The 90,465-nt window shown below is 25.5% G+C and carries 71 protein-coding genes, 1 pseudogene and 1 riboswitch; of the genes and pseudogenes, 19 read left to right on the top strand and 53 right to left on the bottom strand.

Going from position 1 to position 90,465, the window contains the following annotated elements; translation table 4 throughout:
* On the bottom strand, positions 1 to 292 hold a 292-nt coding region (locus F795_RS0100790; protein ID WP_022935852.1), incomplete at its 3' end, for a helix-turn-helix domain-containing protein.
* 154 nt (positions 293 to 446) lie between these two features.
* Here F795_RS0100790 and F795_RS0100785 point away from each other — a divergent pair.
* Together F795_RS0100785 and F795_RS0100780 are read left to right on the top strand one after the other, a co-directional pair.
* Positions 447 to 1,817: a M17 family metallopeptidase gene (locus tag F795_RS0100785; protein ID WP_022935851.1), complete on the top strand. Its 1,371-nt coding sequence runs from the start codon at positions 447 to 449 to the stop codon at positions 1,815 to 1,817.
* Between the two features lie 15 nt (positions 1,818 to 1,832).
* Entirely contained in the window at positions 1,833 to 3,206 is a 1,374-nt protein-coding gene (locus tag F795_RS0100780; protein WP_022935850.1) for a M17 family metallopeptidase, read from the top strand.
* A gap of 63 nt (positions 3,207 to 3,269) precedes the next feature.
* Here F795_RS0100780 and F795_RS03325 read toward each other — a convergent pair whose 3' ends face one another.
* The 5 genes and pseudogenes from F795_RS03325 to F795_RS0100760 form a co-directional block, all read right to left on the bottom strand.
* Positions 3,270 to 6,425, bottom strand: a complete 3,156-nt coding sequence (locus tag F795_RS03325) for a type I restriction endonuclease subunit R (RefSeq protein WP_022935849.1) — start codon at positions 6,423 to 6,425, stop codon at positions 3,270 to 3,272.
* Positions 6,426 to 6,451: 26 nt separating this feature from the next.
* Positions 6,452 to 7,294, bottom strand: a complete 843-nt coding sequence (locus F795_RS04510) for a restriction endonuclease subunit S (RefSeq protein WP_022935848.1) — start codon at positions 7,292 to 7,294, stop codon at positions 6,452 to 6,454.
* Positions 7,295 to 7,546: 252 nt separating this feature from the next.
* Positions 7,547 to 7,663: pseudogene (locus tag F795_RS06995) on the bottom strand (restriction endonuclease subunit S); the annotation flags it as partial.
* Positions 7,664 to 7,709: 46 nt separating this feature from the next.
* Positions 7,710 to 8,873, bottom strand: coding sequence for a restriction endonuclease subunit S (locus F795_RS06270; RefSeq protein ID WP_022935847.1), 1,164 nt, complete (start codon positions 8,871 to 8,873; stop codon positions 7,710 to 7,712).
* On the bottom strand, positions 8,866 to 10,455 hold the full coding sequence (locus F795_RS0100760; RefSeq protein WP_022935846.1) for a type I restriction-modification system subunit M: 1,590 nt from the start codon (positions 10,453 to 10,455) through the stop codon (positions 8,866 to 8,868). Before F795_RS0100760 ends, F795_RS06270 begins: the two co-directional genes overlap by 8 nt.
* Before the next feature lie 336 nt (positions 10,456 to 10,791).
* Between F795_RS0100760 and F795_RS06265 the strand changes: the two genes are divergently transcribed.
* Positions 10,792 to 11,568 (top strand): hypothetical protein, encoded by a 777-nt coding sequence (locus F795_RS06265; protein ID WP_022935845.1) that lies wholly within the window; start codon positions 10,792 to 10,794, stop codon positions 11,566 to 11,568.
* A gap of 48 nt (positions 11,569 to 11,616) precedes the next feature.
* Here the strand turns inward: F795_RS06265 and F795_RS06260 are convergent, their stop codons facing one another.
* From F795_RS06260 to F795_RS06245, 10 genes are all read right to left on the bottom strand, one after another.
* Positions 11,617 to 12,810, bottom strand: a complete 1,194-nt coding sequence (locus tag F795_RS06260) for a hypothetical protein (RefSeq protein ID WP_022935844.1) — start codon at positions 12,808 to 12,810, stop codon at positions 11,617 to 11,619.
* 104 nt (positions 12,811 to 12,914) lie between these two features.
* The gene (plsY, locus tag F795_RS03320) at positions 12,915 to 13,634 is read right to left on the bottom strand and encodes a glycerol-3-phosphate 1-O-acyltransferase PlsY (protein WP_022935843.1); all 720 of its coding nucleotides are present in this window, start codon (positions 13,632 to 13,634) and stop codon (positions 12,915 to 12,917) included.
* A 57-nt stretch (positions 13,635 to 13,691) separates the two neighbouring features.
* On the bottom strand, positions 13,692 to 14,069 hold the full coding sequence (locus F795_RS0100740) for a hypothetical protein (RefSeq protein WP_022935842.1): 378 nt from the start codon (positions 14,067 to 14,069) through the stop codon (positions 13,692 to 13,694).
* The gene (gltX, locus tag F795_RS0100735) at positions 14,060 to 15,454 is read right to left on the bottom strand and encodes a glutamate--tRNA ligase (RefSeq protein WP_022935841.1); all 1,395 of its coding nucleotides are present in this window, start codon (positions 15,452 to 15,454) and stop codon (positions 14,060 to 14,062) included. Before gltX ends, F795_RS0100740 begins: the two co-directional genes overlap by 10 nt.
* A gap of 13 nt (positions 15,455 to 15,467) precedes the next feature.
* Positions 15,468 to 16,310 carry a hypothetical protein gene (locus F795_RS06255; protein WP_022935840.1) on the bottom strand — a complete coding sequence of 281 codons (843 nt, stop codon included), beginning with the start codon at positions 16,308 to 16,310 and terminating at the stop codon, positions 15,468 to 15,470.
* Between the two features lie 75 nt (positions 16,311 to 16,385).
* Positions 16,386 to 17,123 (bottom strand): ATP-binding cassette domain-containing protein, encoded by a 738-nt coding sequence (locus F795_RS06250; protein ID WP_022935838.1) that lies wholly within the window; start codon positions 17,121 to 17,123, stop codon positions 16,386 to 16,388.
* Positions 17,123 to 18,091 carry a lactate/malate family dehydrogenase gene (locus tag F795_RS0100715; RefSeq protein ID WP_022935837.1) on the bottom strand — a complete coding sequence of 323 codons (969 nt, stop codon included), beginning with the start codon at positions 18,089 to 18,091 and terminating at the stop codon, positions 17,123 to 17,125. Before F795_RS0100715 ends, F795_RS06250 begins: the two co-directional genes overlap by 1 nt.
* Positions 18,092 to 18,095: 4 nt before the next feature.
* On the bottom strand, positions 18,096 to 19,403 hold the full coding sequence (locus tag F795_RS0100710) for a glucose-6-phosphate isomerase (protein WP_022935836.1): 1,308 nt from the start codon (positions 19,401 to 19,403) through the stop codon (positions 18,096 to 18,098).
* On the bottom strand, positions 19,393 to 19,749 hold the full coding sequence (locus F795_RS0100705; protein ID WP_022935835.1) for a S1 RNA-binding domain-containing protein: 357 nt from the start codon (positions 19,747 to 19,749) through the stop codon (positions 19,393 to 19,395). Before F795_RS0100705 ends, F795_RS0100710 begins: the two co-directional genes overlap by 11 nt.
* 13 nt (positions 19,750 to 19,762) lie before the next feature.
* Positions 19,763 to 21,676, bottom strand: a complete 1,914-nt coding sequence (locus tag F795_RS06245) for a hypothetical protein (RefSeq protein ID WP_022935834.1) — start codon at positions 21,674 to 21,676, stop codon at positions 19,763 to 19,765.
* A 92-nt stretch (positions 21,677 to 21,768) separates the two neighbouring features.
* Positions 21,769 to 21,864: riboswitch (TPP riboswitch) on the top strand.
* A 36-nt stretch (positions 21,865 to 21,900) separates the two neighbouring features.
* On the opposite strand from F795_RS06245, the gene cypl reads away from it, so the two are divergent.
* Positions 21,901 to 23,031 (top strand): ABC transporter thiamine pyrophosphate-binding lipoprotein p37/Cypl, encoded by a 1,131-nt coding sequence (cypl, locus tag F795_RS0100695; RefSeq protein ID WP_022935833.1) that lies wholly within the window; start codon positions 21,901 to 21,903, stop codon positions 23,029 to 23,031.
* Positions 23,012 to 24,679 carry a PhnE/PtxC family ABC transporter permease gene (locus tag F795_RS06240; RefSeq protein WP_022935832.1) on the top strand — a complete coding sequence of 556 codons (1,668 nt, stop codon included), beginning with the start codon at positions 23,012 to 23,014 and terminating at the stop codon, positions 24,677 to 24,679. The genes cypl and F795_RS06240 overlap by 20 nt, the downstream gene beginning before the upstream one ends.
* 161 nt (positions 24,680 to 24,840) lie before the next feature.
* Here F795_RS06240 and tsaD read toward each other — a convergent pair whose 3' ends face one another.
* The 9 genes from tsaD to rsmD are packed head-to-tail and all read right to left on the bottom strand — an operon-like array spanning position 24,841 to position 31,298.
* On the bottom strand, positions 24,841 to 25,773 hold the full coding sequence (gene tsaD, locus F795_RS0100685) for a tRNA (adenosine(37)-N6)-threonylcarbamoyltransferase complex transferase subunit TsaD (RefSeq protein WP_022935831.1): 933 nt from the start codon (positions 25,771 to 25,773) through the stop codon (positions 24,841 to 24,843).
* A complete protein-coding gene (locus tag F795_RS0100680) occupies positions 25,773 to 26,336 on the bottom strand; it encodes a hypothetical protein (protein WP_022935830.1) in 564 nt (187 codons plus the stop codon). The genes tsaD and F795_RS0100680 overlap by 1 nt, the downstream gene beginning before the upstream one ends.
* Positions 26,337 to 26,338: 2 nt before the next feature.
* The gene (locus tag F795_RS0100675; RefSeq protein WP_022935829.1) at positions 26,339 to 26,743 is read right to left on the bottom strand and encodes a tRNA (adenosine(37)-N6)-threonylcarbamoyltransferase complex ATPase subunit type 1 TsaE; all 405 of its coding nucleotides are present in this window, start codon (positions 26,741 to 26,743) and stop codon (positions 26,339 to 26,341) included.
* Between the two features lie 8 nt (positions 26,744 to 26,751).
* On the bottom strand, positions 26,752 to 27,399 hold the full coding sequence (locus F795_RS0100670; RefSeq protein WP_022935828.1) for a ribulose-phosphate 3-epimerase: 648 nt from the start codon (positions 27,397 to 27,399) through the stop codon (positions 26,752 to 26,754).
* A 9-nt stretch (positions 27,400 to 27,408) separates the two neighbouring features.
* Positions 27,409 to 28,251 (bottom strand): ribosome small subunit-dependent GTPase A, encoded by an 843-nt coding sequence (rsgA, locus tag F795_RS0100665; protein WP_022935827.1) that lies wholly within the window; start codon positions 28,249 to 28,251, stop codon positions 27,409 to 27,411.
* Positions 28,252 to 29,286: a serine/threonine-protein kinase gene (locus F795_RS0100660; protein ID WP_022935826.1), complete on the bottom strand. Its 1,035-nt coding sequence runs from the start codon at positions 29,284 to 29,286 to the stop codon at positions 28,252 to 28,254.
* A gap of 40 nt (positions 29,287 to 29,326) precedes the next feature.
* Positions 29,327 to 30,073 carry a PP2C family protein-serine/threonine phosphatase gene (locus tag F795_RS06235; protein ID WP_022935825.1) on the bottom strand — a complete coding sequence of 249 codons (747 nt, stop codon included), beginning with the start codon at positions 30,071 to 30,073 and terminating at the stop codon, positions 29,327 to 29,329.
* Positions 30,074 to 30,078: 5 nt separating this feature from the next.
* Positions 30,079 to 30,714, bottom strand: a complete 636-nt coding sequence (gmk, locus tag F795_RS0100650) for a guanylate kinase (RefSeq protein WP_022935824.1) — start codon at positions 30,712 to 30,714, stop codon at positions 30,079 to 30,081.
* Between the two features lie 35 nt (positions 30,715 to 30,749).
* Positions 30,750 to 31,298, bottom strand: coding sequence for a 16S rRNA (guanine(966)-N(2))-methyltransferase RsmD (gene rsmD / locus F795_RS0100645; RefSeq protein ID WP_022935823.1), 549 nt, complete (start codon positions 31,296 to 31,298; stop codon positions 30,750 to 30,752).
* A gap of 152 nt (positions 31,299 to 31,450) precedes the next feature.
* Here rsmD and F795_RS06230 point away from each other — a divergent pair, with 152 nt between their 5' ends.
* Positions 31,451 to 33,343: an MYPU_1760 family metalloprotease gene (locus F795_RS06230; RefSeq protein WP_022935822.1), complete on the top strand. Its 1,893-nt coding sequence runs from the start codon at positions 31,451 to 31,453 to the stop codon at positions 33,341 to 33,343.
* Here the strand turns inward: F795_RS06230 and uvrB are convergent.
* The gene (gene uvrB, locus F795_RS0100635) at positions 33,340 to 35,352 is read right to left on the bottom strand and encodes an excinuclease ABC subunit UvrB (protein ID WP_022935821.1); all 2,013 of its coding nucleotides are present in this window, start codon (positions 35,350 to 35,352) and stop codon (positions 33,340 to 33,342) included. The two genes, F795_RS06230 and uvrB, sit on opposite strands and share 4 nt — an antisense overlap.
* A 63-nt stretch (positions 35,353 to 35,415) precedes the next feature.
* On the opposite strand from uvrB, the gene F795_RS0100630 reads away from it, so the two are divergent.
* Entirely contained in the window at positions 35,416 to 36,156 is a 741-nt protein-coding gene (locus F795_RS0100630; protein WP_022935820.1) for a leucine-rich repeat protein, read from the top strand.
* A 50-nt stretch (positions 36,157 to 36,206) separates the two neighbouring features.
* Here F795_RS0100630 and F795_RS06225 read toward each other — a convergent pair whose 3' ends face one another.
* From F795_RS06225 to ftsY, 15 genes are all read right to left on the bottom strand, one after another.
* Positions 36,207 to 36,566, bottom strand: coding sequence for a Virulence-associated protein D (locus F795_RS06225; RefSeq protein WP_022935819.1), 360 nt, complete (start codon positions 36,564 to 36,566; stop codon positions 36,207 to 36,209).
* Positions 36,567 to 36,583: 17 nt separating this feature from the next.
* Positions 36,584 to 36,916, bottom strand: coding sequence for a variable surface lipoprotein (locus F795_RS0100620; RefSeq protein WP_022935818.1), 333 nt, complete (start codon positions 36,914 to 36,916; stop codon positions 36,584 to 36,586).
* Positions 36,916 to 39,849: an AAA family ATPase gene (locus tag F795_RS0100615; RefSeq protein ID WP_027120235.1), complete on the bottom strand. Its 2,934-nt coding sequence runs from the start codon at positions 39,847 to 39,849 to the stop codon at positions 36,916 to 36,918. Before F795_RS0100615 ends, F795_RS0100620 begins: the two co-directional genes overlap by 1 nt.
* A gap of 217 nt (positions 39,850 to 40,066) precedes the next feature.
* The gene (gene rnc / locus F795_RS0100610; RefSeq protein ID WP_022935817.1) at positions 40,067 to 40,789 is read right to left on the bottom strand and encodes a ribonuclease III; all 723 of its coding nucleotides are present in this window, start codon (positions 40,787 to 40,789) and stop codon (positions 40,067 to 40,069) included.
* Positions 40,790 to 40,794: 5 nt separating this feature from the next.
* On the bottom strand, positions 40,795 to 41,805 hold the full coding sequence (gene plsX / locus F795_RS0100605) for a phosphate acyltransferase PlsX (protein WP_022935816.1): 1,011 nt from the start codon (positions 41,803 to 41,805) through the stop codon (positions 40,795 to 40,797).
* Positions 41,806 to 41,826: 21 nt separating this feature from the next.
* Positions 41,827 to 43,476 carry a DAK2 domain-containing protein gene (locus tag F795_RS0100600; protein WP_022935815.1) on the bottom strand — a complete coding sequence of 550 codons (1,650 nt, stop codon included), beginning with the start codon at positions 43,474 to 43,476 and terminating at the stop codon, positions 41,827 to 41,829.
* Entirely contained in the window at positions 43,476 to 43,769 is a 294-nt protein-coding gene (locus F795_RS0100595; protein ID WP_022935814.1) for a hypothetical protein, read from the bottom strand. The genes F795_RS0100600 and F795_RS0100595 overlap by 1 nt, the downstream gene beginning before the upstream one ends.
* 33 nt (positions 43,770 to 43,802) lie before the next feature.
* Positions 43,803 to 45,059, bottom strand: a complete 1,257-nt coding sequence (gene glyA, locus F795_RS0100590) for a serine hydroxymethyltransferase (protein WP_022935813.1) — start codon at positions 45,057 to 45,059, stop codon at positions 43,803 to 43,805.
* A 24-nt stretch (positions 45,060 to 45,083) separates the two neighbouring features.
* Positions 45,084 to 45,620: a hypothetical protein gene (locus F795_RS06220; protein WP_027120234.1), complete on the bottom strand. Its 537-nt coding sequence runs from the start codon at positions 45,618 to 45,620 to the stop codon at positions 45,084 to 45,086.
* A 208-nt stretch (positions 45,621 to 45,828) separates the two neighbouring features.
* Positions 45,829 to 50,199 carry a PolC-type DNA polymerase III gene (locus tag F795_RS0100580; protein ID WP_022935811.1) on the bottom strand — a complete coding sequence of 1,457 codons (4,371 nt, stop codon included), beginning with the start codon at positions 50,197 to 50,199 and terminating at the stop codon, positions 45,829 to 45,831.
* Between the two features lie 30 nt (positions 50,200 to 50,229).
* A complete protein-coding gene (locus F795_RS0100575) occupies positions 50,230 to 51,183 on the bottom strand; it encodes a phosphatidate cytidylyltransferase (protein ID WP_022935810.1) in 954 nt (317 codons plus the stop codon).
* A gap of 65 nt (positions 51,184 to 51,248) precedes the next feature.
* On the bottom strand, positions 51,249 to 51,800 hold the full coding sequence (locus F795_RS0100570; protein ID WP_022935809.1) for a ribosome-recycling factor: 552 nt from the start codon (positions 51,798 to 51,800) through the stop codon (positions 51,249 to 51,251).
* Between the two features lie 55 nt (positions 51,801 to 51,855).
* Positions 51,856 to 52,581, bottom strand: coding sequence for a UMP kinase (gene pyrH / locus F795_RS0100565; protein WP_027120232.1), 726 nt, complete (start codon positions 52,579 to 52,581; stop codon positions 51,856 to 51,858).
* Between the two features lie 940 nt (positions 52,582 to 53,521).
* Positions 53,522 to 53,752 carry a sigma factor-like helix-turn-helix DNA-binding protein gene (locus F795_RS0100560; RefSeq protein ID WP_022935807.1) on the bottom strand — a complete coding sequence of 77 codons (231 nt, stop codon included), beginning with the start codon at positions 53,750 to 53,752 and terminating at the stop codon, positions 53,522 to 53,524.
* 2 nt (positions 53,753 to 53,754) lie between these two features.
* Entirely contained in the window at positions 53,755 to 54,807 is a 1,053-nt protein-coding gene (ftsY, locus tag F795_RS0100555) for a signal recognition particle-docking protein FtsY (RefSeq protein ID WP_022935806.1), read from the bottom strand.
* A gap of 69 nt (positions 54,808 to 54,876) precedes the next feature.
* On the opposite strand from ftsY, the gene F795_RS0100550 reads away from it, so the two are divergent.
* Positions 54,877 to 56,547, top strand: coding sequence for an MATE family efflux transporter (locus tag F795_RS0100550; RefSeq protein ID WP_022935805.1), 1,671 nt, complete (start codon positions 54,877 to 54,879; stop codon positions 56,545 to 56,547).
* Here the strand turns inward: F795_RS0100550 and rlmD are convergent.
* Together rlmD and mnmE are read right to left on the bottom strand one after the other, a co-directional pair.
* On the bottom strand, positions 56,540 to 57,865 hold the full coding sequence (gene rlmD, locus F795_RS06215; protein WP_022935804.1) for a 23S rRNA (uracil(1939)-C(5))-methyltransferase RlmD: 1,326 nt from the start codon (positions 57,863 to 57,865) through the stop codon (positions 56,540 to 56,542). The two genes, F795_RS0100550 and rlmD, sit on opposite strands and share 8 nt — an antisense overlap.
* 1 nt (position 57,866) lies before the next feature.
* Complete coding sequence (gene mnmE / locus F795_RS0100540) at positions 57,867 to 59,234, bottom strand: tRNA uridine-5-carboxymethylaminomethyl(34) synthesis GTPase MnmE (protein WP_022935803.1); 1,368 nt, start codon at positions 59,232 to 59,234, stop codon at positions 57,867 to 57,869.
* 405 nt (positions 59,235 to 59,639) lie between these two features.
* Here mnmE and F795_RS06210 point away from each other — a divergent pair, with 405 nt between their 5' ends.
* Together F795_RS06210 and F795_RS0100530 are read left to right on the top strand one after the other, a co-directional pair.
* Positions 59,640 to 65,288 (top strand): hypothetical protein, encoded by a 5,649-nt coding sequence (locus F795_RS06210; protein WP_022935802.1) that lies wholly within the window; start codon positions 59,640 to 59,642, stop codon positions 65,286 to 65,288.
* A 1-nt stretch (position 65,289) separates the two neighbouring features.
* Positions 65,290 to 66,216, top strand: a complete 927-nt coding sequence (locus F795_RS0100530; RefSeq protein ID WP_022935801.1) for a nucleotidyltransferase — start codon at positions 65,290 to 65,292, stop codon at positions 66,214 to 66,216.
* Between the two features lie 74 nt (positions 66,217 to 66,290).
* On the opposite strand, the gene F795_RS0100525 is transcribed toward F795_RS0100530, so the two are convergent.
* The 7 genes from F795_RS0100525 to serS form a co-directional block, all read right to left on the bottom strand.
* A complete protein-coding gene (locus tag F795_RS0100525) occupies positions 66,291 to 68,204 on the bottom strand; it encodes a M13 family metallopeptidase (protein ID WP_022935800.1) in 1,914 nt (637 codons plus the stop codon).
* Positions 68,205 to 68,320: 116 nt separating this feature from the next.
* On the bottom strand, positions 68,321 to 69,886 hold the full coding sequence (locus F795_RS06205) for an MHO_4530 family protein (protein ID WP_022935799.1): 1,566 nt from the start codon (positions 69,884 to 69,886) through the stop codon (positions 68,321 to 68,323).
* The gene (locus F795_RS0100515; RefSeq protein ID WP_022935798.1) at positions 69,876 to 72,074 is read right to left on the bottom strand and encodes an ATP-dependent helicase; all 2,199 of its coding nucleotides are present in this window, start codon (positions 72,072 to 72,074) and stop codon (positions 69,876 to 69,878) included. The genes F795_RS06205 and F795_RS0100515 overlap by 11 nt, the downstream gene beginning before the upstream one ends.
* Before the next feature lie 111 nt (positions 72,075 to 72,185).
* Positions 72,186 to 72,833 carry an RDD family protein gene (locus tag F795_RS07015; RefSeq protein WP_027120230.1) on the bottom strand — a complete coding sequence of 216 codons (648 nt, stop codon included), beginning with the start codon at positions 72,831 to 72,833 and terminating at the stop codon, positions 72,186 to 72,188.
* On the bottom strand, positions 72,827 to 73,834 hold the full coding sequence (locus tag F795_RS0100505) for a glycosyltransferase family 2 protein (RefSeq protein ID WP_022935796.1): 1,008 nt from the start codon (positions 73,832 to 73,834) through the stop codon (positions 72,827 to 72,829). The genes F795_RS07015 and F795_RS0100505 overlap by 7 nt, the downstream gene beginning before the upstream one ends.
* A gap of 20 nt (positions 73,835 to 73,854) precedes the next feature.
* Positions 73,855 to 75,201: an asparagine--tRNA ligase gene (asnS, locus tag F795_RS0100500; RefSeq protein ID WP_022935795.1), complete on the bottom strand. Its 1,347-nt coding sequence runs from the start codon at positions 75,199 to 75,201 to the stop codon at positions 73,855 to 73,857.
* 101 nt (positions 75,202 to 75,302) lie between these two features.
* A complete protein-coding gene (gene serS / locus F795_RS06195; protein WP_022935794.1) occupies positions 75,303 to 76,571 on the bottom strand; it encodes a serine--tRNA ligase in 1,269 nt (422 codons plus the stop codon).
* An 80-nt stretch (positions 76,572 to 76,651) separates the two neighbouring features.
* Here serS and F795_RS0100490 point away from each other — a divergent pair, with 80 nt between their 5' ends.
* From F795_RS0100490 to F795_RS06185, 6 genes are all read left to right on the top strand, one after another.
* The gene (locus F795_RS0100490; RefSeq protein WP_022935793.1) at positions 76,652 to 78,862 is read left to right on the top strand and encodes an ATP-dependent DNA helicase; all 2,211 of its coding nucleotides are present in this window, start codon (positions 76,652 to 76,654) and stop codon (positions 78,860 to 78,862) included.
* 16 nt (positions 78,863 to 78,878) lie between these two features.
* Positions 78,879 to 79,427 carry an aminoacyl-tRNA hydrolase gene (gene pth / locus F795_RS0100485; protein ID WP_022935792.1) on the top strand — a complete coding sequence of 183 codons (549 nt, stop codon included), beginning with the start codon at positions 78,879 to 78,881 and terminating at the stop codon, positions 79,425 to 79,427.
* A gap of 2 nt (positions 79,428 to 79,429) precedes the next feature.
* Positions 79,430 to 80,335, top strand: coding sequence for a tRNA lysidine(34) synthetase TilS (gene tilS / locus F795_RS0100480; RefSeq protein ID WP_022935791.1), 906 nt, complete (start codon positions 79,430 to 79,432; stop codon positions 80,333 to 80,335).
* A 41-nt stretch (positions 80,336 to 80,376) separates the two neighbouring features.
* Positions 80,377 to 82,578: an ATP-dependent zinc metalloprotease FtsH gene (gene ftsH / locus F795_RS0100475; protein ID WP_022935790.1), complete on the top strand. Its 2,202-nt coding sequence runs from the start codon at positions 80,377 to 80,379 to the stop codon at positions 82,576 to 82,578.
* A 173-nt stretch (positions 82,579 to 82,751) separates the two neighbouring features.
* Positions 82,752 to 84,113 carry a putative cysteine peptidase gene (locus F795_RS06190; protein ID WP_022935789.1) on the top strand — a complete coding sequence of 454 codons (1,362 nt, stop codon included), beginning with the start codon at positions 82,752 to 82,754 and terminating at the stop codon, positions 84,111 to 84,113.
* Positions 84,114 to 84,245: 132 nt separating this feature from the next.
* Positions 84,246 to 84,779: a hypothetical protein gene (locus F795_RS06185; RefSeq protein WP_022935787.1), complete on the top strand. Its 534-nt coding sequence runs from the start codon at positions 84,246 to 84,248 to the stop codon at positions 84,777 to 84,779.
* Positions 84,780 to 84,825: 46 nt separating this feature from the next.
* Here F795_RS06185 and thrS read toward each other — a convergent pair whose 3' ends face one another.
* Complete coding sequence (gene thrS, locus F795_RS0100455; protein ID WP_022935786.1) at positions 84,826 to 86,565, bottom strand: threonine--tRNA ligase; 1,740 nt, start codon at positions 86,563 to 86,565, stop codon at positions 84,826 to 84,828.
* Positions 86,549 to 87,562: a tryptophan--tRNA ligase gene (gene trpS / locus F795_RS0100450; protein WP_022935785.1), complete on the bottom strand. Its 1,014-nt coding sequence runs from the start codon at positions 87,560 to 87,562 to the stop codon at positions 86,549 to 86,551. Before trpS ends, thrS begins: the two co-directional genes overlap by 17 nt.
* 109 nt (positions 87,563 to 87,671) lie before the next feature.
* Here trpS and F795_RS06180 point away from each other — a divergent pair, with 109 nt between their 5' ends.
* From F795_RS06180 to F795_RS06170, 3 genes are all read left to right on the top strand, one after another.
* On the top strand, positions 87,672 to 88,049 hold the full coding sequence (locus tag F795_RS06180) for a hypothetical protein (RefSeq protein WP_022935784.1): 378 nt from the start codon (positions 87,672 to 87,674) through the stop codon (positions 88,047 to 88,049).
* 6 nt (positions 88,050 to 88,055) lie between these two features.
* A complete protein-coding gene (locus F795_RS06175) occupies positions 88,056 to 89,060 on the top strand; it encodes a hypothetical protein (protein ID WP_022935783.1) in 1,005 nt (334 codons plus the stop codon).
* 287 nt (positions 89,061 to 89,347) lie between these two features.
* Positions 89,348 to 90,070, top strand: a complete 723-nt coding sequence (locus F795_RS06170; RefSeq protein WP_022935782.1) for a hypothetical protein — start codon at positions 89,348 to 89,350, stop codon at positions 90,068 to 90,070.
* A gap of 95 nt (positions 90,071 to 90,165) precedes the next feature.
* Here F795_RS06170 and F795_RS03800 read toward each other — a convergent pair.
* Positions 90,166 to 90,465: IS3 family transposase (locus F795_RS03800; RefSeq protein WP_022935781.1), on the bottom strand; the 300-nt coding region annotated here is incomplete at its 5' end.

Below are 90,465 nucleotides of genomic sequence, written 5' to 3'. Positions count from 1 at the left end.
TTTCAATATTGATTTTAAAATTTGCTGCCTTTTGAGCATCTAAATTTATTTTAGATTTTCTTCCTTTTTTCTTTTCCATAGCAAAAGAATTATAACCAAACTTTTTGTATTTTTCTATTACTGAATAGCATGCTGAATAAGAATTTTTCATTATTTTAGATATTTCTAAAATGCTAAAATCTTGAAGATATAATTCAACAATTTTTATTTTTTGATCAAGTTTTAATTTCAAATAGCCTTTTATATCTCTATTTCATTTGCTTCTTTTTTCTTTTTTAAATTTGAATTGCATAAAAATGAACCCCTTTCCAAAAAGTCCGGAATTTGGGGTTCACTCTAAACTAAATATTAAACCTATTTTCTTTTTTAATTAAAAATGTTTTATAATATAACATACTATAGAATTGAAAAAATTAATAGTAAAAATAATTAGTGAAAGGAAAAAAATGATATCTAGTTATCTAACAAAAAGAAATAAAGATATGCTTTTAAAGGCAGTGTATGAAAAAGATGTTAATAAAGAAACATGTTCATTAATTGCTAAAAAAGCTAACTTTATTACTGAATTTTTTGATAAAAATGAAGCGTACATTTTTATATCAAAAGAAGTAAAAAACTACTATGACTTACTTAAAGTAATTGACTCAATTATTTTGAGTGAAAGAAGAAATTATCAAATAGATATAAATTCATTTATTTGTGAAAACATCTCATTAGACGAAGTTTTAAGAGCATTTGTAATGAGAGAAGCATTTCATAGTGCAAAATTATATAGTGCTAAGTCAAAAGAAAAAGAAGAAGAAAAACCTTCAATTTCATTATATTTAGAAGATGATTCTAAACAAAGTTTTGTAAAAGAATTATCAATAATTGCTTCATCAATTAATGGTGCAAGAAACTTACAAATTACTCCTCCAAATATTGCAACTTCAGTATTTATTGCAAATGAAATTAAAAAAGAATTTGCGAAAGTTAAAGGTTTGACAGTAAAAGTTTTAGCCAAAGAAGAAATAGAAAAATTAGGTATGAACTTATTACTTGCAGTTAATGCTGGAAGTTCACATGAACCTAGAGTAGTAATTGTTGAATACAAAGGTAATGCAAAATCAAAAGAAAAATTTGTATATGTTGGAAAAGGAATAACATTTGATACTGGTGGATATAACACCAAAGGATATTTCATGGAAGGCATGAAATTTGATATGTCGGGTTCTGTAATATGTGCTTATGCTGTTAAAGCTGCTGCTGAACTTAAATTAAAAACTAATGTTGCTGCAATTATGATGTTAACCGATAATGCAATTGATACTCACGGAACACTTCCTGAATCAGTATTTAAATCAATGAGTGGTAAAAGTGTTGAAATTACTGATACCGATGCTGAAGGTAGGCTTGTACTTGCTGATGGACTTTACTATGGTGCTACAAAATTGAAAGCAAGTTTATTAGTTGACGTTGCTACTTTAACAGGAACTATGTTAACTGCACTTGGAAAAACATATTCAGGTATATATTCAACAAGTTGCAAAAGATGAGACGAATTTAATAATGCAGCTAGCGAAGCTCATGAAAAAGTTTGAAGAATGCCTTTACACGAAGCTTTCCACAAACCTAATAAATTATCATTAGTTGCTGACCTAAATAACTATTCAACAACAGAAAAATCAGATTGTAATACTGCTGCTATGTTTTTAAAAGAATTTACAAACAATGTAGATTACATCCATTGTGATGTTGCCGGAACTGCTGATAAAAATGGAATGGGACTTGGAATTTTAGTTTCAACATTAGTTGAACTTGCTAAAAGACAAAACTAATTTTAAGGAGATAAAATGAAATTAATTAATCAAATCGACAATCAAAGAAATGAAGATGTTCTTTTAAAAGGAATTTTCGAAGAAGAAAAACTTCCTACTAACTTAGTTAAAAAGCAAGGATACATTACTGAATTTTTAAGCGATAAATTAGCATACATTTATTTAGGAAAAAAAGAAGAATTAAAATATGATTCATTATATTCATTAGCAGTATCACTTATTGATAAAGTTGCAAGAAACTACCAAATTGATCTTGTATCATTTGTAACTGAATCATTAACTTTAAACGAAGTTATTGATGCATTTACTAAAGGAATTAACTTTTCAGCATTTGAATATTGAAATGCTAAAACATTTACTAGAAAAGTAAATGAAAATAATTTAAGTCTTTACTTAGAAAATGTTACACAAGAAAACCTTGAAGCATTTAATAAAGCTTTAATTTTAATTAATGCACAAAACTTTGCAAGAAATTTAGGTGTTACACCTCCAAACAAATTAAATAGTGAACAACTTGCTGAAATAGTTGCCAAAGATTTAAAACAATACAAGAACTTAAAAGTTACAGTTCTTAATAAAGAAAAAATTCAAAAATTAGGAATGGACTTATTGCTTTCAGTTAATAAAGGTTCTATGTATGAAGCTAGAGTTGTAATTATTGAATATAATGGAAATCCAGAAAGCAAAGAAAAAACAGTTTATGTTGGAAAAGGGATTACATTTGATGCTGGAGGATATTCTCTTAAATCACCTAAATTTATGTTAGGTATGAAATACGATATGTCAGGTTCAGCAATAGTTGCTGCAACAATGAAAGCTATTGCACAACTTAAACCAAAAGTTAATGCCGCTGCAATTATGTGCATTACTGATAATAGAATTAATGGAGATGCTTCATTGCCTGATTCAGTATATACCTCAATGAGTGGAAAAACTGTTGAAGTTAATAATACAGATGCAGAAGGAAGACTTGTATTAGCCGATGGACTTTTCTATGGCGCTACAAAATTAAATGCAACTCGTTTAATTGATATAGCAACTTTAACTGGCGCTATTGTTAGAACCTTAGGAGAAAGTCACACTGGTATTTGAGCAACTTCAGAACAAGCATGAGAAGATATTAAAAAGGCTTCAAAAATTCAACATGAATTAATTTGAAGAATGCCTTTTGATGACGATTACGAAGCATTTATGAAAGGTTCAGTTGTAGCTGATCTTAAAAATACAGATTACACAGGAAATGCAGGATCATGTTCAGCCGCTATGTTCTTACGTGAATTTACAAACAAAGTTGAATATATTCACTGTGACATTGCTGGAACAAATGATATTGATGAAAAACCAATGTTTGCAATGGTTAAAACATTAGTTGAAATGTCATTAAAATAATTCCAATAATAATTTAAAAGAAAATGCAACTTAATTACTAGTTGCATTTTTGTTATTTTAATTTTAATTATCTTGGTGTTTAATTAGTATTTCTTCTAAAGCCTTATAGATTTCTTGTTTTATTTTGTATCTATTAGGATCTAACATACTAATTTTAGGCATTATATTAACTAAATCAGTTCCTTCATAATTAATATATCCTTTTTCTAAAGCCTTATTCATAAAATTAATTGTTTTATCTTTATTTAGATTAAATTTTTTAATAGCTGCATTAATATCATCTAATCAGCTAGTTTTTTCAAATTTTCTAAATTCTGTAAAAATATCAGTTTGAGCGTTTACATTAATATTTATACTTTCAACAAATTTTTTAATTAATTCTCTCTTTGGTCTTAAACTTGGGCTAGCATCAATAAATGCACTAATATCCTCGAATTTAGGCACATCAATAGTTGTCATTTTATCATTTAATAATTTTAAAATATAATCAACATTAATATCATCAGATTTAATTAAATCTATTTCTCATTCAAGGTCATGAGAAATGCTTACTTTTTCCATTATTTGTTTTGTATGATATTTATCATATAATGTAAGATATAAACCAGTAAAGTCTTGCTTTTCTCTATCGTTAATAACTTTATCGGGCTCATGCTCTTGATATTCATCAAAAAGTTTAAGCATATTTTCTAATTTACAAAATTGATTAAAGTTTTTAACAAATTCCTTTTCTTCTTTATCAGTAGGCAATTGATTGCAAATCGAATCATATAAAGCTTTAATATTTTCAATTAATTCAACAAAACCTATATGTCTTTCATTTTTTTCATCAACATATCCGTAATAATATTCTTTAAATGATCTTATCTTAACAATGTTTATTGCATTATTATTTTTATTGGTAAACAATTCAATTGCATTATTAATTTCATCTTCTAATTTTTGAAAACAAACAATGTTTCCTGATTGTTTTACTGAGTTTAAAATTCTATTGGTTCTAGACATTGCTTGTATTAAACTATGTTGTTTTAATTTTTTATCTAATCATAAAGTATTTAAAGTAGTGGCATCAAATCCAGTCAAAAACATATTAACCACAATAGCAATGTCAACATCTCTATTTTTAATTCTTAAACTTAAATCTTTATAATAATTATTAAAACTATCAACATTTGTAGAATATGTTGTTTCAAACATTGCATTGTAATCTTTTATTGCGCCATCCAAAAAATCTCTTGAGGATTGATCAAGACCTTCAGCACTTTCATTATTTTCATCACCCAATTCATCTTCAGCTTCATTAGGACAAAAACTATAAATTAAAGCTACTTTTAATTTTTCGTTTTCAGGTTTTGAAGCTTGTTGCCTTTTAAACTCATCGTAATAAATTTTGGCTGCTTTAATTGATTGACATGCCAAAAGAGAATTAAATCCATTAAGAGATGATTTTTGTTTTTTTGCTGTTTCATTTTTTGAAGATACAATTTCATTAACATTAGTAATAATTGAGTGATAAAAATATTTATCATTTCTTTTTGTCTTAGAACTATAATTGTTCAATATATATTCAACAATTTTAGAAATACGTTTAGTATTTATAAAAGCTTCTTCTCGATCTATATCTCTAATTAATTCATCACTAATATCTTCATTATATTCTGTTTTACCAACATAATCAATTTTAAAAGGTAAAACATTATTATTTATAATAGCTTCAACAAGAGTATATTCATGGATTGGATTCCCAAACAATTCCTTGGTTGTCATTGTTTTTCTAATATTCTCTTCTTTTATATATTTCTTATAATTTGAATTATCACTAAAAATTGGCGTACCTGTAAAACCAAATAATATAAATTTCTTAAATGATTTTTTAGAAATTTTTTCATTATATTCACCAAATTGTGAACGGTGACACTCATCAAAAATAATAACCACATTTTTATTAAAGATCGAATGATTAGAATTTTTATCAATAAATTTACCAAGCTTTTGAATAGTTGTAATTATTAATTTAGAACTAAACTCATAACTTTCTAACAATTCTTTTAATTGATTAGAAGTAGCATTAGTAGCAGCACACCCTTTTTCAAAATTTTCATATTCTTTTATGGTTTGATAGTCTAAGTCTTTTCTATCAACTACAAAAAGTACTTTATCAACTTCAGGAAGTTCTTTTATTAAAGTAGCAGCTTTAAAAGATGTTAGAGTTTTTCCAGATCCTGTGCTATGTCAAACATAGCCACCCTTGTGAGTACTATTAAATAAATCTTTATTATTTTTAACAATATTAAATATTCTTTCAGCAGCAATAATTTGATAAGGTCTAAGAACTTTTAAAATTTTATCTTCAGTTCAAACACAATACTTAGTTAAAATATTTATAATGGTGTGTCTTGCAAAAAATGTTTCTGTAAAGTCTATTAAATCAAATATTCTATTGTTTTTAGCATCTGACCAATATGATGTAAATTCAAATGAATTACTTGTTGTTTTTTCTGATGTAGAATTATTTTCATTATTTTTAATAGTTAAATAGTGAGTACTATTTGAATAATATTTAGATTCACGACCATTAGAAATAACAAATATTTGTATATATTCAAATAGACCTTGTCCATTTCCGAATGATTCACGACCATATCTTTTAATTTGATTAAAGGCTTCCTTTATAGGAATATCTCTTCGCTTTAATTCAATATGAGCTAAAGGAAGACCATTAACTAAAATAGTTACATCATATCTTGTTTTTCTTCCATCTTTTTCTTCATTAATAGATTCATATTGATTGATTACTTGAAGCACATTATTATGAACATTGCTTTTGTCAAGTAATCTAATATTTTTAGTACTTCCATCTTTTTCACAAGTTAAAGCATAAATAAAATCTTTTTGAATTTTATTGGTTTTTTCTTGAATGTGTTCATTTTTGTTAAGCAAATATTTATTTAAGAATTCATTTCATTCATTATTAGTAAACTTATAATTATTTAATTTTTCGATTTGTTCTTTTAAATTTTTAATTAAATCTTCTTCAGTTTTTAAGTCCGTTCTATATTCATAACCTTGAGATTGAAGCTGTTCAATAAACTCTTTTTCTAAATCAGCTTCAGTTTGAAAAGTAGTTTTCTTTAACTTTTTAGAAATAAATTCAGCCAAAACAGTAGATGTTCCATCATCAACAAGTATTCTTTGGCTTTTATTAACGTTTTTAATCATTTTGCTCCTTTAATAAAGAAAATTAGTTATTTATTAAATTTTAGCAATTTATTTAGATAAAAATCAAATTGATTTTTTCTTAATTTAATTTCTTGAGGTAAACCTTCATTTATATCTTTTGCATATAATTCAAGTTTATCAAGTATTTGAACAATTTTATTTTGAATATCAAGAGAAGGGATTGGAATAATTAAATTTATAATTTCTTTCATATTCGGGTGTTTTATAGAAGAGCCTACAAAATTGTTTCTTATAAAATTTATTTTGCTTTTCAAAAAATAATAAATAAATTTTAAATTTCATTGTTTTGGATCTTTTGATGAAAATAAGATATTTAGACTATCAATAAAATAGCCTTGGTGATATTTTAAAATAGCATCGCCACCACTTGGAATAGAAATTACTTCACCATAATTTATATTTAAATCCTTTTTATTATATTTGGTATATTCATCATAAAGCCCGGTTGATAATAGTCTAACTTCATTACAATTTGGAACCAAAAAATATTTTTTTAAATTAGTTGCAGAAATATGTTTAAACTTCAAAATTGTTTCTTGTTTGTTTTTATCCACACCTTTAAATTTCTTATCAAAGTTTACAATTGATCACAATTCTTTATATTCAATGGTAAAATTCAAAATGTTTTCTAAAAACTTGAGGCATTCAAGTTGTTCACTACCTATTGCCCCCCCCGTCTTGAAGGTTAACAATTTATTAAGGTAATAATCATATTGTTTTTTACGTTCGCTTACTTCTAAAGGAAGACCTGTATTTATATCTTTTGAATAAATTTCTAACTTATCTAATATTTGAACAATCTTATTTTGAATTTCTAGTGAAGGAATTGGCAAAATAATATTTGACATTACATTACTCATTAATTTGGGATTACCAGATCCCCCGTTTACATAATTGTGTGTATTAATTTTTAATATATAATGTAAATATTTAGGTACTAATTCATTAAAATTTTTGACTTTTAAAAGTCCACAAACGTTTGTAATAGAAAATTTACCATTTCTATAAAATGTTGATCCTGCATAAGCTCCATCAGTAGTTCATGTTACATATTCACCATCAAAATCATAAGTATTGATTTTTCCTAATTCTCCATTGTTTTCGGTTTGAGAAGAATAAACAGGATATATTCCAGTATTATTTTTTATATAGTCTTTAGAATAAACTTTACCACGGGTAATATCACAAATTTCATCAACTTTTTTATATTCAACTATATATAAAAAAATATTTTCTAGAAGTTTTAAACTTTCAAGTTGTTCACTACCTATTGCCCCCCCCCGTCTTGAAGGTTAGCAATTTATTAAGGTAATAATCATATTGAGATTTTCTAGCATTTAGTTCAGCTGGTAACCCTGTATTAACATCTTTATTATATGTTTTAAGTTTTTCTAAAACTCTTACAATTCTATTTTGAATTTCTATTGAAGGAACTTTAATTTCAAAATCTTCTAGTGCTGATTTTGATAAACCTTTAATAGCAACCCCATTGGCTTTATTGGCTAAGTTTGGTTGTTCATTTTTTAAAAAGTAATATAAATATTTTTGATTATATTTTTCTTCATTATTCGAAAAAATATAATAACAATGTGCGCCTGCTCAAAATTTTTCTTTTATAAATTTAACATTGCCTGCTGATTCACCACCTTGAGAAATAGCAATATGATTTTCTTCAACATTTCATTTGTCATATTTTCCAGAAGGATCTACACCACCGTTATAAACAAAATACTCACCATTATTAAATAGTTCCTTATTTAATTGTTGGCCAATATTTATTTTTGATATATCCTTTAATTTATAACTTTTAACTTCTTTATTAAGAAAATTATCATTTGTTAATTTTCTTAATAAAGATTGATTATTGTCAAAATCTAATAATTTATTATTATAATGCTCGTATTGAATATTGCGAAATTCTAGCTCCGCTTCTAGCTCCGCTTCTAGCTCGCTAAAATTATCCAATATTTCAACTATTTTGTTTTGAATTTCTATTGGAGGAACTGAAATTTTAAAAGTTTCAACTACTGATCTAGGTAAATTTGGTGGAGTACCTAAACCTTTATTTTTAATAAAATAATTTTCTTTACTTTTTAAGAAATAATATAAATATTTTGGCGTTAATTTATTTAGATCATTTGTTTCAATAATATAACTGGGATCGCCAACTCACGAATTTTTTTCAAGAAAAGTTACTAAGCCTGCAGAACCATATTTAACAATTAATGAAGCATTCTTTTTGGTATTTCATTTACTATATTTCCCAAAAACATTAATTGAGCCATTATAAACATCAAATTCACCATTTTCTAATAACTCTTTTTTAGTGATTCTCATTCCATTCTTTATTGTTGCGACTTCTGGCAATGAATATTCTTCCACTCCATTAGGACAATATTTTTTAAGAAGTTGACCGATCTTATTCATCTTCACCTTCTTCTAATTCTGCTACAATTGTATCTATTTCTTTACGTAAAAAATCATTGCGTTTAACAATATCTCTAATTTTTTGATTAAGAACTTTTATGTCAACTTTTTCTTTTGCATTTTCTTTAAAAATATAAGAATTAACTGATAAATTAAAATTGTTTTTAATAATTTCAGATTGAGGCACTAATCTAGAAAAGTTTTCAATTTCTTTTTTATGTCTAATAGTTTCAATAATATGACTAATATTTTCATCACTTAAAGAGTTTTTATCACCTTTTTTAACAAATTCTTTAGAAGCATCTACAAAAAAGATACTAGTATCATTTAACTTATTTTTTCTTAAAGTAATAATACAAGTTGAAATACTTGTTCCAAAAAATAAGTTATCAGGAAGTTGAATAATAGAATCAATGGCATTTTCGTTTTGAACTAAATATTTTCTAATTTCTGCTTCTTTTCCAGATCTATATAAAATACCCGGGAATTCAACAATAGCTGCTGCTCCATATGAAGCTAGATAATGATATATGTGTAGCACAAAAGCAAAATCTGCTTTGCTAGCAGGAGCTAAAGCAGTTACTCTAAATCTTTCATCGTTAGCAATTGTAGGATTTTTATCTCCTTGTCATTTTGTAGAATAAGGAGGATTTGAAACTATTGCTTCAAAAGGTTTGTAATCATTATGTTTTGGATCTAATAAAGTATCTCCAAAAAAGATATGAAATTTATTAAAGTTTATATCATGTAAAAACATATTAATTCTTGCTAAGTTATAAGTGGTTAAGTTTAATTCTTGACCACAAAAATTACCTGTAACATTATCTTTTCCTAAAATTTTAGCAAACTTTAGTAATAATGAACCAGAACCACAACAAGGGTCATACACATTTTCAATTTCTTTTTTATCTTTTTTGTCTTCACTATTGTAGTCAATTATAGTTAGTCTTGCTAAAAGCTCACTTACTTCTTGTGGTGTAAAAAACTCTCCGCCAGATTTACCAGCATGTTTTGCATACATAGTCATTAAAAACTCATATGCATCTCCAAACAAATCTATAGAATTATTCCTAAAGTCGCCTAAATTAAAATCATTAATGGCTTTTAAAACATTAGCTAATTTTCTATTTTTTTCAGTTACAGTATTCCCTAGTTTTTGTGAATTTAAACTTAGTATGCTAAATAAACCTTTTATATCCTCTTCAGAGCTTGAACCAATCGAAGAACTTTCTATGTTTTGAAATATTTTTTCAAGAGTTTCATTTAAATTTTCATCTTGGTCAGCTCTTTTTACAACATTACAAAATAGCTCTGATGGTTTAATAAAAAAACCTTTTTCGTTAATTAATTGTTTTTTTATAATGTCATCCTTAAATTCATCATCGCTAGAATCTGCATAATTAAAATCAGGATCATTTTCTTGCTCATTTACATATCTAGTAATGTTTTCAGAAAGAAAACGGTAAAACAAAATTGTTATTATATATTCCTTAAAATCTCAGCCATCTACTGATCCACGTAATTCATCAGCAACCTTTCATATTGCTGAATGCAATTTATCTCTTTCGTTGTTTTGTGCCATATTTTTTCCTTTAAAGCTCAAATTAAAATATTTATATGTAAATATAAAACTATTATACACTAAGTATAAACAAAAGCAAACTTTATGCTTATACTATAAATAATTTATATAAATATTGAATCTTGCTTAAATATAATTAAGTAAGATATTAAGCAAGATTTAAGCAAGATAAACTATAAAGGTTTATAATATAAACTTAATTTATTAAATTAAAAGGGGGAATGTAAATTCTTTTTTATTAATTCTTATTATTCAGCAAGACGTATTATAAAAAATAAAGAATATAAAGTAACCACTTTAGAAATAGCTTTATTAGGTATTTTACTTGCTATCTACATGATAACAGCTGCTTTGGAAAAATATTTATTTCCAAAGCAATTTAGAATAAGTTTAACTTATGCTGCTTTTATTTTATTTGGAATTATGTTAGGTGCTATAAAAGGTGCATTTTTAGGTATGCTTTGCGATACTCTAAAAATGACAATTTTTGGTATAGGAAATTGAATGATTGAATATGCTATTATTCCTCCAATGATTGCTATTCTTAGTGCTTTGTTTATGCGCCTTATTAATCTTAAAGGAAAAAATATTTGAACTTTAGGTTTCATTTTTTTAGTAATAGCAACAATATTTTTAGTTGTATTTTTACTAAAAAAATATAACGTAATAAGTTGGAATGAAAACAAAGCAAAACTAAAAAAAACAGACCTTGTTCCAGTATATATTGTTTCAATAATTAGTGGAATAGGTATTAGTGGAATTTGGATATTTGCGCTTGGCTTATTTATTATATATGCTAAAAATATGAGTTTTAAGAGCAAATGGCGCGCTCAATTGCTTTTTGTGATATTAGTTAGCATTTTTATAATTCTTGTGATTTGCAGATGATTTTGAGGTCCTTTTGCCTATATAACTTATCATAATAGATTTCATATTAAAGGTGGAACTAAGTGAAAATATGGCGATTATTTTGCTATTTTTATGACCCCAATAATCTTTAAAACATTAATAGAAATTCCAATTTATACAACAATAATTTATTTCCTTTATCCATTAACAATGTCAATAAAAAGAAAAATTAAACAATATATAAATAATGGTTTTGGCAAATAAGAAACAAAAAATGATGGTTTCATTTCCATCATTTTTTAATATATAAAATTATTTTTTAGTAATTTCAAATTTGAAATTATCATATCCATCAATAACTGAAGCACTATGATCATCAGTGCTTTCATCTCATAAAATTTTGTTTACTAAAACAAATTCAAGTGTAAGTTTGCTTTCATCGGCGTTAGTTAAAGTAGCACCATGATCAAACTTTTTACCTTTGTTTTCTTCTTTAGTAGCAACATTAATAATGTTATAAGCTGAGGACATATAATCCCTTAATAATGTTCTAGAATAATCAATTAAAGTATATTCCGATCTTCAAAATTGAAAAGGATGGCTTTTAACAGCTGTTGTAAACATAACAAATTTGTTACCAGCAGCAAAAGCATTTTTAGCATTATTAAATTCTTTTTCTGTAGTTTTTAAAAGATCAGCGCTAAAGTCTTTGGTTGTAATATCTCTAAAATATTTAGCAAATAAAGTTGCAACTTCTTTTCCTAATGTTTGAACTTCGCTATTAGCAAAGTCGTCTTTTTTATCAAATTCTTTTGATAATAAAGCATCTAGTTTTGGTAAGATAGCTTCAAGTTCACCTTGAACTTCATCTCTTTTATTTAATCCTGTAGCACCAAAAATGGTATCTAGTTTAGTAGGATTTAATAAACCATTAACTGCAAATTTAATATTTATAATTTGTTTTCCATTAGTTCATCCATAAATAGTTTTATCTAGTACTTTTTGAAGAGATGCAAGTATTGTAGCTATTTCATTTTGGTTAGTAAAAAAGTCTTTAGTTAATAATTCTTGTAATTTTTCATAATCAGCTTTGATTTTAGCTTCATGTGGTAATTTTCCATTTTTAACACTATTATATATAGTTGTAATATTTTTGAAATTTTCTGCTACAACTTTCAAATTTTCTTCATTAAAAAATTTAGAAACTAAATCAAGGCTAACTAATATGCTTTTTAAAAGATCAAGGTCATTTAAATCTTTTATGCTTCCTAAAATTTCATCTAATTTTTCATTAAAAGTATTTTGAAAATTTCCTAATTCTTTAAGCAATTCGCTCTTAGCTTTCAAATTGGTAACTTTAGTTTCAATTTCTTTTTTTAGTTTTTGGTCTTCCGTTTCTTTTGTTTCTTTCTTTTCTTTCTTGTTGCATGCACAAGAAACAAAAGCAAATGGAGCTAATAAGGGAGCTAATGTTATAGCGCCTCAAAGTATTTTTTTGTTTTTCATATTGTTTTTTCCTTTCTTATAAATTAAAGTTAGCGATATCTATTTTACATAAAATATCGTTTTTTTAAAATAATTCTGAAATATTTTTTAATGAAAATGAGTAACTAATTATTTTTAATTTGTTCACTATTATTTTTCATATATTTATAAAAATCGAAGATAGATTCTTCTTTATTGGAAATACGTATATAGTTAGGTATATGCATTAAAAGTATTAGAGCAGAAACTATAACTAAACAAATGCTGTGTAATGGTCAATATACATTTTGATTAGCAAAGCTAATTAAGATGTTATGATCATAATAAAAAGGAATATAAGATAATAAAGAAATAACAATTGAACTTAAAACAGAAGCTAAAGAAATATATCTAAACATTAGTAAGATAATAATATAAAAAATAAATAATAAAATAAATAAGACAATATGAAATGTTAAAACTATTCCAAAGAAGCAAGCAACTCCTTTTCCACCTTTAAATTTAAAAAAGATAGGAAAAATATGGCCTATTACAATGCCAATGCCAGCAACTAAAGGAATTACATAACTAAAATTTGCTGATGTTTTAATCATATATCTTTGTAAAAGTACTAAGAATAAACAAGGTATAAAACTTTTTAAAAGATCAAAAATAAATACTTGCAATCCAAAACTAAAACCGAAGTTTCTTAAAGCATTTGTAGTGCCTGCATTACTTGAACCTATTTGTCTAATATCTTTGCCCATTCTTTTAGATAGCAAAATAGAAATATTAATTGAACCAATTAAATAAGCTAAAACTAAAATAATTAAATTAATTCAAATATATCTTCAATCAAATTTCATAATTAATAAAATTATAAATAAAAATCCAATAATGTTTAATTATTGGACTAAAGTTAATTATTTAATAAAATCAATATAAATTTGATTCTCAGTTAAAACTTCGTTTTGGACTGAAATATTATAGAAAAAAGAAATTTGCTTAAGGCCTATATTAATAGTTTCTAAATGTCAATCAAAATAAATAGTTTTGCCTTCAGGCCCTTTATATTCATTAGGCACTTTAGAATCTAAAATCATATGAACTTTTTGATTAGCATACTCTAAATATATTTCTTCACTACTAATTTCTAGATGATGATCGTTTTTTCCATCACTAAAATTTAAAACAATAAACTGATCTCTTGTTTCTTCTTTGAAATCAATATAAGCAGTTTCAAAAGTAGTGGATTCTTTATTTAGAGCATTAGTTGAAATAGATTTATATTTTAACTTCACTTTTTAAGTCTTTCGAATACTATTTCTTTACCAAATAAGAATATTGCTTTAGCAAGTTCGGGGCCATGTTCTTCATAAGTAGTTGCAATTCTAATTGGCATAAATAAGTCTTTACCTTTAACATTTAATTTATTTTTGGTTTCATCAATAGCACTTTGAATATTTTCAATACTAAATTCTTTATTTAAAAGAATCGAAGCAAATGTACTCAAAACATTATTTTTTTCATAAGGAATATCTAAAGTTTTTTTGGTTTTTAAATAAATATTTAAGTCTTCTTTAAGCTGATTGTAAGTTACAGCATTTTGTTTATATGTATCTAAAAATAAAGTGGTTCATTCTTTGTCTTTTTTAATTTTAAGAATTTTATTTAGTTCTTCATTACTTTTAGTTTTCATATATTGTTTAGAGAATCAATCCATTTTAATAATATCAAACTTAGATGGGCTCTTTGAAAGTCTTTCTGGTTCAAATTTTTGAATAAGTTCTTCTTTAGTCATAAGTTCTTTAGCATCTGCTGAAGTTCAACCTAAAAGTGCTAAGAAGTTAAAGATACCTTCAGGTAAATAGCCTTCGTTTTTATAATCTTCAATAAATTGTTTAAGACTAGTATCTCTTTTAGAAAGTTTTTTGCCTTCCATATTTGTAATAATAGTTAAATGGCCAAAAAGTGGCATATCTCATTTTAATGCTTTATATATAGCAATTTGTTTAGGAGTGTTAGTAATATGTTCTTCGCCTCTAAGCACATGACTAATTTCCATACTATGGTCATCAACTACAACAGCAAAGTTATAAGTTGGATATCCATCACTTTTAACTATGACAAAATCACCAATATCATCACTATTAACAGAAATTAGACCTCTAACTAAATCATTTCATTCATAAACTTCGTTTTTAGGTAAGGCTAAACGAATAGAATATTCGTTGTTTTTATCTCTTTTAGCTTTCTCTTCTGGAGATATTTTAAGTCAGTTACGATCATATCTAAAAGAAACAATACCTGCTTTTTCTTGTTCATCATGTTGTTTCTTTAATTCTTCAGTCGAATCATAAGCTTTATAAGCTAAATTATGCTTTATTAAATCCTCAGCAATTTGTTTGTAAAGATCTAGTCTTTCGCTTTGACGATATTTACCATATTTTTTATTTGGTTTAAGTGGACTTTCGTCAGGAATAATACCAAGTCAAGCCAAATTATCTAATTGGCTTGCTTCTCCACCTTCAACATTTCTTTCAATGTCAGTATCTTCAAGCCTAAAAATAAATTCACCGCCAAAATGCTTTGCATATAAATAATTAAATAACGCTGTTCTAGCTCCACCGATATGTAAATATCCTGTTGGACTAGGTGCATATCTTGTTCTAATTTTATTTGTCATTTTACTCTCCTAATTACTCAGTTTCAAATGGAATTACAATTGGGTCAGTATAATCTTTTAAAGTCCATGTCTTAGACTCTGATTTTAATGGGAAAAATGGTCAAGCATATTCTAAATAATTATGATAACCAGTTATTCCGGGATTTCTAATAGCCATTTTAGACTTATCTACATCACTAAATAAGTTAAACCCTTGGTCTAAATATTCTTTTCATTTTGGATCAACGGTTAATTCATCTTCTAATACTTCTGCATCTGCTGGATATGGAGCTTTGCCATAATCAATTAATCTATATTTAGGAATATAAAAAATACTCATAAATAAAACATCGGCTCTATTTCTATATTTTGCATATTTTGAAGAACTAAAAACACTTGGAAAGTATTTTTGAAGTTCTACATTTGTATAAGCATAAACTCTATATTCATATTTAGGAAAAAGTTCTTTAAAATCTAAAATGTTACTATATAAATTTTTAAACTTTGTTGGTTTAATATTGTCATTAGCTTCTGGTATTCCATCAACTAAACTTACAATTCTTTGTTTTTGGCCATTGCCATCAACTTTATAAATATATTTCCCATCGCTATCAACTTTAAACTTATATAACTCATATGCTGGATCATCTTCAGCAACTGGGTTTAAGTTTAATAACATGTTTTCTCTAAATATTCTAGCTGAACCTTTTACTTTTCATTCTTTACTATTCTCATCATAAACAAAATTTTCATTGTTTTTTAAAAGAATAATAGGTTGTTTTTTACAAGCTGAACTTAATAAAATAGTAGGTGCTATTAAGCCTAAAGGTAATAAGCTAATTGCTATTGGATTTTTAAATAAATTTGTTTTTTTCATATTTTTCAATTATATATAAAAATGTTTTTAAAATTCAAAATAAAAGCAGCCTTATCTTATCAGCTGCTTCTAAAATTATTTTTCGTATAGTTCTTTAATAAATTTTTCATCTAGATCTTTTACATTACCAAGCGAAACTAATTTACCTTTTTTAAGCGCTATATATTTTTTAAAATATTTTTTTACTAAATCAAGGTCATGAATATTAATTAAAATTGTTGCATTATTTTCTTTAGAAAACTCTTGTAATAATTCAATTACTTCTTCACTTGTTTTTTTATCTAAACTAGTTGTAGGTTCATCGGCTAAAACTAAGGATACTTTTTTAAGCAATAATTTAGCAATTTCAACACGTTGTTTTTGACCGCCAGAAAGCTCATTTATTGTAGTGTGTGACTTGTCAAATATTTTTAATTTATCTAAAGTGTCATAAATTTCTAGTTCCTGTTTTTTAGAAACTATTTTAAAAAGTGAGTGAAAAAATGACTTGTATTTTGTATAAGTTCTAAGGATGCTTGTATAAGGAGTTTCAAAATCAAATAAAAAAGTTTCTTGAGATAAAAGTCCAATTTGTCTTAAAAGTTTTTTTCAATCCCTTCTAGAATATGCATAAATGCTTTTATTATCGATTAAAATGCTTCCGCCTAATAAAGATGTTATTTTTAAAATTGCATTAAATATGGTTGTTTTTCCTGACCCTGAAGAGCCTATCACTGCAACCATTTCACCATCTAAAATAGAAAAAGAAACGTCATGTAAAATAACGTTTTTTTTGTTATAACCTATTGAAGCTTTATCAAAATCTATTTTCATTACTTAATTGTAGTTTTAACTTTTATATCTTTTAGAACATCTAAGATGGTCTTTTTCATTTCGCCAGAGTATTCGTCAAATACTTTTTGTTCTTCTTCTTCAAGTCTTAATTTTGGTAAATGTCTATATCCATCTTTGCCTAAAATTACTGGTAAACCAAAATAGATACCACTATGTTTGTAGCAATCAGGAAGTTGTACTCCTAATGAGTGTACAGATTGTCTATCATTATTAATAGCAGCAACAATTTCAGCCAAGTTTTCACCAATACCGAAATTAGTGATTCCTTTACCTGAAATAATTTCAAAAGCTTCTGCTCTTACTTTATCATTTAGTTTATCAAGTCATTCTTTTGTAATAGTTCCATTTGCTAAAAAGTCTTTTAAAGAACAAAGTCCTATTCTCATTTTTAAGAATGGAATAATACAACGTTCACCATGTTCTCCAATAACAAAGCCTGTAATTGAAGATGACTTAATTTGTAATTTTTGTGATAAGAATTTTTTCATTCTAGCAGTTTCTAAAATTGTTCCTGAACTAATAACTCTTTCTGGTTTAAAATTAGAAACTTGTTGATATATTGTAGCCATAATATCAACAGGATTTGAGGCTAAAATTGTTATTCCATTAAATCCTGATTTTTTAACATTTAAAGCAATGTCTTTAATTAGGGTTGCATTATCAGTTAGAAGTTCCATTCTATTTTGTAATTTGTCACCTTTAGGTTTAACAGATGCAGTAATAATTAAAATATTGGCATCTTTTAAATCACTGTAAGTTCCGGCTTGAAAAGTTGATCCACAGTTTGGCATTGAACAAGCTGCATCATTTAAATCTTTAGCTTGAGCTTCTGCGAATTTTTCAAAAGCATCTATTAAAATATAGTTAGCTTCAACTTGTTTATTTAAAGCTGCATATAAAAATGAACTTCCTACTGCACCTACTCCAATAATTCCTATTTTATTCATATTACTAATTTCCTTTCTTTAAAATATCTTTAATTTTCTTAATAAAGTTTCCATTAAAAATATCTAACACTTCACTTGAAAATGGATTTGTATTTTCTAAATAAGCACTCATTAGTGTTGCTTTTTGAATAAAAGCTAATATTCAAGCAATTCCACTTTCAGTATCATCATTTATGTGTATTTTAATATTTGGTATTTTATATATGATAACACTATTTTCAATAATGGTGTTTTGAATTAGTTTATTAATAGAATTAAATGTTAAACCTGATGCACTTAGCATACTATCTTCCGGAACATTTGATGTTTGAATTTTATAATCATATTTAGGATTATCTAAAATCAAATTAGTATTAAAAGTTAATAAATTGTTTTCACACATTAATTGAGATAAAGCTTTAATATCTGAAGCTGCATTTGACACAGACACAAAAAGACCTTTTGCTTTTTTGTTAGTAGTTTCAGATAAATACATTTGTAATAAAGCACCTAATTTAAATGTTTTTTTGCTAAACACATTTAAAAATTCAGTCTTAAAATTATTCCTTTTTAAAATTTCTCTAATCGCAGCATATTGATAAGCAACGTTTCTTGTTAAATCAGATTCAGAAAATCTTTCATGTGCTTCAACTGATTCATCAATAAATTTATTTATATTAAGCCCTAAACATGCTAATGGAAATAAAATAGCTGGCGTATATGTTAAATATTTTTCTGTAATGTTATCAAATAAAGCAAAGTGATTGTAATTATTTTTTTGACAAAGTTCATACATTTTTCCATAGTTATTATTTGTGGTTATAAAAATATATTTGTTAGCATTATTCCTACCTATAATTTTTTCAAGCATAATTTTAAATTCTCTAAACAGTAATAAAGTTTCTATATTATCACCACATTTAGAAATAACATTAATTGCAAAAGGTTTTGAAACTAAAGCATTTGTAATTTTTGCAAGTTCATCTCCATCAATACTTTCATCAACATAAATTAATTTTAGTTTGCTGCCTAAAATATTATTGGTTTGAACAAAGTCTTCAATAGCTTGAATTTGTAGCAAAATTGCTTTATTGGCAATGATAACTAAATATTCAATTTGTTCTTCTAACAAGAGATTTTTTGATTTTTCTAATATTAATTCATAATCCTTTTTTAAGACATTTTTAGAAGGATCTAAGAACCCTAAATATTCTGATTCATTAACAATTTTTTTATTAATTTTATTGTTAATATCAGCTATTTTTTCTGCATACTCAAAAATTGCTTTTTCTTTAACCGCGTAATCATAATCTAATTTTATTTTATTTGCCATATCTAATTCCTTTATTTACAAAATCTAAAAGCGCTTCAAAGTTATTATCTTTGTCACTATCCAATTTAAATTCAAATGGGTTTTTTAATTCTTTAGGATGTATCCTTTTAAATGAAACTACAAGTTCACCGGTTGCCATAATATCAATAATAACAACTTCTTTTATGCTTCCTATTTTAAACATATTTTTTATGTCTTTAATATAATAGTCACTTACTTCATTAATATTGAGAAAACATCTATTATTATTTTTGGTAGTCAGATAAATAACATTTTTCCAAATTTTAGTTACTTTGACTTTGATTATTTGTCCTATTTCAAATTCTTCATCATTTGTTCAAATCATTTAATTTACCTTTCTAATTTATTTTTTCTAGTTCCTTAAGAAACTTTTTCTCAAGTTGATTAAAATTATTTAATCCTAAAAATATTCCTTTTTGTAATGGGCTAATTCCAAAGAATTTTTCTGACAACAAATAAAATTTTTTGTATTCATTTTTAAAATCTACTTGACTTTGTGATGAAAAATCTTTTATTGCTTTTTCAATAGCTTCATTTCTTTTTTTAACTCATTCAGTTTTAATATCATTATATAACAGTAACATAGAAATCATATTAGATTGGTTGAATCTCGTCATAAAATCTTTTTCAATCATAATATTTTTAAGAATTTCAAAATAACTATTATTAAAATCAAGCAAAGGTTTTATTTTAATTTCAATATCTTTATCATTTTTTAAATCGTTAATTGCACTAATTGATTTATAGACAGCTTCATTTGCGAAAGACATTCAATAATAATCAAGCAAAGATTTATTTTCCGAAATTAATTGTTGGAAATTAAAATCTTCTGAACTATTGTTATTTTTAAACTCATCATAAGTAATTTTATTTTTTTGATTTTTTGCAATTATAAATTTAACAAATGAATTAATTTGTCTAGTCGTATATAAGTTTAATAAATTACTTATTAATGAAAAGGTCGAATTTTTTAAATAAGGATGGGCATTTCAACCATCTACAAGTTGACTTACTGCATCAAAAATATCATTGGAATATTTCTTATTGTCTTTATAATAGCTACCAGTATCCAATTTAAATATTTCTTTTTCTAAAACTTTATCAACTAGTTCTTTTTTGATTTCATAAAGTTCTAAGATTTTTTGAATTTTTTCAGCATAGTTTTTTACATTATTACTTAATAAAGTTTCAATTGATTCACGATCAAATACTTGACCTACAATTTCTGATTTTATATTTTGAGTTAAATTAGCAAATGATCCAAATTTTTGGATAATAGATTGAATTAAATTAGAAAATAATTTAAGTTGTTTTTCTCATTCTAATTTAAAAATATTTTTTTGTTCGGACACTTCAAAACTTTTATCAAGTGCTACTTTAGTTTGTTCGTCAATTTTAATTTTTATTTTTGTTAATAAATAGTCTAAATATACACTTAGTGGCAAATTATCTTTTTCATAACTTGTTACACATACATTCAAATATTTTTGTATGTCAGAATTAATCATTTTCATTTCAGAAACAAATTGCTTAATTTTTAAATCAATATTAGGAATACTATTAACATTTGCATTTAACTTTGTGTTGTTAACAAATAATAAAAGTAAGCTATCAAACTCTTCTTTTAAAGTTCCAACATATTTAAAAAATTTCTTAAATGATTCGCCATTAGTTATATTAACACTTTCAAGTATATCCTTTGGTTCTAATGTTGGATTTTTTGTTTTTTCTTGTGCTAATTTAGTAAAATCTTTTAAATAAAAATCGAACATAAGTTCTAAGAATAATTCAAATTGTTCAAAGATCTTATATGATAATTTTTTATCAATTGCGTTAGTAGTTGAATATGTTTCAATTTCATCTATGGTAATATTTGCTAGTCTTCAAAATTCAGAAATAAAATTAATATTTTTATCTGAAAAATCATATATTCAAGCATTTTGAATATGACCTTTTTTATCAACATTATTAATTACTGTAAATTCTAAAAAAGTACTTTCTGTAAATTGTTTTTTAAGATTTTCACTAATACCTAAATCAGGGCTATTTAGGTAATCAAATAATGATTTTTTATAGCCATCTAAAAACTTGCTTATATCAGACAAAGCTTCTTTCTTTGAATATCTTCTATCTACATTATCTTCAATAATTTTTATTTCTTCATTGTCTTTATTCTTACAACTAATTAATATAGGAAATAAAGGCATAGTAGGTAAAGAACATAATAAAAATTTAGTGATACGCTTTTCCATAATTCTCCTTACAATAAGTAATAATATAATAATATATTTTACATTAAAACTAGATTTCCACAATTAATATAAAATATAATATAATTTATTTAGCAAAGAAACAGAGGTGCTTTTTTTATAAAAGCTGAGAAATACTCTTAATAGCTGATCTAGTCAATACTAGCGTAGTGAGTTTCGAAATTTTTATTACTTTTTTCTTTGTTATATTTTATTGAGGTAAATATATGAAAGCAAAAAAGATATTATTTAGTTTAACTTTGGGGACACTTTTTTCTTGTGCCCAGCTTGCAATTAGTTGTACAAAAAATACGCTAAATATTACAATTAGAGAACCTTGAAGTTATAACCATGACACAAATTTTATAAAACAAATTGTTAATGAATATAATTATTTGATAAATAGTGAAAATTTGAACTTACAGCCAATAAAAGAAAGTAATGCAAATTATGTAGGTGAAAACCACAATACATATTTAGATCTTATAAAAAAATCTGTTGACGTAAGTTACATGACTACTGAAAATTATTATCAACATAAAGAAGACTTAAATCCTATTATACAAACAATGACTTATGCTTTTAAATTTGATAAAGAATCAAATCAATATTACTCTGATGGTTCAAGTACTGACCCACTTGTAAAAATTGCAAAAGAAGCCGAAACATATTTTGCTGCAAAACCTTATGAAACTTGAAATGATGATGAATATGAATGAAATGGTATTAAATATAATTACTTTTATGATGAGAATAAGAAACTTGTAGATTTTTATAGAGGTTGTATAATAATTTGAGGAGACGAGCAAACTTTAAAAGGAATTAAAGAAGCATGAAATAACAAAGATTGAAATGCATTTAGAAATTACGGAATAATGTTTGGCAAAGAAACTAGTGCAAGCAAATATAAATTACAAGAAGCTCTTTTTAAAAAACATTTTAATAATTTTAAGTCATTTAGAGCAGATCAATTAAACAATGCAACAAAATATATACAAGGAAAAGCTAGAGACTTATCTAAAGGTAGCAATGCAAAATATCATATTGTATTCGACGAACTTGGGTCTTTTGCATATACACACAATAGCAAAAATGGAGTTAAAAACAATTATTATACATGTACTAACCCTAGCCATAAAATAGAGTTTTTAACTGCTACAGAGCCAATGAAATTTGATTTATTTGTTATAAATAAGTCTATGGAATTTGCAAAACAAAAACTTATTTCTAAAGCCATTTATAATGTTTGAATTAAAAATAAAGATGAATATGGCCCCCTTGTTGGATATAATGGATATAGAATAATAAATAATTTAAATGAGGAAGTAATTGTTCCATATGAAAAACTTTTTAAATAACATATCAATAAAAAATGAAAAATTTAATTCATATATTAGTAATAAAACAACAACTATCAAAGGCCCAAAAAGACCTTTGATAAAGGCTTTATTCTGAATTTTACTAATTGGGTTATTAATATATTTTTTGACTAATATTAACTGAAGAATATCAAAAGAAGGCTTTGGTATTTTTGCCTCAAACATTAAAAGATTTTTTCAGCCGGTAATAATTAGCAATTATATTAAAGGCGGCAATCTCTTTTATTTATCTATTATAGCTATGGCTAAAACTTTTTTATTTGCTTTAATAGGAACACTGGCAGGTGGTGCACTTGCATTTATAACTTCCATTTTTTCAAACTATAAAATGAATAATAAATATGTTGCAATTACTTTTAAAATCATTACAACATTTTTAAGAATATTACCTGAACTTATTTTTATATATTTATTTATTTTATCTTTTGATAGAGGAATTTCCTTATTCTTAATTTATTGTTGATTTAGTTGATTGTGATTGCATGAATACTTTACGCAAACAATAATGACTGCTGAGTTTTCTATATATTACCAAATATTAAAGACATCTAATTCTAAATTTAAAGCTTTTTTCCAAGAAATACTTCCTCAAATAAAAAATAAATTTATTAATTACATGATCTTTTCATTAGAATCAAATATTAGATGAGGCGCTTTACTTTCGATGTTTGGCTTTATAAATATTGGGACTTATTTAAATAGCCCTATTACAACTACTAACTATAAATATTTTAATGAATTAATGGTGCCACTTTTTGTACTTACAGTATTTTTCTTATTATTTGATGGACTAATATATGGAATAACTAATTTTATATTAAAAGATAAAACCATTACAATTGAAAAATTTAAAACTGTAAAAAGAAAAAAATATATTAAAACTATTTTCTTAATATTATTTTCAATTTTCATTTTAGTTATGCTTTCATATTTTATTTACTTAAATAGAAATAATCATTTTTATCCGGCTGAAGCTAAAAAATATTTAGTTCAGTTATTTAACCCTAATTGAAAAAATATTAAAAATGATAATGTATCTATTTTTTCATTACTAAGTGAGTACATTAGTTTAATCACAATTACTCTAATTCTTTGTTTTGCTTTTACATACATAAAACTAATATTTAAGAATTATTATTTAAATAAAAAAGTTTACTATATTTTAAAAATTAAGAACACAGCAATAAGATTTTTACCAGTTACTATTCTATTCATTTTATTTTATACATTCTTTATTACTCCGCAAACTGCTTTTGTTTTTGCATTTGCAATACATTCAAGTACAGCGCTTGCTAGAAACTTGGAAAAGAAAATTAACGACATTAATTTAACGCAATTAAAAGTAGAATATCACTTAACAAATTCTAAATTTCAAACATTTAACAAATTTATATTCCCATATATTAAACCAACACTGCTTTCACTATTTACTTATGAAGCAGAAAAAACTATGAGAAACTTTGTTTTATTTGGTTCATTTACCTCTAGTTTATTGGGTTTAAAAGCTACACTAGCTAGATACAAAGAATTTAATGATATCGCTCCGTACATTTGAATTCAAATATTTATTGTGGGTTTAGTTACACTAGGCTCATGACTAATTAGAAGAAAATATATTAATCAATAATATTTTTAAAAAATCTTTACAAATAAGCGCATATTTAAAAAAATTAGTATCCAAAAAATACTAATTTTATTTTTTATCTTTAAACAAAGGGAATTTCAAAAAACATAATTATTATTGTTAAGTGTAAAAAATTTAAAAAAGTCCATGTTCAAAGGACTTTTTTAATTATTTTTAATTTTTTCTAAAGCTACTCTGGCAATCATCATAGCATTATCTGTGGTATATTCCATTTTTGGAAGAAAAACATTTTTATGTAACTTTAAAAACATCGATCTAATTCCTTTATTAGCTGATACTCCACCTGCTAAAACTAAGCAATTAGGTTTATATTTCTTAATAGCTAATTTCATTTTGTTTTTTAAATAATCAATTACTGTATTTTGAAAAATAGTTGAATATTTATTAACGTCGACAATTTTCTTTTTCAGTTGATCATTATTAATAAGATTAATTATTTTGGTTTTAAGCCCACTAAAAGAAAAATCTAATTCATTATGAGTAATAGGCAATTTGTATTTTTCTTTATATGTCCCACTATATTGTGCTCATATATTATCAATAACAGGACCGCCAGGAAATCCAAGATCTAGCTTCCTTGCAACCTTATCATATACTTCGCCAACAGCATCATCAAGTGTCTCACCTAATATTTGATAATCGAAATTAGATTTATATAGAACTAATTGCGTATGTCCTCCAGAAACAATTAGGCCCAACGCAGGAAACACAACTTCTTTTTCTATAAAAGCTGAATAAAAATGTCCTTCTAAGTGGTTAATTGGAATAATGGGCTTATTTATAACTAATGATAATGCCTTTGCTACAATGTAACCAACTTGCAATGAACCAATCAAACCTGGTTCTTTTGTATAAGCGATATAATCTAATTTATTAATGTAATTTAAGTTTTTTAGTTCTTCTAGCAATAGCCCAATGTTAGTAACATGTAATCTTGCTGCAATTTCGGGAATAGTACCACCATACTTTTTATGTATTTCTGTTTGGCTTAAAGTTTTCATTCATATTGGTTTGTTATTATCCAAGATAGCAAAAGATGTATCATCATGAGAAGATTCAATAGCAAATATAATCATTATTTTATTTCTCCTATTTGAGGGTCGGTTAAATAAATTGGCTCTAATTGATAAATTTCTTTTTTATTAACTTTCTTAAATTTTTTAATAAAAAAACTGAGATGTTTTTCAAAAAAATCATAATCAAATTTTGTTCAATTATTATCGTTTTTTATAGTGACTATTTTTTCAAAATCTCCCTTCTTAGAAAAGATAATTTGAAAATTAGTTTTTTTACTTATTTTTATATTTACATACTCACAATTATTATGTTTTTTAATTTCTTGCTCTTTTAATAAATCATATGTTGAAATAGTAAAAACATCTTTATTTGAAAACATAGCAGCTGTTTTTGCAAAAAGAGAAGCTATTCTAGAACCCATAAAACTTCCAGGTCCTAATGTAATATAAATATTTAAATCTTTAACTAAAATGTTATTGCCTAATATTTTTTCTAATTCATCATAAAAAATATCTGTCTTGCGTGCAACATTTTCAATATTAGTTTTTTTAACTATTTCATATTTATCGTTAAAAATTAAAAAATATAAATTGTCTAAAGATGTATCAATAAATAAATTCATAGTTAGTTTTCCCTTTTGTCAATTAATTCTACTTCAAATATATGGTTAGCATTTTTATCCAATTTGATGTTAATATTATAGTAATAATCAAAATTATGTTTTATATTAGAAGCTCATTCAATAATAACTAATTTACCATCAAAAAATTCTTCATATATATCAATACTACCTTTTAATTTATAAGCATCTATATGTACTAAATGATCATAAATTAAAAGTGTATTAAATGTTGGGGAAATAATAGTTTTAGTTTCGTTTAATAATTTGCCAATTTCTTTAGTAAGGGTTGTTTTACCTGCCCCTAATTCACCATCCATTAAAATTGCTTCAACGTTTTTGTCTTTTAAAAGTTCAGTAGCTAATGGTAACAATGATTCATTATTTTTAAATATATAAGTCTTTTTCATTTTGGCCTTTATTTTAATAATTCTTTTATTGTTTCTTTGCTAAAGTTTTTTACTAAATAAGACCCAACTACTGCAAGATCAACGCCTGCTTTAAAACAATTTTGAATAGTTAAATTATTAACTCCACCGTCAATTTGAATAATTACATTTTGATTTTGTTTTCTTATTTGATCTTTAATATTTTTCACTTTATCTAAACTAGATTCAATAAATTTTTGTCCACCCTTGCCAGGATATACGCTCATAACAAGAACTAATTTTAGTTTATCAAGATATGGATATAATAATGCAATTTTTGAATTTGGACTTACTGCAAGCCCTAATTTAACATTATCAATTTCTGCTTTTTTGAATAATAATTGTAAAGTTTTCTCATTTAAAGCTTCAATATGAAATGTTAAAATATCTCCTATTCCTTTATACATTTCATAATATTCAAAAACATCTTCAACCATACAATGAATATCCATAGTATGCTTTTTACATTCTTTTTTAATAGTAGAAACTTCATCTAAAGTCAAAGCTTTGTTAGGCACAAATATTCCATCCATAATATCATAATGAACATTTGTTATACCTCATTCAATTAATTGATTAACATAATTTACCAAATTTAGTTTTGGAACATCTAAAATTGATGGACTTAATTTTTTCATATTAGCTCCTTATTCATTTGTTAATCTTTTTAGAAAACTTAAATAGTTTTCATATCTTTCCTGTTTAATAATTCCTTCTTTAACTAAACGCTTAACTTCACAATCTTGCTCAGATTCATGAAAATGTTGGCAAGTTCTAAACTTGCATAATTTAGAAGCTTCTCTAAAAGTTTTAAAAGCTTTAGGAAGTTCATTAATGGTTAAGTCAAACTCAATAGAAGAAAAACCAGGGGTATCGATTATTTCTCCCCCATTAAAGTCAATAAGACTAACTTCTCTTGTTGTATGCTTTCCTCTATTTAAAGCAAACGATATTTCTTGAGTTTTAAAATTTGTTTTAGCTAAATAATTAATAAGCGTAGTTTTACCAACGCCAGTTTGTCCAACAAAGAAACTTGTCTTATCTTTGAATATATCACGTAACCCGTCAAAGCCTTGTTCGGTTTCATAATTAATTTCAAAAACTTTATAACCTTGTGATTTATAAAAATCTATTTTTGAACTTGATGTAAGGTCTTTTTTGGTTAATACAATAACAGGATCTACATTTTTATTTTCAATAATAATTAAAAATTTATCTATTAGTTGAGAACTAAAATCAGGTTCAACTAATGACATAACAACAATTGCTTGATCAACATTTGCAATTTTAGGGCGAAGAAAAAAGTTCTTTCTCCCTAAAATTCTATGTATTAATTTGTCTTTTTCAAATTCTACATAATCGCCAACAATGGGTTGAATGTCAAGCAACCTTAATTTTCCGCCGCCTCTAACGCGATAAATTTCTTTATCACTTTCGCACTTAACATCAAAGAAGCCTGCAACTGATTTAACTATTTTACCTTTTAACATCTATATAATTCCTTTAACTGATAGAATAACTAATACTATTGCAACTATTATTAAAACAGCAAAAGACACTATTAAACCAATAGTAAATTTTTTAGTATTAATCCTTTCTACCAAACTTTTTTTGTTTTTTTTTGTTTCATCAAATGTAAGCCTAGGTACTGTATGCAAATCAGTTCTCATACAAATAGATAAGTCATTATATAAAGCTGTACAATCAGCATACCTATCTTCTGGTTTTTTGGCAGTACATTTAATAACAATATTTTCTAAAGCTTGTGGGATAGTTTTATTTGTTTTAGGAAGAGGGGGAAACTCTCTATTAACATGAAGGTATGCTATTGTAGCGTGATCTTTACCTGCATAAGGTAATTTACCATCAGCAAGCATTTCGTAAAGCATAACACCAAAGGCATAAATATCTGATTGAACTGAAGGTTCAGCAGATTTTAAAACAAGTTCAGGAGCAACATATTGCACAGAACCTACAATTGTGTTAGCTCTGGTAACACGTTCTGCTTCTTCACCATCAAGCGAAATACCTAAATCAATTAGCTTAGCCACCCCATTTTTATCAAACAAAACGTTGCTTGGTTTTAAATCTCTATGAACAACATTTGCAGCATGAATATCAATAAGCCCTTGACAAATATCTTTAGCAATGGAAACAATAGTGTCACAATCCATATGTTCTTTTAATATTTTTGTTTTAAGGCTTATACCATCAATGTATTCCATCGCAACATATATTTCATCATTTGTAGGATCATTACGATCAATATGAACATATTCGCCAAAAATTCTTACAACATTATTGCTTATTATTTTTTTCATTAATCTAATTTCATTAATAAAGCGTTTTTTATTAGCTTCTATTCTAGGAGCATTTAATGTTAAAAGTTTAATAGCAAATTTTCTATGATCTTTTCTATATCTAGCAGAATATACAGATCCAAATCCACCATCAGCCAAAAAAACAAAATCATAAAAATTCTTTTGTAGATTTTTGTATTTTAGTAATTCGTCTTCTTTTTTCATTTTTCCCTCTTTATTTTTTTATTTTATGCCTTATATGAAGTTAAATTTCAACAATTACTATAGACATATTATCATTAGACATATTGTGCTTTGCATACTTAATTAAAGTATTTGCTTTTTCTTCTAATGATAAATTTTTAGCTTGAATAATTCTTTCAAAAAGTGGCTTATCAACTCAATCATGTAAGCCATCACTAGTTAAAATAATATATTTTGCATTTGAATCTTTATTATATACAAAACCATCTGGTGTCATTATTTTGTTAGGCCCCAAACAACTTGTTAGTTTATTAGCAAAAGGATGTTTTTCTGCTTCGTGAGGTTTCATTGTACCTTGCCTAATTCATTGATTCATAACATTTTGATCTTCTGTAACTTGATGTAAAAGTCCATTATAAATATATGTTCTTGAATCCCCAACATTGAAAACATAAATATGTTTTTCTTTTGGATAAATTAAACTAGCTGTTAAAGTAGTTCCCATATCTCTAAAAGTTGGATCTTCTTCAGCGGTTTTATTCAATTGATGTTTAATAGCGCTTAATGCATTAATAAATCAAATATTAATTTCCTTTTTATTTTTATAGTCAATATTTTCGTCAAAATGATTTTGAAAATATTGTTCAAAGGTTTGGATAGCGATACTAGCAGCTTTAGATCCACCATAGTGTCCACCCATACCGTCGCAAAGCATTGCTAAAACTCAGTCGCCTTTTACTGCAACACCAACTCTATCTTGATTTTCCGGTCTAACAATTCCAACATCAGATTTAAATGTATATTCCATATTAATTACGCTTTTCTACCTTCAGATTCTTCTGGCTTTTCTTCTAAAATGTGAGCAAATTCTTTTTTAATAATATCAGTAACTTCTTTTACTGTTTGATCAATGTTATTATTTACAACTATGTATTCGAAAAATGATGATTGTCCAATTTCTTCTCTAGCTTTAGCCAATCTCTTTTTAATAATTTCTGGAGATTCTGTATTTCTCCCAATAATTCTATTTTCTAATTCTTTAAATGAAGGAGGCATTATAAAAATTGAAACAATTTCATCTGCCTTCTTTTTTGATTTGTAATATTGAACAACTTGAGTTGCACCATTAGTTTCAATTTCTAAAACAGGGATCATACCTTGTTCACTAATTCTTGCAATTTCTGAATATAGGGTTCCATAATAATTATCAAAGTGAAGTGAATATTCAATAAGTTTATTATCTGCTAAACATGCATCAAATGTTTCTTGAGAAACAAAGTAATAATGAACACCATCAATTTCGCCTTCTCTTGGGCGTCTTGTTGTTACTGAAACAGATAATTTCAATTTTAAATCTTTGTTTTCAAAAAGAGCTTTTTCAATAGTGCCTTTTCCAACACCACTTGGGCCTGTAAATATAATTAATTTTCTTTGATTTTTCTTTGCCATTTTAACCTCTTTATAATTAATAAATGTAATTTTGTTTAAATAACTTTTAAATAATAAATATATATTTTACCATACTTTTTGCATTTCATAACTTCAAACTTTGATAAGTCTATATTAAGATTTTTTTCATTGGTTTCTACTAAAATTAGTCCATCTTCATTAAGAATTTTTTCTTTGTGAATAATATTTAAGCACTCCAATAAAAGTTTTATTTCTATAAAAGGAGGATCTAAATAAATAAAATCAAATTTCCTTTTATTATTCATTCTTGTCAAATAAGTTATTGCATCAGTATTATAAGAAAGAAGATTTTCTTCATTAAGTGCTTTTTTATTTTTATTCAATATTAAGAAAGCATTTACATCTTTTTCTATACAAATAGCACTTTTTGCATTTCTTGACAAAGCTTCTAAACAAAAACTTCCACTACCTGAAAATAAATCTAAAAACGTTTTGTCTTCAATATCAAATTGAATACTAGAAAAAATAGCTTCTCTAACTCTATCAATTGTAGGCCTTGTTGTTTTTCTTGCTGGTTGTTCAATTAATCTATTTCTATATTTTCCTGCAATAATTCTTAACATGATAATCCTTTATATTTATATTTATTATATAGACTATTAAAAAAACAAAGATTAAAAAAATACTTATAAGAATACTTTTTTCAAAAAATGTGCCTATCTAAAAATAATTAAAATAAGATTTAAAAAAATGTATTTATAATATTAATAATATTATGAATACAAAGAACAACAAAAATACAAAACGTACAAATCTAATTTACGTTGTAGTTATCCCCATTTCTCTTCTTTTGATCTTGGGATTTTTTGCTATTGTTGTAATGTTTGTTTTAAAATCTTTTTCTTCTAACTTGCAAACCAATTTTGCTATTGATGAAAAAAACAAAATTTCTTACAATGTAAAATACTCTGAAAATAATAAGATTAGTAAAGATTACAAATTTGATGAACTTTTTTTTGAAGAATATCCTTATGCTAAAGATAGCAAAGGTAACTATAAATATTTTTTTAATAAGGAAGGTTTAGAACTTTTAAGCAAAGAATTTAAGCGCCGGGCAAACTTCGGACCTGAAATTTTCGAAATTCAAAAAATATCTATAAATAAGCGTTATTCTAATAATGCTGGGCAAGATGTTAATGGTTTATATAACCCAGAAACTAAGGAAATTATTCTATTTACAACCGAATTAACTAAAGCTAGAAATGGGTATCAAAAAAGTTGAGATACAGTAGATCTTAATAAAAAAGTTGAGATGGTTTTACCTACACTAGTTCACGAATATACACACCATATTGCAAACGTATATAATAATTCAGGGAAAAAGACAGATAATAATTACACAACAAATTATTACTATAAATTAGCTGAAAATAGTTTTAATTTTTACAAAGATATTTTCATTAAAAACTATACAAACAATACTAAGTTTATTGACGGAATAAAAAAATATTTATATAATGAAAATTACAAGAGCTATGAATCTTATTTATTAGATGCTATTTCTAACAACTCAATATTTAAAAATTTTTCTGCTTATGATCTTTTTAACTTTGCAAATACTAAAAGTTCTAATTTAAGTTATGCAGACAAATTAAAATGACAAAACTTTGAAAACAAAGAATATTATTTTAATAATCCTAATCCTGCTTTAAGTATTCGTTTTGCTTCGCCAATAACAGAAGATAGAATTGACTATTTATATTCTATAGAAGAATTAATTGCTAGAGAATTTGTTAAATTAACATACACTAATTCCAAAACAATTTACAATCCTTATTCTAGTCTTTTTGAAAATATTGCTTATTTTAAGAAGGAAAATGGATATTTCATAAGTTCATTTGGGGATGATATATTAAAAAATATTGCTAATGTACAATCTTTAAATAATTTAGAAATAGTATCTACCAATTGGGTTTTTGATAATGAACTTCGCAAATATAAAAAATTAGTTAGACAAACTTTTTCACTTCAAAATGGTTATTCTTTGCCTTTTAAAAGTTTACCTGCTAATGAAAACGTTAAAGGTATTTATAAAACTTATATGGATTTAATGGGTTATGGTTTGCCAATAAGCTATTTTTCATATAATCAATATAACCAATTTAATGATATAGTTTTAGGCGGTTATTTAAAGTTAGATAATCCTTATAAAAATATTTATTTAGTTGCATCTAATTCAATTAAAGAAGAAAATATTAAACTAAATGTATTTAAAGCTAATACTATAGTAAAAACAAAATGACAAAGTTTTATTGAAGACACTAACTCTGATGTAAGTTTAATAAATCAAGATAAAACTCTTTATAGTTATGTTACAGATCCCTTAGATATTTCAAAACTAACAAATTTAAATAACTCGACATTTAATTTTAAATTTTGAATAGATAAAAATAATAATGGCCAAAAAGATTCAAATGAAATAGTTGAAATAGCAAATGCTAATTTTTATGCAAGACAAGAAGAAATTAAAAGGTCAGTTATTAATATAAGAAAGTATATTGAAAATAATAATATTACTTTAGGTTTAAATAATTCTTATAAAATAAGCATAAAAAAAATCGATACTTTAGGAGATATAAAGTATCAATATGTATTAGAAAAATATTAATTTTTGTTTTTAATATCTTCAGCATCAATACCTAATTCAAACAAGTGATCTCTAATTAAAATAGCTTCTTCAAACTTATTTTCTTTAGAATATTTTTTCATTTGTCTAATTAAATTATCAATGTATTTTTTGTTATAAACAACATCAGCATTTTTATCTTTGATGTCAAAATAGCCTTCAATGTCTTCTAGAACTCAAGAACTTTGAATTGGAGCAGTAATAGGCTTAATAATTGTTTTAGGTGTTATATGATTTTTTACATTATATTCTTCTTGAATTTTTCTCTTAGTTAAGTTGTCTTGAATACATTCTCTCATACCACTTGAAATTGTATTTGCATAAAAGATAACCTTACCATGATCATTTCTCGAAGCTCTACCTACAATTTGAATTAAGCTTCTTGCATTTCTAGAAAGTCCATTTATATCAGCATTAAGAACGCAAATTAAACTAACTTCAGGGATGTCAATTCCTTCACGCAATAAATTAATTCCAATAACTACATCATACTTGCCTAATCTTAAAGCTTTAATAATTTCATTACGTTCAAAAGTTTTAAATTGATCATGAATGTATGCTGCTTTTATTTTATTTTCTTTTAAATATAAAGAAAGTTCCTCAGCATGTTTTTTAGTTGTTGTTAAAATTAAAGTTCTTTCATTTTTGGCAATTTGATTTTTAATATTGTCATAAATATCATTAATTTGATTATCTTTACTTCTAATTTCAATAATAGGGTCTAATAAACCTGTTGGTCTTATATATTGCGAAACTACTTCACCATATGTTTTATTTAGTTCATAATCGCCCGGAGTAGCGGACAAATATATCTTTTGAAAATTAAAGCTCTCAAATTCTTTTAGAGTAAGCGGCCTATTGTCTAAAGCTGAAGGTAATCTAAACCCATAATCAACTAAAGTTTGCTTTCTAGATCTATCGCCTTCATACATACCTTGTAATTGAGGAATCATTAAGTGACTTTCATCTAAAAATACTAAAGCATCATCAGGCAAATAATCAAATAATGAGTACGGTCTTTGTCCAGGTTTTCTACCGTCTAAATATCTAGCATAGTTTTCAATACCACTTGTATATCCAAATTCTTCAATAGAATCTATATCATTAAGTACTCTATCTTTAATTCTTTGAGCTTCTAATAATTTTCCTTCTTTTTTAAAATATTCAATTCTTTCATTTAACTCTTCTTTAATTTCTTCAATCATATTTTTCATTACTTCATCTTTAACAGTATAAGTGGTAGAAGGAAATATTGTTAAACTAGATAAGTTTTTAATTTTATCCTTTGTTATAGGATGAATTTGAGAAATTGCTTCTATTTGATCATCAAAAAATTCAATTCTTAAATTATAATCATTTGTATATCCAGGAGCTATTTCTAAAACATCTCCTTTAATATCAAAATCTCCGCGATCAAGTTCTGATTTTTTTCTATTATATCCAATTTTAATTAATTTACTAATAATTTTTGATCTTTCAATTTTTTGATTTATCTCTATAGGTAAGAAGTTTTTTCGATATTCATTAGGATTATATTCACCATAAATTGAAGCAACGGAAGCAACCACAATTGTATCTCTTCTTATACTTAAAGCATTAATAGCAGACATTCTCATGGATTCTAAAATCTTACTATTTTTTGAAACTTTCTCTATATACAAGTCGCTTTTGGGAATATATGCTTCAGGCTTATAATAATCAAAATATGAAACGAAATATTCAACTCTATTATCGGGAAAAAATTCTTTAAGTTCACTATATAATTGACTAGCTAAAGTTTTGTTGTGACTAATTATTAAAGCTGGTCTTTGCATTCTTTCAATAACATTAGCTACAGTAAAAGTTTTACCAGACCCTGTTACTCCTAAAAGCACTTGATGCTCTTTATTTTCTTTTAGACCTTCAACAAGTTGTTCAATTGCTTTAGGTTGATCTCCTGCAGGTTTATATTTTGAAACTAATTTAAATTTAATATCTTCGTTGTCATTCATATTAAATTAAATTATATTATATGTATATTAGAATAAGTAAAAATATGGTAAAATTAGTAAATTATGAAAAACACAAAAAGAAACAACAAAATATTTTTAGGAACTTTAATCGCATTACCGATTGTTTCTATCCCATTTTTAACTTTTTCATGTGGTTGCAATGGTGGGGAAAAAACTAATCGTTTTTGCATTAACTATTTACACAATTTTGACAAAACAACACGTACCCTTGATTTAAGTAAAACAAATATTACACACATTCCGGACGGTTCATTTGCTAAATCATTTTTAGAAACTTCTGTAAAAGAAGCTAAATTAGCAAACTATAATGATTTATTTGTAAATGGAGAAGTTAACATTAGAAAGATTATTTTTCCTGAATCAATAGAATATATTGGAAGAGCTGCTTTTGAAGCACTTCAAATTGAAGAATTAGATTTTACTAATTGTAAAAACTTATCACTTATAGATTCCAATGCATTTTGAAAAAATAAAATTAAAACTTTAGTTTTACCTAATACTACAAAAGAACTAAAATTGAATAGACAAGCATTTGCTTTAAACTTAATTGATAATTTAACTCTTGGAACTAACATTCGTTCACTTGAAAATGGTATATTTGAAGCAAATAAATTAACTAACTTGGAATTATCAGAAAATATAACGAGTGCCTCACTTGATAGTTTTGTTCAAGAAGGAAATATAACTTTAATTGTTAAAAATGCAGATCTTAAATCTTATCTTCAAAAGCAATTAGCTTCTGATGAATACAAAAAATTTGTTTCAAAAATTACAATTAATTAATATTTAGAAAAATTAAAAATCTCCTTATTGCAAGGAGATTTTTTAAATTATTATTTATTTGGTTTTTTAGTTTTTCCAGCTTCTATTTCTGTTTCAAAATCTTCTTCGTCCATCTTAATTTTTTGTTTTGAATTTTGAACATACTCAGTAAAGTCAGAAAGGTCATCCATTTTAAAAACATGTAAAGTGACTAATGAATTAACAAATCAACTAAATTCTTTGATTGCTTTAATCGCTTCAAAAACTCTAGAAAGACTATTTAATGTTTGCGAGAAATAAAAACTATTTGACAATCAATGAAATCCATAGTGTCTTAATGAATTTCTAATTTCTTCATAAGCATCTTGATAATTATTACCATAATTTTCAATTAATTTTTGTTTGTTTAAATAAAAAACTATTCCGTACATTTTTTTCCTTTCTTTATTTATTTAGTAGATGTATCATACATATCAGTTAAGTTTGCTGTCGATGTATAAACTTTATTTATAATTTCATCATAAATTTTTTCACGTTCTGCTTTATTTGTAACGCCATTTAATTTTGTTGAAAGCTCATCATAAATTCTTTTTGCAAAATCTTCATAATCATTAGGAATACCTAATTTTTTAGTAACGCTAACTCTATAACTTTTGTTTTTTCTTAATGCTCTTTTTAATTTACCTTTTTTGCTAGTTTCACATGAAACAAAAACTAAAGGTAGACTAGATATTGATAAAGTTAAAGCACCTAAAAATAATATTTTCTTATTTTTTTTCATTATTTACCTTCTTCTTTAATTAATTCTTTTGCTTCTACAAGGTTAACTCCAAAGAATGTGGTAACACCTCTTTTTTGCATTGTAGCACCATATAATTTGTCAGCTCTTTCCATTGTTCCTTGTCTATGTGTAATAACAATAAATTGAGTATCTTTTTTAAGACTTTGTAAAAACTCAGCAAATCTAATAACATTGGCTTCATCAAGTGCAGCTTCAACTTCATCTAAAATACATAATGGAAGAGGTTTCGCTTTAAGCAATGAAAATAATAATGAAATAGCAATAAGTGCTTTTTCTCCACCTGAAAATAATTTAAGATTTTTAATTGCTTTTCCAGGAGGTTGTGCAATAACATCAATACCTGATTCCAAAATATTATCAGGATCAGTATATCTTATTTCAGCCATACCACCACCAAACATCTTGCCAAAAACAAATTTAAATTCACCATTAACAAGATTAACTGTTTCTGTAATTCTTTCAACAATCATCTTATCCATTTCATTAATAGCTTCTTCAATTGTTTTCTTAGCAACTATAATTTGATCTTCTTGAGTTTTAACTTCATCGTATCTAGTTTGAACTTCTTCTAGTTGTTGAATAGCTTCTAAGTTAATATGCCCAAGTTCTCTAATATCTTGTTTTAAGTTTTCTACAAGTTTTCTTGCTACATCAAAATCAATGTCAGGTTTGTAATATTGTTGAGCAGTTTCGAATAAAAGTCCATATTGTTCAGATAATCTTTTTTTAGCACTGTCAATTATAGTTTCAGCACGTGCTTTGTCACCTATCTTTTTTCCATTTTCGTCTAAAAGTTGCTTTAACTCTTCGTCAAGCTCATTCTTTTTAACAATGGTTTGATAGTATTGCTCTTCTGTAGTACGAAGAATTTCCTTTTGAGTTCTTAGTTGAACACTTAAATCACTCTTCCTTGCAAGGTTTTCATTAATCATTTTTGTAAAGTCAACATTTGATTCAAAGGTAATTTTTTCATTTGAAATTTGTGAATACAATAATGATAATTTATCAAATTCTTCTGTGTCTTCAGCTAGCTTAACTTCATAAGAATTTTTTTCTGCCATGTAATTACTAATTAAAGATAAGGCAGTTTGTTTTTCAAATTCTAATTTTGAAATTTGTTCTTTTAGGGTTGAAATATTTTTTTCAAGTGGTTGAATAAATGATTCTAATTCTTTAATTTGATCTTCTAAACTAAATGCAGAAACTGTTTGAGAAGCTTGCCCACCGGTCATAACTCCACCAATACGAATAATGTCACCATCTAAAGTTACAACCGTATATTTCTTTTCTAATAAAGAATGTAATCTAACAGCACTTTCAATAGTATCGCAAACTAAAACATTGCCTAATAAGAAACGTTTTAAAACTTCATATCTCTTTTTAGTGGTTACAAGTTCAGAAGCAACTCCTAAAAATCCTTCTTGAGTTTGAGCAACAACAATATGTTGTTCTGCAACAAATCTAGGTGAAATAGAAGATAAAGGAATAAAGGTGGCTTTACCGCCATTATTAGCTTTTAAAAAGTTAATAGCAGCAGTGGCAGTTTCTGGTTCATCAACAACAATGTGTTGTGCAGCACTTGATAAAACAACTTCAATAGCCCTTATATAATCTTTATCAATTTGAATGAGTTCGCTAACTAAACCTTCATATCCTTTAAATAAATGTTGGTTTTCAACAATAATTTTAGTTCCTTTAGCTAATGATGACTTATTTGTCATTTGATCTTGAATAACTTCAATCTTGTTTTTAACTTTGTTTAATTTGTCATTTTCAATATTATATAGTCTACTAAATTCACTTATATCAGAATTATATTTAACAGATTTAATTTCTAATTCATTTAATTGTTCATTCTTTTCTTTGATAAACTCTTTATATGAAATAATGTTTTGATTTAAAACGCTTAAAGAATGTTTTAGAGTTTCTTTCTTTTGACCTGGATCAACATTTTTTTGACCACTCAAAATAAGATCTCTTTCTTTTTCTTCTTTAACCTTTCTAATTTCCATTTCTTGAATAACTTCATTAATTTCTGCAAGCTCTTTAGAAATCTCTTCAGTACTTTTCTTTAAATTATCAAGAAGTTCTTTCTTTTCACCAAGCGAAGTATTATATGATTCCAATCTAACTTCTAAATCTTCTTTAACAAGCATAAATTCTTTAGCTTGTTGAGTTAATTCTTTTAATCTTTCTGAAAAGAAAATAAAATCATGTACTAAAAGAGCAACTTCAACTTCTTTAAGCTGGTCACTTTTTTCCATATAAATTTTTGCCTTTTCAGCTTGACGTTGTAAAGGTTTAACTTGTTTTTCTAATTCTTGAACTAAAACCGAGATTTGTGCAAGAGCTTCTTCTGTTCTTTCTAATTTCTTTTGAGCATCAACTTTTCTATAACGATACATTGAAGTACCTGAAGCTTCTTCAAAAATTTCTCTACGTCTTTCAGGAGTAGCTTCTGCAATATCACTAATAGTACCTTGGCCAATAATTGCAAGAGAAGATTTTGAAATACCACTTTCCATTGCAATTTCTTTAACTTCTTTTAATTTTGCGGGTTCGCCATTAATGTAATATTCATTTTCACCTTTTCCTCTATTCAAAACACGAGAAATAGTAAAAACATCATAAGGAATCTTAATAGCTCTATCTTTATTATCAAAAGTTAAAGTAACTTCTGCTCGGTTCATTTCTTTTTCAGTTTTAGAACCGGCAAAAATAACATCTTCCATGTTATCGCCACGTAATGCTTTATAACTAGATTCACCTAAAACTCATCTAATAGCATCATTAATATTGGATTTCCCTGAACCATTAGGACCAATTATAGCAACAACACCACCATCAAATTTCAAAGTTACTTTATCAGCAAAAGACTTAAATCCGTGTGCTTCAACTTGTATTAACTTCATAATTGCCTTTCTTATTTTTTATCTTGTTTATTAATCATTTTTAAAATTTGCTTTGTTTCAAAATTACTTATTAAATTTTGCTGTTAAATTTATAATAATTAATAATTAAATTATATATAAAATATAAAAACTAACATAATATATTTTTTAAAGTCATTAAATAACATAAATAATAGCAAAAGAAAAAACTAAAAAACACTTTGTTGAAAGTGCTTTTTTAGTTTTCTTGAATGTTTGTTTGTTTGTGCAAAGCATCTAAGGCCGCATTTTTTTCTGCCTCTTTTTTTGTTTTGCCAATGCCTGTTCCATAGTTAACATCATCTACAAATAATTTGCATTCAAAAAGCTCAATTTTATCTTTATCTAAACTTAAATTTGATTTTTTATCACATTTATATTTTATATTAACAATGCCGGTTGATTGAAGCAGTTCCTGTATTGCGGTTTTAGGATCTGCAATCTTTTTAAAGTCGACTTTATGAAAATATTCTTCAAGGTTTTTTAATAAAAATTTAGTTGCAAAGTCTAGTCCTTTTTCAACATATAGAGCTGCTATAAAAGCTTCAAAAAAATCAGAATCAACCTTTTCATTTTGCCCATTAATAAAAGCTTTATTGCCTGTTCTAATATTATCAATAATTTTTAATTTTCTAGAAATAGTAGAAAGGGTATGGTTATTAACAATCGAAATTCTATGTTGTGTGGCCATGCCTTCATTGTAGTTTGGAAACCTTTTATATATTTCAGCAGTTACAACAAACTCAATAATTGCGTCGCCAAGAAATTCTAAATATTCAAAGTTTTGAACGTTTTTATGTTCATTAGAAAATGTAGTATGCGTTAAAGCTTCGCAAAATGTATTAATGTTTATTCCTTTAAGATCTATACCCAAATCGATAAGCAATTTTTTAACTTTTTGTTCAAATATTTCGCTATCCATTTTATTTATTCTTCCTTTTTGTTTTTTTGTTCTAAATCATTTCTTAAATTTTCCATTAAATTATTTTCTAAAGCAAACTTAATTTGATTGAGAGCTCCTAAAAAAGCTTGTGCATCACTTCTCCCATGTGCTTTAACAATTATTTTTTCTAAACCTATTAAATATGCACCGCCTACATTACGATAGTCAAACTTTTCTTTAAATTTAGTTAAATCTTTTTTTAACAATAATCCAGCAATTTTATTTTTTGTCTTGCTCATAATTATATTTTTAAAAACTTTACCAATATTTATAACTGTTTCTTCTAAAGTTTTTAAAAATAAATTACCTGCATATCCATCTGACACAACAACATCAGCATTACCTACTATTATGTCTTCTGGTTCTATAAAGCCTAAATAGTTAATATTTTTATTTTTCTTTAAACTTTCATTAGCTTCTCTTAATGCTAAGGGTCCTTTATAATCTTCGGTGCCAATATTTAAAATACCAATTCTAGGTTCGTGTTTGAAAATAGACTTATAAAAGGCATCTGCAAGAATTGCTCATTCTTCCAAATAATTGGATTTGATTTCAACATTAGCGCCTGCATCTAATAAAAGAATTTTACTATCTAAATATAAGGAAGGCATAACAGGCATAAAAGCAGGACGTGAAATATTTTCCAAACGTTTTACTTTTAAGGCTGCCATACTTATAAATGATGCACTATCTCCACTGCTTAAAATAGCATCTGCATTTCTTTCTTTTAAGATATCAAATGCGCTTAACATAGAAGATTCGTGAGCTAAAATTTCCCTAATATTTTCACTAGGTTTTTTAACTATATTAGTTGAATTTATTATCTCAATATTATTTAATTTTGAAGGTAAATTATCTTCAATGGTTTTTTGATTTCCTACTATAATTAAGGAATAATTTGAATTTTTTGAAGCAAACTCATAAGCAGCTTTAATGGCTTCTATTTCCTTATTGTCATTATTTAATAAATCAAAAACAATTGTGTTATTTTTCATATAAAACCTCCACATTCATTTCTATAAAACGCTTATAAAATAAGGATAAATTGCTTGTCCGCCTTCGTAAGTTTCTATAGTAATATCATAATTTATTTCTAAATAATTAACAAGTTCATCTAGGTCGGCTTTTGAAACATCTTGGCCGTAAATTATATTTAAAAGTTCTGTGTTTTCATCAACTAATTTTTCAATAATTTTAATTGCAGCTTGATTATAATCTTTAGCTGTATCAATTATCTTATTATTTACTAAACTCATAAAATCACCTTTTTGAATTTTAATACCATCTAATTTTATATTTTTAACTGAAGGAGCTACTTCTCCAAATTTAACTTGTTTTAAGATTTCTTTCATTTGTGCAAAGTTTTCTTTTTCACTATTATCAGAGCTAAAATACATAACCATAGGTATAGTTTGCGCTTGGCTTTTTGTTGGCAAAATTAAAACCTTTTTATTGTTAATTATAGTTGCTGCTTGTTGCGCAGATAAAATAATATTAGAGTTATTTGGTAGAATAAAAATTGTTTTGGCATCAACGCTATCAATAGCAGATATGATATCTTTAGTTGAAGGATTGTTTGTTTGTCCACCTTCAATAACATAATCAACGCCCATTTCTTTTATGGTACTAATTAATCCAGCTCCTGTATTACATGAAATTAACCCACATTTTTTGCTAAATGATTTTTCACTTTTCTTCTTATGATCGCCATTTTCAGAAATGCTTTTATTATTTTCATTCATTCTAGTGTTCGCTTGAATAGTCATATTTTCAATTTTAATCTTAACAAATTGACCTAAATTATTAACAGCATTTAAAACATTACCAGGTTTAACTGCATGAATATGAACTTTTAAAAGAGAATTATCTTGAACAACAATAGTTGAATTCCCAATTTTTTCAAACTTTTTAATTAGTTCTACTTTATCGAATTTGTTTGGTTTATCTAAATCTAAAATAAATTCAGTACAATACCCAAATTCACCAGAATAAATTTCATCATTCATAATTATTGAATTGTTTTGATTAGAGTTAAATGACTCAGTAATTGGTTTACCGTGAAAGAAAGCAGACATTCCTTCTAAAATAGCAACAAGTCCTTCTGCACCAGAGTCATTAACACCCGCTTCTTTTAATAAAGGTAAAAGTTCAGGAGTATTATCACAACTTTTTCTAGCAAGTTTTAATGTAATATCAAAAAATTCAGTGAAATCTGTTGAAGGTAAAATTTTATTTTTTAACCCTTCACTTGTTTCGCGAATAACAGTTAATATAGTTCCTTCAACCGGTTTCAAAACAGCTTTATAAGCAATCTTAGTAGCTTTATCAAATGCATCAACTAATTCAAAGCAATTAATAGTTTTCTTATTTTCAAACGCTAAAGTAAAACCTTTAAAAATTTGGCTTAAAATAACTCCCGAGTTTCCTCTTGCAGAAAGTAGCATATTTTTTGAAGTTGTCTCCGCAACTTCTGAAATGCTTGCTTCATCAGAAAGTTGCATTAGAGCTTCTTTTGCTGCTTGAATAGTCATGAACATATTTGACCCTGTATCTCCATCTGGAACAGGAAATATGTTCATTGCATTAATAGCGTTCTTTTTTGAATCCATACTATTAGCTGCTGAGATAATAGCGTATTTTCAATCTTTACCAGTGATAATATTCATTATTCAGTTCCTTTAATATAAATATCTAACTTATGCAAAAAGATATTATTCTTCTTTAAAACATAAGTTAAAATTTGGTGTAATTCTTCAACTACATTTTTAACATTAATATTTGATAATACAATAATACCTATTTCTAAATCAACCAATGATGAATCATTTTTAAAAAATTTAATTTGAAAAACTTCTTCATTTAAGTTATTTTTTGATTTATGGATAGGAACAATTTTTGTTATTCCGACAACGTTTTCAATAACATCAAAAACAATTTTTTTAATATCTACTAAATTCATATTTTAATATTATATAGAATAAATGTCTAAATATTAAGAAATTAGATAGGGCTTTCCGGTTGGAAAAGCATTAGATAATTTAGCAATTTCTTTTCTTATAACATTATGCAATATTTCGTTTTGAGGTTCTCTTAAAGCCTTATCAATTAAATTAGCCATGATAATAAATTCATCTTCTTTAAAGCCTCTTGAAGTCATTGCCGCAGTACCTAATCTGATTCCGCTTGCAACTGTTGGTTTTTCAGTATCATGAGGAATTGTATTTTTGTTAACAGTTATGTTAATATTTCCTAAAATTTCTTCAGCTTCTTTACCAGTTAATCCATAACTTTGTTTTACATCAATAATAAATAAATGGTTTTGAGTAAGTCCTGAAACTATTTTAACGTTCTTATTTATAAAAGTTTGACAAAATGCCTTTGAGTTTTTTAGAAGTTGATTTTGATACTCAATAAATTCAGGTTGAAGTGCTTCATAAAATGAAACTGCTTTAGCCGCAATTTGATGAAATAAAGGGCCTCCTTGATAACCTGGAAAAACAGCTTTATTAATTTTCTTATAAATTTCAGCATCGTTAGTCATAATAATTGCACCACGAGTACCACGTAAAGTTTTATGTGTTGTTGTCATAATGACATCAGCATATTCTGAAGGGGAAGGGTGTAATTTAGCTATGATTAATCCAGAAATATGAGATATATCTGCAAATAAATAAGCACCAACCGCATTTGCAATTTCTCTAAATTTCTTAAAGTCAATAATTTGTGAATAAGCTGAATATCCACAAATTATCATTTTAGGTTTTACTTCTTTAGCTACTTTTAGAATTTCATCATAATCAAGTTTGCCTTCATCATTAAGATAATAAAATGCAGGTTTGTAAAATTTTCCACTAAATGATATTTTATACCCATGAGATAAATGACCACCGTTAGAGAGTTCTAAAGCAAGCACAGTGTCATTTGGTTCTAATAAGGCCATATACACTGCAGCATTTGCTACACTTCCAGAATATGGTTGAACATTGACATATTCAACATTAAAAAGTTTCTTAGCTCTTTCTTGTGCTATCTTTTCGATTTCATCAACGTATTCACATCCACCATAATATCTTTGTCCTGGATAGCCTTCTCCATATTTATTTGTTAAGCATGAACCCGCTGCTCTAAGTACATCTTCTGACACATAATTTTCAGAAGCAATAAGTTCAATATTTGCTTCTTGTCTTATATTTTCTTTTTCGATTAAATCAGCAATTTCTTTATCTTTTAAATTTATTTTCTTATACATGTTTACTTCCTTAAAATAAAAAAATTAATCTAATAAAGATTTATTTTTTCTTTCTTCTTCAATAATAATTTGTTTTTCTTTTTTAATTTTAGCTTTGGCAATAGCTTTATTTATTGCAATAACAATAACAGCGCTTAAAAATGCTAAACCAACTGCAGGTAATACTCTAATAAACCACTTGCCAGTTTCTATACCCGAAGAAACTAGTCATGAGTTCATTACGCACATAACAGGCACTAAAAAGTTAAGTGATGTAATTTTAAGTTTTTTAAACCTAATCAATAATGCAATTACAATTGATTGAACTGCGGCTACACACAATGCAACCGGTAATAATAGAGATCATCTAGAACTTGCGAATTTTGTTGTGCTTCTAATTGCTCAACCATCTGCTCCCATTAAAAGAAAAACTAAGAATGAAGGGATCGCAATTAAAAGGAGTGCAGTTAAACTTATTTTTCAAGAATCTGATAAGGCACGTCTTTCTTTTTTGATTTGATCTGAGTTTTTATAATTTTCAAAATTTATTTTTTTATTTTTTCATTTTTTATTTTTTGACATTTGATTAACCTGTTTTTCTAAAAATTTTAGTAAATATATTAATAAAGTTAAATTATACATTATTTATAATTAAACCTAAAAATTAATTTTGTAGTTAATATTTAATAATTAAAAAAATACTTTCTTAAAGACTTTTTTTAAGAAAATTGAAATAATAAAAAATATTCAAAAAAGTACTTAATATAAAGATTTTTTTGAATATTTCTAATTAAAATAAAGTCATTTGATTTGTTTCATCAAGATCATCAAGAACACCTAGTTCTTTTAAAGCATTAATAGTTTTTGTATTAAGCTTTGTACGATCTTTTAAGTCTTCTATTGAAACAAATTCGTGTTCTTTTCTTGCTTTAACAATAGATTCAGCAGCAGATGATCCTAACCCTTCAACAACTGCGAATGGAGGTATTAATGCTTTTTCTTTCTTATCAACAGTTCATTTATTAGCATCAGATAATTTTAAATCGACATTTTTAATTTTTAGCCCACGAGCATAAAGTTCTTGAGCAATTTCCATTAAAGGAATAAATTCAATTTCTTTTTGCGACAAAGGAATTTCGCTTTTACTACTTTGTCTTTTTATAAATTCATCTAGTTTATTGCTAATAGCTTTATATCCCGACTTTAAAATATCTACAAATACAAATTGATTTTTAGTTGAAAAGTAAGCTGCATAAAATTCAAGAGGATAATAAACTTTATATCATGCAAATCTTCAAGCCATAATAACATAAGCTGTAGCATGTGCTTTGGGAAATAAATACTTAATCTTTTTAAAAGTATCTTGATATCATGAAGGGATTTTTCTATTGCTTTTTATGATACTTAAGTATTCAGCAGTTAAACTTTTACCTTTTCTAACGTCTTCCATTATTTTAAAAGCAACTTGTTTATCAACACCACGGTCAATTAAATTTTTCATAATATCATCACGACAACAAATACAGTCAATTAATTTAACACCATTTTTAACAAGTTCATCAGCATTACCACTTCAAACGTTTTCACCATGACTAAGACCTGAAATTAAAATTAATTCATTAAAAGTTTTAGGCTTGAGAACTTTTAACATACCTCTAATAAATTGTGTTCCAAATTCAGGTAATGCTAAAGCCCCTGTAGTTTCACCATGAATATCTTCAGGTTTTATTTTTAGCGAATCTAAACTATAAAATAATTTAATTGTTTTCTCATCCATTTTAGGAATTTCACTAACCTTTACATTAGTTAAACTTTCTAACATTTTTATAGATGTAGGATCATCATGTCCTAATAAATCAAGTTTTAAAACTGAATCGTGTAATGCTTTTTTATAGTCAAAATGGGTAGTCAATCATGTGCTATTAGTTTCATCAGATGGAAAATTGGCAGGCGTAAAATCTTCAATAGTATATTCTTTAGGAATAATAACAATTCCGCCAGGGTGTTGACCACTAGTTCTTTTGACTCCTTGAGTCTTAGAAGCTAGAAAATCAAAATAACTCTTAGATCAAATTTCACCATTGTGTAAGACTTTTTCCGCATATTTCTTGCAATAACCATAAGCGGTTTTTTCAGCAACAGTCATTATGGTTCCTGCTCTAAAAGTGTTTTCTTTTCCAAATAGATCCCTAACATATGAATGAATTGTAGGTTGATATTCACCGCTAAAATTAAGATCAATGTCAGGAACTTTTTCTGCTTCAAAACCTAGGAAAGTTTCAAATGGAATGTTATGACCATCTTTTGTTAAATTAATATTGCACTTAGGACAAAGCTTATTTGGTAAATCTCAGCCTGAATGAACATCTTTATCTTTTGACCATTCAAAGTATTTACATTGTTCACAAAGGTAATGAGGGGGGAGCGGATTAACTTCAGTTATTTGCGATAAATTAGCAACTATTGAAGAACCAACACTGCCTCGACTCCCAACAACAAAACCATCTTTATTACTTTTTTTAACAAGCAAGTGACTAATTCAATAAATAACAGAATATCCATATTTAATAATTGATGAAAGTTCTTTATGTATTCTTTCAGCAATTATCGGATCAATATTTTTTCCATATCTTTCTAAAGCTGTTTTATAAACTAGTTCTTCTAATTTTTTATCTGATTCATCAAATTTAGGAATATATAATTTGTTTTTAATTATTTCTATATTTTTTTCAATTTGATTTGCAATTTCATAAGTATTATCAATAACAATTTCTTTAATCAAATCTTGATTTCTTAAAAAAGCAAATTCATCTAACATTTCTTGAGTCGTCAATAATCTAAAATATGTTTGACAATATTTTCTATATTTTTCTAATTTATGAAGACCGCCTCCTAATGAAGGTGTATTAATATAAATATCATGAATTAGCTTTTGATAATCATAAACATATCTTGAGTCACTGACTGCAACACAAATTTTTCCCATTTTTTTAGCTTTATTAATTAAATCTATATATGCTGTTTCAACTTGTTCACGAGTTATTCAGTCACTACTATATAAATAGTTGAATGTTGAAATAGGTGGAAGTTCAATATAATCAAAAGGGATAAGCGCTTTAATAATATTTTCATCACTACCATTAATAACTTCTTCTCATAAAAATGAAAAGTTAGTTCCTGAACCTAATAATAAATCAGGATCTGGTAATCAATTATTTATTAAAAATCTTGGACCTCCATAATAATTTGTAGTTAGTGAATGCGTAATATATTGATATAACTTTTTAAGGCCATCCTTATTTTTAGCTAGCATACGCACTTCATAACCAAATTTTCTTGATAAATCAGGGAGTTCAATTTTTCTTAAATCATCTGCGGTATAAATTTTCTCTTTAGTTTTAAATCTTTGTAAAATTTGTGTTCAAACATTAGCTAAAACCATAGCATCATAATCTCCTCTATGGGCTTCACTTTTGCTATATGTTATATTAAATTTTTCAGCTAGATTTTTAAGCGTATGTTTTTTTTCTTTTGGGAATAATAATCAAGAAATTGGTAGTGTATCAATTCCTCTAATAATGCTTGTATCAAGGCCATTTTCAGAAAATTTTTGTTTACAAAAATTAATATCAAAACGAGCATTATGGGCAACACAAATCTTATCTTTTAAAATATCGTAAATCTTTTGAATACCTTCTTTTTGACTAAGACCTTGCTCAACCATTTCATTGGTAATGTTAGTAAGTTCAGTAATTGAAGATGGAATTGGTTTATTAGGTTTTAGAAAGAATTGTTCTTTCCCTTTTATTTTTCCATTAACTACATAAGTAGCACCAAATTCTATAATATCATTAAATCTAGCACTTAATCCTGTAGTTTCAATATCATACACAACATAAACAACTTGCTCACTTCTATCTAAAGGAAACAAATTAAAGTTGCTTTCTCCAAAAACAATATTATTATTTGTATCAATGGAAGTTAAAGTTGCTCCATAAATGGGTTTAATGTTAGTAGGTAAAGATTCTAAGTAAAAATTAGGAAAGTTTTGAACATTATCCAAATCAGTTATAGCTATTGCATCATGTCCTCATTCTTTAGCAGCTTTTAAATATTGGTCTACAGTTGAGATACCATCATGTGCAGTCATATTGGTCCGATTAGCAAGCTCTACTCTTTTAAATTTTGACTGCTCTGTAGGTATTTTTTGAATATCACTAACTACTAGTGGAACATCGCGTCCCATAATAACTTTACCAGAAGCTTGTGATTTATAAAAGTCAAAAGACACTTGGCCTCTAACTCTTATTGTTTGTCCAACTTTAAACTTAGTAAATTGTTCATCATCAATTGAAGCAAAATAAAGAACTTTAATAGCTTCTTCATAATCTGAAATAAAAAAAGAAATCATATTTTTATTATTCTTAGTAATTTTTGTTTCTAGTTTATAAATTTCGCCAATTGTTTCAACATTTTCATTAGCCATAGTTTCCACAATTGTTTTAATTGAAGCTGACTTAAAATTAGAACTTCTTCTTTTCAAAAAAGGAGAAGACTCAAAATTAACACTACTTTTTTCTAATTCATTACTTTTGGCATCAGTAATTTTAATTGCTTTATTAATTGACTCTGTTACTTTTTCTTTGTATTCATTAAGAGTTTTTTCAGCTTCTAAAATTTTGATGTCAATAGAATAACCACTAAAATGAGCTAATTTTAATATTTCTAGCCCACTAGTAATTAATTCTTGTTCTCTACCTTTATAGTTTTCTGGTAGAGATAAAATTAAATGTTTATTTTCTAACTTAACATTATTTGGTTTTAAGAATAAAAAGATATCTTTTTTATTAGGATATTTTTGACTAATAAAATGTTCACTATAATCTAAAATTGTCTTTTTATCAAGTGCTTCTTCTTTTACATTTCAAATTAATTCAAAACTATCATTAAACTTTTTATATAAAGCTGCATAAAATTTTTCAAATTGTGCAATTGGCAAATGTGTTTGAAATGTTACAAAAAATAAAATCCTTTCATTGCCATTTTCTAAAGTTTTAAATTGACAATCATCAAAAGTCATGCCTTCAAAAAACCTTGAAGGTTTAAATTTGATTTCTGCAAATAATTTTTTTAAATTTTCACTAAAGTTATAGTCGTCCATATTTCTACCTTTTCTCTCTTATTTTAAATCTTATATTAACAATATAATTGAAACTCCAATTGCCACTAAAGAAGTTGAATCAAACCTATCCATAATACCACCATGTCCAGGAATTAAATTTGAATAATCCTTTATTTTAAAAATCCTTTTAATTAAAGAAAACATTAAGTCTCCAACAATTGATAACATAGGAATTATTATCATACCAATTATTAATTGTGGAATTTTTGTAAAAAATGTAATCTGTTCTTTTTTAAGCTGGTGCCCTAAATAGAATAATAAATAGACACAAATAAATCCTAATATGTAAGAAATAATTGCACCTTCTCAAGTTTTCTTAGGACTAATTCTTGGCGAAAATTTTCTTTTAATAAATTTATGTCCTAAAAGCATTCCACCAAAATATCCTGATGTATCTACAATAACCGGAATTGCAAATAGGATAGCTAAAAAATATAAATTAGTAATATTAAATAAAAATAAAATTTTTAAGAATATTGGAATGTAAAGTAACATGGAAGTCACAATTATATATTCAATGATCATTTCTTTAAAATTAAAATATTTTTTAATATTTGAGGAATAAATTAGCATTACGATCACAGGAATTACTATAAATTGCACACAAACAATGTTTAGAATCGCGTCTTTTACAAAAAGTGATTCATACATTATCTCTCTTAATTTATCAATTTTTAATCCTTTTGTGTTATTAAAAATATAATTGGTATCAGTTGAAAAAAATAGATTAGATGGAAAAAACCAAACTACCAAACTTAGAAAAAGAAGCAATGTGATCGAAACTGCATTAAGTTTTGTGTGTTTTAAAATTTCATAAAGTGCTAATAGTGATAAACATATATAAAAAATAAAACCTATTATTTTTCCTTCTTTTTGAAACAAATTAGTAGTAACAAAGAATGGTAAAATAATCAATAAAAGTATTGATGCTGAAAGCGCTCTCTTGGCTATATTTTTTTTCATAAGTATATTTTATTATACAAAGAAAATTATTAAAATGCTAAAACAAAAATAAAAAAATGACTATATTATATAGTCATTAATTCTTTTTCTTTATTAGCACTAATATCTTCAATTTTATTAATTGCTTTAGTAATTTCTGTTTGTATTATATCGAGATAATGTTTTTGAATATCTTCAGAAAGTTCTTTATCATTTTTTATTTTTTTATTAACATCTTGACGAGCTTGTCTAATATTAACTCTTGCTTGTTCAGTTATAAGATTCAATTGCTTTACAAATTCTTTTCTTTTGTCGGTTGTAAGTTGAGGATAATTTAATCTTAATTGGTGTCCTTCATTAACTACTGTTAAGTTCAATTTATAGTCATTAATTGCTTTTTCAATATCTTTAATTGTTCCAATATCATATGGTTTAACAACTAATTGCAAAGCACCAACAGGCTGAATTGAAGCAACTTCATCTATTGTTACTTGAGAATCATAATAATTAATTTTAATCTTGCTAACTAAAGCTGGATTTGCTCTACCAATAGCTATTTTAACTATTTGGCTTTCATAATTAGCGATAGATTTAGAAACTAATTCTTTCAATTCATCTAAGTATAAATCTAATTCCATAATTCTCCTTTTTTGTTGTTATTTAAATAAGCACAATAAAGAATAACACATTTTATTATTTTTTGTTAGAAATAATTGTATGTGAAATCTTTTGATCTATTATTTTTAATAGTGAATCGTTTTCTAAAATATTAAATATTAAAATGTCAATATTATTTTCACTAGCCATTGTAGCAGCTGTATAATCCAAAACCTTTAATCCTAATTTTACAATATCTTCATATGAAATGTGATCAAATTTTTTAGCATCTTTATTTATTTTGGGATCATCACTATAAACACCATCGACATTATTTTTTCCCATTAATATAGCATCCGCTTTTATTTCACTAGCAAATAATGTAGCAGCAGTATCGGTTGTAAAGAATGGACGCCCAGTTCCACCAGCAAATATTACAATTTCACCATTATTTAAATATTTGATGGCTTTTTCATTAATATATTCTTCACAAACTTTACTATCCATAGACAAACTTGATAGCACTCTACATTTTAATTTTTGATTTTCAAAACCTGATTGTAATGCTAGTGCATTCATTGTTGTTGCAAGCATACCAATGTAATCGGCTCTTACTCTAGGGATACCATTTTTTTCTGCACTTGTACCACGTCAAAAGTTTCCACCGCCAATAACTATTGCTACTTGAATATTTTTAGAAATAATTTCTTTTAGTTGTCTTGCAAAATTTTTTACTAATTCGTAATCAATGGCTAAACTTTTAGATTTATTAGCAAGACCCTCACCTGATAATTTAATTAAAATTCTTTTGTATTTCATTATCTTCCTTTTATTATATTTTTAATTAATTATATTAAATAATAAGAAAAAATTCTAAAATTAATTACATGTTTTAACTAAAAAAATTAAAATTTATTTTTTCCCTTATTTAAAGGTGTTTTTTAAATTTTTATAAAAAAACAAATATATCTCTAATTAATATTAATTAATCGAATTTTGCAATATTATATTAAAACTAAATTAATGCTTATAAAAAGCATTTTTTTAAAAAAAACAAAAATAGAATTCTGCTCTTTTCTTTTTACATATTTTCTATTTTTTATCTTAAAATAAGGATTTTTTTAATTATTTATATAAAAATTTAAAAACAATAAATAATATAACTAAGCAAACAACAAGAATTATAATAGACAATGGCTAATAGCTACTGGTTTTTTAAAAAGTTTATTTTGTGCATAATTTCTATTTTCATAATTTCTTTTAAAACTTTATCTTGCAATACTGTTATGATATTCAATAAAGAATAATGATAAGCATCTATCTCATTATTTGAATAGGTTTCCTTAAATTCATAAAAATGAATAAAAATATATTTATTACAAAATCTAATTTTTTACTACTATGAAGAGAAATTTAAGAATATTAAATAAGCTTGTTTGTTTCTTTTCTTGATGCTTTATATATCTGAATTAAATTTTTTAAATAAGCTTGAAATATTAAAATCAATAGGTTAAATTATTTAACCATGTTTCAAAGCATCTTTTAAATATTAATTTTTATTAAATTAAGTTTTTATAATTTGAAAATGTTCTTACTGATTATCAATTTTAAAATTTGCCTTAATATAAATTGATTTTGAATTATCTACTAATGACATAATATTTAAATATTTACATATGTATTATTAATTTCTGAAAAAATTTTTATCTGTTAGTTTTATATTTATTTTAATAATTACAAAAACATTTTTTTGGTGAGAATATTAATTTCCTAATTTAGCATTTAAATCCAACAATTTTTTCTTACCTTTTTTTAATGCATCAAAAACAGCGCTACGTGTTAGTGCTAATTCATTAGCTATTTCTGTTATGCTTAAATCTTCGATAAAATATAAATATAAAATTTGTTTTTGTGCTTGTGATAAGAAGTTTTTTAGTTTTTCATATAAATTAATATAATGTGTTCTTTCATCTAATTCATTATTATTATTCATATTTAATTTAACTCTTTCATTAGACCGTAAATAAATAAATTAAGATCAAACTCTAATAAATCATCTACTTTTTCGCCCATACCAACATATTTTACCGACAAACCAATTTCATCTTTTATTGTTAAAATAATTCCACCTTTAGAGGTACCATCCATTTTGGTTAAAATTATTCCAGTCAATTTAGTAGATTCAGAAAATATTTTGGCTTGTGAAACACCATTTTGTCCTGTAGTAGCATCTAATACTAACAAACTTTCATGTGGGGCATCAGGATATTTATTAGTTATAACTTTATTAATTTTTGCAAGTTCATTCATTAAGTTAACTTTATTTTGTAATCTCCCAGCGGTATCAATAATTAAAACATCATACTTTTCTTTTTCTGCTTTTTCTAAGGCTTTGTAAACCACTGCTGCTGGATCTTTTTCATTTACTTCTGGTTTTAAAATTGAAGCTCCAACTTTGTTGGCTCAAATTTCAAGTTGTTCAACAGCCGCTGCTCTAAATGTATCAGCTGCAGCTATTAGAACTTTTTTTCCTTCTTTAATTAATAAATTAGCTATTTTAGAAATAGATGTGGTTTTTCCACAACCATTAACACCAACCACTAAGAAAATATTTAATCTACCTTCTTTAATATTTAAAGAAGTATCAACAACAGAATTAGCAGTGTAAATAGTAAATAATTTATCAGCAATAATTTCATTTATCAATTTAGGATCTTTAATGTTTTCATTTTTTACTTCTTTCTTGCATTCATCAATTATTATTGAAACAAGTGAAGAAGAAATGTCTGACATAATTAAAATATCTTCTAAATCATCGAAGAACTCTTCGTCAATCACATTATATTTATTTTGTAACTCTTTTATGCTTTCTATAAAAGAGTTGTTTGATTTAGATAAACCTGCAACATATTTATTTAATTTATTTTCTTTTTCTCTTAACTTTAATAATTTTTTTTGTTCTTTGGCTTCAAGTTTAGCTTGTTTTTTTAAAAGTCTTTCTTCTTTAGTACCAAATATTTTATCTTTTAAATTTGATCAAAAACCCATAATCGCTCCTTAATTAATAGTAATAAATTACTGTAATTTATAATATAATTATATACAATTATTGCAATTATGAAAACAACCGTAACAAAAGAAAAATTTAGACAAATATTTGGCGTGTATAGGTTTAAAGAAATTATTAAACCTGCGATTAATTTGTTTTTACAAACCCTAGTTTTATCGATAGTTGGTTTTACTTCTCAACTAGCTATTTCTTTATATAATAAAAGTTACCATATTGATGGTACATATAGTGGTTCATATTTTTATACTATTGCAAAAATATTAACTGTTTATAAAATATTTATGTTTATCCCGTGAATTTATTCTTCAGGAGTACTAATAGTTGCATCTAGGTTATATTCATTAAAAAAATATGAAGAAATAAAACGCTTATTAAATAATTCAACTTATTTATCTCTTATTGTTAATGTTTTATCTTATGCTATAGTTTTAATGTTTAGTAAATATTTCTTAAAAATGTCAGGAGTTAAAGATGTTCCTATTTATACTTGAAACACTTTACAAGATTGAAAAATATATGAGGCTAATTTAAAAATCATAAAAGATAATAATTTACAAATAAGTAAAATTTCAAAAATCGTCTTAGATGGAGGAACTTTTGGAAGTTTTACTTTTGAAAATTCTAAAGCAGTTTTAAAGATAGCTAATGAATATAGTTTCGCTGTTAAATATTTATGATTATGCCTTTTAGAATTATTTATATTTTCAATTGGTCAATGTTATTGTTCCGTTTTAACAGCAGTAAATAAAACCTTAGAAAGTAGTATTTCTTATTCAGTGGGTTTAGTTGTTAGATTAGCTTGATCTTACATTTCATTATTTGCAATTAATGCTTTGGAAACTAGCGCTTTAGTTTTAAGTTTAGATGGTGTAATTGGCGGAGCCATACAATTATTATTAGGAATATTTTTATATGCTAAATATAATAAAGACAATAAAAAGAAAATAGAAAGCGAAAATCAAGAAAAAGATAAAAATGATCAAAATATAGCTGAAACACAAGTTCCAGTAAAAACATGAAAATGAAGTAATTCTTATATCAAACAAATCTTTTTATTAGGTCTACCTATTTCTATAGAAAACGGAGTTTGATACATAGCACAATTTTTATTAGCAGCATCAATTGATAAAGCAAATTTAAGTATTGGGTATTTTGGTATTTATAGGGCAATTAACAATATAAATGATATATTTGTAGCGTTTGTTTATGGTATGAGTTTCTTAACGAGTTCATTAATTGCAAAAGAAATAGAAACGAAAAATTATGATGAAGCTTATAAATTAGAAAAAGGACTATTTAAGCTTTCTGTATATGCGCAAATATTATTTAGTTTACTTTGCATAGCTTTAACAGAACCATTATTAAGATTATATTCAATCGATCATAAATTAATTGTACAAATAGGCTATTTATGTACATTTGTATTATTAATAAAATCTATATCAGATATTGGTAACCTTATAACGCTTAGAAGTTTATGAGGCGCTGGAAGAGTTTGATATCCTGTGATTGTAAGTATAATAATTATGATCTTATTACAAACAGGGCTTACATATTCACTTGTATATTTACACAACAAACACAATTGATTCCCAACAGATCCAGTAATGCTAATAGTTATATTATCTAGCACAATATTTGATCCCCTTGCTAGATCAATCTCTTATAAAATTTATTGAAATATAAGATACAAAAAAATTAAAAAACAACTTAGTTAAAGTTGCTTTTTAATTTTAAAAAAACTAGTGTTTCTATATGTGGTGTTTGTGGAAACATATCAAAAGGTTGGACATATTCAATTTCATAATTATTTGAAACATTGAATATTTTTAAATCCCTGACCAGTGTTCTTGGATTACAACTTAAATAAATAATGTTGTTGATTTTATTACTGATAACAACATTAACAATATTTGGAGTTAAACCATCGCGTGGCGGATCAAACACAATAGTATCTATATTTATTTCTTTATTTTTTTCAAAGAACTCGGTACAATCTAAATTGTAAAATCGAACATTATTTAAGTTGTTTTTTAAAATTAACTCATTCCCATTTTCCACAGCTTTTTTATTGCTTTCAACGCACAAAACATTATTAACATATTTTGACAAGGTAATACCTATAACACCAAGCCCCGAATAAGCATCAATTAAATTTGTTTTACTTTTATTGTTACTAATTTTAGTTTCTATTATTTTAAAAATTTTTAAAGCTTGATTTTCATTTATTTGAAAAAATGTTTCAGGTGACAAGGGATAATTAATGTTGTCAAAATTAAAGTTAATTCAATCTCTATCTGAATAAACTATTTTTTTATTTCCTATATTTTGAGATATTTTGCAATTTGGGAATTTTAAAAAAATCTTATCTAATAGGGGTTTTTTAATATTTTTGCTATTGTTTGATTCAGATATAAAACATATTTGCTGTTCATTATTTAAAATAGAATTTCTAAATATAATACTTTTTATATTTGTTTCATCTAGCAATTCTAAATTATCTTTTAGAACTTTTGTTGTATATTTAATTAAATTATTAAGTGCATTATTAGCTAATATATAATTTTCTTGTTCAACAATAGTATGAGTGTTTTCTTGAAATTCGCCTATTAATAAAGTTTTTTTTGAAAATTGAACATGCAATATAATTTTGTTTCTATATCCTATTATATTATCTGATGAAACAATATTTTTCACTTTATTAAAACGTAATTCTCTACTAAATAATTCATTCACTATTTTTTGCTTAAATTTTAATTGTTCATCATAATCAAGAAAAATTAATTTTGAGTTATCAATTAACAAATTATCCTTAACAAAATTTTTATTTCTTTTTAACGAACATGAATATCTAAAAACAACCTTACCAAAAGCATATTTTGAAAAATACTTAATTATTTTGATATCTATTATTTCATGTAAATAAGCATTAGAAACTAAAATAGGGTAGCCTTCAATTCTAACAACCCCGTAGCCTTCATAACTAAATTCAGTAACCTCAACATGCTTTAAAAAATCATTATTTATTTTAATCATTTTATTTACCCAAACAAAACTTACTAAATATATGGTTTAGTATATCCTCTGTGTCGTAGTCCTCATTAAGTGATGATTTAATGTTAGCTAGACCTTCTAATAAATCAACAATAACAACATCTAAACTTATTTTTGCTTTTAAACCATTAATACAATTTTCAATATTACTAATGCATTTATTTAATTCAGATACTTTTCTCTCATTAAAAACGGGGTTATTTATTTTTTCCTCAATTCCAATAAATGACTTAACTAAAGCATTTTTTAGTTCATAAGCATTTTTATTTTTAGCAGAAATTCAAATCATATCTTTAATTTCTTTAGTTTGTTTTTGCTTATTTGTTAATAAATCAATTTTGTTTAAAACAAACAAAACATTCTTTTTATTTTTAATTTTTTCTTTTATATTGTTATTGATTTTTAAATCGCTAGGCTCAAATAAATAAATAATCACATCAGCTTCATCAATACTACTTATGGCTTTTTTAATACCTATGCTTTCAACAACATCCGTTGTGTCCCTTAAACCAGCGGTATCCAATAATTCAAAAATAATACCATTAATACTAAACTCTGAAACATTAACATCTCTAGTTGTTCCAGGTATATCAGTAATAATCGCTTGATCTTTGTCAATTAATAAATTAAATAATGTTGACTTTCCAGTATTAACATTTCCAACAATCGCTACTTTTGTTCCCGAACTTACTTTTTGTAATTTATTACTTATATCAAGTGTATTTTTAATTTTATTAATTAAATTAATACATTTTTCTAGCAAATCATTAGGATTAGCTTGTTCAATATCATTATAATCAGAATAATCAATATTAACTTCAATTAAACCAACAATAGACATCAATTCATTTTCTATTTCTTTAATTCATGGATAAGTTTTATCTTTAAATTGCGATGCGGCAACTTTTCTTTGTATATTAGTTTTTGCATGTATTAAAGAATTAATAGCTTCTGCTTTTTCTAAGGTAATTTTTCCATTTAAATATGCTCTACGTGTAAATTCACCTTTTTCAGCCATTCTAGCGCCATTGTTTAATATTAGACTTAAGATTTTATTTGTAACTAAAATGCCGCCGTGTGCATTGATTTCTATTGTATCTTCGCCTGTATAATTATTAGTTCCAATAAACCAAGCAACCAGAACTTCATCAATAAATTCTTTTGTGTCAGGATCAATAATATGTCCATATGTAATTGTTTTATCAGTTCCAATTTTTCCATTAAATATTTTTTTAATAATCTTAGTTGAATCTCTTCCTGATATTCTAATTATTGAAATAGCTTGATTAATATTGTTACCTGATGATATAGCAACTATTGTGTCTAAAAATTTATTAACTGATTTTTTCATAACTTAAATTATTACATTTTTTATATTTATTTTTTGTAATTGGTTTTTTAGTAAGTATAAAAATATTCGATTACTCATTTTATTTTTACATTATTAATGTTTATATTTAATATATTTATAAATTTATAATTATTTTAATATATATTTATTAGTATAAATTTTTTTGTTTTTTTAAAATAATATAATAATAAAGAATTTTAAAATGTTAATAACTCAAAAAAGCATTCAAAATAAGTATTTTTTTGAGTTTGTTAGTGTGTTAAGTTCGTGTTTATATTAACAAACAATTATTTTGTTTAAACAGTTAAAAATGTTAAAAAAACACTTAAAAATAGAGTTATTTTAAAAACAAATAATATTTATAGTATAATTTGTTATTATTTATAATAAATCGAAAGGAAAACGATGGGAACAGCATCAACAAGAAAATCATTGAAGGATCATATTCAACAACGTTCTTTTAATGTTCCGTGAATCAGAAAAAAAATTGCTGATATTTTTAGAGCTGTATTTATACCTTTAATTATATTAGCTTTCTTGTCTATGATTTATGGGGTTTTGGATTCTGTTTTGCGAAATATACCTTCATTAAAGGTTGAAATTAAAAATTCATTAACATTCGCAAAAGAATTCTTTAAAAAACTTATTGCTTTAGTTCCTATGTTCACAGCTATATCAGTCGCGACGACTTTTAGTGCTAATAGAACATTAGGAGCATTAACAGCATTTATTGGTTGAATCATGTTTATAGGAATACAATCAGCATTTCTAAATTATGATACAGCCACAAATACATTTTCATTTGCATTTATAAAACAATTGACTTCAATTAAAGGTGTAGATGCAATTACAAAATTATCATTTAATGGAATTGGTAAAAATATTATTTTTGTTAATTCAAATATGATAATTGGATTTTTAATTGGATACTTGGTAGCTTTATTATTATCAAAATTATCTAAAAAAATTCATAGACTTACAACAACTACATTTTTAATTATGATAATTGCATTAACGGTTGCATCATTAATTGGAATATTACACTCACTTATAATAAGTGGTTTAGTATTTGCAATGGAAAAAAATGTAAATCAAGTAATTTCTGGAGGAATTCTAGAAAGTAAGAAAGTAAATAATTTATTAGTAGCTTTGATTGGTGGTTTAACAACACCATTAAACTTAAATGATTTTACTAATGAAATCTATAAAAGTGCTTCTGTAGTGCCTTATTTTAAATTATTGCTTTCATTATTTATATTACCAGCAATAGCTATAGCTTTAATGTTAGTTGCCCAAAAAGGAAGTAAAAGAGCAGCAATTACTATATATGTAACCTTTATAGCAATTTCTGTTTGCCTTGGACAATATCAACCATTATTACTATCTATATTCTTTATATCACCAATGGTGCTATATGGTTTATTTAGTGTGGTATTATCAGCACTAGGTACATGAGTATGCGCAATTACAATGGGTAATGCAATAACAGCAACCCAAATAGGAAATGGAGATGCATTTGACTTTGTTAATAAAATTGCAGTACCTTTCTTTAAAAAACAAACAGGATTTGATAAAGCTTGATTATTACTATTAATCGGAGCTGCTAGTTTTGGAATTGTTTTAATTTTAACTATTATATATGTAATATTTGGTAAAGTATCTTCTTTAGGCAGAGGAGCTGCAAATAGCGACATTTTAAGTTACGAATATATAGTAGAAAATAATTATGTTGTATTTCCAAAATATAAAAACAATAAAAATATTAAATCATTTATTAAAAATCAAGTTGCTGATGATATTTTAAGCCAACTTTATATTGCTGATTCAACAACTTCAAACTCACATGAAGTTATCAATGAATTAGAAGATTTAATTAAAAAAGAAAAATACACTAAGAAAATAGATTTTCATACTAAAAAAGATGAAGGAGATGATGAAATGTTATTTGATAATAATGACGAACTTTTAGAACCAGATGATGCTTTTAGCGATAATACTGACGAAGTATTATTTGATGCTAGCCCATTACAAGATGACGAACTTTTAGAACCAGATGATGCTTTTAGCGATAATACTGACGAAGTATTATTTGATGCTAGCCCATTACAAGATGACGAACTTTTAAACACAGAATTATCAGGAGATCCATTAAATAATGATACTTTAGACCTTGGTGATCCTACAAATGATTTTAATATTACAAACGATTTTAATGAACCTATTAGTGATGATAGTTTTGAATTAAATGACAATTTTAATTTAGAACCAGAAACTAATTTTGATCCTTCACTTGTTAGTCCATTTGAAGAAACTACAGAAGCCCCTATAGCAGATGTGGACACAGAACTTAATATGTTAGATGCTTCATTGGCTAATGATAAAAAAGCTGAAGTAGTGGCTAAAGAAAAACCTATTGAAAATAAAGATGAAGGTATTAAATTAACTTGACACCCATATGAAGCCCCACAAAATTCCGATGTTTCAAACATTGATTTAAATAATGTTGATATGCAAGATAATTCAGAAAATGATGAACGTATTAAAACCCTTGAAGAACAAATTAATATCCTTAAAGATCAATTAGCTAATAAACAAGAACAACCAATTATTGTTAATAATACAACTAACAACGATGAACTAGCTAAGACACTTGAAACTCAAATCAATGCATTACGTGCTGAATTATTAGCTAAACAACAACAACCAGCAACTAATAATAACGATCAAGAAGTAAGAAGTCTTCAACAAGAAATCGCAAACTTACGTGCTGAATTACTTCACAAACAACAACCAACAGTAATCACAAACAACACGAATAATGATGAATTAGCTAAGACACTCGAAGCACAAATCAACGCATTACGTGATGATTTAGCTAATAAAAACAACAAGTCTGAAACTATTACTATTGAAAAACAAGTAGTAGACCCTGCAACTCAAGAACGTATTTCTTCATTAGAAAAACAAAATCGTGAACTAGCAAATGCAATAAATGAATTGATACGTTTACAAAAAGAAGCCAAACCAACCACACATGATTCAATTTATAACACAGCTGAAATTCGTAGACGTGTTTATGATAATACATACAACCAAAATAGTCAAGACGATTTATTACAAGATACTAGATCATGAGATAAAAATTATCTTGATTGAAGATTACACGATGTTAGGTTAGAATCAAATTCAAGAATTAATTCACTTGAAAAACAAAACAATGAACTATTTTCTTTGGTTAGAGAAATGATGCAACAAAAACCTAATATTGATTACAGAGGTTTTTATGGAGCATTCCCGGTGGTAAATCCTTACTACCCAACACCAATGCCTACTGCAGAATTTATAAATCCACTATATAGAAATGTTAGAGAAGACATTCCTTACAAAAACGAAGAAAAAATTACTAGATCAAATGAAACCAAACTTGAACAAGACGATTTTGTTGAAACCAATCCTAACAATCAAATCGTAGTTGAAAAATACAACGACGAACAACTTAGAAATGATATGACTTCAGAATTCCAATTAACTAATAATAGAATTCAAGAACTTAAATCAGAAACATTTGATAAAGTAAGTCAAATTGAAAAACAAAACCAAGAACTAGCTAACATGGTTCAAAGTTTAATTGAAACTTCTAAAGCAACTCAAGAAGAACCAATCGTAGTTGAAAAATACAACGACGAACAACTTAGAAATGATATGACTTCAGAATTCCAATTAACTAATAATAGAATTCAAGAACTTAAATCAGAAACATTTGACAAAGTAAGTCAAATCGAAAAACAAAACCAAGAATTAACTTCAATGGTTAAAGAATTACTTAATAATCCTAAAGTTACTAGCGAAGATCAAATCGTAGTTGAAAAATACAACGACGAAAAACTTAGAAGTGATATGACTTCAGAATTTAATGCAACCAACAAAAGAATTAATGAACTATTAGAAAGAACAGCAGTTGTAGAATTACAAAATAAAGAACTTACTAATTTATTAAAACAAATGTTAGAAAATAAAGATCATTTTGTTACTACTATTAAAGAAAAAGAAGTTAATAATAATAAAGAAGTTGAGTTAAATAAAAAAGAAGATGTTAAACAAAATGACGAACAAGAAGCAATTTCTGAACAATTAACATCAGAAGGTTTTGAAACTATTGGGTTAGATGGTGTTGATATTAACGAAGAGCTTTCAACAAATAGTGATGAACTATTAATGGATGAACCTAGTCAAGTTGAAGAAGTTAAAGAAGAAGTTATAGCTAAACCAGCTAGTGAAAACATTGTAACTAGTGAATCTCATGAAAAATCTTCATCTTCAATAGAACACACTGAAGACAATTCAATTACTAATAAAGAAACGTTAGTTGATTCTTCACTTGATAGTGGTGATGATTTAAATTTTGATCCTAGCGGATTAAATCTTGATATTGACGAAACTGCAACTTTAGATTCAAGCGATTCTTTAAATAGTTTAGATAATAATGAGGATATAGAATTTGATTTCAATAATTTAGATCTTGATGTTGATGAAACTTCAACTTTAGATTCAATACCATCAGATGATTTAAGTGGAGAAGACCAATTTATATCAGATATAGATAATTCTGAAAATCTTCTTGATAGTAGTGATGATTTAAATTTTGATCCTAGCGGATTAGATCTTGATATTGACGAAACTTCTACTATAGAATCAAGTTCTCTTAGTGATGATGATTTATTATTGGGCGATGAACCTCTTGAATCATTAGAAGAAGATTTAAGTAATCCTGATGATAATTTTGATATACCATTAGATGATACATTTGAACTTTCTGACGAAAAAGGTGATGATGTAAATTTTAATGATGGATCATTAGATTTAAACAATGATAAAGCAAATTTAAGCGATTCTAATGATCCCTTATTATTAGATGATGCTGATATTGCTTTAGATAATAAAGAATTAAATGATATTAATTTTGGTGAAGAATTAGAAACTTCTTCTAATGAGGAAAGCAAAACCCCTATTGAAGAACTAAATAATTTAGAAAAACTTGACAACGGTTTAGAATCTGAAAACAATGAAACTAATGTTGAGTATTTACCAGATGAATTTAATACTTTAGAAGAAAAGAATGCTTCTTCTAAAAATCAAAGTACAGAAATTATCAATAATGAGGAATCAATAAATGTTGAACAAAACTTTGAAAGTTCAATGCAAGATTTAGCAAATAATAATATTGAAAATTCAGAGGAATCTTCTACTGAAGAAGTTGAAACTGATAATTTAGATGACACATCTTCTATCTCACAAGAATTTAATACTTTTGATAAAGAAGAAATAAACACTGAAGAATTAGATTATAGTGATGATATTGTTAATGAAGATACAACAGCTGAAAACGAATATAAGAACTTATTTTCTAATTTATCATTCGATGAAAATCCAAATAAACAAATTGAATGAGATAATGTTGAATTTAATAATGAAGAACAAAACGATACTAACATAGAAAATATTCCAGATATGGATTCAATGTTAGAAAGAAAACTTAAGAAACCAAAAGCTTTTAGCTTTGCTTCTAAGATTAAGCACTTTATGATTCTAAGTCCATTATTGGGTGATATAGTTGCAAGAACCAAAGATTCTGTAACAATACTTTCTAAGAGTGGAAAATTAATTATGCCTAATGATGCAAATGTGGAATATGTAAGTCCTGAAAGAGATAAATATATCCTTAATTTATATGGCGTAAAGTTCGAATTATTAATGAATGCTAACTTTAGTAAAAAACATAAACAACATTTACACAATAGAATTTATGCTAACCAAGGTAAACAATTGTATAAAGGTGATTTCTTTATAGATGGTAACAAGAAATTCTATAGTGAAATTGGTGAACAAATGTTACTTAAATTTACTGTTTTACCAGGCGATTATGATTTCCGTCCTGTAAAATTAACAAGCACAAAAATCAATAAATGAGATGCTCTATTTGATATTAATTTAAATAAAACATATGATATTAAAGAAAGAGTAGGGCACGAAGTTTCTGAAGAAAATAATAACTAATATGAGAGTAGGATTAATTGCTGAATTTAATCCATTTCATAATGGTCATAAATATTTAATAAATAAAATTAAAGAGCAATTTTCTAATTGTTATTTAGTTATTGCCTTATCAGGTAATTATACCCAAAGAGGAGAACTATCAGTTCTCCCTTTTGCAATTCGTAAGAATCTTGCTCTAGAACATGGCGCTGATGAAGTTATTGAAATAGATTTACTTACAAGCATTCAAGCAGCTCATCAATTTGCTAAAGGTTCTATTGATTTATTGGTTACAAAAGGAATTAATGTATTAGCTTTTGGCGTTGATGATGAAATAGCTGATATTAGCAATTATATTAATTGTGCTATGCTTACCATCAATAATAAAGAATATGATCAAAAACTAAAAAAATACTTATCTAAAGGGTTTTCTTATCCTTATAGTGCATTCCAAAGTTTAAAGGATATAATAGAATCCAACAAGCTTAGTTATCCTTTACCAAAAGATATTCTAGGATTTGAATATGTTAAATATATTCTTAAAAATAAATTAGATATAATCCCTGTTTGCTTTAAAAGAACAGCAATACATAATGATGATAATAATGCAAATAATATTTACGCATCAGGTTCTTATATTCGCAAATTATTACTTGCTGGAAAGGATGTTTCAAAATTTACGCCAGCTAGATTCCCCAACAAAATTCCTAATATAGCAGATGAATATTATAAGTTTCAACAAATTGTATTTTCTTCTAGCACCGAAGAATTAAAAAGTATTTATCTAATGAATGAAGGTATGGAGAATTTATTTAAGAAAAATATTTCATGCAGTAATTATAATGAATTTATTCAAGCTTGTACTTCTAAGAGATATATTGCTAGTAGAATTAAGAGAGTATTTTTATGCGTTCTTTTAGGTATAAAAAAGAATGATATAAAAAATTAAAAAAATTCTTTGTATAAGGAAAAATATAAAAAAAACAAGAGCTAATTTAAACTCTTGTTTTTTGCATTTTAACGTTATCAAATTTTTACACGTTTGTCTGGTTCTAAATACATTTCATCACCTTTTATAATATCAAATGCTTTATAGAAACCATCAGAATTTTTAACTTGAACGTTGACTCTTAATTTAGCAGGCGCATGAACATCAATTTCTAAAACTTGTTTAGCATATTCTTCACGGTATTTAACTCTTCATATAGCTGCAAAATTAATATAGAATTTTTTACCATCAAAGTCTTTTTCTCTTGTGGCTGCTTCATATGCACATGAAAGTCCACCAGCATCTGCAATGTTTTCAGATACTGTTAATTTACCATTACATTTACCAACACCACTTTCTTGTCCATCAAATAAGTCAATCATTCCCTTTGTTCTTTTTTCAAAGTTTTCTTTGTCTTCTTTAGTTCATCAATTAACCATATTTCCGTTTTCGTCAAAGTTGGCACCATTATTATCAAATGCATGAGAAATTTCATGCGCAATTACAGATCCTATACCACCATAGTTTTCACTTGAAGTTTGATTAATATCATAAAATGGTTTAGTTAAGATAGCTGCTGGGAACACTATATGGTTTTTGTTGGGACTATAGTATGCGTTAACAGTTGTTGCAGACATTGATCAATAATTTTTATCAGTAGGTTTTAAGTATCTACTAAAGTTGTATTCATTGACATAATAACTAAATTGTAAAGTATTCATTATTAAGTCATCGTAACCATTATATTTATTAACAACAAATTTTTCATAGTATGGTTTTATTTTTGTTGGGTAGCCAACCATAACATCTATTTTGCTTAATTTTTTAATTGCATTCTTTTTAGTTTTCTCAGCTAATCAAGTATTATTTTTTAACCTAGTTGAATAAATATCAATCATGTTTTTAATCATTTGTTCAACATCAGCTTTAGCTTTTTCCCCAAAATATGTTTTACCATAGTAAAGCCCAAATGGTGTTTCATAAAATGCCATTGTTGATTTTATTTCATATTTTTCTTTTGATAATGGTTTTTCTATACCCTTTAAAGCATTTGAATATTCAGAAGCAATAATTCTACATTCATCACTTAATAAAGGTGCAAAGCTTAAAACTGCTCTAATTAATAATATTGATTTATATAATTCAAATTGATTTTTTGAGTTATAGATAGTATCTATATTTTTTAAAAAATCCTTTGATATAACACTTATTTTAGAAACAGTGTTATTTGTTAATTCATTTACAATAGTATCTAATTTAAGAAATGAACAATTCTTTTGGATGTCTTCAATTGTAAACATATTATATAAATTCGGATATATCGCTAACTCTTCTGATGATAGTATATACTTAGCTAATGTTGCATCGAACTCAATAGCTTGTTTTATTTGTTTATCAACAAATTGTTCATCATCAAAAAACTTAGATAATAATTTTTTAACCATATTACTTCAAACAGTGAGCAATAATTGTTTTTTAGGGTGTTTGTCATTATAAAAAGATTTTGCAGGAAGAATTGTTTCTGGGTATTCCATTCACATAATGTTTTTAGTGCTATCTTTGAAGTCTTCCATTATAAAAAATGAAATAGGAACATAAAAATCTTTGAAAACTAAATTCTTATAATTTGATTGAATATCTTCTCAACTTCTTAATTCTAATATTTGTGAAATTAAATTGATTGCAGGTTTTACACCATTTTTATCTCTAGATTTTCAATCTTTTATCAGAGAATAATATTTAATCATTTCTTGTAATAATTTTTCGTTTTTGATTTCATTAGTATTTTTTGATCATTTTTTAAGAAGAGACGATTTTATATTTCTAATATTTTCGTCTAATTCATAAAATGAACCTCAACCATGTAAGTGATCAGGAATTTTGGCTTCTTCTACTCATTTGCCATTAATAGCATCATAGAAATCTTTTTTAATTAATTTTTCATTCATAGTATCTCCTTTAATTAAATTATTAATATTATAAAGTACCAACTAAATCTTTTTTAAATTTATTAATAAAATAAAAGCATCACCAAAAGATGCTGCTATATTTGATATAAATGCTATTATATGAGATCTTTATTTTTAGCTAAGTATAAATTATTATTATTTTTCAAATTTATACTTCTTAGTATTTCTAAATCAATGTTTTCAAAAATTATTTTTAAAGGTGCAGTAAAATCATAACCAGATATTAAACTTGCATTTAATGTTGTCTTAATATTATTAGTAAATGTTGAAGCTGTGTCATTTTGAATATAAAGGAAATTAATTTTAATTCTATTAATAAAGTCTATTAAATAAGAAGAGATTTTATTTATTTGAAAACCAATTTTTATGTTACTATTAATTAAAACATTTATGGTGTTTTCTAAATATTTAAAGTTAGTATCATTATTTATTTTTATAAGAAATGAAATATTTTTAAATTGGTTGTGAATTTTTTTAAGATAATTGATGTTTAATAAATTCATAACATAGTCATCAATTATCAATATTGAATTGTTTAAATCAAACCTTTCAGCTTTCATTAAGAATGATAAAAACATATATTCAAAAATATCTAAATTGTTATAATCCTTTTTATAAAACTCTTCTTTTTTTGGATCTTCAAAAACAGGGAATATTACTTTATTTACATTTTTATTATGTTTAACATCTAATATATCATAATGTTTTATGTAATACTTGCCTGAGTTTATTAATGTCATTGCTTCATTATAATCTGCACAAAATTTAACATATTCAGGTGAAAGTAGTATGTTTAGTCCTATTTTAGATGGTTGTAAATCATTTGAATATTTAACAATTAAATAATTAGTTAATAAATTTAATCTATGTTTATCTATAGAATTAAATAATTCGGTTTCTAAAATATAGCTTGCATTAAAGTATTTTTTAAGAATTTGTAATTTATCAAAAAGCTTCATAATACATTTATTTATCTTAGAAATCTTTACACTTTGATTATCATTAACACTGATATAAAATTTATTTCTTTTAATTCAAAGGTTTGTAATACCAACAAGTTTGGGCGGTATTAAATTTTTAATTTCATTAATAATATATTTTTCTTTAAAAGAATATTTATTTTTAATATTTAAATATATTATTGAAGATTCTTTATTTTGAAATAATGTTGGAATATCTTCGGAGTGAAATATATTTGCAAATGCAAATTCTTGTTTTGAAGAATAATCATTTCAAAATAGTGTTCCAATTATCCCTTGATCTTCTTTTCTTTCAATTAAGAATCTGTAATTTGTATTGCTATGTTCTTGGGTTAAAGATAGATCAAAAGTAAAGTCAGGCTTTGTGTTTGATTTATAAAAATCATTTAATAGTTTATTAGTTTCTGAATTAAATATATTTGAAAATTCACTCATACTAAATCAAGTTCCGGTTGATATAACATTACTTTTAATGTTTGGCGGAAAATAATTTAGTAGTTTTATATCATTATTAATTCTTATCCTTTTGTTTTCAATATCAATATCAAAACATGTAAAGCCATATCATTCTCTATTTTTTTTAGCTTTTGCAAAATAACTAATTAATAAAAATATTGAAATTGCAGATAATATAACAAATATTATTATTGTAACTAAAATTAGTATTCCATTAATTTTCATTGTTTTCTCATTTTCTTATAGCACTGTGATTTTTGTCTAAAGTTTTTGTTGATCTTGTGTCGTTAAATTTTACTGTAATTAAATCACCTTGAATATCAATTATTGTACCAATTCCAAAACGACTATGTGATATTTTATCTCCAACAATTAATTTGGTATTATCGTTTATGTCCATTGAAGCAGAAAAATCACTTGCTGTTTTAATTATTTTTTGTTCTTTTATTTTGGCTTCAATTAAAAATCTACTCTTTCTGTTATCAGATCTTCCAACAGAGAAAGAAACAAACAATTTCTTTTTAGCTCTTGTTATTGCAACATAGGCTAATCTTCTTTCTTCTTCTAAAGCTTCAATATTTTCAACAGGCTTTGCGCCCAAGTTTATTTTTCTATTTTCTAGAACGGTAAAATCTTGTTTTGGTGAAACTAATATTGCACGTTGTAAAGGAAAGATTTTTTCTGCTAGACCAATTATAAACACATAATCAAATTCTAGACCTTTTGCATTATGAACAGTCATAAGTGAAACATAACTAGTTGCATCGTCTTCAACATCTCTATCTGTTATTAATGTAATTTCTTGTAGATATTCATCTATAGTTCCAGTTTCGTTTCTTTCTTCTCAACTTTGAATAGCATCAACTAAACTATTAAAGTTTTCCATTCTATTTTCATATTCTTCTTTAGACTTTTTAATTTCCTCAAAGTATTGGATTTTGTTAATCATTAATTCTTTTAATGTTGAATGAATATCATTAGTTAAAAGTGCTCTTCTAGCTCAACGAATACTATTTATTAAAGATGCAATATTTTTTAAAGTATCTGTTGGTAATTTTAAATTATTATATATGTCTTGAAAATGTATTTCTAAACATTTAAATAAATCTAAATTTTTTGATTTAGCGAACTCTAATAATTTTTCAATTGTAGCTGTACCAATTTTTCTAGAAGGCTTGTTAATAATTCTTAATAATGAAATTTCACTACCGTCATGTATAACTCTTAAATAAGCTAATGCATCTTTAATTTCTTCTCTTTGATAAAACTTAATTGACCCAAACAATTTATAAATAGTATTGGCATTTATTAAAGCTTCTTCAATTGCTCTTGAGTAACTATTTATTCTGTAAAGTATTGCGATGTTTTTTAATTGAACACGGTTTTTCTTTAATTCATTAATTTTATCTGCAATTCATCTAGCTTCTGCCTCATCGCTAAAACCTGCATAAAGTTCAATATTTTCGCCTTCTTCATTTTCTGAAAAAAGCCTTTTATCAAGTCTTAATTTGTTATGAGAGATTAAGCTATTTGCTGCGGCTAATATACGTTTAGTTGAACGATAATTTTGTTCTAATTTAATTGTTTTACATTCAGGATAATCTTTGTCGAAATTCATGATTAAATTAATATCAGCATTTCTTCAAGAATAAATAGTTTGGTCAGGGTCTCCAACAATTGTAATATTTTTTGTTTGAGCTAACTTTCTAAGAATGTTATATTGTAATCTACTAGTATCTTGAAATTCATCGACAAAAATATATGAAAATCTATGTTGTCATTTTTTGAGGATAGCTTCATATTTTTCTTCGTAAAATAATCTATAAACAAAAACAAGTAAATCTTCAAAATCTAGTGTATGTGCTTTATCTAAATGGTTTTGATAATTATTAAAAATTTTAACTCTTATATCATCTTTAAAATCAGGATCTTTTTCTAAGTCGCTAGGTGTTTTTAATAAGTTTTTTTGGTTTTGAATAAATGAAAGAATAGAACCAAAAGTGAATTGACTTTGTGATACTCCTAGTTCTCCATATACTACTTTTAAAACTTCCTTTTGATCAAGTTCATCAATTATTTGAAAGTCATGTGGGTAGTCCATAACATGAATTTCACTTCTTAAAATCTTTGCACATAAAGCGTGAAATGTACAAATAGTTGGTTTAGATGAAAGATCTTCTTTTAAATGAGCAAATACTCTTTGACTCATTTCATTAGCAGCTTTATTTGAAAAAGTAAGAGCTAAAATTTTATTAGGTTCAACATTTAAGTTTTCAATTATATAAGTTATTTTATTTGTTAGAACTTTTGTTTTACCGCTTCCAGCGCCCGCAATTATTCTCAATGGTCCTTCATTATATAAAACAGCATTTTTTTGTTCTTTATTTAAAAGCTCTAATTCTGATAATTCCATATAACACCCCTAGTTTTTTAACATAACAAAAAATGTATTTTTTAAATACAACTTATTTAATTATAAACTTTTTATTGTAATTTTCCCTGAAATGGTCTAGTATAAAGGAAATTATTCAATTTTAACATGCGGTAAAATTCTTTGTTTAGGTTTTATTTTTGCTTTTTTATTAAGATTATCAATTAAAATATCATCATATTTATTTATTCAAACAGTGTATGAAGAAGATAACTTATCATTTAAGCCAACGCCAGATGATTTTAAATTTGTAAAAATTAAAAATAGTTCAAAAACTAAAACTAATGAAGCTAAAGTTCCTGGTACTGCTAAAAATATTTTTTGTAGTTTCGATAATGGTTTAGATTGTGAAAGTGCTTGTAAAAAAGTATCTGGGTGAATTAATACAAGAAATAATAAGAAAATGCAAATTCAAGAAAAACTAAATAATCTTTGCCTATCAAATATAACTTTTGAAAATTTAGGGTTATCTTTATTTTTAATAATTTTAATTCTACATATAAACATACCTAATGTTTTGCCCTTTCAAACAATAGGAATAACTATAAAATAAAGACATAAATAAATGCATAGACTTAATAGCCATGGATAGTATAATCACTTACTAAAAAGGTATGTATTATTTTTGTAGTTAAAAATTAAAAAAGAACTTGTTATAAGGAATAAACAAAAAAGCAACAAATCTATAAATGTTGCTAAAGAACGTATTCAAAAATTAGTTTTTCTATTTTGTTTTATCATATAAATATTTTTAATATTTCATTTCAATTCTTATTATCTAAAAAATCTTTTTCATCGATTAATTTAACTTCAAACTCTTTAAAGTATTTATTTGTGTTAATTAAATTTAGAAGGTTAGTTTTCTTAATTTCAGATAACAATTTGTTTTCAAATGATATTATGTTTTGCCCTGATTTAGTTTTTTTCGATAACTTAGTTCCACCTAAAAACCCAGCTATAAAATATTGGTAGTGCATAGCTTTTGCAAAATTTAATTCTTCTTCAATGGTTTTATTTTTTAGATATTTATGAATTTCTTTTCATTCATCAATAATAGTTTTTGGTCTTAATAATGAAATTGATTCGTTGTAGTCATAAATAGGCAAATCTAGTAAATAAGTAAATGTTTTAGCTAGAGAAATCGCAAGATATTTACATGCTGAAGAATATTGTAAGTTGGTTGTTTGAATATTAAATTCTTGAAATAGTTTTTTAAATATGTCTGTTGTAATAATTGAATTAAAAATAAATGGGCTAACCATAGCGATAGGTTTTTTATTGTCATTTAAATTAATTATTTTTTTATCTTGAAACTTGCTTCTATAAAAATCATGAGACACTAAACCACGACAATATCCAGCGACTTCAATAAAGTCGGGTTTTATTTGTGCTACATTAATAAAATTATTGAAAGTTTTTACGAAAGATGATTTTATATAACTATATGAATAAAAAATATAAGTATATTTAGTATTAACAAAACTAAGTGATTGTTTAATAACTGTATTAATATTTTGATGTGTTGAATTAATAATAATTTTTATTTCATTATTAAAACTTTTTTCTAGTTCTTCAATTATTTCTAAATCATTTGAAGAAGGAAGATCAATTGTTATTATTAAATCAAAATTTTGGTCGCTTTGTTTTTTAATATTTTTTAATATATTTTCCAATGAAATTGTTGGTTTGTATATAGGGACAATAATGGTTAAATTGTTTGTTTTAAGATTTGTATTATTCACGAATTACTCCTTACAATAAGTTACATTTTAAGATTTCCAGGTGTTCTAGGAAATGGAATTACGTCTCTAATGTTTGCCATACCTGTAACATACATAACTAATCTTTCAAAGCCAATTCCAAAACCACTTGAAGGCGCATAGCCAAATTTTCTTAAATCTAAATATCATTGTAAAGGTTCTTGTTTGATTTTTAGTTCTTTTAATCTTTCTTCTAATTTTTCATATCTTGATTCACGTTGACTGCCACCTATTAATTCGCCAATTCCAGGAACTAATAAGTCAAAAGCAGCAACTGTTTTCTTGTCATCATTTTGATACATATAAAATGCTTTTAGTTCTTTAGGGTAGTTAATTATTGCAACTGGACCATTAACGATTTTTTCAGCAATGTATTTTTCATGTTCACTACTTAAATCCATTCCAAAGAAAATGTTTTTTTCTTCAAATTGATCTTTTTTAGGCTCTAATAATTTCACTGCTTCTTTATATTCCATAATTGTTAATTTGTTATCCAAGAATCTATTGAGTGTTGAAATCAATTCATTATTTTTTAAGCTATCTAATAATTTCATTTCATCTGGGTATTTTTTAAGAACGTTTGAAATTACCGTTTTAAGTAAATCATCAGCTAAATAAATTACATCTTTAAGATTATAAAATGCTACTTCTGGTTCAACCATTCAAAATTCTGCTAAGTGACGAGAAGTATGAGATTGTTCAGCTCTAAATGTAGGTGCAAAAGTATACACCTTTTTAAGGCCTTGTGCATATGCCTCTGCATGCAATTGACCAGTAACACCTAAAAATGCATTTTGATTAAAAAACGGTTCTTTGCTATTTGTATTAACATTTAAAGTTTCTCCAGCACCTTCTCCATCATTTGAAGTAATAATAGGAGCTGCAATATTAACAAAGTCATGATGTTGGAAATAATTATGAATTTCAAAAGTTAAACCATTTCTTATTAACATAATTGCTTTAATTAAATTAGTTCTATGTCTTAGATGAGGAATTTCTCTTAAAAAGTCAACTGTTGTTTCTTTCTTTTGAATTGGGAAACTTTCATCAACTAAATTAATTACTTCTAAATTATTTACAACTAGTTCAAACGGTTGAGCGGCTTTTGGAGTTAATAATAAAAGACCAGAAACTTTAACAGAAGTTCCTAAAGAAATTTTATCAATGTTAAATTTCTTTATGTCTTTATCTTTAACAACTAATTGCAATGTATTAATTGTGCTTCCGTCATTTAAAGATAAGAAACGAATTTTGTCATTTCCCCTGTTGTTTATTATTCAACCTTCAAATTCATGTTTTGATTGGTCTTTAATTTTTTTAATGTCTAAAAATAATTGTTTTATAGTCATTTTATAGTTCCTTTATTAGTTTATAAATATTATTTAATTATATATTTATATTTCATATTATATATTAAATAGCAAAATAAAAAAGGGCATTTGCCCTTTAATTATTTGATTATTTCAATTCCGTTCATGTATGGTTTTAGAACTTTAGGTACTGTTATTGAACCATCTTCATTTTGATAGTTTTCTAATATTGCAGCTACAACTCTATCGATTGCCAAACCTGAACCATTCATAGTGTATGCATATTTAGTTTTTCCATCTGCATCTCTATATCTAATTTTTGCACGTCTTGCTTGAAAATCTCTACAAATTGAAATGGAGCTAGTTTCTCTATATTTTTGTTCGCTTGGAATTCAAAGTTCTAAGTCAATTGTTTTAGCTGAGCTAAAACCTAAATCACCTGTTGAAAGCATAACTTCACGGTATGGGATTTCTAAAAGTTCTAATATACTTTTAGCATCTTCAACCATGCTTTCTCATTCTTTCATTGCATCTTCTTCATTAGTTATTTTTACAAGTTCTACTTTATGAAATTCATGTTGTCTAATAATTCCACGTGTATCTTTTCCACCGCTTCCCGCTTCTGATCTAAAACATTTAGTATATGCTACAAATTTCTTAGGTTGATCTAAGTTTATGATTTCATCATAGTGGTAGTTTGTAGAAGGAACTTCAGCTGTAGGAATTAATCATAAATCATTGTCTTCTAATTTGAAAAGATCTTCCTTAAACTTTGGAAGTTGTCCTGTACCATATAACATTTTGCTATTAACTAAATGTGGAGGCATAAGTTCTTCATATCCATTTTTGATATGTGTGTTTAGCATAAAAGTTGCAAGAGCTCTAACTAAAAGTGCTCCAGCTTTTTTATAAAGTACAAATCTAGTTCTAGCTAATTTAACAGATCTTACAAAATCAATAATGTCCAATTTTGTGGCTATTTCATAATGTGGGAGCACGTTTTGTACTAAACCTCTTCCAATATGGTCATGAACTTTTATAACTTTATTGTCTAAATCACTACGCCCAACCGGAACTTCATCATAAGGTAAATTAGGAATTTGATAAAGTAAAATATCAACTTTTTTAATAATTTTATCTGCTTCTTGATCAGCAATTTCTATTTTTTCTTTAATTTCATTTACCTTATCAACTAATTTAGAAGCATCTTTTTTATCTCTTTTAAGTTGACCGATTTCTGCACTTAATGTATTTCTTTGTGCTTGTAATTGTTCTAATTTAACAATTAGTTTGTTTCTTTTTTCAGCAAGTTTAATTATCTTATCAATATTTTGAATGTCATAATTTCTTGTTGACAATTTCTTAATAACTTCATTTTTATTATTAATAATATATTTGAGTTCTAACATTTTTACCTCTTTTTGCATTACATATTTTACCAAATTATAATATATTGGAATTATTTTAATGTGTTAAAATTATAAATAATATGAGCAACGAAGAAAAAACAGAAGTAAAAAACGAAGTTAAAATTTGCGGTGTGTTTAAAAAAGTTTTGTTTGAAAAAAAAGACAATAACTTTAAAATATCATCATGTAAAATAATTTCTCAACATGGAAATGGTATACCTATTTCAGTTAATAAATATGGTAATATTTCTGTTTTATCTAATAACTTTGATTATGAACTAGATAAATATTATGAATTAACATTAGAACATATTCAAAAAAGTAGATATCCTGATAGTTATAATTTGTTAGAACTTAAAGAAAGTGATTTTTGAAAATTAAATTATATTGTTAAGTTTTTGCAAGGAACTAATTTTCCGGGAATCGGGGAAATTAAAAGTAGAAAAATTGTTGAAAAATATGGTTTTGATACTTTAAAAATAATTAGTAGTGGTAAAGTTAGCGCTTTAGATTTAGGTATAAGTGAGGATTCTTATAATATTGCTATTAAGTATTTAAATTCTAATCCGCAAATAATCGAAGACCAACTTTTCTTTTTGAAATTAAATCTTTCTCCAGGATTTTATGAAAAAATAAATAAACATTTTTCTAATTTAGCAGAATTTATTGAAAAATATAAAAATAATTTTTATAACTATTACTTTACTGATAGTGGTCAAATTAATATAAAAGATTTACAAAAGCTAACAAAACATTTTTATCCTGAAGGACATTATTTTGATAAATCTATTTTGTTGTATATAGCTCTTGAAGAATATTTTTTCAATTTAGGACATACAAAAGTTACAAACAATGATTTTTATAAATACTATTATTCTAAATATGAAAAACTTTCTATAAACGAATTTAAAGAAGCTTTAAAAAATTTAATTGTTGAAGAGCGTGTCTTATTGTTTGATAATAAAACATACTTAACAACTTTTAAAATACGTGAGATGGAAGAATATGTTGTTAGTAGATTATATGATATTAAAAAATCTGAACAAAAAAAATTTGATAAGTTTGAAGATAAAAACTTACACAAGTTGCAAAATGAAGCAATTAATTTAGCTTTAAATTCAAGTTTATCTTTAATTACGGGCTCACCAGGAACTGGTAAAACTTTAATTACTAATAAAATTATTAAAACCCTTTTAAGCTACTTTAAATTAGAGGATATTGCTGTAGTTACACCAACAGGCAGAGCCACCATTAATATTAATAAAGATTCAGAAATAAGAGCTACAACAATTCATAGTTTCTTGCAATGAAATGTAGAAGAAGATACTTTTGAAGTTAATGAATATTGACCTGAAGATGTGAAATGTTTAATCATTGATGAGTTTTCAATGGTAAGTATAGATTTATTTTATTACTTGCTTAAAGGTATAAATCAAAAAACGCTTAAAAAAATAATTGTTGTTGGAGACAAAAATCAATTGCCTGCAATAGGTCCTGGATATTTAATTAATGACTTTATTGAATACAACATTTTTGACTATATTGAATTAACTAAAATTTATAGACAAGCAGAAAATTATGAAATAATAAAAGATGCTATTGACATTAACTTAGGAAAAGTTCCTGAGTTTAAAGGAAAGAATTCGCAATTTATAGAAACCGAAAAAGATAAATTAGCTGATGAAATTATTTTTGAAATAAATAAATTATTAAAAAAGGATTTTACAAAAAAAGATATTGCAATTTTAAGTCCTATATATAACTATCAAACTGGAATAGATTATTTAAATGATAAATTATCTTTATTTTGAAGAACAAAAGAAAATACTGAAACTATTTTTATTGGTAAGAAAAAATGAGCAATCAATGATAAAGTTATTAATTTAATTAATGATCCAAGTAAAAAAGTGTTTAATGGTGAAATTGGTTATATAAAAGAATTTATTTATGATGCTAATAAAAATTTAACAAACATTAACATTGAATTTGAAAATAATGAAAAAGTAGTTTCATATAATAAATCAGATTTCATTCAAAAAATAATGTTAGCATATTGCACAAGTGTGCATAAATATCAAGGTAGTGAGAGCCCAATAGTACTTACAGTACTTTTTGAAGAAGCAAAAAAATTATTATCAAAGAAATTGATTTATACCGCAATTACTAGAGCACAAAAATTTAGTGTAATATATGGACAACATAGTGCATTATCAATAGGTATACAAAATGACAATGATTCTAACAGAATGACATGTATCGGTGAACTTTGAAATGTAATAAATAAAAAATAGAAAGAAGCAAATAAATATGAAATTAATAGTTGGATTAGGTAACCCTGGAAAAGAATATGAAAATACTAGACACAATATAGGCTTTATGGTTGTGGACAGTATTGCTAAAAAAATGAATGTACAATTAAACGAAAAGAAATTTAATGGTATTTTTTATAAAGACGCAGATTTTATTCTTGCAAAACCTTTAACGTATATGAATAATAGCGGTGACTTTGTACAAGCTATTATGCAATTTTTTCAAATTAATCCTAATGATATTTTAGTTATACAAGACGATTTAGATATTGACCTCGGAAAAGCAACTATAAGACAAAAAGGTTCAGCAGGTGGACATAATGGAATAAAAAGCATTATTGAAAAAATTGGTACTAATGAATTTAAAAGATTAAAGATTGGTATCGGTCGTGGTAGTGATAATGTTATTAATTATGTACTTTCAAAATTTACTTTTGCCGATACAGAAATTCTTTCAAAAATAATTGAAGCATCTTCTGAAGCTGCTATTTCATTTTTATTTAATGACATAAATTTTGTTATTAATAAATTTAATGGTAAATTTTAAAAATGGATTTAAATAAAGAACTAAATCAAAATTTATATAATGATAAAAAATTATTATTAGGAGTTAGTGGCGGCCCTGACTCTATGCTTTTATTAAATTATTTCAAAGATAAAAATATTATCGTTTGTCATGTTAATTATTGTGTTAGAGAAGATAGCTATAATGATGAAAATATTGTTAGAGAATTTTGCAAAAATAACAATATTAAATTAGAGGTATTAAATTTAAAAAATCATTCATATAAAGGCAATTTTGAAAATGAAGCTAGAAAATTAAGATATGAATTTTATCAAAAAGTTTATTTAGAAAACAATTGTGATTTTTTGCTATTAGCGCATCACAAAGACGACTTTTTGGAAACTGCTATTATGCAAAAAGAAAGTAAAAGATTTAATTTGTATTATGGTATTAAAAAAGAAAACTTTTTATGAGGCATGAACATAGTTAGACCATTTGTTGATATGTTTTGAAAAAAGGACATCTTGAATTTGTGCACAACATTTAATTTAAAATATGCACTTGATTATACAAATGAACTAGATCTTTATTCAAGAAATAAAGTTCGAAATAGACTAAAAAAACTTTCAGAGACAAACAAAGAAAAAATGTATCTAAATTATGTTGAAGAAAATTCAAAAAACGCTTTATTAGAAACACAAATTTTAAAATTATACGAAGAGTGAAAAAATAGCAATTTTGATTGTGATTTTATATTAAGAAATAAAGCTTTGGCTAACTATTTAATTTATGCATTTATCCATAAACATTATGATGAAGTTAAATTAAGTTCTAGAAAGATAAACTCAATTTATCAATTCATTGTTTCTAATAATCGAACTTCAAAATATAAATTAAACGATTTTGTGATACTTAAAAAAATAAAAAATAAATTGTTAATAAATGAATAAATTACTTTTATATTATAATTAATAAATCAAAAGGGGGAAAAATGCCAAATAATAATGACAATAAACCAAGTACACCTAGAAGACGTTTTAATATTTGATGATTATTAATTATCTTTTTTGGTGTAATCATTCTAATGATTTCTATTGTTACTATAAAACATTTAATTGATTCTAGTAGAACATTAGAATCTAAAGATATCATGTTTTACAAAAGTGTATTAGATGAAGCAAATAAAACAACAAGTAGTATTCATATTAAGTCAATCACACATGATCCTTATACAAATACTATTTCGACTATTTTTAGTGCGTCTACTAAAGTTTGATATGGATTAAATGGACAAACTGGAGGTTCAGATACTGATATTAAAGAATTTGCATTTATGACTAATGCAAGTTCACAAACTATTTCATCAATGAAATTATTGGATTTTAAAGACACTTATTCTAATGTATTTAAAGTTGGACAAAATGGAATAGTTGATGGTACCTTTAATGTAGTTGGAGTTCCAACAGTTTCATTATGAGATAAAATTAAATCAGTAATAACTACATTAATACCTATTATGATAAGTATTCTTATTTTATATGCAATATTTGCTGCATATTCAAGGACAGGCATGATGGGCGAAGGTGGAATGTTAAGCAAAAAATCTTTAGCTCAAAGAGTTTATACTGACAAGAAATTTAAAGACATAGCAGGGAATGAAGAAGTTAAAGAAGAAGTTTGAGAACTTGTAGATTACTTAAAAAACCCTAAAAAATATTCAGGAGCAGGAGCAAGAATTCCTAAAGGAATTTTACTAGGTGGTCCTCCAGGTACAGGTAAAACCTTAATAGCAAAAGCAACAGCTGGTGAAGCAAATGTTCCTTTCTTCTTTATATCAGCATCAAACTTTGTTGAAATGTTTGTTGGACTTGGAGCAAAAAGAGTTCGTGATATGTTTGAAGAAGCTAGACAAAATGCACCCGCAATTATTTTTATTGATGAACTAGATGCAGTTGGGCGTTCACGTGGTGCAGGTATTGGTGGTGGAAATGATGAAAGAGAACAAACCTTAAACCAATTACTTGTTGAAATGGATGGTATCAAAGAAAATAGTGGAATCTTAATAATGGCTGCAACAAATAGAACTGACGTTCTTGACCCAGCTTTATTAAGACCTGGTAGATTTGATAGAATTATTACTGTTTCATTGCCTGATATAAAAGAAAGAGAAGAAATTCTTAAATTGCATGCAAAAGGTAAAAGAATAGATCCTAATGTTAAATTTAATTTAATAGCAAGAAGAACACCAGGTTTTTCTGGAGCTCAACTTGAAAACGTAATTAATGAAGCTACATTATTATCAGTAAGAGAAAATACTAAATTAATTACATTAGCACAAATTGATGAAGCTATTGATAGAGTTATGGCTGGACCTGCTAAAAAATCTAGAGCTATTTCTGAAAAAGAAAATATTGCAGTTGCTTATCACGAAGCGGGACACGCTGTTGTTGGTATTAAAATAGCTGGTGGTAATAAAGTTCAAAAGATTACAATTATTCCTAGAGGACAAGCTGGCGGATATAACTTAATGCTTCCTGAAGAAGAAAAATACAATAGATCTAAAGTTGAACTTATGGCAATGATCACTTCATTTATGGGTGGTAGAGTTGCTGAAGCTATTATTTATGGTAAAGATAATGTATCAACAGGAGCTAGTGATGACATCGCAAAAGCAACTAGAATTGCAAGAAAAATGGTTACTGAATGAGGTATGTCAAACTTAGGTCCAATTAAATATGAAGAAGATACAGACACTCCTTTCTTAGGAAGAGACTACATGAAGAATGCTTCTTTCTCTTCACAAACTGCTCAAGAAATTGATATTGAAGTTAGAAAAATTATTTTAGCAGCTGAACTTAAAGCACATAAAATCATTACAGAAAATCAAGATTTATTAGAGTTGATAAAAGATGCACTTATTATAAATGAAACGATTACAGCGGAAGAAATCGACTATATCGCGAAGTATATGAAATTACCCGAAGAAATTTCTAAGGATAAAACCGAATTAAAAAAAGAAATTCCGAAAGTAGATTTTGAAACTTTATTTAATGAAGTTGCTGGTCAAAAAGTTGTTTCAGAAGATAAATATAAAGACGATCTTAAAAAACAAGAAAAAGAATTGGAAGAAAAATCTAAATCAAAAACAACAAAAAAATCTGATGATAATAAAGGCAATTCTTCAACCAACTAATTATTAAAAAATGTAACGCAATGTAGTAGTTACATTTTTTGTTTAATTATTTTTACTTTAAAGGTTTTCAAATGTATAAATATTAATTTAATATTGGAAATATCCTAAAGATTCTATTCAGTATTGTTAGATGTTGTATGTGATATAATTAATAGTATAGGAGGAGTATAAAAGTGAAAAAATTTAAATTTTGGTATTTGGCATCACCTTTGGTTTTATCAGCGTTGTCAACAACATTAATTTCAGCAAAAATTGATTTTGAAAGTGAAGATGATAAAGATGAGAAATATGTTTTATATGATTATATAAAATTAACAGGAAAACAAGATGTTGTAATTACTCACAAAAATTTTATTAGTGGTGGTATTGTTTCAAAGGGCAAAATGTATTGATTTAATAACGATAAGGGTTATTCAATATTAGATAGCGAAATTAAAAGAATAGTTGAAGTAAATCCAAATAAAAGTTGAGAACAAAAATATGCAAATAAAATTTTGAAATATAACCAAATTGGAAAAATAGAAATAATTAAGTCTTCAACAAGGGATAAAACTATTTCAGGTGACCGCAAAAGAACAGATTGAGAAAAAATTAAAGATATAGAAAAATATAAAAACTTTAAATATAGTGATTATTTAAATGTCAAAAATGCCATAAAAGATAATTTTGGCAAATATCAAATTAATCAAATGAAAAATGGTTTAGTTTATGCAGATAAGGAAGTACCTTATTCTTGATGGTTTAAGTCTTCAGATTTCAAAAATTTTGGGCTTAATTCTAGAAATAATTCTTATAATGAAGATGATGATGAAAAGTTTCATTATTATAAACAATTTAAACCATATTATAAAGAGAAATATTTGCAAAAAAGTAATGGAGGAATTTGTGGATATGTTGCAGTCACAATGCTTTTATTATATAATGAATATTTTAAAGGTGCTGGGTATTTTGATGAATATGAAAAAGAATTTATATTAAAAAGCAAGTATTTTTTACATATTAATGAAAATAATTTGGCTTATTATATTAGTAATTTTGTTAGTCCTGAATTAAACTCAAATTTTTTAAAATATTTATACCAAAAAACTTGATTTGCTAATGGAACTGGAGAATGATGAAATTATAAATATATATCCGAATCAATTCTTTATAACAAGTGAAAAAAGTCACAAATTAATTATTCTTATTGAGGCAATAACGGTGTAATTGGCAGACCTTGAGATATTATTAATGAATATAATATTCCAACAACACTAGCAGGCTTATATAGCGAATATAGTAGTAAAGAAAAAGGTGGTCATGCTATAGTTGCATATGGTGTTTATAATGATGGGAGATTTTTATGCAATTTCGGTTGGGATGATGAATATAACCAAGTTATCGTAAAATGTTCCAGAGGATATAGATGAGATTCAAATTTTGCAATTAACCATAAGTGAGGAAAAAATTTAATTAAATATTTTAATTATAATGATAAATTATATACAGGTATTGAAATAGATAATATTTTGAAAGAAAAGGAGTTCATTAAATAATATGAAAAAAGGAAAGATAGCAATTTTAATTATTGCAATTATTTTAACTGTACTTGCGTTTATTTTAATATGTATTTTTACCGAAAGCCTTTTTAACTTCATTGCTCCAAAAATTCAAATGTAGGAAAAATTATGAATAATAAACAAATAAAAAACAATATTATTTTTGTATCATTTTTAACTTTTTGAGTAATATTATTTGAATTATTCGCAGTATTATATAGTTATAACCCATTATTTAGTAATGAACATAAAGAATTTAGATATATTGAAATTACCTTTAATATAATTTGTTGAATATTGTTAATTATTTTAATAATTTTTCTTTTTAGATTTAAAAAATATTTGTCAACTAAAAAATCACTTAATATAAAAGAGAAAGTTGTTTATTCAATTAACATTATTAATGTTGTTTTAATTTTAGTTGTTATTATTGTTGCTCACATTTTAATCACTGTATGACAAATAGGATTATATGCAGCTGAAAAAAGATATTATATTGAAAAGCTAATTGATCTAATATGAAACTCTAACCGTACTATTTTCTTTATTAGTTCAATATCTACATTATTAACAATATATCAAATAGCATTTTATTGTATATTAATTCATAATGAAAGAAAACAATTTTTAATAACTAAACAACAAAGTAAAAGCGATAATTAAAAAGAAAAAATGCAACTAAGAAATGTTGCATTTTTGTTTTAACTTTTTATTTAAGAGATTTTTTTAGTGTTGCTAATTCTTTTAAGAATTTAGCTTTTGTATATTCAGTAGTATCTTCTGAACCATATTGTCTAACTGAAAGAAGTTTATTTTCAACCTCGTTTTTACCAATAATAACTAAGAACTTAGTTTTAAGTAATTGAGCATCCCTAATCTTTTTATTAATTCTTTCATTTCTTAAATCAATATTAACATTAATATCAAGATCTAAGAATTCATCATAAAGTTTTTGACAATAAGCATTTTGTTCTTCACTTACTGGAATTATAGTTACTTGCCTTGGCGAAAGTCAATAAGGTAAAACACCTTTAGTTTGTTCAAGTAATGTTGCTATAAATCTTTCATAAGTTCCAATTAGTCCTCTATGAATTAAAACTGGTGTGCATTGATTTTCTTTGTCATCAACAAATTTAATATCAAATTTATTTGGGAGTAAGAAGTCAAGTTGTAATGTAGACATGGTAATAATTTTGTTTAAAGCTGTTTTAACTTGAAAGTCTGCTTTAGGTCCATAGAATGCAGCCTCACCAATAAATTCTTTATATTCAATTTTAAGTTCATTAAGAACTTCTCTTAAATCCGCTTCAGCTTTATTTCACATTTCATCATTTTTAAAGAATTTTTCTGTATCGTTAGGATCTCTTAATGAAAGTGAAACATGATCAATTTGAATATTAAAGTCTTTTAAAGCTTGAACAATCATTTTGTATAAGTGTTTAAATTCATCTTTTATTTGATCTGGTCTAACAAATACATGGCCTTCAGTTAAATCCATAGATCTAACTCTTTCTAGTCCACTTAAAGCACCAGATTTTTCATATCTATATAATCTAGATTGTTCTGAATATCTTATAGGTAAATCACGGTATGATCTTCTAGTTGCACTATATAACATAATATGGTGAGGGCAAGTCATTGGACGCCCTATTAGAAGTTCATTATCCATTTGAATAGGTTTAAACATTGTATCTTGATAGTGATCTCAGTGTCCACTAATTTCATAAAGTTTCTTTTCACCAAAATGTGGGGTTAAAACTTCAGTGAATCCAAATTTCTTGTCTAGTTTTAAAACATAGTCACGAATGGCGTTGTGAATTTTCATTCCATCTTCTAATCAAATAGGAAATCCTTGTCCACATAAATTGTTAAATGCAAAAATACCTAATTCTTTTCCTATTTTACGGTGATCTCTTTCTTTTCTTTCTTTTAAAATTTCTAGATATTCATTAAGTTCTTTTTCGGTTTCTCAACATGTACCATAGATTCTAGTTAACATTTTGTTTTTTGAATCGCCTCTTCAATAAGCACCGGCTAAAGAAAGTAATTTAAAGTGTTTAATTTCTTTAGTATTTTCAATATGATTACCGCTACATAAATCAGTAAAAATATTTTCTTTAGTTTTTGGATGAACAAATCCATAATAAGTTATGTTTTTATTTTCTTTACTAAATTCATCATATAGTTCTTTTTTATATGGTTGATTTTTAAAATCATATTTATAGTTTTCCATTAGTTTAACTTCATAACCTTGAATTGCAATTTTTTGCATCATTTTTTCAATTTTAGGTAAATCGCTTTCTAAAATTGGATTTGAAAATTCAAAATCATAATAAAAGCCTTCATCTATTGCAGGTCCAATTGCTAATTTAGTGTCTGGATATAATTTTAAAATAGCTGCAGCTAATAGATGGCTTGTTGAGTGATTTAATTTAGAATTTGCTTTCATTGTTTAATCCCATACCTTTCATAAGTTTTGTAAGTTGTTTGTTAGCAACTTCACTAGCTTTTTTAGCACCTTTGTCTTTTAATTTAAATACTTGGTCATAGTATATTTTATATTTATTTTGTATATCAATTAAAAATTCTTTAACAACTTCTGCTACAGCAATTTTTAATTCTCCGTAATTTTTATCATTAAATAGTTTTTCACTTTCTTCTAACGAAATATTTTTAAGTGCACTATAAATAGTTAATAAATTCGTAATTCCTGGCTTATCTTCGCTAATGTAAATTTTATTTTCTGAATCTGTTACTGCTTTAAGTATTTTCTTATATGCAACTTCAGGGTCATCTAATAAGTAAATTGAAGCTTTTTCGTTTTGGTCTGATTTTGACATTTTTTTAGTTGGGTCTACTAATGACATAATTTTAGCGCCTACTTTAGGAATAAATGGTTCAGGCAGTTTAAAGTCTAATTTATATTTATTATTTAATCTTTGTGCAATATTACGAGTAAGTTCAACATGTTGTTTTTGATCGATACCTACTGGAATAATATCAGCATTATATAATAATATATCAGCTACCATTAATGTAGGATACATTAATAAACCAGAAGGAATTGTATCCATACCATTAGGAGATTTTATTTTTTGTGACTTATCTTTGAATTGCGTCATTCTTGAAAGTTCACCAATTGTTGTTGAAGTTAATACTAATCAATTCATTAATCCATGAGCCATAACATCTGATTGAAAAAATAAGGTAGTTTTATTTAAATCGATACCGCAAGCTAAATAAAGAGCAAAAATATTTTTTCTATTTTCTTCTAAGACTTTAGGTTCGATAGGTAAAGTTAGTGCGTGTAAATCAGCAATAAAAATATAACTTTCGTATTTATCTTGAAGTTGAACCATATTTTTAATTGCGCCAATATAATTAGCAAGTGTTAATTTTCCTGTAGAAGTAATACCACTAATTAATCTTTTTTTGTTTTGTTCCATAATTAAATATCCTTGATTGTATTAGTAAAAATGAAATATATAATATAATTTATTAATTATAATTCAATTTATATTAATAATTTAAAATAGTTACTTTGGAGATTAAATTATGAACTCAATGACAAAAAAACAAAAAGCATGTTACATTTTTTTAATTATTATTACCTTTGGTTTAATTTTGTTATATTGAAAGAAAAAATATAAACAAACAAAAGAAAAAGATCACTTATCAACAACAAATAAACTAGATTTTAATTTAAATGATTTTATTAGTATGTTTGGTGGTTTTGAAAACATTACTAATAGTACTAGCACAAATAAAATTATTAAATTAGACTTTAAGGACAAAGAATTAGTTGATATTGAAAAAATCAAAGCTTTTAAACAAATTACTGGCATTACTTTACAATCAAAAAGTATTTCTTTAGTTATGGGAAATATTTGTCCATATTTAAATGATCTAATAAATAAAGAAATTAAAAAGTAGGAAATAATGAAAAATAAAAAAAATAAAAATACTATTGAAGAAAATAATGAAGAAAATAAAAATGTAGACAATAATGAAGAAAACACAATAAATCAAAATAATTATGAGCTTGAAGATCATATCAACGAAATAACAGATAAAGATAAAAAAGAATTTAAAAAGTTTGCTGTAAAAACTACAAAAACAAAAAGAATTAAATCAATTTTATTTTGAACATTGTCGGCTAGTACTATAGCAGTAGTTTTTGGTGTGGTGTACGGGATAAAGAAGCCTAAGAACGATTATTTATTTTGAAAGGGTACGCCACTATTATCAGAAGATAAAATTAAAGAATATATTCAATACAATAAAAATTACAATTTTGATATTACAGCAAAAGAATTTTATGAATCTTTAATTTTAGATAAAACTATAAATAATAAGTATTTAAAAGAAGCAGGATTTAAAAACTTGAAAGATTCATTATTTAGTTTTGAAATTCATAACATAATTGAGGACACTTTAAATAATTCTATTCATATGGACGTTTTACTTAAAAGTAAAGTTGGCGGAGAACAATATATTATTTTAGAAAATTTAACTTTTCTTAATTTTAAGGAACCGAGCGAAAAATATACAATAGGTTCAACTGAACAAAAACAATTAGATGCAATAATTAAAGAATATTCAGATAAATTCTTTTACTATAACAAGGATAAAAAAGAAGATTTTGAAGCAGCTATTAAAAAGCTAAGTGATGAACATGATTTAATTAATTATGCTAAAATCTTTGAAAGTATTTTCTTAATTAAAGGTGAAAATAAAATCAACAATTGTCCTATTATAATTAAGGACTTATCTTATGATAAAGACTCAGAAATTTTAACATTTAAATATATACCTATTGCATTGAGTGCACAACTTAAAAAAATAGGGAAGACAAAATACAAACATTACTATTTTGTGTCTAGTTATGATATTAATGACACAACTAAATATTTAGAATATTCTAAAAAGGTAATCTTTGTTTAGAAATTCTAAAGATTATATTGCAAAACAAAGCACAACACTTAACACATATGTTAAAAGAGTTGTGCTTTTTTATTAAATAAAATTATTATAAAAAAATTAATAGTGAAGTAAAAATTACAATTGAAATTGAACATTAAAATAACTAAATGAAAACATATTATTAATATTTTATTCATTAGCTTATGAAGGCATTCCAATATATGCAGTGATATAAATGGTATAATTAAGATATAAGTGATAGTGATAATAAATAAAAAATGACTTATGCAAAGGAGATAAATTTAAACATGAAAAAAATGAATAAAATACTAGCATTTCCCTTATTAGTAACACCTGCATTATTAGCTTCTTGTGTACTTCCTAATTCTTGTTGATATAGACAAAATGAAAGAACTAAAAAAGAAATAAAAAACACTTTTTTAAAAATTGCAAAAACATTAGGCAACAAAGATTTTATTTTTCCGCTTGAAATACAACAAGGTCATTGATTTGTACAAAATAATAATACTTATAAACAAAATAAAGACAAAATTAAGGGGTTCAAATTAATTTGATATTCTAAAGAAAGAGCTCTTGAATATTTAAAAGATAATCATAATTCTAGTTTTTTATATCCACTATTTGACCTACAAGATAGAAATTTATTTGTAGAAATTCCTAATAGTGTTTTATCTTTATATAAAATAAATAATGACGTTAATATAACCTTAAATGATTTAAATAGTTGAGATAGAAGTTTTAGGCTTTGGAATGAAGGGCGTTACATACATCCAAAACTAGATTTTATTGGCGAAACATCTAATATTTTGTGCCATAGATTAAACTGAGAATTTTTACCCAAAACCCCAATTCTTGAAGAAAAAGTATTTAGATTAAAACTTAAGTCTGATTTAAATTTAACTATTAAAAATAGTCAAATTGTTTCTTGTGATGTAGAAATAAGAATGTCGCTAAGCGGCCGCTCATCTGAAGATGCATATTTATCTTTACCTCTTAGATTACAAATTTAATAAATAAGATTTTACTAGTTTTATTATTTATACTATTAATATGAAGCATAATAGTTAACAATTTGTTAACAATAAACTAGGACAAAAATTTTGGACTAAATTGTAAAATTTTTGTTGTTGTAAACATCCCATAATTCTTGGGGTGTTTTTAAATTAAATTTTTTTAAAAATCTCTCATTATTATACCAATCTATAAATTCTTTTATTTTATTTTTTAATTCAATAAAAGTAAGTGTTTTAACGGTTTGATAGAAGTTCGGAAAAATTTCAGTTTTTAATATAGAAAAGAAATATTCAATTTCTCGATTATCCAGTGAGTTTCCTATTCTTGACATTGATATAACGCCATTAATAGAATTAATAAAACTTACAAATTCTTGAGAAGAATATTGAAT

It is taken from the genome of Metamycoplasma orale ATCC 23714, from assembly GCF_000420105.1.
Classification (GTDB): domain Bacteria; phylum Bacillota_I; class Bacilli_A; order Mycoplasmatales; family Metamycoplasmataceae; genus Metamycoplasma; species Metamycoplasma orale.
The sequence above is the reverse complement of the archived record's forward strand: the minus strand, read 5'-3'. Positions and strand labels throughout refer to the sequence as shown.